The 113,542-nt window shown below is 62.5% G+C and carries 108 protein-coding genes and 5 pseudogenes (1 of these 113 only partly in view); 51 read left to right on the top strand and 62 right to left on the bottom strand.

Going from position 1 to position 113,542, the window contains the following annotated elements:
• Positions 1-321 precede the first annotated feature (321 nt).
• Positions 322-549, top strand: a complete 228-nt coding sequence (locus HDG37_RS09410; protein WP_184046359.1) for a hypothetical protein — start codon at positions 322-324, stop codon at positions 547-549.
• Between the two features lie 144 nt (positions 550-693).
• Here the strand turns inward: HDG37_RS09410 and HDG37_RS09405 are convergent, their stop codons facing one another.
• Positions 694-2,922, bottom strand: a complete 2,229-nt coding sequence (locus HDG37_RS09405; RefSeq protein ID WP_184046357.1) for an NADP-dependent isocitrate dehydrogenase — start codon at positions 2,920-2,922, stop codon at positions 694-696.
• A 339-nt stretch (positions 2,923-3,261) separates the two neighbouring features.
• Between HDG37_RS09405 and HDG37_RS09400 the strand changes: the two genes are divergently transcribed.
• A complete protein-coding gene (locus tag HDG37_RS09400) occupies positions 3,262-3,789 on the top strand; it encodes a substrate-binding domain-containing protein (RefSeq protein WP_409260049.1) in 528 nt (175 codons plus the stop codon).
• Positions 3,790-3,835: 46 nt separating this feature from the next.
• Here HDG37_RS09400 and HDG37_RS09395 read toward each other — a convergent pair whose 3' ends face one another.
• The 9 genes from HDG37_RS09395 to HDG37_RS09355 form a co-directional block, all read right to left on the bottom strand.
• Positions 3,836-4,186, bottom strand: a complete 351-nt coding sequence (locus HDG37_RS09395) for a type II toxin-antitoxin system ChpB family toxin (protein ID WP_184046355.1) — start codon at positions 4,184-4,186, stop codon at positions 3,836-3,838.
• A complete protein-coding gene (locus tag HDG37_RS09390; RefSeq protein WP_184046353.1) occupies positions 4,180-4,431 on the bottom strand; it encodes an AbrB/MazE/SpoVT family DNA-binding domain-containing protein in 252 nt (83 codons plus the stop codon). The genes HDG37_RS09395 and HDG37_RS09390 overlap by 7 nt, the downstream gene beginning before the upstream one ends.
• Before the next feature lie 191 nt (positions 4,432-4,622).
• On the bottom strand, positions 4,623-5,507 hold the full coding sequence (locus HDG37_RS09385) for an alpha/beta fold hydrolase (protein ID WP_184046351.1): 885 nt from the start codon (positions 5,505-5,507) through the stop codon (positions 4,623-4,625).
• An 81-nt stretch (positions 5,508-5,588) separates the two neighbouring features.
• The gene (gene mhpT / locus HDG37_RS09380) at positions 5,589-6,851 is read right to left on the bottom strand and encodes a 3-(3-hydroxy-phenyl)propionate transporter MhpT (protein ID WP_184046349.1); all 1,263 of its coding nucleotides are present in this window, start codon (positions 6,849-6,851) and stop codon (positions 5,589-5,591) included.
• A gap of 101 nt (positions 6,852-6,952) precedes the next feature.
• Entirely contained in the window at positions 6,953-7,984 is a 1,032-nt protein-coding gene (gene dmpG / locus HDG37_RS09375) for a 4-hydroxy-2-oxovalerate aldolase (RefSeq protein WP_184046347.1), read from the bottom strand.
• Positions 7,985-7,997: 13 nt separating this feature from the next.
• On the bottom strand, positions 7,998-8,948 hold the full coding sequence (locus tag HDG37_RS09370) for an acetaldehyde dehydrogenase (acetylating) (protein WP_184046345.1): 951 nt from the start codon (positions 8,946-8,948) through the stop codon (positions 7,998-8,000).
• Positions 8,949-8,983: 35 nt separating this feature from the next.
• Entirely contained in the window at positions 8,984-9,793 is an 810-nt protein-coding gene (locus HDG37_RS09365; RefSeq protein ID WP_184046344.1) for a 2-keto-4-pentenoate hydratase, read from the bottom strand.
• An 18-nt stretch (positions 9,794-9,811) separates the two neighbouring features.
• Positions 9,812-10,762 (bottom strand): 3-carboxyethylcatechol 2,3-dioxygenase, encoded by a 951-nt coding sequence (locus HDG37_RS09360; protein WP_184046342.1) that lies wholly within the window; start codon positions 10,760-10,762, stop codon positions 9,812-9,814.
• A 1-nt stretch (position 10,763) separates the two neighbouring features.
• Complete coding sequence (locus tag HDG37_RS09355; RefSeq protein ID WP_184046340.1) at positions 10,764-12,626, bottom strand: bifunctional 3-(3-hydroxy-phenyl)propionate/3-hydroxycinnamic acid hydroxylase; 1,863 nt, start codon at positions 12,624-12,626, stop codon at positions 10,764-10,766.
• A 220-nt stretch (positions 12,627-12,846) separates the two neighbouring features.
• Here HDG37_RS09355 and HDG37_RS09350 point away from each other — a divergent pair, with 220 nt between their 5' ends.
• Entirely contained in the window at positions 12,847-13,686 is an 840-nt protein-coding gene (locus tag HDG37_RS09350) for a DNA-binding transcriptional regulator (RefSeq protein ID WP_184046338.1), read from the top strand.
• Between the two features lie 196 nt (positions 13,687-13,882).
• On the opposite strand, the gene HDG37_RS09345 is transcribed toward HDG37_RS09350, so the two are convergent.
• The 7 genes and pseudogenes from HDG37_RS09345 to HDG37_RS09315 form a co-directional block, all read right to left on the bottom strand.
• A complete protein-coding gene (locus HDG37_RS09345; protein WP_184046336.1) occupies positions 13,883-14,029 on the bottom strand; it encodes a hypothetical protein in 147 nt (48 codons plus the stop codon).
• 217 nt (positions 14,030-14,246) lie between these two features.
• Positions 14,247-14,363, bottom strand: a pseudogene (locus HDG37_RS09340) (porin); the annotation flags it as partial.
• An 84-nt stretch (positions 14,364-14,447) separates the two neighbouring features.
• Positions 14,448-15,143, bottom strand: a complete 696-nt coding sequence (locus HDG37_RS09335; protein WP_184011657.1) for a response regulator transcription factor — start codon at positions 15,141-15,143, stop codon at positions 14,448-14,450.
• A gap of 32 nt (positions 15,144-15,175) precedes the next feature.
• Entirely contained in the window at positions 15,176-16,558 is a 1,383-nt protein-coding gene (locus HDG37_RS09330; protein ID WP_184046334.1) for a sensor histidine kinase, read from the bottom strand.
• A gap of 50 nt (positions 16,559-16,608) precedes the next feature.
• Positions 16,609-17,649: an ABC transporter substrate-binding protein gene (locus tag HDG37_RS09325; RefSeq protein ID WP_184046332.1), complete on the bottom strand. Its 1,041-nt coding sequence runs from the start codon at positions 17,647-17,649 to the stop codon at positions 16,609-16,611.
• Positions 17,650-17,775: 126 nt separating this feature from the next.
• Positions 17,776-19,161, bottom strand: a complete 1,386-nt coding sequence (locus HDG37_RS09320; protein ID WP_184046330.1) for a sensor histidine kinase — start codon at positions 19,159-19,161, stop codon at positions 17,776-17,778.
• Positions 19,162-19,163: 2 nt separating this feature from the next.
• On the bottom strand, positions 19,164-19,841 hold the full coding sequence (locus HDG37_RS09315) for a response regulator (protein WP_184046328.1): 678 nt from the start codon (positions 19,839-19,841) through the stop codon (positions 19,164-19,166).
• 289 nt (positions 19,842-20,130) lie between these two features.
• Here HDG37_RS09315 and HDG37_RS09310 point away from each other — a divergent pair, with 289 nt between their 5' ends.
• The 8 genes and pseudogenes from HDG37_RS09310 to HDG37_RS40290 form a co-directional block, all read left to right on the top strand.
• Positions 20,131-21,150: an ABC transporter substrate-binding protein gene (locus tag HDG37_RS09310; protein WP_184046327.1), complete on the top strand. Its 1,020-nt coding sequence runs from the start codon at positions 20,131-20,133 to the stop codon at positions 21,148-21,150.
• Between the two features lie 39 nt (positions 21,151-21,189).
• The gene (locus HDG37_RS09305) at positions 21,190-21,984 is read left to right on the top strand and encodes an ABC transporter ATP-binding protein (RefSeq protein WP_090807505.1); all 795 of its coding nucleotides are present in this window, start codon (positions 21,190-21,192) and stop codon (positions 21,982-21,984) included.
• A gap of 16 nt (positions 21,985-22,000) precedes the next feature.
• Positions 22,001-22,864, top strand: coding sequence for an ABC transporter permease (locus HDG37_RS09300; RefSeq protein ID WP_090807507.1), 864 nt, complete (start codon positions 22,001-22,003; stop codon positions 22,862-22,864).
• A 338-nt stretch (positions 22,865-23,202) separates the two neighbouring features.
• Positions 23,203-24,624: a tetratricopeptide repeat protein gene (locus tag HDG37_RS09295; protein WP_409259999.1), complete on the top strand. Its 1,422-nt coding sequence runs from the start codon at positions 23,203-23,205 to the stop codon at positions 24,622-24,624.
• A gap of 54 nt (positions 24,625-24,678) precedes the next feature.
• Positions 24,679-25,161: a glycoside hydrolase family 108 protein gene (locus HDG37_RS09290; RefSeq protein ID WP_184046323.1), complete on the top strand. Its 483-nt coding sequence runs from the start codon at positions 24,679-24,681 to the stop codon at positions 25,159-25,161.
• A complete protein-coding gene (locus tag HDG37_RS09285; protein ID WP_090807513.1) occupies positions 25,161-25,853 on the top strand; it encodes a hypothetical protein in 693 nt (230 codons plus the stop codon). Before HDG37_RS09290 ends, HDG37_RS09285 begins: the two co-directional genes overlap by 1 nt.
• 151 nt (positions 25,854-26,004) lie before the next feature.
• Entirely contained in the window at positions 26,005-27,549 is a 1,545-nt protein-coding gene (locus HDG37_RS09280) for an alkaline phosphatase family protein (RefSeq protein ID WP_184046321.1), read from the top strand.
• A 184-nt stretch (positions 27,550-27,733) separates the two neighbouring features.
• Positions 27,734-27,895: pseudogene (locus HDG37_RS40290) on the top strand (MFS transporter); the annotation flags it as partial.
• A 24-nt stretch (positions 27,896-27,919) separates the two neighbouring features.
• Here HDG37_RS40290 and HDG37_RS40285 read toward each other — a convergent pair.
• Complete coding sequence (locus HDG37_RS40285; protein WP_184046319.1) at positions 27,920-28,549, bottom strand: hypothetical protein; 630 nt, start codon at positions 28,547-28,549, stop codon at positions 27,920-27,922.
• 56 nt (positions 28,550-28,605) lie between these two features.
• The gene (locus HDG37_RS09270; RefSeq protein ID WP_184046317.1) at positions 28,606-29,604 is read right to left on the bottom strand and encodes a class I SAM-dependent methyltransferase; all 999 of its coding nucleotides are present in this window, start codon (positions 29,602-29,604) and stop codon (positions 28,606-28,608) included.
• A gap of 561 nt (positions 29,605-30,165) precedes the next feature.
• On the opposite strand from HDG37_RS09270, the gene HDG37_RS09265 reads away from it, so the two are divergent.
• From HDG37_RS09265 to HDG37_RS09235, 8 genes are all read left to right on the top strand, one after another.
• The gene (locus tag HDG37_RS09265) at positions 30,166-31,071 is read left to right on the top strand and encodes a LysR family transcriptional regulator (protein ID WP_184046314.1); all 906 of its coding nucleotides are present in this window, start codon (positions 30,166-30,168) and stop codon (positions 31,069-31,071) included.
• 121 nt (positions 31,072-31,192) lie between these two features.
• The gene (locus HDG37_RS09260) at positions 31,193-32,128 is read left to right on the top strand and encodes an isocitrate/isopropylmalate dehydrogenase family protein (protein WP_260332830.1); all 936 of its coding nucleotides are present in this window, start codon (positions 31,193-31,195) and stop codon (positions 32,126-32,128) included.
• Positions 32,097-32,273: a hypothetical protein gene (locus HDG37_RS39140; protein ID WP_260332829.1), complete on the top strand. Its 177-nt coding sequence runs from the start codon at positions 32,097-32,099 to the stop codon at positions 32,271-32,273. Before HDG37_RS09260 ends, HDG37_RS39140 begins: the two co-directional genes overlap by 32 nt.
• Positions 32,274-32,284: 11 nt before the next feature.
• Positions 32,285-33,211: a ketopantoate reductase family protein gene (locus HDG37_RS09255; protein WP_184046312.1), complete on the top strand. Its 927-nt coding sequence runs from the start codon at positions 32,285-32,287 to the stop codon at positions 33,209-33,211.
• Between the two features lie 298 nt (positions 33,212-33,509).
• A complete protein-coding gene (locus HDG37_RS09250) occupies positions 33,510-34,823 on the top strand; it encodes an MFS transporter (protein WP_184046310.1) in 1,314 nt (437 codons plus the stop codon).
• A gap of 104 nt (positions 34,824-34,927) precedes the next feature.
• Positions 34,928-35,083, top strand: a complete 156-nt coding sequence (locus tag HDG37_RS09245) for a hypothetical protein (RefSeq protein WP_184046308.1) — start codon at positions 34,928-34,930, stop codon at positions 35,081-35,083.
• Entirely contained in the window at positions 35,080-35,817 is a 738-nt protein-coding gene (locus HDG37_RS09240) for a hypothetical protein (RefSeq protein ID WP_184046306.1), read from the top strand. Before HDG37_RS09245 ends, HDG37_RS09240 begins: the two co-directional genes overlap by 4 nt.
• Before the next feature lie 476 nt (positions 35,818-36,293).
• Positions 36,294-36,938, top strand: coding sequence for a hypothetical protein (locus HDG37_RS09235; RefSeq protein ID WP_184046304.1), 645 nt, complete (start codon positions 36,294-36,296; stop codon positions 36,936-36,938).
• Between the two features lie 243 nt (positions 36,939-37,181).
• Here HDG37_RS09235 and HDG37_RS09230 read toward each other — a convergent pair whose 3' ends face one another.
• Entirely contained in the window at positions 37,182-37,664 is a 483-nt protein-coding gene (locus tag HDG37_RS09230; RefSeq protein ID WP_184046302.1) for a 2OG-Fe(II) oxygenase, read from the bottom strand.
• A gap of 1,158 nt (positions 37,665-38,822) precedes the next feature.
• Positions 38,823-39,761 carry a nitrilase-related carbon-nitrogen hydrolase gene (locus tag HDG37_RS09225; RefSeq protein ID WP_184046300.1) on the bottom strand — a complete coding sequence of 313 codons (939 nt, stop codon included), beginning with the start codon at positions 39,759-39,761 and terminating at the stop codon, positions 38,823-38,825.
• Between the two features lie 1,119 nt (positions 39,762-40,880).
• On the opposite strand from HDG37_RS09225, the gene HDG37_RS09220 reads away from it, so the two are divergent.
• On the top strand, positions 40,881-41,066 hold the full coding sequence (locus HDG37_RS09220; protein WP_184046298.1) for a hypothetical protein: 186 nt from the start codon (positions 40,881-40,883) through the stop codon (positions 41,064-41,066).
• 572 nt (positions 41,067-41,638) lie between these two features.
• A complete protein-coding gene (locus tag HDG37_RS09215) occupies positions 41,639-41,941 on the top strand; it encodes a VF_A0006 family four-cysteine protein (protein WP_184046296.1) in 303 nt (100 codons plus the stop codon).
• 224 nt (positions 41,942-42,165) lie between these two features.
• Here HDG37_RS09215 and HDG37_RS09210 read toward each other — a convergent pair whose 3' ends face one another.
• From HDG37_RS09210 to HDG37_RS09200, 3 genes are all read right to left on the bottom strand, one after another.
• Complete coding sequence (locus HDG37_RS09210; protein ID WP_184046294.1) at positions 42,166-43,116, bottom strand: LirA/MavJ family T4SS effector; 951 nt, start codon at positions 43,114-43,116, stop codon at positions 42,166-42,168.
• A gap of 842 nt (positions 43,117-43,958) precedes the next feature.
• Positions 43,959-46,907, bottom strand: coding sequence for an EAL domain-containing protein (locus HDG37_RS09205; RefSeq protein ID WP_184046292.1), 2,949 nt, complete (start codon positions 46,905-46,907; stop codon positions 43,959-43,961).
• On the bottom strand, positions 46,904-48,139 hold the full coding sequence (locus HDG37_RS09200; RefSeq protein ID WP_260334524.1) for an ABC transporter substrate-binding protein: 1,236 nt from the start codon (positions 48,137-48,139) through the stop codon (positions 46,904-46,906). Before HDG37_RS09200 ends, HDG37_RS09205 begins: the two co-directional genes overlap by 4 nt.
• 807 nt (positions 48,140-48,946) lie before the next feature.
• On the opposite strand from HDG37_RS09200, the gene HDG37_RS09195 reads away from it, so the two are divergent.
• Positions 48,947-49,261: a DUF4148 domain-containing protein gene (locus tag HDG37_RS09195; RefSeq protein WP_184046288.1), complete on the top strand. Its 315-nt coding sequence runs from the start codon at positions 48,947-48,949 to the stop codon at positions 49,259-49,261.
• A gap of 274 nt (positions 49,262-49,535) precedes the next feature.
• Here HDG37_RS09195 and HDG37_RS09190 read toward each other — a convergent pair whose 3' ends face one another.
• Both HDG37_RS09190 and HDG37_RS09185 read right to left on the bottom strand, forming a co-directional pair.
• Complete coding sequence (locus HDG37_RS09190) at positions 49,536-49,784, bottom strand: hypothetical protein (RefSeq protein ID WP_129961873.1); 249 nt, start codon at positions 49,782-49,784, stop codon at positions 49,536-49,538.
• A gap of 184 nt (positions 49,785-49,968) precedes the next feature.
• The gene (locus tag HDG37_RS09185; RefSeq protein ID WP_184046286.1) at positions 49,969-51,015 is read right to left on the bottom strand and encodes a phytoene/squalene synthase family protein; all 1,047 of its coding nucleotides are present in this window, start codon (positions 51,013-51,015) and stop codon (positions 49,969-49,971) included.
• A gap of 506 nt (positions 51,016-51,521) precedes the next feature.
• On the opposite strand from HDG37_RS09185, the gene HDG37_RS09180 reads away from it, so the two are divergent.
• From HDG37_RS09180 to tehA, 3 genes are all read left to right on the top strand, one after another.
• Positions 51,522-53,027 (top strand): ATPase domain-containing protein, encoded by a 1,506-nt coding sequence (locus HDG37_RS09180; protein WP_184046284.1) that lies wholly within the window; start codon positions 51,522-51,524, stop codon positions 53,025-53,027.
• Between the two features lie 6 nt (positions 53,028-53,033).
• Complete coding sequence (locus tag HDG37_RS09175; RefSeq protein ID WP_184046282.1) at positions 53,034-53,384, top strand: PleD family two-component system response regulator; 351 nt, start codon at positions 53,034-53,036, stop codon at positions 53,382-53,384.
• Between the two features lie 180 nt (positions 53,385-53,564).
• The gene (tehA, locus tag HDG37_RS09170; protein ID WP_184046280.1) at positions 53,565-54,587 is read left to right on the top strand and encodes a dicarboxylate transporter/tellurite-resistance protein TehA; all 1,023 of its coding nucleotides are present in this window, start codon (positions 53,565-53,567) and stop codon (positions 54,585-54,587) included.
• Between the two features lie 65 nt (positions 54,588-54,652).
• Here tehA and HDG37_RS09165 read toward each other — a convergent pair whose 3' ends face one another.
• A complete protein-coding gene (locus tag HDG37_RS09165; RefSeq protein ID WP_184046278.1) occupies positions 54,653-55,144 on the bottom strand; it encodes a DUF4126 domain-containing protein in 492 nt (163 codons plus the stop codon).
• A 340-nt stretch (positions 55,145-55,484) separates the two neighbouring features.
• Between HDG37_RS09165 and HDG37_RS09160 the strand changes: the two genes are divergently transcribed.
• Positions 55,485-56,363 (top strand): LysR family transcriptional regulator, encoded by an 879-nt coding sequence (locus HDG37_RS09160; RefSeq protein WP_184046276.1) that lies wholly within the window; start codon positions 55,485-55,487, stop codon positions 56,361-56,363.
• Between the two features lie 4 nt (positions 56,364-56,367).
• Here the strand turns inward: HDG37_RS09160 and HDG37_RS09155 are convergent, their stop codons facing one another.
• Both HDG37_RS09155 and HDG37_RS09150 read right to left on the bottom strand, forming a co-directional pair.
• Positions 56,368-56,619: a hypothetical protein gene (locus HDG37_RS09155; protein ID WP_184046274.1), complete on the bottom strand. Its 252-nt coding sequence runs from the start codon at positions 56,617-56,619 to the stop codon at positions 56,368-56,370.
• 40 nt (positions 56,620-56,659) lie between these two features.
• The gene (locus HDG37_RS09150) at positions 56,660-57,181 is read right to left on the bottom strand and encodes a lecithin retinol acyltransferase family protein (protein ID WP_184046272.1); all 522 of its coding nucleotides are present in this window, start codon (positions 57,179-57,181) and stop codon (positions 56,660-56,662) included.
• Positions 57,182-57,630: 449 nt separating this feature from the next.
• Here HDG37_RS09150 and HDG37_RS09145 point away from each other — a divergent pair, with 449 nt between their 5' ends.
• Positions 57,631-57,918 carry a hypothetical protein gene (locus tag HDG37_RS09145; RefSeq protein WP_090807566.1) on the top strand — a complete coding sequence of 96 codons (288 nt, stop codon included), beginning with the start codon at positions 57,631-57,633 and terminating at the stop codon, positions 57,916-57,918.
• 5 nt (positions 57,919-57,923) lie between these two features.
• Entirely contained in the window at positions 57,924-58,694 is a 771-nt protein-coding gene (locus HDG37_RS09140; RefSeq protein WP_184005175.1) for a protein phosphatase 2C domain-containing protein, read from the top strand.
• A 45-nt stretch (positions 58,695-58,739) separates the two neighbouring features.
• Here HDG37_RS09140 and HDG37_RS09135 read toward each other — a convergent pair whose 3' ends face one another.
• From HDG37_RS09135 to HDG37_RS09095, 9 genes are all read right to left on the bottom strand, one after another.
• Positions 58,740-60,095, bottom strand: coding sequence for a sigma-54-dependent Fis family transcriptional regulator (locus tag HDG37_RS09135; RefSeq protein ID WP_184046270.1), 1,356 nt, complete (start codon positions 60,093-60,095; stop codon positions 58,740-58,742).
• Positions 60,092-63,160 carry a peptidase domain-containing ABC transporter gene (locus tag HDG37_RS09130; protein WP_184046268.1) on the bottom strand — a complete coding sequence of 1,023 codons (3,069 nt, stop codon included), beginning with the start codon at positions 63,158-63,160 and terminating at the stop codon, positions 60,092-60,094. The genes HDG37_RS09135 and HDG37_RS09130 overlap by 4 nt, the downstream gene beginning before the upstream one ends.
• A gap of 41 nt (positions 63,161-63,201) precedes the next feature.
• Entirely contained in the window at positions 63,202-63,954 is a 753-nt protein-coding gene (locus HDG37_RS09125) for a peptidylprolyl isomerase (protein ID WP_184046266.1), read from the bottom strand.
• Between the two features lie 37 nt (positions 63,955-63,991).
• On the bottom strand, positions 63,992-65,365 hold the full coding sequence (locus tag HDG37_RS09120) for an HlyD family efflux transporter periplasmic adaptor subunit (protein WP_184046264.1): 1,374 nt from the start codon (positions 65,363-65,365) through the stop codon (positions 63,992-63,994).
• Positions 65,343-67,955, bottom strand: coding sequence for an FHA domain-containing protein (locus HDG37_RS09115; protein ID WP_184046262.1), 2,613 nt, complete (start codon positions 67,953-67,955; stop codon positions 65,343-65,345). The genes HDG37_RS09120 and HDG37_RS09115 overlap by 23 nt, the downstream gene beginning before the upstream one ends.
• Before the next feature lie 239 nt (positions 67,956-68,194).
• Complete coding sequence (locus HDG37_RS09110) at positions 68,195-69,571, bottom strand: efflux transporter outer membrane subunit (protein WP_221311941.1); 1,377 nt, start codon at positions 69,569-69,571, stop codon at positions 68,195-68,197.
• A gap of 349 nt (positions 69,572-69,920) precedes the next feature.
• On the bottom strand, positions 69,921-70,199 hold the full coding sequence (locus HDG37_RS09105; protein WP_184046260.1) for a hypothetical protein: 279 nt from the start codon (positions 70,197-70,199) through the stop codon (positions 69,921-69,923).
• A gap of 251 nt (positions 70,200-70,450) precedes the next feature.
• Positions 70,451-70,888, bottom strand: coding sequence for a DUF4399 domain-containing protein (locus HDG37_RS09100; protein ID WP_184046258.1), 438 nt, complete (start codon positions 70,886-70,888; stop codon positions 70,451-70,453).
• A gap of 46 nt (positions 70,889-70,934) precedes the next feature.
• Positions 70,935-71,438, bottom strand: coding sequence for a DUF4399 domain-containing protein (locus HDG37_RS09095; RefSeq protein ID WP_184046256.1), 504 nt, complete (start codon positions 71,436-71,438; stop codon positions 70,935-70,937).
• A 313-nt stretch (positions 71,439-71,751) separates the two neighbouring features.
• Between HDG37_RS09095 and HDG37_RS40280 the strand changes: the two are divergent.
• Both HDG37_RS40280 and HDG37_RS40275 read left to right on the top strand, forming a co-directional pair.
• Positions 71,752-72,582 (top strand): annotated as a pseudogene (locus HDG37_RS40280) (caspase domain-containing protein); the annotation flags it as partial.
• A gap of 105 nt (positions 72,583-72,687) precedes the next feature.
• Positions 72,688-73,788: a formylglycine-generating enzyme family protein gene (locus HDG37_RS40275; protein ID WP_409260048.1), complete on the top strand. Its 1,101-nt coding sequence runs from the start codon at positions 72,688-72,690 to the stop codon at positions 73,786-73,788.
• A gap of 28 nt (positions 73,789-73,816) precedes the next feature.
• Here HDG37_RS40275 and HDG37_RS09085 read toward each other — a convergent pair whose 3' ends face one another.
• The gene (locus tag HDG37_RS09085) at positions 73,817-75,874 is read right to left on the bottom strand and encodes a serine/threonine protein kinase (protein WP_184046246.1); all 2,058 of its coding nucleotides are present in this window, start codon (positions 75,872-75,874) and stop codon (positions 73,817-73,819) included.
• Positions 75,875-76,307: 433 nt separating this feature from the next.
• On the opposite strand from HDG37_RS09085, the gene HDG37_RS09080 reads away from it, so the two are divergent.
• The 6 genes and pseudogenes from HDG37_RS09080 to HDG37_RS09055 all read left to right on the top strand — a co-directional run.
• Positions 76,308-76,574 carry a hypothetical protein gene (locus HDG37_RS09080; protein WP_018423726.1) on the top strand — a complete coding sequence of 89 codons (267 nt, stop codon included), beginning with the start codon at positions 76,308-76,310 and terminating at the stop codon, positions 76,572-76,574.
• Positions 76,575-76,665: 91 nt separating this feature from the next.
• The gene (locus HDG37_RS09075) at positions 76,666-76,968 is read left to right on the top strand and encodes a hypothetical protein (protein WP_184046244.1); all 303 of its coding nucleotides are present in this window, start codon (positions 76,666-76,668) and stop codon (positions 76,966-76,968) included.
• Positions 76,969-77,163: 195 nt separating this feature from the next.
• Positions 77,164-77,382 carry a hypothetical protein gene (locus HDG37_RS09070; RefSeq protein ID WP_184005151.1) on the top strand — a complete coding sequence of 73 codons (219 nt, stop codon included), beginning with the start codon at positions 77,164-77,166 and terminating at the stop codon, positions 77,380-77,382.
• A 346-nt stretch (positions 77,383-77,728) separates the two neighbouring features.
• The gene (locus HDG37_RS09065; protein WP_184046242.1) at positions 77,729-77,935 is read left to right on the top strand and encodes a hypothetical protein; all 207 of its coding nucleotides are present in this window, start codon (positions 77,729-77,731) and stop codon (positions 77,933-77,935) included.
• A gap of 224 nt (positions 77,936-78,159) precedes the next feature.
• Positions 78,160-78,315: a DUF3309 family protein gene (locus tag HDG37_RS09060; RefSeq protein WP_018423731.1), complete on the top strand. Its 156-nt coding sequence runs from the start codon at positions 78,160-78,162 to the stop codon at positions 78,313-78,315.
• 50 nt (positions 78,316-78,365) lie between these two features.
• Positions 78,366-78,662, top strand: a pseudogene (locus tag HDG37_RS09055) (SDR family NAD(P)-dependent oxidoreductase); the annotation flags it as partial.
• A 334-nt stretch (positions 78,663-78,996) separates the two neighbouring features.
• On the opposite strand, the pseudogene HDG37_RS39135 reads toward HDG37_RS09055, so the two are convergent.
• From HDG37_RS39135 to HDG37_RS09045, 3 genes and pseudogenes are all read right to left on the bottom strand, one after another.
• Positions 78,997-79,237, bottom strand: a pseudogene (locus tag HDG37_RS39135) (LysE family translocator); the annotation flags it as partial.
• A gap of 143 nt (positions 79,238-79,380) precedes the next feature.
• On the bottom strand, positions 79,381-79,728 hold the full coding sequence (locus HDG37_RS09050) for a DUF4148 domain-containing protein (RefSeq protein WP_184046240.1): 348 nt from the start codon (positions 79,726-79,728) through the stop codon (positions 79,381-79,383).
• Positions 79,729-80,102: 374 nt separating this feature from the next.
• Positions 80,103-81,146 carry an alpha/beta fold hydrolase gene (locus tag HDG37_RS09045; RefSeq protein ID WP_184046238.1) on the bottom strand — a complete coding sequence of 348 codons (1,044 nt, stop codon included), beginning with the start codon at positions 81,144-81,146 and terminating at the stop codon, positions 80,103-80,105.
• A 304-nt stretch (positions 81,147-81,450) separates the two neighbouring features.
• On the opposite strand from HDG37_RS09045, the gene HDG37_RS09040 reads away from it, so the two are divergent.
• The 3 genes from HDG37_RS09040 (at position 81,451) to HDG37_RS09030 (ending at position 83,860) form a co-directional block, all read left to right on the top strand.
• On the top strand, positions 81,451-82,422 hold the full coding sequence (locus HDG37_RS09040) for a LysR family transcriptional regulator (RefSeq protein WP_184046236.1): 972 nt from the start codon (positions 81,451-81,453) through the stop codon (positions 82,420-82,422).
• A gap of 180 nt (positions 82,423-82,602) precedes the next feature.
• The gene (locus tag HDG37_RS09035; RefSeq protein WP_184046234.1) at positions 82,603-83,319 is read left to right on the top strand and encodes a cytochrome c biogenesis CcdA family protein; all 717 of its coding nucleotides are present in this window, start codon (positions 82,603-82,605) and stop codon (positions 83,317-83,319) included.
• Between the two features lies 1 nt (position 83,320).
• Positions 83,321-83,860, top strand: a complete 540-nt coding sequence (locus tag HDG37_RS09030; RefSeq protein ID WP_018423742.1) for a thioredoxin family protein — start codon at positions 83,321-83,323, stop codon at positions 83,858-83,860.
• An 84-nt stretch (positions 83,861-83,944) separates the two neighbouring features.
• Here the strand turns inward: HDG37_RS09030 and HDG37_RS09025 are convergent, their stop codons facing one another.
• Positions 83,945-84,811 carry a MipA/OmpV family protein gene (locus HDG37_RS09025; protein ID WP_184046232.1) on the bottom strand — a complete coding sequence of 289 codons (867 nt, stop codon included), beginning with the start codon at positions 84,809-84,811 and terminating at the stop codon, positions 83,945-83,947.
• A gap of 650 nt (positions 84,812-85,461) precedes the next feature.
• On the opposite strand from HDG37_RS09025, the gene HDG37_RS09020 reads away from it, so the two are divergent.
• The gene (locus HDG37_RS09020; RefSeq protein ID WP_184046728.1) at positions 85,462-86,784 is read left to right on the top strand and encodes an amidohydrolase family protein; all 1,323 of its coding nucleotides are present in this window, start codon (positions 85,462-85,464) and stop codon (positions 86,782-86,784) included.
• A 60-nt stretch (positions 86,785-86,844) separates the two neighbouring features.
• On the opposite strand, the gene HDG37_RS09015 is transcribed toward HDG37_RS09020, so the two are convergent.
• Positions 86,845-89,061, bottom strand: a complete 2,217-nt coding sequence (locus HDG37_RS09015) for a beta-glucosidase (RefSeq protein WP_184046230.1) — start codon at positions 89,059-89,061, stop codon at positions 86,845-86,847.
• Positions 89,062-89,460: 399 nt separating this feature from the next.
• On the opposite strand from HDG37_RS09015, the gene HDG37_RS09010 reads away from it, so the two are divergent.
• From HDG37_RS09010 to HDG37_RS08990, 5 genes are all read left to right on the top strand, one after another.
• Positions 89,461-90,048 carry a helix-turn-helix domain-containing protein gene (locus HDG37_RS09010; RefSeq protein ID WP_184046228.1) on the top strand — a complete coding sequence of 196 codons (588 nt, stop codon included), beginning with the start codon at positions 89,461-89,463 and terminating at the stop codon, positions 90,046-90,048.
• Positions 90,045-90,572: a GNAT family N-acetyltransferase gene (locus tag HDG37_RS09005; protein ID WP_184046226.1), complete on the top strand. Its 528-nt coding sequence runs from the start codon at positions 90,045-90,047 to the stop codon at positions 90,570-90,572. Before HDG37_RS09010 ends, HDG37_RS09005 begins: the two co-directional genes overlap by 4 nt.
• 97 nt (positions 90,573-90,669) lie before the next feature.
• Positions 90,670-91,125 (top strand): MarR family winged helix-turn-helix transcriptional regulator, encoded by a 456-nt coding sequence (locus tag HDG37_RS09000; RefSeq protein WP_184046224.1) that lies wholly within the window; start codon positions 90,670-90,672, stop codon positions 91,123-91,125.
• A gap of 60 nt (positions 91,126-91,185) precedes the next feature.
• Complete coding sequence (locus HDG37_RS08995) at positions 91,186-92,454, top strand: M20 family metallopeptidase (protein ID WP_184046222.1); 1,269 nt, start codon at positions 91,186-91,188, stop codon at positions 92,452-92,454.
• A complete protein-coding gene (locus tag HDG37_RS08990) occupies positions 92,451-93,095 on the top strand; it encodes a trimeric intracellular cation channel family protein (RefSeq protein ID WP_184046220.1) in 645 nt (214 codons plus the stop codon). The genes HDG37_RS08995 and HDG37_RS08990 overlap by 4 nt, the downstream gene beginning before the upstream one ends.
• Positions 93,096-93,110: 15 nt before the next feature.
• Here the strand turns inward: HDG37_RS08990 and HDG37_RS08985 are convergent, their stop codons facing one another.
• The 14 genes from HDG37_RS08985 to HDG37_RS08920 form a co-directional block, all read right to left on the bottom strand.
• Entirely contained in the window at positions 93,111-94,430 is a 1,320-nt protein-coding gene (locus HDG37_RS08985) for a VWA domain-containing protein (RefSeq protein WP_184046218.1), read from the bottom strand.
• A gap of 51 nt (positions 94,431-94,481) precedes the next feature.
• The gene (locus tag HDG37_RS08980; protein ID WP_184046216.1) at positions 94,482-94,976 is read right to left on the bottom strand and encodes a TadE/TadG family type IV pilus assembly protein; all 495 of its coding nucleotides are present in this window, start codon (positions 94,974-94,976) and stop codon (positions 94,482-94,484) included.
• The gene (locus HDG37_RS08975) at positions 94,973-95,425 is read right to left on the bottom strand and encodes a TadE/TadG family type IV pilus assembly protein (protein WP_184046214.1); all 453 of its coding nucleotides are present in this window, start codon (positions 95,423-95,425) and stop codon (positions 94,973-94,975) included. The genes HDG37_RS08980 and HDG37_RS08975 overlap by 4 nt, the downstream gene beginning before the upstream one ends.
• Before the next feature lie 52 nt (positions 95,426-95,477).
• Positions 95,478-96,446 (bottom strand): type II secretion system F family protein, encoded by a 969-nt coding sequence (locus HDG37_RS08970; RefSeq protein ID WP_184046212.1) that lies wholly within the window; start codon positions 96,444-96,446, stop codon positions 95,478-95,480.
• A 28-nt stretch (positions 96,447-96,474) separates the two neighbouring features.
• On the bottom strand, positions 96,475-97,452 hold the full coding sequence (locus HDG37_RS08965; protein ID WP_184046210.1) for a type II secretion system F family protein: 978 nt from the start codon (positions 97,450-97,452) through the stop codon (positions 96,475-96,477).
• Between the two features lie 52 nt (positions 97,453-97,504).
• Complete coding sequence (locus tag HDG37_RS08960) at positions 97,505-98,866, bottom strand: CpaF family protein (protein WP_184046208.1); 1,362 nt, start codon at positions 98,864-98,866, stop codon at positions 97,505-97,507.
• A 39-nt stretch (positions 98,867-98,905) separates the two neighbouring features.
• Entirely contained in the window at positions 98,906-100,117 is a 1,212-nt protein-coding gene (locus HDG37_RS08955; protein ID WP_184024440.1) for an AAA family ATPase, read from the bottom strand.
• A 68-nt stretch (positions 100,118-100,185) separates the two neighbouring features.
• On the bottom strand, positions 100,186-100,500 hold the full coding sequence (locus tag HDG37_RS08950) for a hypothetical protein (RefSeq protein ID WP_184046206.1): 315 nt from the start codon (positions 100,498-100,500) through the stop codon (positions 100,186-100,188).
• Positions 100,501-100,521: 21 nt separating this feature from the next.
• Positions 100,522-102,435, bottom strand: a complete 1,914-nt coding sequence (locus tag HDG37_RS08945; RefSeq protein WP_184046204.1) for a type II and III secretion system protein family protein — start codon at positions 102,433-102,435, stop codon at positions 100,522-100,524.
• Between the two features lie 112 nt (positions 102,436-102,547).
• Positions 102,548-103,372 carry a Flp pilus assembly protein CpaB gene (cpaB, locus tag HDG37_RS08940; RefSeq protein ID WP_184046202.1) on the bottom strand — a complete coding sequence of 275 codons (825 nt, stop codon included), beginning with the start codon at positions 103,370-103,372 and terminating at the stop codon, positions 102,548-102,550.
• A gap of 36 nt (positions 103,373-103,408) precedes the next feature.
• The gene (locus HDG37_RS08935; protein WP_184046200.1) at positions 103,409-103,951 is read right to left on the bottom strand and encodes a prepilin peptidase; all 543 of its coding nucleotides are present in this window, start codon (positions 103,949-103,951) and stop codon (positions 103,409-103,411) included.
• A gap of 30 nt (positions 103,952-103,981) precedes the next feature.
• Entirely contained in the window at positions 103,982-104,152 is a 171-nt protein-coding gene (locus HDG37_RS08930; RefSeq protein WP_184046199.1) for a Flp family type IVb pilin, read from the bottom strand.
• Between the two features lie 68 nt (positions 104,153-104,220).
• Positions 104,221-104,391: a Flp family type IVb pilin gene (locus tag HDG37_RS08925; protein ID WP_184046198.1), complete on the bottom strand. Its 171-nt coding sequence runs from the start codon at positions 104,389-104,391 to the stop codon at positions 104,221-104,223.
• Between the two features lie 100 nt (positions 104,392-104,491).
• A complete protein-coding gene (locus HDG37_RS08920) occupies positions 104,492-104,704 on the bottom strand; it encodes a hypothetical protein (protein WP_184046197.1) in 213 nt (70 codons plus the stop codon).
• A gap of 237 nt (positions 104,705-104,941) precedes the next feature.
• On the opposite strand from HDG37_RS08920, the gene HDG37_RS08915 reads away from it, so the two are divergent.
• The 5 genes from HDG37_RS08915 (at position 104,942) to HDG37_RS08895 (ending at position 108,877) form a co-directional block, all read left to right on the top strand.
• Positions 104,942-105,247, top strand: a complete 306-nt coding sequence (locus HDG37_RS08915) for a hypothetical protein (protein ID WP_184046196.1) — start codon at positions 104,942-104,944, stop codon at positions 105,245-105,247.
• Positions 105,248-105,377: 130 nt separating this feature from the next.
• Entirely contained in the window at positions 105,378-106,664 is a 1,287-nt protein-coding gene (locus HDG37_RS08910) for a glycosyltransferase family 87 protein (RefSeq protein ID WP_184046195.1), read from the top strand.
• A gap of 13 nt (positions 106,665-106,677) precedes the next feature.
• Entirely contained in the window at positions 106,678-107,739 is a 1,062-nt protein-coding gene (locus HDG37_RS08905) for a glycosyltransferase family 2 protein (RefSeq protein WP_184046194.1), read from the top strand.
• 17 nt (positions 107,740-107,756) lie between these two features.
• A complete protein-coding gene (locus HDG37_RS08900; protein ID WP_184046193.1) occupies positions 107,757-108,506 on the top strand; it encodes a bifunctional 2-polyprenyl-6-hydroxyphenol methylase/3-demethylubiquinol 3-O-methyltransferase UbiG in 750 nt (249 codons plus the stop codon).
• On the top strand, positions 108,503-108,877 hold the full coding sequence (locus HDG37_RS08895) for a GtrA family protein (RefSeq protein WP_184046192.1): 375 nt from the start codon (positions 108,503-108,505) through the stop codon (positions 108,875-108,877). Before HDG37_RS08900 ends, HDG37_RS08895 begins: the two co-directional genes overlap by 4 nt.
• Before the next feature lie 23 nt (positions 108,878-108,900).
• On the opposite strand, the gene HDG37_RS08890 is transcribed toward HDG37_RS08895, so the two are convergent.
• The 4 genes from HDG37_RS08890 to HDG37_RS08875 all read right to left on the bottom strand — a co-directional run bounded on the left by HDG37_RS08890 (position 108,901) and on the right by HDG37_RS08875 (position 113,131).
• On the bottom strand, positions 108,901-110,136 hold the full coding sequence (locus HDG37_RS08890) for a YbfB/YjiJ family MFS transporter (protein ID WP_184046191.1): 1,236 nt from the start codon (positions 110,134-110,136) through the stop codon (positions 108,901-108,903).
• A gap of 78 nt (positions 110,137-110,214) precedes the next feature.
• The gene (locus HDG37_RS08885) at positions 110,215-111,078 is read right to left on the bottom strand and encodes a MurR/RpiR family transcriptional regulator (RefSeq protein WP_184046190.1); all 864 of its coding nucleotides are present in this window, start codon (positions 111,076-111,078) and stop codon (positions 110,215-110,217) included.
• A gap of 94 nt (positions 111,079-111,172) precedes the next feature.
• Positions 111,173-112,255: an ABC transporter ATP-binding protein gene (locus HDG37_RS08880; RefSeq protein ID WP_184046189.1), complete on the bottom strand. Its 1,083-nt coding sequence runs from the start codon at positions 112,253-112,255 to the stop codon at positions 111,173-111,175.
• 78 nt (positions 112,256-112,333) lie between these two features.
• Positions 112,334-113,131: an SDR family oxidoreductase gene (locus HDG37_RS08875; RefSeq protein ID WP_184046188.1), complete on the bottom strand. Its 798-nt coding sequence runs from the start codon at positions 113,129-113,131 to the stop codon at positions 112,334-112,336.
• Positions 113,132-113,447: 316 nt separating this feature from the next.
• On the opposite strand from HDG37_RS08875, the gene HDG37_RS08870 reads away from it, so the two are divergent.
• Positions 113,448-113,542: the beginning of an ABC transporter substrate-binding protein gene (locus HDG37_RS08870; RefSeq protein WP_184046187.1), read on the top strand. Its footprint extends 1,138 nt past the window's final position; 95 of the gene's 1,233 nt are visible here — the first part of the coding sequence; the start codon lies at positions 113,448-113,450; its stop codon lies beyond the right edge, outside the window.

Raw genomic sequence — 113,542 nt, 5'->3', positions numbered from 1 at the left:
ATTTTCACGATGCGAAACGATGCCGCGCGTCGTAAAAAATCATGTTGCGTGGCACAAAGCGGCCATTTCACGATGCCCGGCGGCGTTGCACATCGCAAAACGGATCTCACAAACCTTTGTTTTTACACGAATATTTTTAATATAAAGACTGGCTCGACGCCCAATTGCCCGCCGATTCGCTGACGTAGACTCTTTCACAAGAGCACGCGCTTCACGCAGTCGGATTCGAGGGGCCTCACGAGACGGCTACCCAAATCCCGCAGATTGCGAAGAAGCCGTCACGAATCGCGGCTTTTTTTATTGGCAACTGGGAGACTAAAAATGAAAGGCTTTCGCTTTGGTTCGACGCAGGGAGCGTTCTACATTCTGCCGGGTCAGGACGGCTGGGAAGCCACCTACGGCAACGAAACGCTCGGAGAATTCTCGAGCCCGCAACAGGCCGCCGACGACCTCGCGCGCGGTCTGAGCTGCGAGCATCTGTCGGAGCTCGACACGTCGATGCTCGAGATTCCGGAGAAGCTCGCCGATTGGGAAATCGTTCACGTATAAGGACGGGTATGACCGACGGCGACGTAGCAGTGACAGTAGAAACGACAATGGCGCCCGAAGGCGCCATTGTCGTATTTGCGGTCCTGCTTGCGGCTTTGTCCGCGGTTGTGCTGCGTGCTTACCGCATCAGTCGCCCGCGCGAGCTCAAGCCACCGAATCGACGATTGCGTTCAGCGTCGCGCTCGGGCGCATCGCCTTGCTAGTCAGCTCGACGTTCGGACGGTAGTAGCCGCCGATATCCACCGGCTTGCCCTGCGCCGCGCCGAGTTCCGCGACGATCTTCGCCTCGTTGTCGGCCATCGCCTTCGCGACGCCGGCGAACTGCGCCTGCAGCGCGGCATCGTCGGTTTGCGCGGCCAGTGCTTCGGCCCAGTACATCGCGAGGTAGAAGTGGCTGCCGCGATTGTCGATACCGCCGACCTTGCGCGCCGGCGACTTGTCGTTGTCGAGGAACTTGCCAGTCGCCTGATCGAGCGTCTTCGCAAGAATCTGCGCCTTCGGGTTGTGATACGCGGTGCCCAGATGCTCGAGCGATGCCGCCAGCGCGAGGAATTCACCGAGCGAATCCCAGCGCAGGAAGCCTTCCTCGACCAGCTGCTGCACGTGCTTCGGCGCCGAACCGCCCGCGCCGGTTTCGAACATGCCGCCGCCGGCCATCAGCGGAACGATCGACAGCATCTTCGCGCTGGTGCCCAGTTCCATGATCGGGAACAGGTCGGTCAGGTAGTCGCGCAGCACGTTGCCGGTGACCGAGATCGTGTCCTTGCCGGCGCGGATGCGCTCGACCGAGAACTTCGTCGCTTCGACCGGCGTCATCACGCGGATGTCGAGACCGTTCGTGTCGTGATCCTTCAGGTACTGCTCGACCTTCCTGATGATCTGCGCATCGTGCGCGCGCGCCGCGTCGAGCCAGAATACGGCCGGCGTGTTGGAAGCGCGGGCGCGGTTCACCGCGAGTTTGACCCAGTCGCGGACCGGCGCGTCCTTGGTCTGGCACATACGGAAGATGTCGCCCTGTTCCACCGGCTGCTCGAGCAGCACCGCGCCGGCTTCGTCGGTGACGCGGACCACGCCGTTCGCCTGGATCTGGAACGTCTTGTCGTGTGAACCGTATTCTTCGGCGGCTTGTGCCATCAGCCCGACGTTCGGCACCGTGCCCATCGTGACCGGGTCGAACGCACCGTGCTTCTTGCAGTCTTCGATCACCGCCTGGTACACACCGGCGTAGCAACGGTCCGGAATCACCGCCTTCGCGTCGTGCAGCGCGCCATCGGCGCCCCACATCTTGCCCGACTCGCGGATCATCGCCGGCATCGATGCGTCGACGATCACGTCGCTCGGCACGTGCAGGCTCGTGATGCCCTTGTCCGAGTTGACCATCGCGAGCGGCGGACGCTGTTCGTACTGCGCCTTGATGTCGGCTTCGATCGCCACGGCCGTTTCAGCCGGCAGATCCTTCAGACGCGCGTACAGGTCGCCGATACCGTTGTTCGGGTTGAAGCCGACCTTGGCCAGTGCTTCCGCATGCTTCGCGAGCACGTCCTTGTAGAACACCGACACCACGTGACCGAAGATGATCGGGTCCGAGACCTTCATCATCGTGGCCTTCAGGTGCACCGAGAACAGCACGCCGTTCGCCTTCGCCTCGGCGATCTGCGCTTCGATGAAGCTGCGCAGCGCGTTCTTGCCCAGCACCGACGCGTCGATGATTTCGCCTGCCTGCACCGGCGTCTTCGTCTTCAGGACCGTGATCGTGCCGTCGGCGGCGGCCAGTTCGATCTTCACGCTACCGGCCTGCGCGAGCAGCGCCGACTTCTCGCTGCCGTAGAAATCGCCATCGCTCATGTGCGAGACGTGCGACTTCGAGTCCGCGCTCCATGCGCCCATCTTGTGCGGATGCTTGCGCGCGTAGTTCTTCACCGACAACGGCGCGCGGCGGTCCGAATTGCCTTCGCGCAGCACCGGGTTCACCGCGCTGCCCTTGATCTTGTCGTAGCGGGCCTTGACGTCCTTCTCGGCGTCGGTCGTCGCGACGTCCGGGTACGACGGCAGCTTATAGCCCTGGTCGCGCAGCTCGGCGATCGCGGCCTTCAACTGCGGCACCGATGCGCTGATGTTCGGCAGCTTAATGATGTTCGCTTCCGGGCGCATGGTGAGTCCACCGAGCTCCGCCAGATCGTCGGAAGCCTTCTGCTCCGCGCTCAGGTAGTCCGGAAATGCGGCAATGATCCGGCCGGCGAGCGAGATGTCACGCGTTTCGACGAGCACGTCGGACGAGCGCGTGAACGCCTTGACGATCGGCAGCAGCGAGTACGTCGCCAGTGCGGGCGCTTCGTCGGTCAGGGTGTAGATGATCTTCGGCGGTGTGGACATGATTAATGCTTTGCTAGGAAGTGATAGACAGAGCGTTGGCAGTCGAAGCCAGCGCAAATCGTGACGCGACGGCTGACGGCGTCAGTTCGGCACGACGCAACCCCGCGACCTTCGTTTTGCGATACGACCGAGAGTATATGCGCGTTTTCCACTAAATGTGACCAGACAAACAGGTCGCGAGACCCTACCCAAAGGGGTCGATCCATGACTGGAAAGGGTTTGCGGCCGATTACCCCGGTCTTAAGACAGATATCTTATAGATGACTTGCGGAATATTATTTTTGGATGAATGCGAATTGGTCGCATTGACGAGCCGCAAATGCCGCCACCGAGCCGTGACTGCTGCCCTCCACTTGCCGACGATTGGGCGCCTCGAAGATGCGCTTGCGCGGCCGCCGGCTCCTCACGCCCGCGCTCCACGTTCACGACGCACAAAGCCCGTCGGCGGCGGCCGGCGAGCGCGCCTGCTCGGGCCTGATGCTCGGCCCGAAACGACCGGACGCCGTGATCTGCTACAACGATCTGATCGCGCTCGGCTTCATCAAGGAAGCGCGCGAGCTGGGCCTCTCGTTGCCGCGCGACGTTTCCATCGCTGGATTCGACAACGTGCCGTATGGCGAGTACGCGTCGCCGGCGCTGACCTCGGTAGACTTTCAGAGCGAGAAGTTGGGTGAGCTCGCGATGATGAAGCTGACCGACGAACTGCACGGCAAGGGCGAAGAAAGCGCGGGTTATTCGATGCTTGATCCGCATCTGGTGGTGCGGGAGTCGACGGATAAGCGGGAGTTGGGAGAGGCAGCGGACGACGCCGCGTGTGGTGATGGGCGGGTGCGGAAAAGTGTGACCCGGATGCCGGCGGCGGAGTGATGGGGTCGCTCGCCGCGGGCTGGTTTAGTTCGTATCGTCTTTCCCGTCATTCCAGAATCGTTTGAAGTCGGGCGAGCGCGTCCTCGACTACCTCCGCCGGAGCGCGCTCGACTTTGCGTGCGCCGCGGGCCTCAAGGTCCAGAGTGCGCACCATATTCACCAGAGCCACCCCCTGAGTCTCTGTTCCCGAACCCGAGAGCGGTACCGCGAATCCGGCATATCGAGCGAACTCCCCCCCCTGCGTGATCGGCGCAACGAGCGCGACCCCAAGAGCATTGAATGCGGCAGGCGACAAAACCAGCGCGGGACGGAAATCGCCTTGCTGCTCCTTGCCAGGCGTCGGATTCAGGCTCACGCGCACGATATCGCCGCGCTCGAACTTGATGCGCCTTACCATGCTTCGCGCCCCGCCGGCTTGACTTCACTCCAGACGTCGAGATCGGCTGGCGGTGGCGCCTTCGGATCGCACTGCGCGACGAGTTCATCCAGTGAATACTTGCGACGCGCAGGCGTAAGCAACACCCCCTCGGGGCGCACGTCCGCGTTCAGCGAACTGCCCACCGACGCATGAATTTGCTCCAACAACACGGTCGGCAACCGTACTGCAGCGCTGTTGCCCCACTTCTGAATCTTGAGTTTCATATTCCAGCTCCAAATGTATATCCATTGTAGATACTCACAGCGAAAACAGCAAGTCGCCCGTATCTACATTGTCTCTACATTTGGAATGTTGAAATCGCCTATTAGTCGGCGAAGAAAAGAACCCAAACCTAAACGAGGCAACCAGCCCGCCGCCGCAACGACGCACCAGTCGCCCACAACGACAACCCTGCTTAATGCCCGCGTCCCAGGAACTCCCCCACCATCCGGTTGAACTTGTCCGCATGCTCCCACTGCGCCCAATGCCCGCAGCGGCCGAACACATGCAGATCGGCGTTCGGCATCCCGGCAACGAGCCGCAGGCCGATGTCCATCGGCACGAAACGATCGTCGCGACCCCAGATCACGAGTGTCGGCGCGGTTACTTCGCCAAGGCGCGGCCCGTAGTCGTTGAACTGCTTCGGATTCGCGGCGAGGCTGGCGACGAAGTTCTCGAGGTGATCGCGGCGCGCCAGCATGTTCGCGAGGCGCGCCTGCATCAGGTCGTCGGTCAACGCCTTCGTGTCGAACACGAAGACGCTCATCATGCGCTGCAGGTTCTCGATGGTCGGGTTGCGGTACAGCCCTTGCAGCAGCTTGATGCCTTCGGTCGGCATCGGCACGAACTGGCTCGGGCCGCCGGTGCCGCCGCCCATCAGCACGAGCTTGCCGACGCGTTGCGGCTCGGCGAGCGCGAACGCGACCGCGCTATGCCCACCCATCGAGTTGCCGATGATATGCGCGCGTTCGATATCGAGCGCATCGAGCAGCGCCTTCAGGCAGCGCGCGTTCAGTTCCGAGCGCGAGCCCTTGCAGACGATCGGGTCGCTCTTACCCCAACCGAGGCAGTCCATCAGGATCACGCGATAGCCCGCCGCGACGAGCGGCTCGACGTTCCGATTGAAGTTGGCCCAGCCGGTCGCGCCCGGTCCCGAGCCGTGCAGCATCACGACCGTTTTCTCACCCTGCCCCACGTCGTTGTAGTGAAGCTGCATCTCGCGGCCGTCTTCGGCGATGCGGACGAATCGGCTGGTCGCTTCCTCGGTGATCGCCGCTGCTTGCGTGTTGGTGTTGCTCATGTCGAATTCCTTTGTTTCACGGATTAAGTGACCGCGAGTCGCCGTTGACGGCGGACCCGCGCGGTATTTCGGGCTGCAAAGCTATTGCGCGGCCACCGGGGTATAACGAAGTGTCGAGCGATTCACGACGAGCCATGCGCCAATCGCGGCGACCGCGATCAGCGGAATGCTCGCGCCGAGCAGCACGCTCGCACCCTGACCGATCGCGAGCAGTTGCCCGGCGATCAACGGTCCGAGGATCGAGCCGAGACGGCCCACCGCCACCGCAGCGCCGACGCCGGTGCCACGCACTTCGGTCGGGTACAGGCTGCTTGCCAGCGCATACAAAACCGACTGGCCGCCGACCAGGAACAGCCCCGCGAGCAGACCGCCCCACGCCATCGACGTGCCGCCATTCGCGCTCAGCAACGCGCCAAGCGCAACGACGATGCCGACATACATGCCCGCGACCGTGCGGCGCCGGCCCATCCGGTCCATCATGCCGGCGATCACGATCGCGCCGATGCCGCCGCCGATGTTGAACATCATCTGTACGACACCGGACTGCACGCGCGTCAGACCGCGCGTCAAGACGAGCGACGGCAGCCAGTTGATCAGGAAATACAGCACGATCAGCGTGTCGAGATAGCTGATCCACAACGCGATCGTCGTGCCCGCGCGCCCTTCCCGCCACAGCGCGTGCGTCACGCTAGCCGACGCATCGCGTCGCGCGCCTTTGGTTGCACGCGCCGCGACGAACTGCGTCGACTCGCGCAGGAACAGTGCAAGCAGCGGCAGCACCAGCAACGGCCCGAAGCCGCCGACGTAGAAGATATGCCGCCAGCCCGCGTCGCCCGGGCTGATGATGCCGACCACCGCCGCGAGCGCCGCGCCGAACGGCATGCCGCAATACATGGCGCCGACCGCGGTGTTGCGCTGATGGGGCGGCGCCGCTTCCGAGCACAGCGCGATCAGATTCGGCATCGCCGCGCCAAGACCGAGGCCGGTCAGAAAGCGCGCGGCGAGCAGGCTGTTCAGGTCCCACACCTGCGCGGTCGCGAGCGAGAAGATGCCGAATAGCGCGACCGACCACATCAGCACGCGCTTGCGCCCGAGCCGGTCGGCGAGACGTCCGCCGATCGCGGCTCCTGGCAGCAGCCCGAACGCGCCGATGCTGAACGTCCAGCCCATCTGCGCGACCGCGAGATGAAATTCGCGCGCCATGCGCGGTGCCGCGAGGCCGGTCGATTGCAGGTCCACGCCTTCGAGCAGCGCGACGATCAGGCAGAGCCCGATCGTCAGCGCGCCGCCGGCAAGAGGTTTCGTCGACTGTGTTGTTTGCGTTGCTTGCGTTGACTGCCGCATAAAAGTCTCCAATGTTGAGTCAGCGTCGCTCTTGCGGCGACCTTGCTGGATGAAATGAACGCTGCGCGCGCGGCATGCGGCGCCGCCGCGCAGCGTCCGGGTCATGAAGCCACTGCGTCGGTTGCGTGCGCGCGCTTCAGATCCAGTGCCACGTCGACGATCATGTCTTCCTGGCCGCCCACCATGCGGCGCTTGCCCAGCTCGACGAGAATGTCCACGGTCTTCAGGCCGTATTTCTTCGCGGCCACTTCCGAGTGGCGCAGGAAGCTCGAATACACCCCCGCATAGCCGAGCGCGAGCGTTTCGCGATCGACGCGCACCGGCCGGTCCTGCAGCGGACGCACGATGTCGTCGGCGGCGTCCATCAGCGTGTAGAGGTCGGTGCCGTGATTCCAGCCCATGCGCTCGGCCGCCGCGATGAACACTTCGAGCGGCGCGTTGCCCGCGCCGGCGCCCATGCCCGCGAGCGATGCATCGATACGGTCGCAGCCCTCTTCGACCGCGACCATCGAGTTGGCCACGCCCAGCGACAGGTTGTGGTGCGCGTGCATGCCCGTCTGCGTTTCGGGTTTCAGCACCGCCTTCACCGCGCGGAAGCGGTCGCGCACGTCGTTCATCGTCAGCGCGCCGCCCGAGTCGACCACATAGATGCAGGTCGCGCCGTAGCTCTCCATCTTCTTCGCTTCGACGGCGAGGTTCTCCGGCGTAGTCATGTGGCTCATCATCAGAAAGCCGACGGTGTCCATGCCGAGTTCGCGCGCGTATTCGATGTGTTGCTTCGAGATGTCCGCTTCCGTGCAATGCGTGGCGACGCGCACCACGCGAGCGCCCGCGTTGTAGGCGGCCTTCAGGTCGTGGATCGTGCCGATGCCAGGCAGCAGCAGGGTCGCGATCTGAGCGTGCTCGACCACGTCAGCCACCGCTTCGATCCATTCGAGGTCGCTGTGCGCGCCGAAGCCGTAGTTGAAGCTCGAACCCTGCAGGCCATCGCCGTGGGCAACTTCAATGCTGTCCACCTTTGCGCGGTCCAATGCGCGTGCGATGTCCTGCACGTTCTGGATCGAGTACTGGTGACGAATGGCGTGGCTGCCGTCGCGCAGCGTCACGTCGGAGATATACAGTTTCTTGTCCATGCGGGAAGTCTCCTTAAGCCTCTGATGCCTGCACGAGCGCCTGCGCCATGCGCTCGGCGGTCGCGAGCGCGGCCGAAGTCATGATGTCGAGATTGCCCGCGTAGGCGGGCAGATAGTGCGCGGCGCCTTCCACCTCGATGAAGACCGAGGTCTTCAGACCGCTGAACTTGCCGAGGCCCGGAATGTTCAGCGGCGCGCTCGCGCTGATTTCGTCGAACTGCACCTTCTGCTTCAGGCGATAGCCCGGCACGTACGCCTGCACCGCGGCGGCCATCTGCTCGATCGACTGCTCGACCTTGTCGAGGTCGGCCAGCTCCGACAGCGTATAGACCGTGTCGCGCATCATCACCGGCGGCTCGGCCGGGTTGAGCACGATGATCGCCTTGCCTTTCGCGGCGCCGCCGACCACTTCGATCGCCTTCGACGTGGTCTCGGTGAATTCATCGATGTTCGCGCGCGTGCCTGGGCCCGCTGACTTGCTGCTGATCGACGCGACGATCTCCGCGTAATGCACCTTCGCGACACGCGACACGGCCGCGACCATCGGAATGGTCGCCTGTCCGCCGCACGTGACCATGTTCACGTTCGGCGCGTCGAGATGCGTGTCCAGATTGACGACCGGCACGCAGTACGGGCCGATCGCCGCCGGCGTCAGATCGATCACGCGAATCGAAGGCTTCAGCTTTCGCAACAGCGCATCGTTCTTGACGTGTGCGCCGGCCGAGGTCGCGTCGAACACGAAGTCGATGTCGTTGAACACGGGTAGACGAGTCAGACCTTCGACACCATCATGCGTGGTCGCGACGCCAAGCCGCGCGGCGCGCGCGAGGCCGTCGGAGTTCGGATCGATGCCGACCATCGCCGCGACTTCGAGATGCTTGCCGTGACGCAGGATCTTGATCATCAGATCGGTGCCGATGTTGCCGGAGCCGATGATCGCGGCCTTCAGTTTTTCGCTTGCCATATGAGTTCCCAATCGAGTGCTTGCGAGTGCATGCTTTATGCGGAAAAAGTCGCGCGGACGCTGCCGAGACCGTCGATTTGCGCGCAGTAGGTGCCCGGCTCCCTGACGGCGACCATCGGGCCCAAAGCGCCTGTCATCAGCACGTCGCCGGCACGCAGCGGCGTGCCGAGCCGGACCATGCGATCCGCGAGCCAGGCGGCGGCATTCAGCGGATTGCCGAGACACGCGGCGCCATTGCCGCGCGACAGGACTTCCGCATCCTTCGATAGCGTCATCGCGCAGGCCGCGAGATCGGTATCGCGCAGCAGGACCGGGCGGCTGCCGAGCACGAATCGCGCGCTCGACGCGTTGTCCGCGACCGTATCGACGAAACGGATGTTCCAGCCTTCGATGCGGCTGTCCACCACTTCGATCGCCGCGACCGCATACGCGGTTGCGCGCATCAGATCGGCGTACGTGTGGCGCTCGTGCAGCAGATCGTGTTCGAGCACGAGCGCGATCTCCGCTTCGACCTTCGGCTGAATCAACTGCTCGAGAGGAATCGGCTGGCCGTCGCCATACGCCATCGATGCGAACAGCGCGCCGAAGTCAGGCTGGTCGACACCGAGTTGACGCTGCACCGCCGGCGACGTGAGTCCGATCTTGCGGCCGACGACGCGCTCGCCCGCCGCGATGCGCGCGGCCACGTTGGCCTGCTGCACCGCGTACGCGAGCTCCTCGGCGTCGGCCGGGTTCGACAGTTCGACGAAACGCGGGTCGTCGCGCAACGGTGCGATGGTCGCGCGCGTACGTTCCGATTCGCGCAGGCGCAGGGCCAGCGCGTCTATATTGCTTTGAGTGGTCATAGCGGGTTCCTGGTTCGGTTAGACGTGGGCCGTCACGGGTCGCGCGTGCATCGCGCCAAAGCCCGCGATCCATTCGGGAATCGGACGGTAGTAATCGAGCGACGCGCGATACGGGCCGCTCGCGTTCAGTGCGCCGAACGCGGCGATCCACGTGCGGATTTCGTGCGCGGACTTGCCGGCCTCGCGCGTGATCGCGTGGTTGGTCAAACCGTCGATCGCGGTGAGTTCGCCGTCTTCGAGCAGCTTCAGGAACGCGTGATCCCATTCCGGATTGAGCGGATGCAGACGGCTGTCGCCCGCGGCGAACGCGCGCGCCGCCGCGATCGTGCGCGCCTCACGCGCCGCACGCGATTCGGCCGACGGATTGCGGCCCGCGATCAGACGCTCGGCGACTTCCTCGCTCGCGCCCGCGAGTTCCGGCACCGGCGGCTCGTGCGAGATGCCGCCCGAGCCGATCACGAGCACGCGTTGCTTCGAGCGTGCGAGCGCTCGACCTAACGCATCGCCGAGCAGACGCGCGCGGCGGCATGAAGCCATCGGCGCGGCCACCGAATTGATGAATACCGGCACGACCGGATATCGATCGAGGCCGCCCGTCAGAATCTCCAGCGCTTGCGCGCAACCGTGATCGACCTGCATGCGGTACGAGACGGCGACGTCGACGTCGCTCGCGAGCACCGCTTCGGCAAGGTCGAGCGCGGTATCGGCGGGCACCTCCAGCGGACCGGCGAGGCTCTTGAAGTCGCCGATCGCGCTCGCCGATGCGCCGATGCAAAACGGCGGCATCACGTCATAGAAGAAACCGTTGTAATGATCGGGCGCGAACACGACGACCAGTTCGGGATCGAACTCGACGACGCGCGCACGCGCTGCCGCATGCACGCGCTCGACTTCCGCGACGACTTCGGGCGCGGGATCGTAATAGCCGTGCAACGGCGTGTGCGAAAGGCATTCGAGCAGCATCGGCATATCAGGCTCCGGCGGTTGCCGCGGTGGCGAAAGTGGCGACGGCATCGGGCGCGAACGCTGCTTCGTTGCGAGAACCGGCCACGTCGGCCCGCCCCGCCAGGTCGAGATGTAGCTGCTGCGCGAGTTCGACGACGAGTTGCGACACCTGCTGCGGCGAGCCCATGCCCGCGACGAAACGATCGGGACGCAACAGCACGACCGATTCCGGCACTCGCGTGAACCAGTCCTTCAGCCGCGTATTCACATCGCCGATCGCGATGACGTCTTCTGGCACGTCGTCATGGAAAGACAACTGCGTGTCCGGCTTCGCGACCACGAAGCAGCCGCCGAGCCGCTGCCAGATCGCACGCGCCTGCTCCGACAAACCGAAGGTCGGTTCCGCGCCCCAGCCGACGATCGCGAAGCGGTTGCCGAGCACGTCGTCGAGTCGCACGACCTCGCCGCTCTCCGTGCGCACGCGCGGTTGAATGAACATGCGGCCGACCGGCGAATGACAATGCGGGTCGCGTCCATACACGAGACGGCCGAGCCGCGACTCGCGCTTCTCGCTCATCAGACCGAGCAGGCGGCCCGGCGCCGAATGCCCCGAGCGTTCGAGCACGCGCGCGAGCCAGCCACGCTTGCGCGGCGTGCGCGCCAGCAATACGACGCCGCTTTCATAGCGTGGCATCGGCTTGAAACGCATTTCGACGAAGTAGCGCTTGACCGCCGGGAACCAGTTGAAGGTACGCACGAACGCGTCGCGAAACTTGATGCCGAAGCGGCTCGTCGGCGCGAAGATGTCGCCCGCGACCTCAGAGAGGTGGATCATCGAGCGCGCATGCGAACGGCGCTCGGCGGTGTAGCTATCGAGCAGCGCATCGCCGGCGACGCCCTTGACCACCATCGCGAGTTTCCAGCCGAGGTTGCTCGCGTCGCGAATACCGCTGTTGTAGCCCTGGCCCTGCCACACCGGCATGATGTGCGCGGCGTCGCCGGCGAGCAGCACGCGCTTCACGCGGAAGCTGCTCGCGAGGCGCGCGTTGTGCGTATAGACGCGCTTGCGGATGTAGTCGACCTTCTCCGGCTCGGCGACGACCTTGCGGATCAGCGCGGCCATGTTCTCCGGCTTCGACAGCTCTTCCTCGGTCTCGCCGGGCATCACCATGAATTCGAAGCGGCGAATCCCGTGCGGCAGCGCGGCCGACACATACGGGCGCCGCGGATCGCAATGCATGTACACGTGCGGCGAGCCGATCGGGTCGTTGCGCACGTCGACGACGATCCACTGATTCGGTTTCGTGCGGCCCTCGAACGGCACGTCGAGGGTGCGGCGCACGAAGCTGTTGCCGCCGTCCGCACCGACCATGTACGACGCGCGGATCGTGCGGCGGCCGCTCTGCGCGTGTTGCGCTTCGATCGTGACGCCGCTGCCGTCCTGCGTGAACGAGTCGACCGAGTGGCCGAACAGCACCTCGACATGCGGGAAGCGTTGCAGGCCGTCGTACAACACGCGATCGGCCAGCGGCTGAATGAACGCGTTGCGGCGCGACCAGCCGAATTCGTCGGTGCGCGGCTCGATCGATGCGAAGCAGTGACCGTTGCTCGTGACGAAGCGCATCCAGTGATCGGGGGTCGTGTGCGGCAGCAATGCATCGGCGAGGCCGACGGACTGAAACACGCGCAGCGCTTCGTCATCGAGGCCGATCGCGCGCGGATAGTCGATGATCCCGTCGAGCTTTTCGATCAGCACGACGTGCACGCCCTGCAGGCCGAGATAGTTGGCGATCATCAAACCGACCGGGCCGGCGCCGATAATCGCGACGTCGGTGGTGACGGGTCCACTGTGGCCTTGCGCGGCCACCGGGTCGAGCGGTTGGGGCATGTTGTCTCCGTATGTCGACCAGAGTGACCGGGTCGAGATATTCACGGAGGGCGGCGGCGGGAACCGGCTGTCGCCATGGCGAAAAATCGCCTGCGGACAACAGCTTGCGTCTCCATGAAATCGTTGATTTGTTGGCAGTCTAGGACCGGCCACCTGCCCGCTCAACAAAATCTGGAAATTGTGCATACAATGCACATGGTTGATTTAATTGAGGTTTTAAGTGACCAAATACACGAATGTGCGAGGTCTGTCGCGCGGCTTGCAGGTGCTGCAAGCGCTCAACTCGATGGTCAGCGGCCGCGCGACGAGCCAGCAGATCAGCGAGCTGACCGGCCTGCATCGCACCACCGCGCGGCGGCTGCTCGAAACGTTGATGGAGGAAGGCTTCGTGCGGCGCAGCGCGTCGGACGACAGCTTCCGGCTCACGCTGAAGGTGCGCGCGCTAAGCGAAGGCTTCACCGACGACGAACGCATCGCGACGATCGCGCCGCCGGTGATGGGGCGTCTGCTGCAACGCGTCGCGTGGCCGTCCGATCTGACCACGCCCGACGGCGACGCGATGATCATCCGTGAGACCACGCACCGCTTCAGTCCGCTATCGTTTCATCGCGCGATGGTCGGCCGCCGTTTGCCGATCCTGCTGACCGCGGCGGGTCGCGCGTACTTCGCGATGTGCCCCGACGAGGAGCGCGAGGACATTCTCGATCTGCTGCGCGCGGGCGCCGGCGGCGAGGAGCAGAAGGCGCTCGCGTCGAACGACGCGTTGATTCGCAGTCTCGTGCGACGCGTGCGCGCGGATGGGTTCGGCTCGAATCACGGCGACTGGGCGGATCAAGGGAAGATCGGCGCGGTTGCCGTCGCGATCGTGTTCGAGGAACGCGTGCTCGCGAGCTTGAACGTGGTGTTTCTGTCGCGCGCGGTGTCGCTCGCGGAAGCGAAGCGGCGCTATGTGCCCGAGTTGCAGACGGCCGCGCGGGAGATGGTCGAGGAACTCGCGGCGCAGACCCGCGCGAGGAGCGGAGCGGGCAAGACGCGTGCGGGACGCGAGCGCAAGTCGTGAGGTGGCATTCGCAACCTTATCAAAATCTTAAGAGATTCATCCGTGAAAGCATCCTGCGAGGCAAAACCTTAACAGCCACTTAAGGCGCGCGAAAAATAGAAGAAATATAGTTCTCAAGCACTCTTGAACGACGCCGATAGACAGAGCGCAGTACTCGTCTTTTACCAGGAGAAAAAATGTCTATTCAGGCGCTTGCTCAAACCACGGCAGGGGCAATGGGCGCGGCAGTCACGTCCAGTTCCGGTTCGACAGCGACATCGACGGTGCCGACATCCAGCACGAGCGGTTCATCGTCAGCAGGATCGACGAGCGGCACCACCTCGTCGTCATACACCGTCAGCATCAGCAGCGCGTGCCCTGCTCGCGGAATCCAGCGAAACCTCGGTTCAAACCGCACAGGAAGCGGCAAAGGGCGATCGTCAGGCTCAACGCCTGCTCGCCAGGGAGACTGCGGTCAAGGCCGGCTAACTACGCCAACCATTGACCCGCGTAAAGCGTGACCGCCGCTGAACCGGCGGCGGTCTTCCCGGCATTGAAATAGTCGCAAGCCGTCCCGCAACTCAGAATCGCGTGCGAATACCCGTCGTCAATTGCAACTGGTTCTTCGCGCCAAACGTCGTCGCGACGACGTAACCATTGTGAAGCTTCATATAGTCGCCGGCCACATACAATTCGGTGCAAGTCGGTGAAAACACTGAAGCCGCGTGAAATTGACGACGGAACACGAGTCGATCAGAGGCGTTTTGGTCGAGCTGTCACTTTTAGGTCGACGCAAACGCTTCGCGCGGTTCTTCTTCGCGCAAGATATAACCGAGTCCGCGCAGCGTCATGATCTTCGCGGTCGATGCCGACAGATGCTTGCGCAGCCGGTGAATATAGATATCGATCGCATCGGCGCTCGGCTCTTCGTCGAGCGTGAAGATCTTGTCCATCAGCGTTGCTTTGGATACGGTCTTGCCCTGCTTCAGTATCAGCGCTTCGAGGATCGCGTGTTCGCGGCGGCGCAGCGGCAGACGTTCGTCCCGCAGCACGAATTCGCGCGAGTCGAATAGATACCGCAGATCGCCGCACTCGGTCGACTGCCCTCTGTCTCCCGCGGCCTGACGGCGAATCAGTGCCTTGATGCGCGCCACCAGTTCGCGCGCATCGAAAGGCTTGACGACATAGTCGTCGGCACCGGCCGAAAAGCAGGCCACCTTGTCGTCCGTCGAGCCATTCGCGGTCAGCATCAGCACCGGCACGTTGTCGCGCTTGCGGCGCAGCCTCGCGAGCACCTCCTTGCCGCCCATGCCGGGCAGGCGCAGATCGAGCAGCACCGCGTCATAGCATTGCAGACCGAGCAGCGTTTCCGCGCATTCGCCGTTTTGCGCCCAATCGATCGCGAATTGCTCGACCTGCATCAGGTTCATCACCCAGCGCGCGAGGTCCGCGTCGTCTTCCACGAGCAGCAGTTTCATCCTTGTCCCCCTCTTTTGCGAGTCGAGCGACGTCAGGTTGCGCCGATCCATAGACGCATCTCGACGGTCGCGACGAGGCCCGCGACGCCTTCATTCGATTCCAGCATCACGCTGCCGCCCTGACGATGCGCAATCTCGCGCACGATCGGCAAGCCGAGCCCTGTGCCTTCCGCATGACTCGACGCGCGATAGAAGCGCTCGAACACCCGTTCGCGCGCATCGGCCTCGATGCCGGGTCCGTTGTCGATCACGCGCACAATCGCCATCCCGTCGCGCCGCTGCGTCTGCACCGTGACGCGACCGCCCGCCTGCGTATAGCGCAGCGCGTTGTCGACCAGATTGGTCACCAGCGCCGCGGTCAATGCCTCGTCGCCGGTCACGTACAGGCCGTCTTCCAGTTCCGCGCCCAGGTCGATTTCTCGCGACTGCGCAAACGCGATCAGTTCCTCGAGCACGCCCGCGATCGACGCGCTCAGATCGATCCGCTCGCGCACGTTCAGCGGCGCGGCCGACTCGGCCTGCGCCAGCAGCAACAGTTTGTTGGTCAGCGTGGTCAACTTGCGGCCGCTCTTGTGCATGCCCGCGAGCGCTTCGGCCAGCGGGGCGTCGCGGCTATCGCGTTGGCGCGCGAACTGGATCTGTGCGACCAGCAGCGCGAGCGGCGTGCGCAACTGATGCGCGGCATCGGAGATGAATTGGCGCTGCGTCGCGGCCTGCTGGCCCATTCGCGCGATGCACTGGTTGATCGCCTCGACGATCGGCCTCAGTTCGACGTGCAGACGCGCGACGCGAATCGGTTCGAGTTGCGACGCATTGCGATCGGCGACGTCGTCCTTCACCTTCATCAGCGGCAGCAGTTCGAAGGTCAGGCCGAGGTAGACGAACACCATCGCCAGTACCAGCGTCAGGACTTCGCCGGACAATTGCGGCCGCAGCAGACGCCACACCATCGCATCGCGCGAGCCTTCCGTCTTGGCGACCGCGACGATCACCTCCTCGGTATGTCCCGAGTCGTAGAGCTGCCGCACGTAGGCGACCGCGCGCGCCGCGCGGCCATCGGCGAAATGCGTGGAATAAAGCGTGGGCTTGTCGCTCACCTGCGGCGGCAGCGGCAAGTCGGGGATGCCCGCGAGCAGACGATGGCCGCTTGCCTCGACCCGATAGAAGACCGTGTCCTGTTCCGGCGATTCGAACAGTTCGAGCGCGGCCGGCGGAATCTGGATCGACACCGAACCGTTGTCCCAGTCGATATCCTCGCCGATGATCCGCATCGACGACAGCAACGCATTGTCCTGAACCAGGTCCGCGGTGTTCTGCGCGAACCGGTATGAAATGACGACGGAAATGGAAACGAATGCCGCCAACGGCAACAGCAGCCACCACAACAAGCGTCCGCGCAAACTGCCTGAAAACACGATGTGCCGATCCTCTTGTGCTCGAAGCGACCCACGCGGTCAGCCCGCTTTCAAGGCTTCACGTCATCGACGAACTGATTGGTAAACGTGCGCGACAGATCGATATGCCGCCCCTTCACCGCCGGATTGAAACTCGACAGTACCTTCAGCACCGTCTGCGGACCGTCGGCTGGCATCTTGCCGTCGACGGTGTACATCGGCAGCGAGGCCTGCAATGCGCTGATATACAGCGCCCTGTCGTTGCCGATGTCTTCTTTTGGCATCTGCGCGGCGATCTGTTCCGCGCTGTGCGTGTGCATATAGCGCAGCGTCTTGACGAATGCGCGCGCGAGTTTCGCGGCTACGTCGGCATGCGCGTCGAGCCACGTGCTTTGCACATAGAGGCTCGACGCCGGATACATGCCTCCAAGCGCGGCGCGCGTGCGATCGACATTGCGCATGTCGACGAGTACTTTGGCGTCGCCCGCTTTCAATAGTTGAGTGACGGTCGGCTCGGTCGTCATACCCGCCTGAATGCGTCCTTGCCGCATCGCCGCGATGAAACTGCTGTCCGCGCCGACCGGCAGCAGCGTGTATTGCGTGGACCGCACGCCCGCGCGCTGTGCGAGGTACTGCGTGAGAAAACTCGTCGAGGAGCCGAGCCCCGTCACGCCGAGTGTTTTACCGCGCACGTCGGCCATGCTCCGGATCGAATCGGCCGATTTCGCCGCGACCAGTTGCACTTCGCCGGGCACCTGGCTGAACACGACGATCGTCTTCACTTCCTTGCCGCGTGTCTGCAGATCGATCGTATGATCGTAGAAGCCGACCACGCCCTGCACCGCGCCCGCGAGCATTTCATTTTCGCCGTCTATTCCAGTCGGCTGCGACAGCAGTTCGACGTCGAGCCCTTCGGCCTTGAAATAGCCGAGCTGTTCGGCAAGACGCGCCGGCAGATAGATGAGCTTGTTGGTACCGCCCACCATGATCGCGAGTTTCTCCGGCGCGGCGGCTTGCGCAGGCGTCGCGAGTCTCGCGAGCGCGCACAGCGCGAGCGACGCCGCGACGGCGGCATAGGCCGCGCGCGAGAAACGCGTCGAGGAAAGCTTCATTGGGGGTGTCTCCGTTATCTTGTGTCTGGGCGCCGCGCGGGTCGCCTGCCCGTGATTTTGAAGGTGCGAACCCTTCCCGATGCTTTCACGGCTGTGCATGTTGCGCGAACCTCGGGTTTATCCCGATCACTTCGGCGTCGCGCGCGGAAACGTCACGGCGATATGCACACCCTTGCCGCCCTCGCCCGCCTTCAGCGTGATCTCGCCGTGATGGGCGTCCGCGATTTCGCGCACGATCGCAAGACCGAGGCCCGTGCCCTCGGTATCCGTCGACGCACGAAAGAACGGCTCGAACACGCGGCTGCGCGATTCTGCCGGAATGCCGGGGCCGTTGTCGGTCACGCTGAGCGTCACCGCATTGGCCGCGGTATCAGCGTTCACGGCGACCGTCACGTGACCACCGCTGCCCGTATAGCGAATCGCGTTCTCGGCGAGATTCGCGATCAGTGCCTGCAACAAGCCGCGATGTCCGAGCACCGGCGCCGCGCCGTGCAATTCCGCGCCCAGATCGATTTCACGTGCCTGCGCGAGCAAGCCGAGATCTTCGACGACCTCCATCGCGAGCGGCACCAGATCGACGCGTTCCATTGCGAGCTGCGAGTTGTCGGCGGCCTCGGCCTGCGCGAGCAAAAGCAGCTTGTTGGTGAGCCCGACCATCGAGCGGTTGCTGCGATGCATCGCGGCAAGCGCTTCGTCGAGCGCGGGATTGAGGCCTTCCTGCTGCCGCGCGAATTGCAGTTGCGTGCCGAGCAGCGTGAGCGGCGTGCGCAACTGATGCGCGGCGTCGGCGATAAAGCGCCGCTGCGCCGCCACCTGCACGCCGAGCCGCGCGATGCACTGATTGATCGCATCGACGATGGGCCGCAGTTCCGTATGCAGACGCTCGACGCGAATCGGTTCGAGCTGCATCGGATCGCGGTCGGCCACCTCGTCTTTCACCTTCATCAACGGCCGCAACTCGAACGTGAGCCCGATGCAAACGAGCGCCACCGCCAGCGCGATCATTTCGAGCTGGCGCACGAGTTGCGGCCGCCACAGCTGTTGCGTCATCGCATCGCGCGAGCGCACGGTCTTGCCGACCGTCACGCGCACGGGACGCGTCGCGCCGTTGTCGTACATGAGTCGCACGATGTCGACAGCGCGCACCTGCTGGCCGTGCAACTGCGTGTAGTACGAATCCGGCACGTCGGGCGCCCGCAGCGGACGCGGCGGGAAATCAGGCGTACCCGCGAGCAGCCGCCCATCGTCGACACGCACGCTATAGAACACCTGGTCGCGATATGGCGATGCGAAGATCTCGAGCGCGGCGGGCGGCACATCGACACGCAGAAAGCCGTCGCTCCATTCGACCTCGCCCGCGATCATCCGCGCCGACGCGACCAGCTGATTGTCCTGCACCAGATTCGCGGTGTGCCGCGCGTTGTCGTACTCGGTCTTGCCGGTCACGAACACATAAAGCGCGAGCGGTACGAGCAGCCACCACAGCAGGCGTATGCGTAGGCTATTGGCCATCGTTACTGGTCGTCTTCCCGCTTGCGCAGCAGATAGCCGAGCCCGCGCAGCGTGACGATCGCGGCCGAGCTGCCATCGAGCTTCTTGCGCAGACGCGAAATGTAGATCTCGACCGCATCCTCGCTCGGCTCGTCGGCGAGCGTGAAGATCGCATCGACGAGCGCCGGCTTCGTCACCGTCTTGCCGAGGCGCAGGATCAGCGCTTCGAGCACCGAACGCTCGCGCGGCGTCACGTTCAGCGGCGCGCCCTTCAGCGTGAACTGGCGCGTGTCGATGTCGAACGACAGATCGCCGCACACCACCTCGCCCGCTTTCGACGGCGACTGCCGCCGAATCGCCACCTTGATGCGCGCAATCAGCTCGCGCACTTCGAACGGCTTCACCAGATAGTCGTCGGCGCCGGCGCCGAGCAGCTCCACCTTCTCGTCGATCGAGCCGCTCGCGGTGAGGATCAGCACCGGTGTCGCGTCGCCACGCTGACGCAGCCGGCGCAGCACGTTCTTGCCCGACAGCTTCGGCAGGTTCAGGTCGAGCAGGATCACGTCGTAGTGATTGGTGCGCAGCAGGCGGTCGGCTTCATCGCCGTCCTGCACGGTGTCGAGCGCGAAGGCCTCCTGCTCCAGCATTTTCGCGAGCCAGTGCGCAAGCGTGGGGTTGTCTTCGATCAGCAGCAGCTTCATGGCGGCAACGGCAAAAGTCAGGTCGTCGATTGTGCCTTAAAACAAGGGGGCCGCGCGCATACCGTGTGGTTTGCCGCATATGTCCAGTGCCCGCCGCGAGCGCAGTGCCGATCCGCGCGCAATTTCGACCCAATTTCGGCGCATTTTCGGCGCATTTTCGGGTTAACACCCATGTTTTGCGCCAAACCCGAAAGCTGCCAGAAGGTTTCGCGTTTCTATAATCGCCCCCATTGACCCAGAAAAGCGCCGCGCACCACGATCGCGGCGCCCCACCTAAGGAGACTGCTTCATGCGTACCTTGCGCCAGATTGCCGCTGTATCAGGAGTTGCGTTCGCCCTTGCCGCCGCATCGGCCGCCGCTCACGCCGAGAAAATCACGATCATGGTCGGCGGCGCCACCAAGATCATCTATCTGCCGGCCAAGCTCACCGAGCAGCTCGGTTACTTCAAGGACGAAGGCCTCGACGTCGAGATCCTGTCGCAGCCGGCCGGTGTCGATGCGGAGAACGAACTGCTCGCGGGCGCGGTGCAAGGCGTGGTCGGCTTCTACGATCATACGATCGACCTGCAGAGCAAGGGCAAGGAAGTGCAGGCGCTCGTCGTCTTCGGCCAGGTGCCGGGCGAAGTAGAGATGGTCTCGACGAAGGCGGCCGATTCGCTGAAGAGCATGGCCGACGTCAAAGGCAAGACGCTCGGCGTGACCGGCCTCGGTTCGTCGACCAGCTTCCTCACGCAGTACCTCGCGCAGCGCGCGGGCGTGCCGTCGACGCAATACACGATGTTGCCGGTCGGCGCGGGCAACAGCTTCATCGCCGCCGTCAAGCAAGGCCGCATCGACGCCGGCATGACCACCGAGCCGACCGTCTCGCAACTGCTCAAGACCGGCGACGCGAAGGTGCTGGTCGACATGCGCAACGTGGACGGCACGCGCGCCGCGCTCGGCGGCACCTACCCCGCTTCGAGCTTCTACGTGCAGCGCGCGTGGGCCGAAGCGCACAAGGACGAGGCCGCGAAGCTCTCGCATGCGTTCGCGAAGACGCTGAACTACATCGCGACGCATAGCGCCGAGGACATCGCCGCGCAGATGCCGAAAGACTACTACGGCAACAACAAGGACCTGTACGTGACCGCGCTGAAGGCGTCGCTGCCGATGTTCACGAAGGACGGCAAGATGCCCGCCGACGGCCCGGATACGGTGCTGAAGGTGCTGTCCGCATTCAATCCATCGGTGAAGGGCAAGCATATCGATCTCGCCAAGACCTACACCAACGACTACCTGTCGGCGCCGGTCAAGACCGCGTCGAAGTAACGCTTCTTTTATATTCACAGAACTGCGAGGCACCCGCCGATGAATCAACCTATGTCACGCGAGACGCCAGCGATCGAAATGCGCAACGTGTCGTGCCGTTTCATTTCCCCGGACGGCAAGGCCACGATCGCGCTGCGCGATTTCAGCATGTCGGTGGCACGCGGCGAATTCGTCGCGGTGGTCGGCCCGACCGGCTGCGGCAAGTCCACCACGCTCAGCATGATCACCGGCTTGCTGAAGCCGACCACCGGCGAAGTGCGCGTGATGGGCGCGCCGGTGGACGGCATCGATCCGCGCATCGGTTTCGTGTTTCAGGCCGATGCGGTGTTTCCGTGGCGCTCGGTGCTCGACAACGTCGCGGCGGGTCCGCTGTATCGCGGCCGCTCGAAATCGGCCGCTTACGACGAAGCGAACGAATGGCTGCGCCGCGTTGGCCTCGACAAGTTCGGCAAGCACTATCCGCATCAACTGTCCGGCGGCATGCGCAAGCGCGTCGCGCTTGCGCAGACCTTCATCAACAAGCCGGAAATCCTGCTGATGGACGAGCCGTTCTCGGCGCTCGACATGCAGACGCGCACCTTGATGCAGGACGAGTTGCTGCAATTGTGGGGCGGCGCCGGCTCGGTCGTGTTCGTCACGCACGACCTCGAAGAAGCGATTGCGCTCGCCGACCGCGTGTTCGTGCTAACTGCCCGCCCCGCCACGCTGAAGAAAGTCTACGAAATCGATCTGCCGCGACCGCGCGTCACATCGGAGGTCCGCTACGACTCACGCTTCATCGAAATTTCGCGCGATATCTGGCATGACCTGCGCGAAGAAGTGCAGATCGGTTAATCAAGGAACGGCAAACATGTCTACACCCTCTCAACAGATGATGCCCTCGGGTATCGACGCCGCGTCGCTCGCTCACGTCGAGCGTATTGCGCAGAAGAAGATCCGCCAGCGCCAGGTTCTGGTGATTTCGCTGCGCATTCTCCTGCTCGTGGTCGTGCTCGGCGGCTGGGAACTGTCGGCGCGCCTGAAGTGGATCGACCCTTTCTTCTTCTCGATGCCGAGCGAGATCTTCGCTCAGATCGTCGACTGGTTCGTGAACGGTACCTCGCAAGGGCCGCTGCTCACGCAGGTGTGGGTCACGCTCGAGGAAACGGGGCTCGGCTTCATCATCGGTTCGATCGGAGGCATCTTCTGCGGCATCGTGCTCGGCCGCAACAAGCTGCTCTCCGACGTGTTCAGCCTCTACATCAAGATCGCCAACTCGATCCCGCGCGTCGTGCTCGGCTCGGTGTTCGTGATCGCGCTCGGGCTCGGCATGGCATCGAAAGTCGCGCTCGCGGTCGTGATGGTGTTTTTCGTCGTGTTCGCCAACGCGTTCCAGGGCGTGCGCGAAGCGGATCGCTACATGATCGCGAATGCGCAGATTCTCGGCGCGTCGCGCCGTCAGGTGACGACCTCGGTCGTGATTCCGTCGGCGCTGAGCTGGATTCTCGCGAGCCTGCACGTGAGCTTCGGCTTTGCGCTGGTCGGCGCGGTGGTCGGCGAGTTTCTCGGCTCGAAGCAGGGCATCGGCTTGCTGATCTCCACCGCACAGGGCGCGTTCAATGCGGCCGGCGTGTTCGCGGCGATGATCGTGCTGGCGGTGGTCGCGCTTGCCGCCGACTACCTGCTGACCGCGGTGGAGAGTCGATTGTTGAAGTGGCGGCCGAGTTCGGTTTAAGCCACGGCAGCGCAGAGTCCACAAATAGTAGTTCGCTGCACCGATGCCGCTCAGTCTTCCGGACTGAGCGGCATTTTTATTTGCTAACGCACATCCTGTCTCCCGCCAGCAAACTGTTTTTCGCAATACGTTGGCCATCTCGCAACACTTCTTTCTTTCAATCCCCCACCAGAAGCCAATATCCGGCTGCCAGCCCGTTCCATGCGCTATGGCACGCTCGATGCATACCACCGCGCAAGTCAGGCGATTGCCAACATCGATCGCGGATCGAAGCGAGGTGAGTCATGTCGGGTGCACAGAGTCAACGCCGGTCAACCAACGGGTACGGCGGCCCGTTCATGCGCGCCAACACCGCGAATCGCCGCGATCGTCATCATTCGAGCGGATTCGTGCTGTTCGGCTTGCGCACCGCCGGTGTGATCGGCCGCGGACCGAAACGCCTCTGGCCGTATGTCTTGCCCTGGTTGTTCATCCTACTGACGATCGGTTCCATCTGCCTCGTCGTGCGCGGCGTGCTCACGCGTCAATTGCTGGTACCGCCGGTGGAGACACCGCAAACGTTGACCGAGCGCGGCTATACGGCGAACTTTCTCGCCGAGCGGATCATGTCGGCGATGAAGGAAATCGGCCAGGATGCCGAATCGATTCCGCATGACACGATGACCAGCAACGACGCGCAACAGGACATCCAGATTCCGGGCCAGGAAATGTCGTATGCGACGACGGTGCGCTTCATCAAAGGCGTGCTCAAACGCGACGATGTCGCCGTGCACATCGGCATCACGAAGACGAATAGCAGCGCGGATTCATACGTCGCGCACGTGCAGATAGAACACGGACCGTTCAACGGCCGCGAAAGCACGGTGCCGTTCGAAGGGCGCGACCTCGAAAAGCTCGTGCACGACATCGCAGTCACGGCGATGCGCCTCGCCGAACCTAACATCCTCGCCAGTCATCTGTTCACGCAGGTGCAAAAGACCAAATGCTCGCTCGCGCAATGCGACTATCGCGAGATCGTCGGGATCTATGACGAAGTCCTCGCGTTGCCCTCATCCGAGCAAGCCCAATGGGCAGTCGCGGGCAAGGCGTGGTTGCTCGACAGTCAGCAGCGCTCGACAGAAGCCGAGCAGCAGATCCGTGAAGCATTGACCCAATACAAGCACTCGGCGGTGCTGCGCGCGAGTCTCGGCATTGCGCTCGAACAACAGAACCGCATCGACGATGCGCTAAAGGAACTGCGGGCCGGCGCGAAGGAAAAGTCGCGCACCGCTGAAAACCTGCGACTGCTCGGCGACGTGCTGTTGCATTCGAAGAAGCACGATCGCGAAGCACTCGAAGCATTCAGGCAGGCCGCCGAGATGAACCCCGACTCCGTCGACACGCTGCACGACTGGGCCGAGGCGCTCGTCAAAACCGGCCGCGACGACGAAGCGATCGACAAGCTGTCGCACGCCGTCGCGTTGCGTCCCGATCTCGCGCCGTCCTATGTGGAATGGGGCCACGCGCTGGAACACAAAGGCGCGCTGCGCGAGGCCGCGCGCAAGTATGCACAGGCATCGCAGCTCGACGCCGGCACGTTGTCGGCGCGCGAACGCGAGCTGGCGCTCTCGACGGACGCATCGCCCGACGAAGCCGATACCCGGACATCGAGGCCTGACCTGCACGTCAAGCCCGTTTCGAATCCCATGACGCCGTACCCGCTTCGGGCCTCGCTCGATACGGTACGCGACGCCGTAGGACGGGCGATGCGAGCGGCCTGAGCCGCGCGCATTCGCCATTTGAGTTGGCAACACAGCCGAACAGGAGACAGTTCGATGGACAGCTTCGAAGATGCATTCAAAGCCTTGATCGGAAACGAAGGCGGGTACAGCTTCAATCCGGCCGATCCAGGCGGCGAAACGATGTGGGGTGTGACAGCGCGCGTCGCGCGCAGTGAGGGCTATAACGGCGCGATGAAAGACCTGCCGCTCGATACCGCCCATCAGATCGCCAAGCGCAGGTACTGGGACCCGTTGCATCTCGACGAACTCGATCCGCGCGTGGCTTTCCAGATTTTCGATGCGAACTACAACGGCGGCCTCGTCGTGCTGTGGATGCAGAAAGCGTCCGGCGCCAGGGAAGACGGCAGGTTCGGCCCCGACACGCTCGATGCGGTCAAGAACGCCGATCCGATGAAGTTCGTGATGCGCTTCGCCGCGTATCGTCTGCGGTACCTGCGGAACCTGCATTCGTGGCCGAATTTCAGCCGCGGCTGGACCGAACGCATGGCAGCCAATCTTCTCCTGGGAGCAGCATGATGGACTGGTCTAAAGTAGCGAAGAATATCAACAGCACCGCCCCGCTTCTCGCCGGGCTCGTAGGGGGGCCGGTCGGCCTCGGCGTGACCGCTGCCGCCGCGATCATCTCGCACGCGCTCGGCACGCCGAGCGACCCGGCCTTCGTGGAACCCGCGTTGAACGACCCCGGCGCACTCGAAAAACTCCGCCAGGCCGAAAGCGCGAACTCGCTGCAATTGCAGCAGTTGATGGTGACGGCCGCGCAGTCGAGCCTCGCGCACGACGCCGACATGGCCCGCATCGCCACGAGCGACACCGCGAATGCACGCGCGATGGGTGTCGCCAATCGCGACTGGGTGCCGAAGGTGCTCGCGATGGCCGTCACCACCGGCTTCTTCGGCATTTTGCTGCTGATGGCGTTCCAGCCTTTGCCGGGTACCAACAAGGATCTCGTCAACGTGATCGTCGGCGCGTTGGGAACCGCGTGGATCAGCATCATCGGCTATTACTTCGGCACGTCGGTCGGCTCGATGCGCAAGACCGAGCTGCTCGCGAAGCCGAGCGTGCCGATCACGGCCGATAGCGCGTTGACGTTGCGCGAACCGGCGTCGCAGTCGGGAGCGCACGCACCGGCGGCGGCCGCGCCGTCCGGCGACCACTTCCCATCGTTCGCGCCGGGCGGGCAAGGTCCGATCTTCTCGGGCGGCAGTTGAGTCGATGCTGCGTTGAGCGAATCATGCACGCGACGAAGTACATTGACCGTCGCGTGCATGTCCGCATCAAAGCAGGGCCCTTTCGTCAGCGCGCGTTTTGCGCTAAGTTGGCAACGCGAAGTCCATCCCGTCCCGAGTGGAGTGATAAAAGATGAGTGACGTCGAGCAGAACGCGCAGAACGATCCGATCGAACACGTCGTGCTACTGTTGATGGAGAATCACTCGTTCGACCAGATGCTCGGCTGCCTCGACGCCGTGCACGACAAACTGGACGGCGTGCGCAACGCGGCCGGCAAATCGAACGCCGACGGTCAAGGCCACACCTTCTATCCGCGTGAAACGCGCGAGCGGCAGATGAAGCACGATCCGAATCACGAGCACAAGGCCGTGATGGAACAGATCGCCGCCGACAACAGCGGTTTCGTGCGTACGTTCGTGAACGACTACCCGAAGAGCAGCCTCGCCGCGCGGCAAGACGTGATGGGCTATTACTCGCTCGGCTTTCTGCCCGCGCTGCACACCCTCGGTTCGCAATTCACGGTGTGCGACCGGTGGTTCTCGTCATTGCCGGGGCCGACGTGGCCCAACCGTTTTTTCGCGCTGACGGGTACGTCGAAAGGCGAGATCGGAATGCCTTCGGGACTCGACGGGCTCAATCCGCACTGGTACACCGAGCAGGATCAGGACACGATTTTCGATCGGCTGAACGCCGCGCGCAAAACATGGAGCGTCTATTTCTACGACCTCCCTGCCTCGTTGCTTCTGAAGAACCAGCGGCGCGCGGAAAACCTCGCGAATTACCGCTCTTTCGATAAATTCTTCGAGGACGCAGCGGGACCCGCCAGTCAGTTTCCGCAATTCGTACTGATCGAGCCGAAGTACTTCGGCGAAGCGCAGAACGACGATCATCCGCCGCACAACATCATGAAGGCAGAGAAGCTGATCGCGGATACCTACAATGCGCTGCGCTCGAATCAGGCGCTGTGGGAGCGCACGTTACTGGTGGTCCTCTACGATGAGCACGGCGGTTTCTACGACCACGTATCGCCGCCGGCCGACGCGCTCGCACCCGACGACCACACCGCGAGCTTCGATTTCAACCGACTCGGCGTGCGTGTTCCCGCCATCCTGGTGTCACCGTGGTGCGAAGCCGGCGTGTGCAACGAACGATTCGATCATTGCAGCCTGCTGAAGTACCTGTGCGACAAGTGGCAAATGCCACCGCTCGGCAAGCGCACCGAGGCGTCCGCGAACCTCGGTGTGGCGATTCGCCGTGGCGGCGGCGCGCGCACCGATACGCCGCCGTTTATTCGCGTGCCCAATCAATCTCTGATTGCGCAGCACGTCGAACTGGAGCGCAAATCGTCGAATGGCAATCAGCATGGCCTGCATCATTTCGCCGACTATCTGCACGCGGAACTGGACCGGCTCGCCGCCGAGGCGGTCGAGGCGGCCGCGCAACTGGCGCGCACCGGCAACGCATGGGTGCGCTTCAAGAGCGCGTTGGGCTCGCTGATGATGAGTCTCGGCCAGTGGCTCAGCAAGGACTTCTACGACGCACGCGACCAACGCGATGCACGCACGAGCCAGGCGTTCACGCGCTTGCGGCAATCGGTGCGTGAGGCGACGCCGGGCATCGCGCGAAACGATGCGGAAGAAACGGCCTCGTCCGTCAATCCGGTCTCGGAGAAATAGCACGCCGCAAAGCGGTGGTAGTGCGGAACGTTGCCGGATGCCAGAGTTCGTGAAATCGGGGACCTTGGATTTCTTCGACTATTTCAATCGTCTTGACGCAGTGGCCGGTTGGCAGTGACGGTATCAGTGAAGCCGACGGTGAATCGTGCCACAGAAACCGGGAATTTCGGTTCGGGACCGCCGCAGCGCAGCGCCGCCTGCCATTCAGAGCGAGCTCCACGCGAGCGTTGCGGCGATGCAGTGGATCGTCAACGCCTACCTGCTCTTTCTCGGGTCCTTTGTGCTGGTGGGCGGATCGATGGGCGACAAGCTGCCAGACCGGGCGGTTGCTGGAGCCGGACGCGCAAGCCGGGGCGGCAGCCGGCGATGCTCATACGCCGCCGCAGACACCCGTGGCGAAGGCGGAAGCCGACGCCATCACTGACGCGCTGCGCGCAGTCGCGCTGGTGTCCGGCGCGTGCGCGTTCGCAGGAGCGGGTCTCGCGGTGGCGACCATCCAGCCCGCAAGTGATGTGCTTGGCGTCGCCGGACGCGCCTGCTTTCGGCATCCGTACTTCGATCTCCGCTGAAACGTACCGCCTTCAGGCAGGCAACGATTATGCGCGGCCCGCTGACGGATCGCCGTGTACACGTTTGCTGCCAATCGTGCCGCAACCATGTGCGGGGACTGAGCCGTGGACAAGGTGCGGAACCCTTCTTGAAAATTCCGTGAAGCAATGAGGGGGTGGTCGAGCGTCCTGACGAATGCTCTGCGCATTCTTTCGGTATCGCCAAATCCGGTCTCTCTGGCGATCACTGCAAGTGAGAGTTCTCCGGTATCGACGAGGCTGCGAGCGGCATCGACCGCAGGATGAGCAAGATCGACCAGGTTTTGTACGTCAGCAAGAGCATACGTCGTCGGGTGTTCGCGACGGCGGAAGATAGCCGCCCGCGCCCGTGCCGAGCACACCCCGGCGTCGACCGTCAGGTCGGCCGGCAGCGCAACCTTCAACATCGACATCGTCTGAACGCCGTCTCCATTACGAAATGCGGTGCCCGGAGCGCGAGGGGTGTGCGCTACTCGAATGCAACGAGGGCTTGCGGCGAAGGTGGCAGCGGCGTCACCGTTACGTTGGAAAAGCCGGCTTCGCGGCCCATTTGCTCGAGTTCGCGCGCGGTGTACGCGTCGCCTTGCGGCGTGGATGCAAGCATCATAAAGGAAAACGCGGCTGCGAACGGCGGCGACACGCGATCCTCGTCGGGAACAAATTCCACCGCGAGCGCTCGCCCTGCGGGACTGAGGCTCCTGCGGACTTTCGAGAGTAATTCCACGCAGGTTGGCGGATCGAAGTGGTGCAGGAAGTTCGTGACCAGCGCCAGATCGAAATTCGTACCCCAATCGACTTCGAACGCACTGCCGGCGACCGTGCGGTAACGCGAACTGACACCGGCCGCTGCGGCGTTCTCCGTCGCGACCTCGAGAACCGGTTGCCAGTCGGTCGCCACTATTTCCGCGCCGGAGATCGCTTCGGCGATCGCGATTCCGAACAGCCCATGCCCGGCTGCAATGTCCAGCACGCGCTTCGGTGCCTGAGGCCGCGCACTCACGTGTTGCGCGATGCTCTGTGCGGTTTGTGTCACGAAGGGTGCCATCGCACGCGCAAACTTCACCCAGACGGGATGCTCGGGCGCGATGTTGCCCAGCCCTACGGCTCCTCCGTTGCGAACGAACGCCGCGGGGTCGTCCAGCCACAGTGCCGTCATTTCAGGAGCCGCCAGGAAATCCACGATGCTCCCCATCCAGGCCGGCGAGGAAGTCGTCAGGAATGCGGTGGTCGACGGCGTCAATCGGTACTGTCCCGTTTCCTTCTGCAGAAACCCGTGCACGGTCAGAAAGTCGCAGAGTATGCGCACACCGCGCTCGGCGGCCTTTACCCGCTCGGCTATACGCTTAACGTCGCCGTGCTCGTCCGCTATCGCGGTGAACAGATCGAGCTCGACGGCGGCTTTCACCGCGGCAGTCTTCTGATAGGCTATCGCGGCATCGACGAAGGCCTGCGGAGAGATGTCGTCCATGGTCGGTAGCCTATCGTGAGATACCCTGCAAACAGATGTTTGAATCGAATCTTTCTTGGCGGGTTTTCAACGCGTTTGTGCAGCATGGGGCTTCTGATAAGCCTAGTCGAATAATGGCTGCGTGTCGAACCTCTGATTGAAGCGGGGGCAAGCGGCCACTCCGCAGGCCTGCTCGCATTCAGCGGAATCCCGAATTCGCGGGGCTGACGCACTCCGTGAGTCTCGGCCGGACCCCGAATTTCTGGGTTCGGCCATAAGTCGACGTTTGACAGCCGCCGCAATCCGGCATCCAAATGACCAGTCCCACCCTGGTACCGGCCATCCAAGTATCCAGGCGAATCGATGCATCAGTACCGGAACAAGCGCTATCAAAGTGCGACCTCGAGAGGCGCCCTTTGAGGGATTGCCCCGTTGACATTGGGCTAGCGCGGGATCAATACACTGGGCACTGGGCGTTCGCCCGGGGGGCGCCACGAGTGGGTCGGTTAAACTCCCCCCTGATGCCCAAGGACGCTGAAGCAATGAATTTAGTGCGCGCAACGAATGGCCAGAGAGCCGCCTATGAAGCTTGATCCCGTTTCTCTCAGCTTTTTCATCGCTGTGGTCGAAGAAGGAAGCATCGCAGCCGCCGCGGAACGAGAGCACATCGCCGCGCCGGCCGTGAGTAAGCGCATCAGCGCGCTCGAAGAAACACTGCGAACCACTTTGTTGACGCGCCATCATAAAGGCGTCGAGCCAACTGCTGCTGGGTATGTTTTGCTGAATCTTGCACGTCGCGCCGTCAACTACCTCGACGACATTCACAGCGAGATGCCGGATTTCGCCTCCGGTACGCGGGGGCAGGTGCGAGTTTTTTCAAATATCTCGGCGATAACCCAGTTCCTGCCCGATGACCTCGGGACCTTTCTTGCCGACCATCCGGCAGTCGAGATCCGGCTCGAGGAACGCAACAGCCTTGTCACGCTGCGTTCGGTCGCTGAGAACGCCGCAGACGTCGGAATCTTCACTGTCGAGCCTCACGCAGAGAGCGTCGAGACTCTGCCCTATGAGGAAGACGAGTTGGCCGTGGTGGTGCGGCGCGACCATCCGCTGGCAGGCAGAAGACATACTCGGTTCGAGGAGACTCTCTCGTGGGATTTCGTAGGGCTTCGTACTGGGAGTGCGATCAACACTCAGCTCACCCAGATCGCCAATCGGCTCCAAAAGGAGTTCAGGCTCCGGATACAGGTCACCGGCTACGATGCTCTTTGCTTGATGGTTTCGTCAGGCCTTGGCATTGCGGTTGCCCCTCGCAACCTCACCAAACTTTTCGTCAAACGCTTAGGAATTACCGAAGTGCCCCTCGAGGAGCCTTGGGCACGTCGTCGCCTCGGCATCGCGATTCGCAACCGCAAAGCCCTCTCGCCAGCGGCTGAGAGCCTTGTAGTGCACCTTCAGGCTCGCGCGGCCGCGCGCCGTGACGCGTAAGGCAGCCATAACGGTTCGTTACGGCTGGCTAGCGAAAGACTAATTCACGGACCAGCCCGCCTTCTCCATTATTTGACCCAACGGCACCGCAACGGCGCCGGTTAGATCTGGAGACACGAAGATGAGCAAGGCGCAATACGAAATCGCCCTCCTGCCGGGCGACGGTATCGGTCCTGAAGTGGTCGACGCTGCGGTTGGCGTCCTGAAGGCGGCGGCTGGGAACGAAGGCGTCGAGCTGAAATACACGACCTACGAAGCAGGCGCAAACCTCTACCAGCGCACTGGCGAATCAATGGCCGAAGCTGACGCGGTTGCCGTCGGCGAGGCAGACGCTGTTCTCCTGGGCGCGATGGGTCTGCCGACTGTTCGCAAGGATGACGGTACCGAAATTGCGCCTCAAATCGATCTGCGCGAACGCTATGGCCTGTTCGCGAGCTTGCGTCCCTGCGAGCTGTTCCCCGGCGTGCCGACGCGTGTAAAGGCCGAGAAAGTGAACATGCTCGTCATCCGTGAGACGACGGAAGGTCTGTTCGCTGGTCGTCACGACAAGCAGGAACCCAGCAATGAAGCTGTCAGCGATCGCCTGACGATTACTCGCGCCACCAGCGAAAAACTCTTTGAAGTGGCGTTCGAGCAAGCCAGGCAGCGTCGCGAGACACATGGCACGCCCGGTCACGTCACGCTGCTGGACAAGTCGAACGTGCTGCGCAGCAACGCCTTTCTGCGCAAGGTGTTCGATGAAGTCGCGGAACGTCACCCCGACATCGGCACTGCCCGGATTTACATCGACGCCGGTTCGATGATGTTTGTCACCAACCCGGAACGCTATGACGTGGTGGTGACTGAGAACGTTTTCGGCGATATCACCTCGGAAATCGCAGCCGGTGTGGTGGGTGGTCTCGGCGTCGCACCCTCGGGCGACGTGAGCCTGAAGCACGGCATCTTCCAGCCGAGCCACGGCAGCGCGCCGGACATCGCCGGCAAGGGGCGTAGCCAACCCGGTTGCAACGATCTTGTCCGCTGCAATGATGCTCGAATGGATCGCCCGACAGAATGACGATCCGCGTTGCGAAAAGGTTGCTGCGGCGATTCGCCAGGCGACTGCCAAGGTGTTGCAAGACGGTCCGCGCACCCCGGACATCGGCGGCAACGGCAACACGGAAAGCGTCACGAAGGCAATCATCTCCGTGCTTAGCCACTAAGGAGCACGGAAATGGCGAAGGTAGCGATTGTAGGCAGCGGAGCAATGGGCTCCGTATACGCTGGTCTGATGGTGAGCGCCGGCCACGAAGTACATGCGATCTGTCTGTGGCCCGATCACGTGGCCGCGATGCAAAAGAAAGGACTGCGTGTTGAAGGTGCCAGCGGCGACCGCACGGTGCCGATTCACGCCAGCACGACGACCAATGGTATTGGCGAGTGCGATCTCGTCATCATCGCGACGAAGGCGTTCGACGTTGAGGCTGCCGCTCGTGCCTCGGAACAACTCCTCGGTCCGAAGACAGTTGTTCAAACCATTCAGAATGGTTTGGGCTCTGCCGAAAAGGCCGCGACGATCCTCGGAGAGAACCGGATCGCGATAGGCGTTGTAGGAGGCTTTGGAGCATCGATTCGCGCACCCGGTCATGCACACCACAACGGCATGGAAATGATTCGCTTCGGCGCTTATCGTGGTCTGTCGCGTGATGACCTCGAAGCGTCTGCTGAAATCTGGCGCTCGTCGGGCTTCAAGGTTGCGATCTTCGACGATCTTGATCAGATGGTTTGGGAAAAGCTGATCATGAACGTCGCGTTCTCGGGCACCACGTGTGCAACGGGAATGACCATCGGCGAAGTAATGGCGAACCCCAGTGCCTGGAGTGTAGCAAAGGGCGCGGCGGAAGAAGCGATTGCGGTGGCGAAAGCCGCTGGCATCCGCCTCGATGTGGGCGATCCGATCGAGCACATTCGCAAGCTTGGAAGCAAGATTCCCAATGCTCGCCCCTCGATGCTGCTCGACTATAACCTCGGCCGTCGCGGCGAAGTCGAAGCGATCAACGGATCAATTTCTCGCGAAGGCAGGAAGTACGGCGTGCCGACTCCTGTCAATGACACGGTAGTCGCGATCATCAAGGCGCGCGAAGCCAACTTCACCAAGTAATGAGATCCACCCACCCGGCAACGGGTGGGTGTCGTTCTTCGTCCGACAGTGACAGGTGCATCGCACCGATACTAAACAAGCGAAATGGAGACAATCATGAGCCGCCAAGGCAAATAGCGAATCAGTCGCGTGCAGGAACAGCTCCTTGGAAACGAGAACGCAAAAAAAGATTCCGGGCCTGCGCAGTTGAACTGAGCCGTTCCTATCGAGCCGAACTTACCCGGACATACGGTTTTGGACGCTGCGTTAAAACAACGCCGCGACACCTACCCTTTATCAGAGACATAAGGGGCAGCATATGCAAATCAATAAGGCATTGGAAGGTGGCGTAGCAATACGCGATGACGAAACAGCGCTAATGTTGAAGGTCAAACTTCGCGTTATTCCGCTCATCATCTGCTATCTGTTCGCATGGTTTGATCGAATCAACATCAGCTTTGCGAAATTTCATCTGCAGAAGGAGCTTGCGCTGAGCGATACTGCCTACGGCCTGGGTGCTGCCCTGTTCGTAGTGGGGTACGTTGCCTGCGAAGTTCCGAGCAATCTGTTTCTCTTTCGTGTCGGACCGCGCAAATGGATCGCGCGCATCATGATCTCGTGGGGCATCGCCACGGCGTGCATGGTCTTCGTTCGGAGCGAGATGCAGTTCTACATTGCTCGCTTTATCATCGGCGCGATGGAAGCGGGTTTCGCACCAGGCGTACTCTATTACCTTTCGACCTGGTTTCCTGCGAAGCATCGCGGCCGCGTCAGTGGACTGCTTTTTCTCGCCCTGGCGTTCTCCGGCGTCCTCGGTGCGCCTTTGTCGGGCTTCATCCTCTCGCACTTCGACGGCTTCATGGGTATGGCCGCATGGCATTGGATCTTTCTGATCGGTGGCTTGCCCTGCGTGCTGCTTGGGTTCGTGGTGCTCTTCCGCTTTGACGATCGTGTCGAAGATGCCAAATGGCTCAATGACGACGAGAAGATTCTTTTGCGGTCCAAACTCGATGCCGACGCGAAGAAGGCCGAAAGCCACTCGTTTCTCGGTGCGGTGAAGTCGAAGGCCTTCCTGATTCTGGCGCTGGCGTACTTCCTCGTTCAGGTCGCGTCTTACGGAATGAACTTCTGGATGCCACAGCTCATCCGCTCGTCGGGAATTAAAGACCCCTCTATCATCGGTCTGCTCACAGCCCTCCCGTACTTGTTTGGTGGCATCGGGATGCTCACGATGGGCAAGCTGGGCGATCGTTCTGGGAATCGTCGAATGGTTTTCGCAGGTTGCATGCTGCTCACCGCCGCAGGCTTTCTTGGCGCGGGCATCTTCGCGAAGAACCCGGTTGCGCTGGTCGTCGCCCTGATTGTTCTCGGTACGGGCATGCTGACCACGATTCCGGCGTTCTGGACACTCCCGCCTAAGGTTGTGACAGGTGTGGGTGCTGCGGGCGGTATCGCACTGATCAATTCGATCGGGCAATTGGGCGGCATCGTCAGCCCTGTGATGGTCGGCCGTATCAGCGATTTGACCGGAAGCACAACTCCCGCGCTCTACACGATCGTCGCTTTGTGCGTGCTTTGCGCAGCGATCGCTATCTGGGCCTTCCCGGCTCAACTTCGAGCCAAGGACGTCTAAGCCAGCTCGGAACGACAGCCTCGCCGTTAGGGCGGGGCCTCCTTTTCCCCGAGCTATTCGTCCACTGTATAACAGAGCACGCCCACGTTGAAGGAATGGAACAGATGCGTTTCGATCCCGCTGCCGCCGCGGCCCACTTGGAATGGTCGTGGCAGACCGGGCTGGGGCTTGGAGACTTGCCGCCCGGATCAAGACCCAGTTCGCTGAGTGGCGGCTACGCCGCACAGGCGCTTTTTGTCGAGCGTATCGGCGAGCCGTGATTGGATGGAAAATCGCGGGTGCCTCGCCGCGCGGACTGCGCGGCGAGTTAATAATCAACGCTCCTGCCACCGGGTGCTTGGTCCAATCGCGAGTCCTACCTTCGGGCAGCATCCTCAATTTTCGCGTCGATAGTCGTGCGACGCTTGAAACCGAGGTTGCTTTTCGCTTTGGTCGCACGGTTTCTCCTGCAAAAGAAGCGTTCGATACGTCAATGCTTGATCGTGCCTTTGTTGCCATCGAGGTCGTGTGTAGCCGATACATCGACAGGAAAGCAGTCGCAAAGCCTAGCTTCGTTGCCGATAACCTTGGATTCCACGCACTAATCTGCGGCGAGCAAATCCCCTTTGCAGATGATTGTTCCTTTGATGAGGATGCGGGCATCTGGCGCAACCGTGAGCGTATCGCATCAACGCTTAATGGCGATGATCGAACTCGGCCGTTTGAATCCCTTGCGTTCCTTTGGAAGGAGTTCGCGCGCCAAGGTCGGACGCTGGAAAGAGGAGCGATCGTGACAACCGGCACCCTGAGTGCACCGGTAGACTGCACGAGCAGCGCAAATCTGACAGCACGGTTTGCGGACGCCACCGTCGGTGTGGCGCTGAGATTTTCGTCGGATAACGCTCAAGATGACGACGGCAACGTTCGCAACAAAGGTGTACTGAAGTCAAGAGTCAATGTTGAGCATTACGACTGGCTCAATGGTGCATCGCCGTTCCCGCAGTCCGAATTCTAGTGGTAAGCCTTTGCGATCAGCCGCCACGGCGCTTGCTTGATAACTGGGTCAATTCCTTCCGGGGGGCGGGAGAAGCTAGTCGGAATGCAGGCGTGCCAAGTGGCTGAATCCGCCCTGCGAAAGCGGCCGTAGAATTCCACTTATCGTGACCGTCCGCAAAGGGTGTACGGCAGTTCAGTTGCCCGGATTCTGCCATCTCCTTCCATTCGATAACCGCTGTGGTAGAAGGAGACTTCGCGAGAAGTCGATAGACGCCCGTCCGCTCATCCTCTGATCCTGTGCGAGGATCGACCCGTCTGATGTCCGGCGGCAGGAGCGGCCGGCATAAGCCGCGCCATTGCCCCGCGCAAGCAGGTAACATGCGAATAGCGCAGAATAGGATCGTGAGCATCTTCAAACGCGCGTGAGAGGAAGTGGCGCCCGATTTCGGTCGTTATGGCCTACGCGTTAGCGACAACCTTGTTGCAGAGAGCCAAATGAAGAAAGGAAAGACGAAACTTACCCGCCATGATGCTGAGCGCCTTTTCGAGGGTCTGCCTAATGGGAACGTGAAAGTATCGAGCCGGCCAGAGAACCCATTCGATGCAGGGGTGTTCGACGAGGTCGAGCGCGTCGACGACGAAGCCAAACTCTGGAAAGACAACCTCATTACTCTTCCGATGGCGATCGAGTTGCCTGCTGCCTACGAGTCGGTATCTCGCATGCGCGAGTCGATGGCGAGGGCATGGCGGGCGAAGTGGGTAAGGGAAGGTAAAAACGAGGTTGTCACTGAGTTTCCTGAAGGTTGGACAGCCGTTCGCCCGGAAAGCGGACCCATAGAGTTGCGAGATCCGTCCGGCGTGGTCCGCGCCATATACGGGTGGGCCGAGGATGCTGAGCTCAGGATTCTGCCGCGGTATCTGGTTGAGTCACAGACGAACAGTTCAAGCGGACTGGGCAGCTTGCTCGTCCGTGATCGCGTGAACGGTCGAGTACTTGAGAGGTCGTCGATCTGGTCGGCTCAAACTGGTACCAACCATCCCGATTGGGCCCGGTTGTCAGAGTGGCTCAACTTACACTATCCACAACATCGCGACCCGCTTCGGTACTGGGAAGATTGCGAGGAAAATCTCCAACACTGAGCTACTTTTTGGGGACTCTGTTCCCGCGTCTGCTGCACCCAGGGTGACGGGGGCGAAAGGAGGGATCACGGCTTGATTGAGCTTCCGAGCTCGGCCACATTGTCGTGACTCGGCGTTGGCTTCGCGCGTATGCCATCGGCACCATGCCGAACTGGACACTAACGAAATCCGGCAATTGATTGTCAAGCTGATCCGAAAGGGCGCGATCCTGGACGCTAACCACAGATGCGCACGCAGTTCGGCTTACACCCGCTGCCTCATCCAGCATGCAATGCTCATGCGGTCGCGCGTGGCGGGCAGCACCTCGTGTTCAAACTCCGCCGAGAGAAACAAGAGCAGCGTTCCGGCGCGCGGAAAGACGTCGTGATAAGACTGATCAGCAAGGTATAGCCGCAGTGCGCCGCCCTCGGCGTCCTGCCACGCTTCGTTGACGTAGAACACAGCGGAAATCACGCGGCTGTCGCTGTTACGCAGGCAGTCGAGGTGGCGTGCGTATCCGGCACCTGGCGGATATACCGCGTAGTGTGATTCGCTATCGACCAGACCGAGAAACAGGTCGCGGTTGAGCGCGTTCCGTAGTGCGTCGATGCGATCGGCGAACGCCTGCTGCCGCGTGCTCAGCGCGTCAGGTTGGAACCAGTGCGTGCTATCGCCGCGCAAAAGTGTGGCAGCGCGATTGGCCCCTACACGGGCTGGTGTCAGCAGCTGCGCGTCGTGCATGGCCATGCATTCGGTCGATAAGGCCTGCGTCTGGCTCTGTGACAAAAAGTTCGACACGACACACCAGCCGTCGACGGCGAGCGCGCGTGTCGCGATGTCGAATTCGCTGGATCGGAAATTCGACGCGACATCGATTGCCTCGTCCGGCGCGGCGTCGCCGATCAGGCAATCAACCAGCAATTCGATTTCCGCTTCAATCAGGGGGTGTTCCAGAAATGCATCCGTTTTATTTGTTCTTCCGCTGGCGGCTCGATCGAGTACTCGCTCGGGTCTGCTACCAGCTGGTCAAAACCATCAAGCGTTGTCGGGGGCGCGTCGAACGCGGGCATTGACACACGCCGGACCCAGGAGGAAGAGCCGGGTCGAGGTGGTCGATCTGTTGGGACAACCGCGCAGTCTACACGAGTGGGACGAAGGCTGAAAGAGCGACCACGAAAGACCCTGAATTACGAAACACCGGCTGAACGATTCGATCGAACTATTGCATCGACCGGTTGAATCCGCCGTTTTCGAAAGAGATGCTCAATGCAATGATCGTCTCATCGCAACAGACGCTAGCGGCCAAACTTCTTTAGCCAGCTCACCGGAAGCCCGTGCTTTCTGGGAATCTCCGCGTTTCGTTTCGAGGTTTGCCGCGATCCGGTTCGACCGCGTCTGACATTCATACCTGCGTCTGACATTCATACCTTTCAGGCGGCTGGTTGCGGCTTCAACCAACGTCGTTCGCACCTGCACGCGGGTCGCGTCGTCAAAGATAGAACTCGCGATCTCGTCGATCGCTAGTGCAATGAGCGCATCGCGCTTTTCCGGCTGTAGTTGCAACCAGGGGCCCCACGGATCGATTGGAATCGGTCTTCCGCCAAGAACTAGCGAATCACCTCGCGCCATCGGCCACACCCCCGAGTTCCGGCTGCCTGACCATCATTACCGAATGAGTATGCTTCCGCGCTCACGGGGTGTCAGGATCAGGTCCCAATATTGGCAACAAGGAATACATAGCGTCCTCCATCGCCCGAGAACCGGGCATCATTCGCCTGTTTCAGGAAGGCACGGTGAAGTGCCGCAATGAAATGCATACTGAGACCGAATGTCCTCGGTGATGTCGCGACCGACGTTAGGCATCCGTGCGAGGCCGTTTCGGAGAAACAGCCCGACCAGGCGCAATCAACGGTTCTGCTCAAAGACGACGGGTGGGGTAACCGACTCATTTACATGGAGGCGGAATATATCCGGACGTGCGTAGTGCCCTACGACATCGAAATCGTATTTTCCCCTCGCGAGGTCAGCGAGATCCAGTTCGTGAACAAGCAGGGCGTCTTCATCGAACACGGGCCCGGCAAGCACCTCTCCTAGTGGTCCCACTATGCAACTACCGCCACGCATGAGGACGGTATCAGGATTGTTGCCCTGGACGGCAGCATAGTTGTCCGGCGCATCGCGGCGCCGTAAATGCTGACACGCAGAGAGCACAAAACAGCGGCCTTCCATCGCAATGTGCTGCATTGAAGCAACCCAGGTGAGCCGACTGTCCGCTGTCGGCGCGCAATAAATCTGTATTCGCTTCGCGTACATGGCCATGCGCAAAAGCGGCATGTAGTTTTCCCAACAGATCACCGCACCCAGCCGACCGAAAGGCGTATCGAATACGGGAAGCGTCGACCCGTCGCCAAACCCCCAGATCAACCGCTCGGCCGCTGTGGGCATCAGCTTTCGATGTTTTCTCAGCAGTATTCCATCGGGCGCCAGGAAGATGACAGTACAGTAGAGCGTACCGCCGTCGCGCTCAATCACACCGACGATCAGGTATTGCCTCAGGTCGCCTGCGATCTGCGCGATTCGATTTGTCCACACGGATGGCACCTCGATCGCGCTGTCAAAGTACCGGCGATAGTCCTCTCTGCCTTCAGGCGTCCTCTCGCCGACGGGAGCGCCGAAATGCAGTCCCTTGGGATAGGCAGATACGAAGGCTTCCGGGAACACAATCAATTGCGAATCGAGTTTCGACGCCGCGACTACGTCGCGTTCGAGCTTGGCCAGCGTTCGTTCGACATCGAACATGGCCGATCCCGTTTGCATGACCGCTGCACGCAGAACTTGCTCCATTCTGACCACCGGTTCAAAGGCGTTAGTTCACTTTATTAAAGGGCGAGAATTGGTGCGCGCATAGATTTTTTGGCCATCGTTCAGATCTCACATCGTTGAACGCCCGTCAGCCCGTCTCTACGCCCTTTTCAGCAGATGAAAAAGGCAGGTGGATTGATTCGTCGAGTCGGGCAACTGCGCCGGAGGACCCAGACACGTCGGAATGTGGGCAGAGAAAAGTCGTGATCGTGATGTGGCGGCAATTTCAGTTTAGACGCGGCGGTACTCCCTGCTATATGCCATTCGCCATATGCACAGACGGCTCGCGGAAGCCTTTCGACGCTGGATTAGCCTGTGTAGTGGGGCACGCTTGTCTCATCCGCGCCCTTGAATACGGAAAAACAGACGGTGCCGTTCACGCCCGCTTCGCGCGACCTTCAATTGAACTGGCGCTCTCGGCCATGTTCAGCCGGTCGCCCGCTCACTCGGCCAGACATTCGAAAGTCGCTTTCATGCTGAAAGCTCCCGCTCGCTTTGCTCCGTGACCCGGAAGAGGCTTGCCGTTGAACATCCGACTATGGGTTGTGTGCGCTTCCGTCGACAACAGTTAGTCCAAGCGGCTTGGCGAGTATTCGCATCGCTGCTGCAGCGAGCGTCTTCGATGACCTGCATGAGTGTCTCGCAGGAGAACGGCTTGTGCAGATAGACATCGAAGAGCCGGGCAATGTCTCGCTGACTGACAGCGTCTCCCGTCATTGAAACGAGGAAAGCCGCGGAGCGAATCGGCGTTTCCCTCAGCGACCGTGCGACAGACTCATTGTCCTCAGGCTTCGATCGGATTCTAAGCATCGAGGACATCGTACAAACACGGGAGACGGAGGCGGACCGCATGTGTCGCGATCTAACCCACAGCGCCAGACGGAGAGTTGGATCCGACCCACCGGTCGCAGCGCGCATGTCTGCCTACCAATTCGCACTGGTCGCCATTAAAAATCCAATATTTTCAACTGGTTGCGTGATCGCTTACCGCGGTGCCACCGTTTGGCACGCACTTTGCCTCGATCCTCATCGAGGAGTATCTACACCCTCAAAACAAGCTCTGACATTCCTGACCGACTAATTTACCCTTGGAGAATCGAAATGAACGCGCTGGTAATCAAAGACCTCCCCGTAGCCGTTGAGATGGATCGTACTGCAATGACCGCCGTCAGCGGCGGCAGGTTGCCGCAGCAGATCGTGAACATCATCCAGGCCGTTGGCGACTATGCAAATGACGCTCCTACCCAGCACAGTTTTACTGGCAGTGGGACTTCTGTGACGTACTAACAGAAACACGGTGATTTCGTAGATCAAGGCCCCGCCAACGAGGGGCCTCTTTGAATTCGCTTCCGGTGACTTTATCTGCGCTGCCTCGATACCGACCGTTCCGCTTCAATTCGACGGGTTGTTGTGAGCGTGAGCATTTTTTCTGAGGGCATTACGACCGTTTTCTTGTTCACGATCGATGAGGTACTAGGCTTCCGGTTCCTCACCAGGCGTGCTCAACTTTTCTCCTCGCAAAACAACGAACTCCCACGCGGACCGCGGACGCGAAACACCATGACGACGCAGGTCCCAGCACCTTGTTGGCTTAAGCCGCCGTCGGTGTGGCGACCGGCCAGCGGCGGCTAAGTCGAATAGTTGTTCCCGAAAATGCCACTTGAACGTACGGAACGGTCAGTTTTCTGCGAGTGAGAGCGCGCACCGTGACTGGCCGTTGAGGGTCGGTCTGAGGCATTCACATAGGTGGGCCGAGTATTTGACTCGGCCCTGCCACCACCGGTCATTCGACATTGACGCCTGAATCGCTGATAATCGGTAACTGCCCGCCGTTATATCCCTGAGTCTTGGTCGCAATCATGCTCAAACTCGCCTATCTGTTTCTCTCGATCACGCTCGCCACCCCGCTCTCGGCCCTAGCGTACGGTAGTGATAATCCAGACTACGATCAATGCATTCTGCATTCGTTGGGAAACAGTCAGAGCAGCTTTGCGGCTCGCCAGATCAGCAACTCGTGCGACGCGATTTACAGAAATGGCGCAATGCTTTTGCCGCGCGAAAGAGCGTATCACCTGTGTGTCCTGCAAAATGTGCAGACCGTGAGAGGAGCATTTGCGGTCAACGAGATACTGCATGCATGCCGACGTCAAAATCAGATGTAGGACGGACGCCATTGACGATTGCAGCCCTGAGATTCGCAAGATTTAATTTCGATTGCGTTCATTGACCTCGCCCCGTGGAGACGTGGCGAGACACTGGCACGAACGGCTGCACTACTCCGAAACCTGACTGACGCGCTACGCGCACAATTCGGCCGATGCCGACATGGCTGCGCTTGCCGCGGTGCGCCACTTGTGCCCGCCGACCCGCGCCGATTATCTCGGCATCAGGTTCTGACATAGGGTGCTAACTCGGGTTTGGCACTCTTCGGATAGGCGATGCGCGCCGATGGATTGCGCTTCGCCATGGTTTCGTCGCGCATGTATTCCATGATTTGCGCAACGTCCTCCTTCGATTTCCCCAACTTCTTGGCGAGATACTTTTCCATGTCGTAGGTGGATTGGCGCTTGGCCATGCGGGCGCGCAGAAACGCACGCAGGACTGGACAAAAATCCGGCAAAGCGTCGCCAACCAGCCACATGTTGAGGTTTTCCGGGGATCGGAAGTCCAGCTTGTCGCCGCCGATCGAGGGATCCTTGGCCAGTTGATCGAAGAGGAAGGTCCACAGATTGGTCTTGCCCTTCTGCCAGGGTGCGATGCTGGCGAATATCGTCGCCTCCTGGTACGCCGGCACCGTCTGGATCACGCCCGCACTGATCATGATGTACCACTGCAGGCGGTGGGTGTATTCGCCGTGTTCCGGGCCAGCACCGACATCTTTCCAGTGCTGTTTCAGCGCCAGCGATTCCTTGAATACATTCCCGAAGACAAAACCGGCATAGTTCGGGAGCCGGTCGCCGACAACGACGAATCCGTGTTTGCGCTCGAACGCGTCCAGCGAGGCAGTCAGAAGTTTGGAGAAGTCCCGGTCCTTGTCCGGCTGAGCTTTTTTCGTTGCGTAGGCCGTCTGCTGTTGATCGAAGTGCTTGATTGCGCGTGATTCGGCGAAAAAAGTCTTGTTTATCCGGTTCGTCATGTCCGCATCCAGCGCGATCAATGCGTTCTGAACGGACGGTGTACCCGTGATCGTTGTCTGCGAGCCGCAAGAGAGATAGTGGCCCATCCTCACGTAGTCGGCAAAATGGGGGGACACGCTCAACAACTGGTCGTTCACCTTCAGGTCCTTGCCATCGAAGGCGTCGGTCAGTTCCTTGCGAATCTCGTCAAGCTTTTTCATCTTGATCCTCCACAGGATAGCAACAACGAACACGCCGGCCGGCGGTGCCGGAACAGCATCTGGTTTTGACGCCCGCACCGGATGCGTTCCCGGCGCACACTTGTTCGCGAGCGCGCGATATACCACGGAATGAGCGAACCGTGGTGCCGAAACCAACGTACCTTGCCGCCCGGCTGGCCTGGTCCTCTACTTCGAGACTGGCAGACCGAACAGGGCTTGATCCCCTGGAAACGCACTTCGCCGGAGCGCGAAGCCCTGTCGATTGCCCAGAGCATTGGATGAATGCTATATGTTGATCCGACGATGTCAACGTTTCCGAATGTCGTTGAACTGTCTTGCGGCGTGAGTAGGTAGGTGCCTTTCACTCCACGCATGCGACCGGGCGTGATCGGCTCAGACAAGTTCTCCGAATGTCAGCAAAGGCCGAAGTGAGCAGCAGCCTGCGCGAAGACGGATGTCCAGAGCACTCCGGAAGCCGCCATTGATGTCCTCCCGGCCCGAAGGACTGATGCGGGTCGACCTCTGCCCGACGCGAACTGATGAATGGCGGCTCACTCGGCGTGTTAAACGTCGGACTAGGTTCGGCCACAAGCCGCCGTTGGTCGATGCCTCGATATACACGTTCAGGCGTATCTTCAAGCCTGCAAACGGACTTTCGAGCGTTGAGTCCGTCTGTCGCGAGACCGGCCTTTGCGGCCGTTGGCGCCCCGTCCGATCGCAGCCTGTCCAATGGCTGCTCCCGAAAACTCGGAGGACTGAGGTCGAACTGTTTTCAACCGTTCGAGACTACCGTGACCGGGGTTCGTTTCTCGATACCTGGCATACACTCGTTCGGCGATAGCTCACGATTCGTCGCGCACCTCTTGGTGAGCCGCCTGCCTGGCTGTCGGCCACACCCGCTCCTCAAATTGATCAGACGGAACCGGCTCCGAATACAAAAAGCCTTGCGCAAAGTCACAACCCACGGCGGCGAGAAAATCACGTTGATCCGTCGTCTCGACCCCCTCGGCAATAACCTGCAATCCCAACTTGTGAGCGAGCATGACCATTGCTTCGCAGAGCGCCTGATTGCCGCCGTCGAAACCGAGGTTCTGTACGAATGAACGGTCGATCTTGAGATAATCGATGTCGAAGCGCTTCAGATAGGCTAAGGACGAGTAACCGGTCCCGAAGTCGTCGATCGAAATCCCGATTCCTGTCTCGCGGAAACTCAGCAACTTCTCGTTCAATTCGGCGTCCAGTAACAGCCCTTCGGTTATTTCAATTGCCACGCTCTGTCTAGGCATGCCTTGCCGAATGAGGTATTCCGACCATTGGATACACACCAGATTGTCCTGGCGAATCTGCACCGGTGAAATGTTGACACTGATCTGAAACGATGGATGGAATCGTCGGCGCCATTGACGCGCCTGGCGCACGGCCTGTTTGAACACCCAATCGCCGATCGGAACGATGAGCCCCGTGTCTTCGGCCAATGCGATGAAATCCAATGGACTGATCGTGCCGCGCACAGGGTGCAGCCAGCGAATTAGCGCTTCAGCTTTGTAAATTTCGCCAGTCGCCAAATTGACGATAGGCTGGTAATAAACACGGAACTGGTCGACTTGCAGGGCGGTACGTAGATCGCTCGTGAGACGCTGGCGCTTTTCTGCCGCCACTTGCAACTCGGGCGTAAAGTAGTGGAAACGGTTGCGCCCCGCGGCTTTGGCCGCGTACATGGCCTGGTCGGCATTCTTGAAGAGAACATCCAGTTCTGTCCCGTCGTCAGGGTAAAGCGTGACTCCGACACTCGCAGAAATGAAAGCCTCGTCCGGACCAAGCTTGAAGGGTTGGGCCAGCGTGGCGATGATCGTCTTCGCGATCTGTTCGATGCTCCCGGTGTCGTCCAACTCGGGCAGAATCACCGTGAACTCGTCACCGCCAAGTCGAGCGACCGTGTCGAATTCACGCACACACGAGGTAATGCGCCTCGCGGCCTCGATCAGCAGGATGTCGCCCATATCGTGTCCGAGGGAGTCGTTGACCTCCTTGAAGCGGTCGAGATCGATCAGCATCAAGGCCATCGGCCGCCCGGAGCGATGGGACACGCCGGCTTCATGCTCGAGACGGGCATGAAACATCTGGCGGTTCGGGAGATGGGTCAGCGCATCGTAATTAGCCTGTTTCCATATCGTTGCCTCGAATGCCATCCGGTCCGACAAATCACGACCGACCGCCAACACGGAGTTCACCTCGCCCGACGCGTCGATCTCTGGAGTGAGCCTGATATGGCTGCACTGTTCCTGTCCGTCCTTACTGAGCCATCTCAGTTCGAATTGGCGACTTTTCCCGGTTGCAATGGTTTCGCTGATCTTCTTCTCGTAAGCCAGCGCGTTAGCACCGCCCGGTATCTCTGAGGGCCGTTTGCCGAGCGATTCGCGAAGGCTGCGGGCCGCCGAGACACAGAAAGCCGGATTGGCGTAGGTGCGGCGCAGCTCTCGGTCGTAGCGCGTGATCGTGTCAGGTGAATTCTCGATCAACGTGCGCGACTCCTGCTCTTTGGCGACGAGCTCGGCCGTTCGCTCGATGACCGTCTGCTCCAAGGAAGCGTTGATCTCGTTGATCTTCTGGATCTTCTGCCCGATCGCCGCACTCATTCGTTCGAACCTGTGCGCCAATCTGCCCAATTCATCCTTTACGCCAATCTCACTGCGCGCGTCCACCGATGCCTCCGCCTCTGCGCCTGCATCGCTACCGGTGTCGTCCATCCTTCGCACCAGATCTTTGAGCGGTACAGAGATGCTGTGTGAAATGAAATTGGCGAGGAAGATCGAAAGCAGAAACCCCGAAATGCCCACCAGTATGATCTGATCGCGTACGGACTGTGCCTCCGCCGTCAACTTCTTCTCCGGGATCGTGCTGACCACAAACCATTTTGTGCCGGCGATACCCGTGTATGCAGCGAGATATCGGTCGCCATTCTTGCCATGGAAGTCGACGAAGCCATTTGGCTCGCCGTGCGGATCGGCGTTTGCGATTCTTTCGAGCAGACCCGGTTCAGCCTTTCCGTCGGTGCTCATTGAAGAGCCGTCGGCACGAACAATCAGCTTGTCGCTGCTGGCGTCAAGTACATAGATCTCCGTTCCACTGCCCACGGCGACGTCATTGAAAATCGATGAGAAATACTCGGGGCGAATCACTAGAACCAGATTACCGATCTGCCGATTGTCGCTCTTGTCGATGATGGCGCGCACCATCCCGAGATCTTGCTGACCGGCCCCGTTGTCATAGCTGCCCCAGTAAGGCCGGCCATTTCGATCGGGAGCCTGCTGGACCAGATGCACCACACTCCGCGTCAATTGCGCGAACGCCTGGGTGTCCGTGATCCGGTTGTCCTTGTCGAGCAAATATTTCTGGTTGATGAAATCAACCGCGCCGTAGTGCTCCAGGAGCAGTCGGGTCAGATCCTGGCGAGCTTCGCTCTGCTCCTTTTCATTGCCGTGTGCGATGCGGGTCAGCGCGTCTTGAACCTGATCGGAGAGCACCAGAAGGCTGCTCTCCGTCTCGATCTGCTCCATCCGCAACGAGATGTTTTTGGATACCTGTTTGACTACCTCTTTGGAAAATATCTCCGCTTTGTGCTTGAACTCTGCTGTTGACTCCGCATACGAAATGTAGCTGGAGACAAGTATCGGTATCAGCGAAAGCAGGATAAACGCGGTTATCAGCCGGTAGCGAATTTCGACCCGGCGCAGCAGATCCAACGAGAAGTAGGCGAATGCGCTTCGCAGCCAAGCGATCAGTGGGGTCATTTGTAGTGCATCTTCGCTTCATTCTTAACAGACTCGTCCAGGAGTTTTGCTGCCTGCATTGGCGTGATTTTCCTGAACAGCACATCCTGTATCAATCGATGCAAGCGCTCGATGGAATTGGAGGGTAGAAACGAATAGTACGGGCTGCCGGTCACAGCATAGCGACTGACCATGTTCGTGTAGTCGACAATCTTCTGATCGCTCACCACCATGCCCGGGAACTGCTTGAATGGGGAAATGTTCTGGCGCTTGATCTGGAGGATGGAAAACCCCTGCCCAGCGACGAACTCGAGAAAACGCATTGCCGCGGCCTTGTTGGGCGTTTCCGACACCGCAAACCCGGTTTCGCTGCCGATCACGGGCACCACCTGCTCGCCTGGCGCGTTCCAGGGCGGGATGAGCACGCCAACTTCAAAGGGATTGCCGTGCAGCAACAGACCGGCTGCCCAACTACCGTGAAAAGCCATTGCGACCTTGCCCTCCTTGAATAGCCGTATGCCATCATCGTAGCCAGTTGTCGTGAACGATTCCTGTACGAAACCCCGTTCCGGCATCAGCCTGATCCTGGCGAAAATATCCGCTACCTGGGGGGTGTTCAAATCCAGCGTGCCATCGCTGATTTTGTCCTTCCAGTCTGGCTCGCTCGCAACCACATTGTTAGCAAAGCCTGAACTGAAGGGGCCGTTGCCGAGCATATTTGGGAAGCCGCCGTTCCACATTATTGGCGTATAGCCTGCACGTTTGAGCTGTTCGCAAACCGCCAGGAATTCGTTGAAATTGGTCGGCAGCTCCCTGATCCCCGCCTTCGCAAACATGTCCTGGTTGTAATAGATCAAAGTCGTAGCCATTCCCCCCGCTATTCCAAAGTGCCTGGATTGGCGACTGGTCCAGTCTTTTTTGAGAGGATCGAGCATGTTGTTCCAGGCGGATGTGTTGCTAACGTCGGCGAGGAGCCCTTGATCGGCCAGGTCGGCCGCGTAGGCATTCGGGTTGATACTCACCAGATCGGGCAAGTTGCCGGAGGCGATCCGCGGCTTGATATTTTCTTCCACCGAATTGCCAATCATGAACTGCACATCCACGTGTATGTCCGGATTCAGCTTGCTGAATTCGGCAGCAATCTGAAGCATTTCTTCCGGCCAGTCAGGAGCCCAGACCAAGGCGGTGATGGTGGTACTGGCCGGCCCGCTCGTGCTCGAAGAATCGTGGTCTCGCTGATGGCAACCGCACAACGAGAAAAGAATGAAACAAGCCAAGACCGACAGCAAGGAGCCAAACTCAGTTTGTCGCACGTGGGGTTCACTTTTTCAGGCTCGGCATGGGTTGAGCGGCCCTCGGCAGAGGCTATGGGCGCATTCGATGGCAAACCGGTGAAACTTTCATCGCGGTCGAATCACTTGCATAACCATGGCGGCGTCCCTGCAGCGGTCAGTTGTGACGAAGCCCGGCATGCCGCTGCGCATTTCATCGCAAATCTTTCTCGCTGCCGGCCGATCTTTTGTCATCGACGACGCCTATCGATCGGCACCGGAATGTTTATAAAACAGGGCTGCTTAGAGCGCTTGACGGGTCGGCACTCACACGGCATATCGGCAACAGACGCAGATACTTTAACTGAAGGGAACGCCTGTACTTCCGGTCGTCCGCTCAGGGCCGATGACCCGCCGAGCGACTGGCAGGAATGGATGGCCGCTGTAGTTTGGAAGCTGCCGAATAGGTGGTGATGGTTCACGGTCGGCTTGGAGTCGATTTGACGCAATCGCGGACTACCTTACTCCTGCAAGGGATGTCGACCGCCGGATTAATCGCGAACTGTGGCAGCAGTCGTTCACCGACCTCGCATGGTTTTCATTTCCTGTGACACCGGACACACGTCTACGCGTTAACCCTAAAAGTTCCGTCGCTTTGTATCAATTTTCGCAACAAACATTACCTACCTCACGACTTACTCTGTCCAGTTCGCCAAATTACAATGCAATCACTGACTACGAACAAGCAAGTTCGCAGCAAGATAAAACCCTGAACTGGAGGTAAGTATCATGAAATCGCTGATTCAAGCCGTTGTCATCGCCGTCGCTGTCGCCGCTCCGGTCGCCGCGTTCGCGCAAGCCAACCAGCCCATGACCCGCGCTCAAGTGCGCGCCGAGCTGATCCAACTGGAAAAGGCCGGCTATCAACCTGGTCACGCCGACCCTCACTACCCGGCTGACATCCAGGCTGCGCAAGCCCGCGTCGACGCGCAAAACGGCGTCGGTCAAGCCGCTACCGGCTTCGGTGGTGTGGTGAGCGGTACGTCGCAAACGAGCCATGCGGCTCCGACGAGTGGCCCGAAGTCGGTCTACTTCGGTCAGTAAGCGGTAGGTGGCAGGCGGTTCGTCAAGCGCAGTCGTGTGGCCACGAAGCCCTACGGCGAAACGAACCGCGAACACTTCCAAATAGCGCGTCCTTGCGACGCGCACCCCGATTCAAATGAACTGGCCCGCGACTCGGGTATCTCCGAGCGCGGGCCAGTTCGTATGTGGTTACCTCCGTCATCGGGCTCCCGATGACTTCGCCCAGGCCTTCACGGTCTGGGCGCTTTTTCGCGCCGCTCTGCGTGCGCCGCGATGAATTCTCAGCTGCCCGCGCTCAGTCGCGTGCGATCAGATTGCCGACCTGGCCGCGCCCGGTCACGAGGCAACTCGACAGGAAGCTCTCGCTCTGCGCGCTCGCGCCAGCGTCACCAAAGCCCTTTTTCAACGCGTCCGATTTGACGAGCGCCGCGCCCTGGTGACATGTAATCGTGCCGACCTCGCCCGCCTGCGCACGCATCAACGCCCGATCCGCCATCAGATAGCCAAGCAAAAGCACCAACGCAATATTGAACGCTTGTCGCATGGGTCGCCTCCTTTTCGAAGAGACTAACGTGAAGCGCGAATGCAGTGGCCTGGGGCTTTCCCGATTGTTGAAGATTCAATGATCCAGAATAAATCGCGGCTATTGCGGGCGATTCGTAGTGCATTGAAGCGATTCAGTTTTATTCGATGCGCGTGACTGTGCGCGCAACCGTAGGCGTTTACGCCTACAGCCGAGTTTCGATCCGCGCGATGCGGCTATTGATCGCATGGCGCACCAGCGCATTCGACGGCACCAGCAGCAGCGATGACGCGATGATCCGATACACGTCATGGCGCGTCACCTTCGACACTTTCGCCGGATCGAGCCACGCGTCGTTATCCGCGAGCAGCAGTAAGGTGTCGAGGCCGATGAGGATCGGCCACAGGCAGGCGAGCCGCAAGCGCACCGCGCTCACCGGAATCGCGAGCGTATAGTCGAGCGCCGCGCGGAAATGATCGAGGGTCTTGCGCAACAGTTCGACGAGCAGCGGCCGCGCGCGCATCGAATTGGCCGGTTGCAGCAGATCGCGCGCGCTCAGACCGTGGCGCTCGAGCATGCACTGCGGCAAATAGCAGCGGCCGATGCGCAAATCTTTTCCGCAATCGCGCAGCACGTTGGTCATTTGCAATGCCTTGCCGAAACGCACGCCACGCTGCTTCATCGTGTCGGGTTGTTCTTTCAGCGTGCCCGGCATGTGCGCGTAAGTCATCGCGGTCCAGAACTCGCCGACGCAGCCCGCGACCAGATACGTATAGCGATCGAGTTCGTCGTATTCGCGCAGCGCCGCGATCTGGCCGGAGCGTTCGTCGGGGAACGTGCGCAGATCGAATTCCATGCCCTCGGTCAGCGTCGTGACGATCGCGCGCACCGCGTGGCAGTCGGACTGGCTCAGTTGCGCGAGCACGTCGAGCGCGGGGCTCAACGATTCGAGCAGCCGCTTTTCATCCGACTGCGCCTGCTGACCCGCGACTTCCGCGGCGATGCGCTGGAACGGCGCGCTGTCGACGGCCACGCCATTGACCTGATCGCGCAACGCGAGCAGCAATTCGAGGCGTTGGCCCGGCGCGATCAGCGAGGTGTCCGCAATCGTATCGGCCGCGCGCGCGAGCAGATACGCAAGGCCGATCGGATCGCGCATGCCGATGGGCAGCACGCGCAGCGTCAGATAGAAGGAGCGTGAAACGCCTTTCAGGAGCGGGCCGAGAAGAAAGGCCCGGGTCGGATTCGGCATGGGTTGGATCGGTTGGCAAATAGGCGGGTGAAAGCCCGCTGGGATCAGGCGCTGCCGAATTGTATACGGCGAGGCGCGTCACCCGGTACACCATGAACCAGCATCAGAAGCCGTCCGCCGAAGCCGGCGCCACTCGCAGCCGCCGTTCGAACCTGCACCTGACCTATGGGATCGGCAGCCTCGAGCGCAGCCTGCGGCGCCGTATGAGCGAAGCGCTCGCCTTTCCGTTTCATTGCATCGGTTTGCAAGTTCGACCGGCCACCGCACTTCACTCCCCCTCATACCGCATGCACCGGGCTCCTCGCCGCCGGCCTTTTTCGCCCTCTCACGCCGCCCTGTCGAGCACACGCCGTTCGCCGGGCACACGTTGCCGGATAGACTCCCCGCATTTCACGCCGCAGGACACTGTCGCTCGCGATCGGGAATGGGGATTGCTGCCCCAACGGGTTTGAGCACAGGACGGTTACGACCAGGCCGTCGCTTGCACTTTGAACGACACATCGACAATGACTACCGACGCATCCAACACGTCCCTCCCGTCCGACGCGGCCCGGCCTGACGCGGCGCGACGCAATGTCGAAACCGGCGTGCCCGGTTTCGACGAGATCCTCGGCGGCGGTCTGGTGAGCGGTGGCGTCTATCTACTGGAGGGCATGGCCGGCGCCGGCAAGACGATCCTGTCGAGCCAGATCGGTTTTCATCGGGTGCGGCAAGGCGAGAAAGTGCTGTACATGACGTTGATCGCCGAATCGCACGACAAGCTGCTCGGTCACCTGAAAGGCCTGAGCTTTTTCGACGAAGCCGCGGTCGCGCAGCAGATGCTGTTCGTGTCCGGCTATCACGAGCTGATGCAGGACGGACTCGACGGTTTCCTGAAGCTGATCGCGTCGAGCATCTACGACTACCGGCCGAGCCTGATGATCATCGACGGCTTTCGCAGTGCGCGCGAATTCAGCGAAACCGAGCTGTCGCTGTCGAAGTTCATCCACGAGCTGAACGCGCTGGTCGCCGCGATGGACTGCACGACGCTGCTGCTCGCGCCGCTGTCGGGCAACGAGTCGCATCCCGAGCACACGCTGGTGGACGGTCTGATCGAGCTGAACAGCTATCACGACGGCATGCGGCGCGCGCGCGAAATCGAAGTGCACAAGATGCGCGCGCGCGATCATCTGATGGGCAAGCACTTCTTCCGCATCGCCGGCAGCGGGCTGCTGATGTTCCCGCGCCTCGAAGCGCGGTGCGCGGAGCAAGCGGGCCCCGTCGATCTGAAAGCACGGCTCGGCTTCGGCTTGCTGCACCTGGACAACCTGCTCGGCGGCGGCTTCGCGCAAGGCGCGACGACCACGCTGATCGGTCCGTCGGGCGTCGGCAAGACCCTGCTGTGCCTGCAGTTCCTCGCGGCCGGTCTCGCACGCGGCGAGCGTTGCGTGTATCTCGGCTTCTACGAGAGTCCGCAGAGACTCATCGGCAAGGCCGAAGCGGTGTCGATCGCGCTTGCCGATGCGTGGCAGGACGGTCGTCTGATGGTGCTTTGGCAGCCGGCGATCGAACTCGCGGTCGATGAAATCGCGTCGAAAGCGCTCGCCACCGTCAAGCAGACCGGCGCGACGCGCATCGTGATCGACGGCGTCGAGGGCTTTCGCGATTCGGCGTTGCGTACCGAGCGCTTCGGCCTGTTCCTCAATGCACTGCTGCATCAGTTGCGCGAAGCGACCGTCACGACGCTCGTCACCGAGGAACTGCCGCTGTACAGCGATCCGGGTCACGCGAAGGCCGTGCGCGTGTCGGCGTTGACCGAAAACCTCGTGCTGCTGCGCTACGCCGAGACCGAAGACGGACTGCGGCGCGTGATTTCGGTGGTGAAGCAACGCGAAAGCGCGCACGACACGTCACTGCGCGAACTGTCGATTTCGTCGCAAGGACTCGACGTGATCGACGGCTCGTCCGGCGCCGCGGGCACCCAACCGACGCCGGGCTTGTCGGCCACGCTGCGATCGCGGCGAAAAACCTAGCCGCCCATGAAAACCATTCTGGTGGTGGACGACGAGTTCGACATCCTCACGGTATGGCGGCTGCTGCTGGAACGACACGGCTATGCGGTACGGACGGCGTCGAACGGCTCCGTCGCGCTCGAACTGGTCCGTTCGAGCCGGCCCGATGTCATCGTGTCCGATTGCATGATGCCGGTCATGTCGGGCCTCCAGTTGTGCGCGGCGCTATATGAGGACCCAGAGCTGCGCGAGATTCCGATCATCCTGTGCAGTGCCGCATCGGACATTCCGGTGCAGCCGAATCCACATTTTGCCTACGCGCGCAAGCCGCTTTCGTTCGACCAGTTGCTGGCGATGCTGGTGCGCATGGGTGGTTGACGGCCGCCCTTCCTCCCCCCGCCTTCTCTGCCCCTTTCCCCCGCTAAAACACAGCTTGAGACGCTCGCGCCATTTGTCGAGCGTCTGCAGCGTTCTGCGATTCTCCGTGGCCTTTTACAGTAGGCCATCGATCGCGCATGGCCAGCAACCCGCAGCGCGACGCAACTTTCGGAGGTCGTCATGAACAGCAATCGTGGTGCGGTTCCCGTTGGCTTCTTGAGCATCGCGGTGGGCTCGTTGGCGCTGGCCAACCTGTGGCGCGTCGCAAGCCGCCTGTGGCACTTGCCGGCAGTCGCCGGCAGCGTGGTGACGATCGCGGCGCTCGCCGTCTGGGTCATCATTCTGTTCGCCTACGCGCACAAGTGGTTCGCACGGACCGCCGCCGCACGCGCCGAACTGGACCATCCGGTGCAGTCTTCGTTCGTCGCCCTCGCGCCGATCTCGACGCTGCTTGCCGCGCAACTGCTGCAGCCGTACGCGCATACCCTCGCGCTGACGCTGTACGGCATCGCGGCGATCGCGCAACTCGGGCTCGGCGTCTATCTACAGGGCAAGCTGTGGCAAGGCGGCCGCAAGCCCGAACTGACCACGCCGGCGATCTATCTGCCGACGGTCGGAGCGGGCTTCGTCGCGGCGGCGAGCTCGGCCGCATTCGGCTTCCATCAACTGGGCGAGCTGTTTTTCGGCGGCGGCATGCTGGCCTGGCTCGCGCTCGAATCGATGATCCTGCATCGCGCCGCCGTGCATGAACCACTGCCCGAAGCCCTGCGCCCGACCCTCGGCGTGCAACTCGCGCCGCCAGTCGTCGGTGGTGTCGCGTATTTGAGCCTCACCAGCGGCACGCCCGATCTATTCGCCTACGCGCTTCTCGGCTACGGTCTCTATCAGGCGCTGATGCTGCTGCGTTTGCTGCCGTGGATCCGCCAACAGGCATTCGTGCCCGGCTACTGGGCGTTCAGCTTCGGCGTAGCGGCGTTGCCGACGATGGCCCTGCGTCTCGTCGAACGCGGCGCGACGGGTCCGATCGAATTCGCGGCACCGGTTCTGTTCGTGGTGGCGAACGCGATCATCGCGATTCTGGTCGTGAAGACGCTTCAGCTGCTCGTGCAAGGCAAGCTGATGCCGCCCGTGGCGGCGAGTTCGACGGCGCCGGCGCCGGTCACGCAAGTCACAACGGCCGGGCGAATCGCCCGGGTTCAATAAGCTGCGGGCAGCGACCGAACGCGGCGGCGACGCGCAAAGCGTCCCGCCGCGTTTTTGCGTTTGTGTCAGAACCCGTGCAACGACACGACGATCAACGCAGCCGCGACGATCGCGACCACGTCCTCGATCAACGCCGCGGGCGCATCGCGCCCGAACATGCTGGCGAGCGAACTGCGTACCTTCGCGCCGCCGAGCGTGCCGATCACCGCGCCTACCGCGCCGACCACCGCGCCCACCACCCCGACGATCATGCCGCCCGCCAGGCCGCCATGCGCGCCGCTGATCGCCGCGCCGCTCAGCGCACCGAGCACGATTCGCGCGCCGAACTGCAGCGGCACCTTGCGGCTCGGCGTTTCGGGCAATTGATCCGTGATCAGTTCGATGAACGCCAGCACGGTGAAGATATACGGCGTGGCCGCGAAGCCGAGGAAGGCAAGCGACGTGCCTTGCAGCGGCAGCCATCCCAGACGCGCGGCCCAACTGACGGCGGTGGGGGCGATCATCGCGCGAAGGCCGGCGACGACGCCAATCAGCAAGGCCAGAACATACACGGACATAGCGGACTCCCGATCGAGGGCAATGATGCAAGGTTGCACGAGCCGACGGCTTACCTGGACGAACGTCGGCAGAACATGTCGAGCATTCCATCTGGACAGTCAACTTCTCACCACCTACATCGAGGCAATCCGCGGCGGCCGTTCACCGTTGCTCACAATTGCCGGCTCTTCATTGCCGACTTGCCACCGCATGTCTGGCGCGGCGCCGGGCATACGATTGCCCCCGTCGATGTGGCCCTAGTGTCGCACAATTCGACTGGCGAATAAGAGACAGGGAGTCGGCGAAGTGGGCCGATGGTGATAAGTTAGCCCACTCATAAGAAAATCTTGTATCTGCACCATGAGACCGTATCTTCCGCTCAACGCGCTGCGCGCGTTCGAATCGTCCGCGCGGCATCTGAGCTTCACGCGCGCGGCGCAAGAGCTGAACGTGACCCAGGCCGCGGTCAGCCAGCAGGTCCGCTCGCTGGAGGAGCGGCTCGGCACCGCGCTATTCAAGCGTTTGCCGCGCGGCCTCGCGATGACCGACGAAGGGCTCGCGCTGCGTCCCGTGCTGTCCGACGCGTTCGATCGTATCGAGGCGGTGCTCAAGCAGTTCGACGGCGGGCATTTTCACGAGGTGCTGACGGTCGGTGTGGTCGGCACGTTCGCGGTCGGCTGGCTGATGCCGCGCCTGAAGTCGTTTCGCGACGCGCATCCGTTCGTCGAGCTGCGGCTGCTGACCAATAACAACCTCGTCGACCTCGCGACCGAGGGCCTCGATTTCGCGATCCGTTTCGGCGACGGCACGTGGCCCGGCTCGCTTGCCACCAAACTGCTCGACGCGCCGCTCGCGCTGCTTTGCACGCCCGAGATCGCCGCGCGCCTCGCACGGCCCGACGATCTCGCCAACGAAACGCTGCTGCGCTCGTACCGCATGGACGACTGGATCAACTGGTTCGCGGCCGCGGGCATCGCGCCGCGGCCGGTGCGCGGACCGGTGTTCGATTCGTCGCGGTTGATGGTGGAAGCGGCGATACAGGGCGCGGGCATCGCGCTCGTGCCTGCGTTGATGTTCGAAAGGGAGATCAATACCGGGCGTCTGGTGCGCCCGTTCGACGTCGAGGTCAAGGCGGGCAGTTACTGGCTGACCTGCCTGAAGGGCAAGCCGATGACGCCGGCGATGTTGCTGTTCAGTCAGTGGCTCGCCACGGAAGCGGCCACGGCGGGTCACGCATGAGGTCCTACGCGGCCGTGCGGCAATACCGGTTCATCGCGGGCCGCTCCGCTTGCGGCGGGAACACGTTCCACGAACCGTCGCCGTGGCGGAAGAAGAAAATCGACAGCAATCCTTCCGGCTTCAACGCCTGCACACATACATAGCGTTGCTGTTGCGACGCGCGATGGCAGAACCGCACCACGCGCGCGGGCATCGACGGCGTGGGTGCGAGCCATTTGTCGACGGCCCAGTGCAAGCTTTTTTCTGCGGCTACCATGATGTTCTCCTCGAATCGTCCCGTTCCTGACGCGCTGCGTTCACGCGACTTGCGCGAGTTGCGCCACGCGGTGTTCGTTCCTCGCCCCGCTCTCGACAAACGCCTTCACGAGGCACAGCAGTGCGCGCATGCCCGTGCTCGGATGACGCAAGCAGCAATGCACCTGTTCGCTGCGGCTTTCGCCGAGCAGACACCACGCGCAGAAGTGTTCGCAGTTATTGGTCAGCAGGCGATAGCGGTTCTCGCCGAGGCGGGAGCGCGCGCGGCGCACCGCATCGGCGCCGACGTAGATCGCGCTCGGCGTCGCGCGAACCGACAGCGAATGGCCGGCGGTGAAGCGCGCGAGCTCGACTTCCTCGACCGGTCCGGGATGCGCGGAGGCCGCAAAGCCCGAGTAGTGCACGACGCGGCCATTGCCGACATAGATGCCGTGATGTTCGTAGCCGTTGCGTTGCGTGACCAGGTGCGCGCCGATCGGCAGATCGATCGTCGATGATGCGGTGTCGCAAGCGGCTGCGGATTGCGGGTCGTCGTCGCGTGTATCGAGCGTTTGGGTGTTCATGGCTGGCCTCGTTCGCATTTCCAACACTGTTGCGACAGCTTTTGCATCATCCGGGCCAGGCGCCGGAAAGCCCCTGTTTACAGGGTTGACGGCTGATCGAGCGGTTTTCTGAAGAGGCAGATGTCAGGACGGGACCAACAGAAATCGCGCTGATCTGTTGGTGTGCGACGCTCATTTGCGAGCCGTGTCGCGGGTTGATTTCAACTGAATGGAGAACTCGCGGGACCCGCTGAATGTGTTGGGTCTCACACCTGTTCGAATGTGGGCTTGTTGGCCGCGAGCCGACCGATCGCGTCGAGCGCGTTCGTGGTAAAGCCGCGCATGCCGCGCCAGTCAATGCGCCGCGGGCTTCGCGCCGAATCCGCCCCCGATTGGCATGGCCTTTGCACCGTGTGGTGCAGAGTCCATTCAGCCGCGCGCATTGCGAACGCGGCCAACCGGAGAACGACATGTCCTGCATCAAATTGAACGACCTCTCGCTGAACCTCGCGCTCGATCGCAAGGCGATGGCGGCGATTCGCGGCGGCGGCGGCGCGCCATGGATCTATGGCTGGATTCAGCCGTACGTGCCGCAAACGCCGAGCATTGGGCCGGTGGTCAATCTGTACGAGGTCTCCAACAACTTCTATGCTAACCAGATGATCAACCAGTTCCAGTCGGTCGACGTACGCAATACCGGCGCGAACGCGAACCTCACCGTGTCTCCGGACGCACGCAACCGAAACGATATGGTGTAGCCGTTGTGACATGCGAGAGCCAATTTCGCTGGACATCGTCCGCGCGTTCCGACACGGGACGGGTCCGCGAAATCAACGAAGATGCCTGCCTCGACGAACCCGAAGCGGGACGCTGGGCTGTCGCCGATGGGATGGGCGGTCACGCGGTCGGCGACGTTGCCAGCCGCACCGTGATCGACGCGTTGACTCAACTGGCGGCGCCGCACGGCCTCAGAATGCTGATCGCCGATGTACGCGCGCGTCTGCAAACCGCTAACCGTCAATTGCGCGACGAAGCCGCGCGCCGCCAGGTGCAGCGCATCGGCAGCACCGTGGTCGTGCTGCTTGCATGCGATCGCTTCTGCGGCTACGTGTGGGCCGGCGACAGCCGCATCTACCTGTACCGCGCGGGGCAATTGCGGCAACTGACGCGCGATCACAGCCAGGTCGAGGAGCTGCGCTCGCTCGGCGTCATCACCGACGAAGAGGCGCGCCATCATCCCGCGCAGCACATGATCACGCGCGCGGTCGGGGCAACGGATTCGCTCGAACTCGACGACGACGCGATCGAAGTCGCCGACGGCGACGTGTTCCTGTTGTGCAGCGACGGTCTCAGCAACGAACTGAGCGACGACGAGATCGCCGACGTGCTGACCACGGCGGAGCGCGAAAACGCATGTTGCGAACTCGTCGACCTTGCGCTCGCGCGCGGCGGGCGCGACAACATCACCGCAGTGGTCGTCGAAGCGCAGGACCCGAATGCGGCGGACAAGACCTTGCTGAACCCGGCGCCTTGATGATCTTCAGGCGCGCGTTTCACCGAGCGTTCAGTGGTCCTTCACTCAGCCTTCGTCGTCTTCCTCGTCGCGCTCGTTCGCGCCGTTCTTCGTGGGCGGCGCATTGCGATTGCGGAAATCCTTCGAGTGCAGGCCGTGCTTTTTCAGCAGCATCTGCAAGTGCGAGCGATTCATATCGATGCGCCGCGCCAGTTCGGCGACGGTCCCGCTGACTTCACGCAGTCCGCGTTCGAGGAACGCTTTTTCGGCGTCGTCGCTGGCCGCCCGCTTCGCGTCGCTCAACGACATCAGATTCGCGACGCTGATCGGCTGCTCGCCGCTCGCCTGTCCGCCCTCCGCCTGCGCCGCCGCCGAACCGGGTGCGGCGGGTCGCATATCGAGCGGCAAATGCTCGACGTCGGCCATGTCTGCAGCCAGACATGAGATGCGGTACATCACGTTGCGCAATTCGCGAATGTTGCCCGGATACGCGTAGCTCAATAGAAAGTCCCGCAAACGCGGCGTCAACCTGACTGGCCGGCGTTTCAGGATGCCCGCAGCTTCGTCGCCGAACCATGCAATCAGCAACGGAATTTCGTCGCGCCGTTCGCGCAGCGGCGGCAACGTCACGTGAATCACGCTGAGCCGGTAGAACAGATCCTCGCGAAACCGGCCTTCCTCGCTGAGCTTGCGCAGATTGCGATTGGTCGCCGCGACGATGCGCGTATCGACCGCGATCGTTTCGTCGGAGCCGACGCGTTGAATCTCGTGCGCCTCGAGCACCCGCAGCAGCTTGACCTGGCCCGCGAGCGGCAACTCGCCGATTTCGTCGAGAAAGATCGTGCCCGTATGCGCGCTTTCGAATTTTCCCTTGCGGTCGCTCGACGCGCCGGTGAATGCGCCCTTGCGATGCCCGAAAAGTTCGGATTCGAGCAGATTGTCCGGAATCGCGCCGCAGTTCACCGAAACGAACGGCTTGTCGGCACGCGAGCCATTCGCGTGAATCACTTTCGCCATCAGCTCCTTGCCGGTGCCGCTTTCTCCATCGATCAACACCGGCAAATCGGTTGGCGCCGCTTTTTCCGCGATTTCGAGCGATTCGAGCAACCGCGGGTTGTCGCCGAACGTGCCCTCGAAAATGAAGCTGCGTTCGAGCAGTGCCTTGCGGCGCGCACCGCGCGATTGCTCCGCGCTCGTTTGCGGCTCGCCCGCGGTGGCCGCCTGCACGAAGCGCTCCTTGTGCGAAAGCTGCATCACTTCGTCGCGCAACGACGTGGCCTGCCTCAGCAGCTTGTCGATATCGGCGCGTTCGAGCCGCGACGACCAGCGCAACGTGGAGCGCAGGATCTCGATCCGCTCGATCAGTCCCGCGTACGATATCGCGGGGCTCGCCTCTTCAATCTGGTCGAGTATCTTCATCATGATGCACTCAACTGTTTCTGCACGAGCTGATAGTACATGCCGCCGCGCTGGATCAGTTCCTCGTGACGGCCCTGTTCGACGATCGCGCCTTCATACAGCACGAGAATCTTGTCCGCGCGCATGATCGTGCTTAGCCGATGCGCGATGATCACCGCCGTGCGGCCCTTCAGGATGTCGTGCATGTTGCCGAGAATATTGCTTTCCGATTGCGAGTCGAGCGCCGACGTCGCCTCGTCGAACACGAGCAGACGCGGATCGTGATACAACGCACGCGCAATGCAAAGCCGCTGGATTTGACCGCCCGACAAACCGATGCCGCGCTCGCCGACGATCTGCTCATAACCGAGCGGCATCTTGCTGATGAAGCCATGCGCGTCGGCCATTTTCGCGACTTCCTCGATGCGGCGGCGCTCCGGCGCGTCGTCGCCGCTTGCGATGTTCTCGGCGATCGTGCCCGAGAACAGCAGATTGCTTTGCATCACGTAGCCGATTTGCGCGCGGAAATAAGTCTTGTCGATCACGCCGGAGTCATAGCCGTCGATCGTTATTTTCCCTTCGCTCGGCCGATAGAAGCCAACCAGCAGCTTCGCGAGCGTGGTTTTTCCCGACCCGCTGCGCCCGACGATCGCGACCAGTTCACCCGGCTTGATATCGAAGCTGATGTTCTCCAGCACATAAGCGGAATCCTCTTCGCCATAGCGGAAGTACACGCCTTGCAGGCTGATTTCGCCTTGCAGCTCCGGCAGCATCACGCGCGAGGGCAAATCCTGCGGCTTCTGTTCGGGCTCGATATCGAGCACATCGCCGAGCCGTTCCATCGCGACACCCGCATCGTTGAGCATGCTCCACAAGCCGACGAGACCCATCAGCGGACTCAATACGCTACCCATGAATGCATTGAACGCGATCAGCTGACCGATCGTCAATTCACGCGCGAGTACCAGATTCGCGCCGACCCAAAGAATCGCAATCGTCGTTGCCGCATTCAGCAATTGACTGCCGAAGCCGACCAGAATATTGAATGCGTGCGCGCGATACTGCAATTCGAGCGCCTTTGCGTATTTCTTCTCCCAGCGCAACCGTACCGGCCGCTCGATGCCCATGCCCTTGACGGTCTCGACGCCGGACAGAGCTTCCATCAGGAACGACTTCGCCTCGGTCGACGCCGTGAACACCTCGCGGGCGTAGCCCTTGATCTTCGGCGTCGCGATCACCGTGAGTCCCATGATCGGAATCACGAACGCGATCAACACCAGCGTCATCTTCACGTTGTACACGAACATGATCGTGAAGTAGATGAAGATCATCAGCAGATTCAGCGCGGTCGTCACGGTGGATTCGGTCAGGAACGCGCGGATCGTCTGGTTTTCCTGAAAGCGCGCGAAGATATCGCCGGTCTTGCGCTTCGCGAAGAACGAGAACGGCAGCGACAACGTATGCTTGAAGAACTGCGACATCATCGCGAAGTCCATGTTGCGAACCATGAAGTTCGCCAGATACGCGCGAATCGTCGACATCAACTGCGTGAAGACATTGGAGATGATGAGCCCGCCGATCAGCATATGCAGCAGACTGACGTTCTGATGCACGATCACGCCGTCCAGAATGTTCTGAATGATCAGCGGTGGAATCACGCCGAGCACCTGAATCACGAAGGTCGCCAGAAACAGATAGCCGAGTATCTTGCGGTACGGCTTCAGATAGCCGACAAAGCGAATCCACGGCGAGCGCTCGGCCGACATCTGCAGCAGCTGCGATCCGCCGGTAAACAATAGGCAGGTGCCGCTCCACCCGCGTTCGAAATCTTCGACGCTCAGCTTTCTGAAACCGAGTGCCGGGTCCGCCACCCAGACATAGTCTTTCGACAGCCCGTACACGACCACATAGTGATAGCCTTCCCAATGCACGATGAACGGCAGATCGAAGCCGCGCAGCGAATCGAACGTGCATTGCACGCCGCGCGTCGTGAAGCCGAGCGACTCGCCCGCGCGCGCGAGACTGTCGAGCGTTGCACCCTGCGTGGTCACGTTCGCGAGTTCGCGCAATTTGCCGAGCGTCATCGGAATGCCGTAATGGCGGCAGATCATCGCGAGACACGCGGCGCCGCAATCCATCTCCTCGGCTTGCTCGACGAGCGCGAAACGCCGGATGATCTTCTCGCCGAGTTCCGGCTTGCTCTGCAGGTCGAGCATCAACGGCAGCTTGCGCCGCTGTTCGAGCCGCTTTTGCCGCTGCAATTCGCGGTCGCCATAGCGGATGCGCTCGTCGAGCACTTCTCGCAGTTTCGGATTGCGCTCGAGAATGAAATGAACGGTGCGCTCGGGGATGACCAGCAGCCGCGTGTCGGTGGTTGCAACGACCGATGCCATCTGTTCCTGGCGCATCAGGCACGCCTTCTCGCCGAATATCTCCCCTTTGCCGAGCGTCGCGAGCGTATAGTCGTGGCCCTCTTCCTGCCGCACGATGCGCACCTGGCCTTGCCGCACCACATAAAGCCGCCTGTCGTCGCGGCCGTCCTGTTTCAGAATCTCCTTGCCGGCAGCGACCCGTTTTGCGCCGACGCTGCGCACGTACTCTTCGAGTTCCGCCTTGTTCAGCTTGCCGCGCAGATCGAACAATTGCGCGACGAAGCCCCCGGCCGAATTGATCGCCACATAGCTGGCGACGAACGCCAACGCGGCGGCGTTGCCCGCCATCACCGGTTCGATCGCGCTGCGCGGTATGAACAGCACTTCGGTCTTGCCCGACGAACGTACCGACGCTTCGTGAACGTACGAGCGCAACATCGCAATGTCGGCAAAGATCTCGCCCGACTTGCGCACGCCCATGCTGGTTTCCTTGCCGTGCTCCTCGGTGAAGATACGTACGGTGCCCGAGCGGATTACATAGAGACCTTCGGCCACTTCACCGGCCGAGCACACCGTTTCGCCAAACGGATAGAACTTTGCCTGCGCGTACTCGGCAAGCCGCTCGATTTCGTCGCGCGAGAACGGCGACAGGATCTCCACCGAAGCGAGAAATTCGGCGGTGGAAGGCGCGGATGGCGCGGTCTGGAGGGCGTCCATGTATCGGTGAGCCTCGCTTTTTATCGGGCGCTAGTCGGGCACTAGCGCGCTTCGATCACGTGTTCCTGGGCGCGGGCAATGAGCCAGCTCTCGCGCAGCAAACGGCGGATTTCGGTGGCCACGTCGGCATCGAGCGTGGCCGGATATTTGGCCGTGACAGCGAAGATCTCGAAACACGAACGGTCGGCCGACGGAAACGGCCCAAGCAGATCGCCGACCGCCGCATTGAAGATCTTCGCCTCGATATCGGGCTTCAGCGAACCGCGCAGTACCTTGCCGATCACGCCGCCCGACTCGCGCGTATCGGCAATCGAATGCTCGCGCGCCATCTCGCCGAAGCCGTCGGGGTCGTCGTGCAGGTACGAGATCATTTCCTTCGCCTTGCCTTCGCTATCGAGCACGATATGGCTGACTTCGATCGCGTCGAACTTCGGTGAATTCAGCGCGAAGTAATCATGGATCGCCGCGTCGTTACCGATGTCGTCGAGCATCTTCTCCTGATAAAGCCCGTCGGTAATGAACGCCTCGAATTCGTCGAGGCTCACGTGCAGCGCGTCGAGATAATGATTCATGTCCGCCGCGCGATGCAGCCCGCGCACGCGGCGAAACTGGTCCGCGCGTTGCTGGATTTCGTCGGCGCTGACGGCGACGCCCTGCTTCTTCGCCGCATGGACGGTAAGCTTGTCGCGCACGATCTGCTCGACCAGGCTCTCGAACTGGCCGGTCAGTTTCAGAAGACGAATGAACTCGTCCACGTCCACGACTTCGTCATCGATACGCACTATCGCGGTCATTTGCTCGGCTCCTTTCGTGGATGTTTGATTCGCGCGCTCAACCCGCCACCTCTCTGAACGGATCGAGACCGAGGTCGATCAGGCGCCGCTCGCGCACGACGATTTCCGCATTGGCGGTCATGCCGTAACGCAGCGGATAACGCGTGCCGGCCACCTGGTAGTAGTCCTTGTCCAGCGTGACACGGCCTTCGTAGACCGGTTGCTTGTCCTGCGCGGATGGCTTCGTGGCCGGCGAGATATAGGCGAGCGTGCCGCTGATCAACCCGTAGCGCTGGTAAGGAAACGCGTTGAACTTCAATTTGACCGGCAGGCCCACGTGCAGAAAGGCGCGGTCGTGTTCGGAGATTTCGATCTTCAGCACGGGCCGCGCGTCTTTTGGCGCAATGCCGCCGAGCGGTGCATTCGCCTGAATCTTGTCGCCGCGCTGCGTCGACGTGACGTCGGTGATCACGCCTGAAACCGGCGCGAGAATCAGCAAAAAATTGTCTTTATCGATGTTCTCGAAACGCACCCGCGCGGCGGCATCGGCTTCGAGGCGCGCGCTTTGCAGTTGCACGCGCAGTTTGTCTTCCGCATCGGTGATGTCGCGCACCGCCTGATCGTATTGCAGTTGCAGATCGGTGCTTTGCTGGCCGCTCGTCGCCAGTTGCGCATTGGCCTGCGCGTATTCATGGCTCAGACGAAAGTCGAGCTCGGCCAGCTTCGACTGCGCGACACGGTAAGCGTTATCCGCTTCGAGCGCGGCCGTGCGTTTCTGCTCGACCTGTAATTCGGCAATGCCACCGCCGCCCGGCTGCGCGAACAGCCGCGAATAGCGATCGAGTTCCTGATTCGCCGCTTCGCGCGTGCGGCGCGCGTTATCGAGCGAGCTGCGCGCTTCGTCGAGTTCGGCCTTCTGCCCTTCGGCAAGCTTCGTCGTGCCTTCTGAAACGCGATTCTCGTGCAAGCGCTCCTCGACTTCGAGTTGCGCCTTCAACGACGCGGCCTTGCGTTCCATCAACGCCTTCTTCTCCGGGAACTGCTTCCATTCGCGTTCGGCGTCTTCGAGTTTCAGTTGTGCCTGTAACGCATTGCTCGCTGCCTCGATCGCGCCGCGCGCATTGAGCCGCGCGAGCACGTCGCCTTTCGACACCGGCTGCCCCTCGGCGATATACAGATCCGCGAGTTCGCCGTCGATCGGCGTATAGATGCGCCGCACCTCCGATTCCGGCGACAACGTGCCGGGCGCACTGACGATCACATCCGCGCGGCCGACGAACGACCACAGCAGACCCGACACGACGAGCGCGACCATCGCCCAGATCAGCGCGCGCGCAATCCGCACCGGCTCGGACGTCAGAATCGCAATGCCTTCGACGCTATGATCTTCGAGCGCCTCCGACAACGGTCTAGGGTGAGGATCGCGTTTCACTCTGATCGCCTCCAATCAACGCGAGCTTCGCTTTCAGCAGCCCAGGGTCCAGCACCATGCGCAACTCGGTCAACGAGCGGCGCTGCAAACTCGCTTCGGCTTCGATATCCGCTAGCAGGCGATCGAAGTCGGCGGGATGATCGGCCTTCAACTGCGTATAGATGCGCATGCCCTGGCGTGCCGCCGTCTGCGCGTCGCTCAGCAGACGCGCCTCGTTGCGAAAGCCCGGCGAGATGCCGGCTTCGAGCCGCTGCGTGCCGCCGATCGGGCCGTTCGCGCGGTACTCTTTCCACAGGCTTTGCGCGCGCACCAGCAGATCTTGCGCATGCGCGAGCGCCTTGTCATGCAACGCGGCCACGTCTTTCTGGATCGCCTGCACGAACCATGCGTCAATCCGCGGATCGAGGCTCGCGTAGAACGACAGCAGACGCTGGTCGTAATCTTTCCCGTCACGCGTTTTCCGCAGATCGTTGTATTGATCGGACAACGCCTTCTTGTGCGTCGCTTCGGCCGCGAGCACATCGGACCACCGGCTCGCCGGCATCGACTGCAAATCGTTCAGCGCCTGCTGCGCGTCGCCGCGCTGCCACGCGGCATCGACCGCATCCTGCCGTTGAACGATGTCCGCCGACGGCAAGCGTGTAGACGCAAGCTGCTGGAATTGCGCCTGAAAGGGCGGCGTGCTGAAGCGCACCGTTTTCATCATCGCCAGCAATGACGTCAATTGACGGCTCAACGCGGCATTCAGCAACCCGGTGTATTGGCGCAAATCGTCGCGCACTCTATCGAGCCCCGCGAGCCGCGGATAACGCTGCGCGTAATCGTCGAGTACCGGCAGCAGCGCGTCGGGTTTGTCGCGCGAAAGTTCGGTATGAATTACGCCATTGAGCCGATCGATCGCGGCGACGTACACCGAATCGTCGCTTTCGAGCTTGCGCAGATGGCTGAGCGTGTGTGCGTAGGGCTCCGCGAAGACCGGCACGTAACTCGCAATCCGATCGAGCGCGCGCTGGTGACTCGCCGCGTCGTCGTCCCAGCGGTGCAGCAGACCGTTGATCGTCGCTTCGTCCGTATACATGCGGATCGGCGCGTCGACGCCGCCTCGCGCCGCGACGAAGCGTTCGAGATCGCCGACCCATTGCAATTCGCCGACCAGCGACGCGGCATCGGCGTCATTTCCGCTCAACGCCCTCATGTTCTTCAGCAGCATGTCGGCCTGGTCGAACTGCGCTTTTTGCACGGCTTCGATCCAGCCCGGCAAGTTCGCTTTCAACAACGCCTCGCTCGCGAGCGCGCTGATTTTTGTGTCCGCCGGATGCGTGGCCAGATAGCCGCGCGCCATCGTGAGAGCGCTCGAGTAATCACCGCTCGCGAGCAGGCTCTTCAACTCCCGTTCCGACGAACCGTGCAGATAAAGGCCCACGCCAAGCGCAACCACGATCGCGATACCCGCTGCGCCCCATGCCGCCGCGCGCCGCACATTGGTGCGCTCGCCGTCCGCTAACGCCTTGTGGAGTTCGCCGGCGACCATCTTCCAGCGACGCGGCTTACCTCTTGCCGCGCTGTTAGCTTTGCCGCTTCTTTCGTTCGCGCCGTCTCTCGTATCGGCGGGATACCCCGCCTGCGCACCTTTGGCGCCCTGCGCGCCATTTGCCGTCCCTACTCCGTCACGCTTCGCGCGCGCGGAGCCAGGCTGCGCCGCTTCATTCACTTCGTCTTCGCGTTGCAGCGCCGGATCGACGCAAAAGATGTCGAGAAACGAATGCGCAGCGCCGACGAAGGTCGTCTTGTCGGCATCGGCGGCACTGTCGACAGCGGGCTGAAGAGAGAGCTGGGTCACGGTGGGTTCGACGTCGGCGGAGTTCTGTAGCGACACCCTGTAGACGAAGTGGTCGCCGCCAAATGCAACGACGTCGCCCTCCGCTAGTGCAAGCGCCGATTCGCCGATCCGCTGTCCATTCACGAACGTGCCGTTGGTGCTGCCGAGATCCTCTACATAGAGCTCGCCGCCCTTCAGAAACAGGTGCGCATGGCGCCGGGAAATGTAATTGACCTGGTGCGGATAACGGTCTTTGTAGCGCGAGAAAACCTCGTCCGTTTTACTGATCAGAAATGGAAAAGCCAGCACGTCGACCGGTTGCAGACCCAGGTCATCGCGCTGCGGCACCAGCAATAGATGAATGAGGGGAGAAGCGCTTCCACCCGTGACGACACGCGCGCGCGGCTCGATGCCGACGCGATAGCGCAGTTCACCGCCAAAGCAGAGTTCATCGCCGGCGCGTACACGCGCGGGGGTTTGTCGCACCGCGATGCCGTTGACCGTCGTGCCGTTCTTGCTGCCGAGATCGGCAACATAAATCGCGCCATGCTCGATGAAAACGCGCGCATGTCGGCGCGAGAGAGCGGCGGTCCATGGTGCGGGATAGTCGCTGAACGGCGCTTCGCTGCGGCCGATGGCGAACAGGTTGTCGACGATTCGAATGGCGTCGAGCGCGGGGCGCTGCGCGCAGGCAACCGGTGACAACACCACGTCGAAGGCAGCGTCCACTGTCACGCGTATTTCAGCAATCGGAGCTTCGCCGGTGGCCATTTTATCTGGATCGCTAAGCGTTTACCTGCCGCGGCGGGAACGCGGGGCGAACTGGACGAAGAACAACGGCGCAACGATATTGTCGTGAAGAGCCACGCAAACGCTGACCCCTAAAGAATTGTAAGTCACGCATCGAGAGTGTCAATTTGGATATCGCCGGATGAGAAGACCGCGGATAAGCCGTCAGCCGACGAAATACCCGCGCGGTACGCCAACTCGTGGATTAGCTCAATGTTTCGTTACTTCTCTTTGACCTGCGCTTGCACGTCGACACCGGGCCATCCGCCGCCGAGCGCCTTATAAAGCGTTACCGTATCGGACAGAATCAATTGGTGGTTTTCCAGCAACGCCTGTTGCGCCTCCAGCAAGGTCCGCTCGTCTTCGAATACTTCGAGTTGCGACACGACGCCAAGGCGCAGTTGCGACTGGATCTGATCCGCGACGATCTGCAGGCGCGACACCTGCTGCAGCAATTCCGCGTGCTGCGCCTTATGGGCACTCAGATTGACGAGCGCGTTCTCCACTTCCTCGAATGCGCCCATCACGGCCACGCGATATTGCTGCTCGGCGACTTTCGATTGCGCCTCGGTCACCTTCACATGCGCACGCACGCCGGGATCGAACAGCGGAAAATTGATGCTCGGCATCAGGCCGAACGTGAACGACTTCAGCAGTTGGTTAAGCGCGTAACTTGCCGTGCCGCCTTGCGCGGTGAGGCCGATGCTCGGCAATTGCGCGAGCTTCGACTGACCGACGAGGTCATAGGCCTCGAGCACCCTGAATTCGGCCGCCACCACGTCGGGGCGGCGCGACAGCAATTGCGCGGGCAAACCATCGGGCACGCCCGGCAATTTCACGCGCTCCTGTAAATGGCCCTGCGGCACATGGAATTCGCCGGCCGGCACGCCGAGCAACGTGCATAGCGCGTTGTCGGAGACCGCCCGCGAGCGGCGCAGATCATAGAGATCGTTGGTGAGCCGGTTGAGTTCCGCCTGCTGGCGCAACACCTGCGTTTGCGGCACGAGCCCATTGCGCGCCTGGCCTTCGTAGATCGCCAGGATTTGCTTGTTCGTGGCGATGGTCTTTTGCTGCTGTGCGATCTGGTCGTCGAATTGCAGGATCTGGAAATAGGTACTGGCCACATTCGCGACGAGTTCGAGATACCCCGCGCGCCAATCCGCCTCGCTCGCGTGGAATTCGGCCTTTTGCGCCTGCACGCCTTTTTCGACCTTGCCCCAGATGTCGATGTCCCAGTTCACCTGCAGCGCGAGGTTGTACGTCTTCGTCAAAGGCTGGCCAGTCGTCTTCGTGTAGTCGGCGCCGGCACCGAGGTCCACCGTCGGCAATGCGGCCGCGCCTGTCTCGCTGATCTGCGTGTGCGCGACTTCGATACGCGCGGCCAGCACCCGGATATCGAAGTTGCCGTCGATCGCCTTGTCGATCAGCGTATCGAGGTACGGGTCCTGGAAGCCCTTCCACCAGTCGCGCTCGATCGTCTCCGCGGCCGATACCGGCGCGCCATTGCGATCCGACCACGCTGTCTTGGCCGGCGTGTCCGGGCGTTGATAAGCCGGCATGCTGACGTCGACGCACGCGCTCACTGCCAAAGCGCACATCGTTGCCGCGCAGATCCCGCTTAGCACACGGGCTATGCGGCGAGGCGTCCTGGCTTCAGCAGGAACCCGCTGAAGGTCCAGCGAATCACACGACGAATCGAACGATGATTCCGGCAATGCTGACACGGTGGTCTCCAGTTGCACCCGCCTGTTTCGCGCGAGATGCCCGGTTTTTCAGGCCGAGCCGCTTCCGCGCGGCTTCGGCAATGAAGCGGCGGAAAAGTCGATGCGGGGAGCGGCGGATACGCGAAGGATGCGTGGAAAGGACGATTGGATTAGCGGTCTTTTTGAGCGACGCGCCTGTTGGGGCACGCACACGCGGCCGCCCGGGCCGCGCGTGCGCCGCTCACTACCCGTTGTTGACGTTGCTCGAGTAAATGGTCGGTTGGATGTAGGTGGTCGTACCGCTGACCAGCGCCGAGTTGTTGCCGTTCGCGCTCTGGATGTTCATTTCCGTGTTGATCATCTGCGTCGTGGAGACGTTCTTGATGCTGGTCGGCGCATAGACGGGCGCATAGCTGAGGTACGACGGCATCGAATAGTAGCCGTTGCCACCGCGCACGGCGCTCATCGCCTTGCTGTCGAGTTGTTCGGTGTTGGACAGGTCCTTGATCATCAGCGTGTTCATGGCAAATCTCCTGGGAATGGGAAAGCGCATCGTGGTGCGTCGGGTTCGAGCAACTTGTCTGCTCGGGCGCTACTGATGCATGGGCTATGCCAGGAGTGCCTTGCTTTCGTCATTCGCGTCCTGAACGCCTTGTAGCAAAGGCCAGGAAGATCGCACCCGCTGTCCCGACGCTGACGAGCGGCGAAGCGAGACCAGTGAATGGTGGATCGCAGCCAACAGCGCGCGCGACATTGTTGGCTGCTCGATGACAGTCAGCGCGCGATCACCGTGATCTTCTTCGAATACACCGGCGGGTTGTGCGGCATATGCATGTCGTCGCCCATCAACAGCTGCAGCGTATGCTTGCCTGGCGGCAACGAAATCATCGTTTCCGTTTCGCCCGCGCCGAAATGCAGATGATGGCGATCCGAGGGTATCTCCTGATCCATCGGCGGCAGATCGGTATCGATCAGAAGATGATGGTGGCCTGTGTTCGGGTATTTCACGCCTTTCGGCGCGACCCCCATGTAACGCAGACCGAACCACACGCGAAACGGTTTATTGGCGGGCACCACCTGGCCATCGTTCGGATAGCCGATATACACGTAAGCGCCGGGCGGCGACGGCGTCGCTGCCCACGCGCCCTGCGGCGCGGTCGGTACAGTGAGCGCCGCTGCGACGAATGCCGCGGCCGCAATGATCTTCTTCATCAGGACTCTCCGTTCCGGCTTGACCAGTTCGAACGAACGGACCGCGTTAGTTCTTTAGCACGGTGATGGTGATCTTCTTCGAATACACGGGCGGTACGTGCGGCACGTGATTATGGTCGCCGAGAATCAGCTGCAGCGTGTGCTTGCCGGGCGGCAACTCGATGCGCGCGTCGGTTTCGCCCGCGCCGAAATGCAGGTGCTGGCGATCCGATGGAATCTCCTGATCGAGCGCGGGCAAATCCGTGTCGATCAGAAGATGATGGTGGCCGGTATTCGGAAACGCGACGCCCTTCGGACACACGCCCATATTGCGCAGCCCCATGCGCACCCACAGCTTGCCGCCGTGAATCACCGCGCCATCCGACGGCCAGATGATGTACTCCTCGGCCCCCGGCGGAGACGGCGTCTGCTGGGCGCGCGCAACGCCGCCAGTGCCGATACCGAGGCAGACCGCGACGAGCGTCGCGCACACCGCCGCGCGTAATCCGCCGCGACGCGCTTGCGCCGGATCACGACTGCCGAAAAGAAAGGAAACACGGGTTCTTCGCATAGCGCACTCTCCCGAACAGGAGTCATGGCTGGGGCCCGGCTATCGATGACCTTCCGGGTGTTCGAGCGGCATGTCGCGGATCGAAACCGGCAGGCAGCCCACCTAGTTAAAACGACCGTGTGACGTGACTTTCTGAATTAGCTTAGGACGTAACTTGCCAAAAAGATACGCAATGCTCGTTAACCGTATGACGCGTTAAGGACTCCCGGACAGTTGTGACGCAAAGCGCGTGCTATCGTTAATAAAGAGCGCGGGCAGCGCGAGCGTGGTGCACGAATGCCTGAACTCTGTCCGGTACAAACAGGATATAAGGATGTGGCGACGATTCCTGCTGGTGTGCATGGTTGGGGCAATCCAGGCGCAGTGGGACAGTGCCGATGCCGCGACGCAACATGAAAGCATCGAGCCGAGCCCGGCTTGGGTAGCGAGTCATCCGGCGCGGCCGGCGGACACCGCTTTGCTCCTTTCACCGTTTGCTTCGTCACGCGACGACACGCATTCGCGGCGCGTCGCGCTCGTGATCGGAAACGGCGAGTACGGTGACGCCACTAACCCGATCCGCGCCAACGCGCCGCGCGACGCCGAATCGATCGGCGCTGCGCTCCGTGCGCGTGGCTTCGAAGTCATCACGCGCACGAATGCTACGCCGCCGCAAATGCGCGCGGCCATCGACGAATTTCAACGACGATTGCGAACAGGCGATATCGGAGTGTTCTATTTCGCCGGACACGGCATGCAGGTGGGCGCACAAACGCTGCTTTTGCCGGCGGGACTCGATGCGCGAGCCGACATCCGCGCGCCGGTGTCGCTACTGAATAACGGCGTCGATCTGAATACCGTTTTGCATGCGATGCAATCCGCCCGTGCCGGCCGGCTCAATCTCGTGATTCTCGATACGTGCCTCGACAATCCATTTGCCCCCGCCGCGGTTGCGATCGATAAACCGAGGATCGCTGCCAACACCGTGATTGCCTATGCAACCGCACCGGGCGGTTTCGCGGCGGACGGTCCGCGGCATGGCGTCTATACCGATGCCTTGCTGCAAGCGCTCAACCACGCCGACGCATCGTCTCGATCGCTCGCCGCGCTGTTCCGACAGGTCGGTGCCGAAGTACGCACCGCTACACGCGGAACGCAGCAACCGTGGCTCTCTGTCGCGAGTTCATCCATTCCCACAAGTGGCGAAGGCGCTATCGAGTCGTCGAATACGTCAGAGCGTCGGGCCATCACGCCGCGCAGTCGCGGCATCATGCCCAAGGAAAGCGGCGAACAATACGAAATCACGTTCTGGGATTCGATCAAGGACAGCAACTACCCATCCGATTACGAGGCTTATCTGAAGGCCTATCCGAATGGCCGCTTCGCCACACTCGCGCATGCGCGTATCGATCGATTGCGCGCGGCGGCATCGACTCCCGCGGTGAGTGCCGCGCCGGCTGCACCGCCAGCCGCGCCCGCGACGCAGAGCGGTCACGTCGCGCCACCCAGGCCGCCTGCCCAGGTCATGCATCCCGCGACGCAAGCCAGCGCAGCCGCGCCGCCACCGCGCCCCGCTGCCGCGCCATCGCCGACGCCGCCCGCCACGGCCGCCGCGGCGCCATTCGCCGAAAAGACCGTCGCCCATCCACCGACGGCCGGTGAAATCCGCGACTGCGCGGCCTGTCCGGTCATGGTCGCGGTGCCCGCCGGCTCGTTCGCAATGGGCAGCAATACCGACGATCCGTCGGAAAAGCCCGTGCATCACGTGAGCATTGGCGCGCCCTTCGCGATCGGTAAATTCCCCGTGACGGTCGAGCAATGGAATGCGTGCGTCGCCGCCGGCGCCTGCCAGAAGCTGACGCCGGAGAGCAATAGCATCAAGACCGCACCGGCGCGTGATCTCAGTTGGGACGACGCGCAGCAGTACGTCAAGTGGCTCGCCAAAACGACCGGCAAACCGTACCGTCTGCCGACCGAAGCCGAATGGGAATACGCGGACCGCGCCGGCACCACGACCACGTACTGGTGGGGCGAGCAGATGCGCAAGGGCAACGCCAATTGCAAGGACTGCGGCGACCCGTGGCACAAGGAAGGCCCGGAAAACGTCGGCACGTTCGCCGCGAATCCGCTGGGTCTGTACGACATGAACGGCGGCGTCTGGGAGTGGACCGCCGACTGCTGGCACAACACCTACCAGGGCGCGCCCGTCGATGGCCACGCGTGGGACTCGCCCGGCTGCGAGATGCGCGCGATTCGCGGCGGCTCATGGCGCGAAGGCGGCGACTACATGCTCAGCGCGACGCGCTTCAAATACAGCGCGGGCGTGCGCCAATCGCAGAACGGTTTTCGCGTCGTCAAGGATCTGCACTAAAAGCCGTGTCGATTGGCTCCCTGACGGATCACCGCGTCGCGGGTTTGGTCGTAATCGGGGCGAAGTCCGCCAACAGGCGATCCTGCCCGTATTGACCGCCAATCTGCTTGAGCCGGGTCTCGAGCGCGCGCAGATAATCGGCGCGCGCTTCGCTTTCCGGGCGCAGCTTGTCGAACAGCGGCACCGGCGTCACCATCAGCACCACCATTTCCGAGCCGAACGGCTTCGATATGGTCCAATCGCCCGCATTGCTGCCGATCGTGTACGGACCGCCGTTCGCCTGCATCTGATTGTCCGGCCACAGACGACTGGGCACCATGTGCACGACGTGGCCGTCTAGCTGGTAGTAGTCGACGGTCGCAAAGGAATCGAACGGCGGCGCTTTCAGGTCGACCACCAGCGAGTCGTTCTCGGTCAGAAAGCCGCTTGGCGGACGCATCTGCAGCGACGCCACGCGCCCCGCCTGCCAGTTGCGCACCAGAAACGGCGCGAGCGTTTTGACGAAGTCGCACTTATCGTCGGCGAGCGGCCGCACGTCTAGCGAAACCGTATCGACGCCAGGCAGCGCCGCCAACGTCTCCTTCAGATGCGCGGCACCGTATCGCTGCGACAGGAAACCGCGTACCGTCAGTGCGTGGTCCTGCACCGCGCCCGATAAAGCCGAACAGGGCACCTGGGCAAGCGTGGGCGTGATCGCGGCGAGCGTCAACGCGGGCTTCGGTGCGGGCGCGACAGCGGACGCCCCAGCCGCCCGATCGACCTGATCGCTCTGCGATCCCGCCGCCTCGGTTTGTGCGGCTTGCTGCCGGCCGGACCCCGAGCGAAAAGCGAACACGCCCACGGTGACCGCGCACACGGCGGCGAGGCCTGCGAGCCCGACCCACGCGAGCGTCCCGGACTTCTCCGCGCGCGCTTCATTGTCGAACTCGGCGATAAAGCGCACGACGCTCGGTATACGCGTATTGCGATCGAACGACAACGCGGCACGCAACGCGCGCCACTGTCGCGCATCGAGATTCGCCGGACGCTGCGGCTTGAAATCGGCGTTGCGCGCCTGCGTGGCCGACAGGCGATCGAACGGATGATGTCCCGTCAGCAGCTCGTACGTGATGCAGCCAAGCGCGTAGATATCGTCGCGCGGGTCCGGCTCGCGATGCTCGATCATCTCCGGGCTCGCATACGCCGGCGTCAACGCGCCGAGACTGCCGGGATCGAACACCGTCGCGTCGCTCTCCTCTTCAGGCCGCTGGAATACGCGCGCGATGCCGAAGTCGATCACTTTCACTTCGGCATTCGTGGTCAAAAACACGTTCGCGGGTTTGAAATCGCAATGGACGAAGCCGCGCTCATGCGCGTATGCGAGCGCCGCGCACATGCCGCGCACGATCGGCAGCGCGGCCCGCACCGGCATGCCCTGATAGCCCGGCGTGCGCAGCAGTTGGCTCAAGGGTTTGCCGCTCAGGTACTCCATCGTCAGATAGACGATCGGCCCGTCGCGGTCGAAGTCGTAGACGGTGATGATGTTGCGATGCGCGAGTACCTGCGCCTTGCGCGCCTCGCGCTGCAGCGCGACCAGCGAATTCGGATTGCCGCGAAACTGGACGTTCAGCACCTTGATCGCGAGATAGGGCTTGCGATCCGACGCTTCGAGCTTGCGCAGATCGAGCGCCTTGTACACGGTGCCCATGCCGCCCACGCCGAGGCACTCCTCGAGCACGAAGCGGTTGTTCAGGGTATCGCCGATGCCTTTGATGGTCTCGTGCGCGGCGCTGCCGGCAGTACTCGCGGCGCCCGCACTGCCAGCGCTCGACGACCGCAGCGACGGTAGATCGACCGTGGTCTGGATGCCGGTTTCCTCGCCACCCGCCGCGACGTTCGAAACCCGCAGCAACTCGATGCGCCGCCGCACTTCCAGGTAGAGATCGTCGGGCAACGGCGACCGATGATGCGCGGCGTACAGCGTCTCCAGCAGCCGCGTCGGGCCGAGTTGCTCGGTCGCCAACGCGCTGTCGATCTGCGCGACGAACTCGTCACGCGATAGCTCGCCGCTCTGGAAGTCGAGAATCACACGCGCAAGGCTAGCCATTTGTGCGAAGCACCGCCGTTGCCGCTGGACCGTGTCGCATGCGACCGACGCCACGCGGGTCGATAGAAAACCTGTCGTATCCAGTTACATGTGCCGTTTCGATACTAGCTCCCGGTCCGCGCTTTCGCAAACCAGGCAAACCAGGCATGAGCCGCGCGCCGCGCCGCGTGCTGGCTCGCGCAATGTCGTGCGCCATCCAACAGGGTCCGCCGCAATGTCGGACCGTGGCCACCGCTCCGAGCGCGTCAGCGTGCTTCGAGCTGACCGGCACGATGGTCCCTCCACGCGCAAAACCCTTATACGACAGGGCTTCGCCGATTTCCTCAGGATCCTTGATTAATACTGGCACAGCCTGTGCATTAGTGATGTCCGAGCAAACGAATTGCTCGAAACCACTCGCAACACTGCGAAAACTTCTTTCAGGAGACTCACCATGAAAACGCTGATGATCAAAGACCTGTCCGTCACCGAACAACTCGACAGCAAAGCCATGCAAGCCGTACGCGGCGGCTTCGGCCCGAGCAAGTACTACAGCTTCGCCCCGGTCTATGCGCCGACCAGCGTCAAGAACAGCACCACCACGCAAGTGATCAGTAACGAACTGAACTTCCAGAACGCCAACGGCAACGATGTTGCGTTCGCCACCGGCATCACGTCGGACTTCTCGCCGTATATCAATTCGAGCAACAGCAACCACTAACAGTGCGTGGTGCGGCGAGGCGCCCGCAGCCGCGGGCCGCTTCGCCGCGAGCCATTCATGTCCGCTTTCCGTACGTCTTTGGAGAAACGCCATGTCATCCCTCATGATTCGCGATCTGTCCGGCACGCGCGAACTCGACCGCCGGGCCATGTCCGGGATCGCCGGCGGCACCGGCAGCAACGTGCCCATGCCCTCGGGCCTTGGTGGTCTCGGCAGCCTTGCCGGCATCGCCAACGTCAACGTCAACGTCAACGTCACTCAGAATCTGGCTCAGCAGCAAATCGTCAACGTCGCAGCGCTCAATGACATCGGTTCGATCGGCCCAGGCGTCGTGCTGCCGCTGAAGCTGAGAGTCGACCCTATCCTGTCGGGCGCCAATTACTCCGCCGTGTAAGCCGGGGCAGCAGCGGGGGACTGGGGGTTCCTTCACTGCCGCGGCAACACTACGGCCATGCGCGCCGCGAATGGATTTCCTATACTGATAGTGCGTTGAGACCTCAGCACAACGAATGACACGCCGAACACATTCCGAGCACGGCGGCCGACACCCGAACGGGTCTGGCCGCCGGAGCGTTTTTCTGGAGCCATCATGGCCAAGCTGAGCATCAAGGATCTGACCGAAAGCGTCGAACTGGACCGCGAGGCGATGGCCGCGATCGTCGGCGGCGCCCGTGTCGGCGCGCGCTCGAGTCTCGCCGCGCCGCTGGTGCCGGCCGCGATGCGAGTCGTCGAGTACCCGCCGGGCTTTCCGGCCGCGCATCTGCGTATCGCGGAAGCAGCCTCGCCGCGTAGACGCCAGCGCCGCTAGCATTCCTCGCCGGGGCGTTTCACCATCACGGCACGCGCATATGGCGCGTGCCGTTTCTGTTTGCGCTTGCGATTGAGTGTTGGACGCCTGAGTTCGCCACGCGCGACGCTGCGCTGCGCCCCAACCATTCGCACGTGAGTCGTGGGACGCGCGCAAACACATCGACGCGCAATCGCGATCGTGTTCAGTGCGATTCAACGCGGCTATCGCGCGGATCCTTGCCAGGCTTCGCATCGCGGCCCCCGCTCCATGTTGCGGCGCACGTTCCCTCACATTGGCATAGGCCTTGCAGAAATCGATGCGGGCGCCGCACTGTGCTCGCCTTTCCACGTCAAGGAGAAATGCCATGAAAGCCACTGTGATCATCAAAGACCTGCCGCCCGGCGCGGGCGAGCCATCCGACGAGAAAACGCTGACCGCCGAACAGATGAAGACGCTGCGCGGCGGCCGCTCGGTAGTCGTCAAGGTGGACGGCGGCGGCACGGGTACCGTCGACGATTGGGACATCAACACCGCGATCTTCGAAGGCCGCATCACCGGAACCTATCTATAGGACGCGCGACGTGTCCGCAATTGGAAAAACGGCACCCGGCTCAGGTTTGAGCGCGACGGGTGCCGTTTCAATTGGCTCGAGAATCCCCGCACGCGCCGCGCGCCGTCCCGATGATCTGATTAAAGGATCGACCTTGGGCACAAGGTTTGCTCCCTGGGGATTACCCTGCGGCCTTGTGGCCAACGTAGATAAAGCAGGTCTCTCAACCAGGCGGAGGTCATAACATGCTAGGAACCATTCTTCTAATCGTGCTGATTCTGCTGCTGATCGGCGCATTTCCAGCGTGGCCGCACAGCCGATCGTGGGGCTATGGTCCGACCGGTGGACTCGGCATCGTACTGATCGTGGTGATCGTTCTGCTGGTTGCCGGTGTGATATAGACCACGCGTAGTGGACTGGAACATGAGGCGGGCCGCCGTCTATCCGCGCGATGTCGCGTGCCGGTAGTTGGCGGCTTCGCTTTTTCGTCGTTGCCGGAGCACTCGATGGAAAGTTACTGGCCAATCAGGTCGCGCTGGTTACCGGCGCAAGTTCGGGAATCGGCTATGGCATCGATATCGTGGTCGCGAATGCCAAGCTACAGAAGGACGGCAAATTCGCCGACATGACGCTCGACGATTGGCAGCACGTACTGTCGACGAATCTGACGGGCCAGTTTCTGACCTGCCCGGCCACGGTAAAGGTATTCCGCCGACGCGGGCCGACGAGTCGATTCCATACGGTCGGGTCGGCGCCGTGGAAGATATCGGCAACGCGGCCGTATGTCCCTGGGCTTTTCGAACAATGGCTAAAGCCCAATACGCGGACCATCGGCGTTGCCGTCGTTCGATTGCTCGAATAGATCGACATCTTCGAGCCAGGCACGCTGCCTGCTGAAACTCCTGCGTATTCGAACTTCAATACGAAAGGAGATGACATCATGCCTTACCTACTTGGCTGGCTGCTCGGCGTTCCAGTGATCGTACTGATCATCCTGTACCTCATTTTCCATTGATATCGCGCGGTACAGACGATAAGGATGACGTTGTTCCCGCGGCGGCGGTATGCGGATCGTTTCATGGTCAGCGTACCGCCGCCATCAGCGTGCCCATCCCTACCAGCAAGCTCCCCCATCAGATGGTTCACGATGCGCAGCCGGGTCGGCCGCTGTAGAACCGTACGCAGACGGTGCGGGAAGATTGCCGCCGATGCGACGCCCAACGCGAATATCAGCGCAAAAGTACTGCCCAGCAAAAGGTACTGATGATTGGCCGATCAATGCGCTTCATTCGACGAGGTACTGATGAACTGTGGAAAGAAAGAACAGTCCGCCCAGCACCAGAACGGAACCCAGAATTTTTTTCAGCAGCGTGGTCATCGTTTTTGTCTCGACAGGTTGAGTTAAACAAGGAGTCCGCGCGTCGACGTGAGCCGATGCACGCGGACGGCCTGCTCATTTGCATCGATCACGAATGCGCGTAGATGGAACCGAGGCCGACGATGTTGGAGCCGTCGTACCCGCGATCCGCCGCCGCATGCTTGATCGTCATGTGCGAGCCCGAAGCGGAACTGCCGTTCGCGACGCCACCGTAGGCGGCCGCGTCATGGCCCGCGCTGATGCGCGCCTCGGCCGCTTCGATGTTCTGCGGGTATTGCGTGTTGTCGCTGGCCGGGTTGTAGCCGGCCTTTTCCAACTGGACCAGTTCCGCGCGGACTTCGGCACGTGTGAGCCCCTGTTGCGGCTGCGATTGCGCGAACGAAACGACGGGAACGGCAACGAGTGCGGCGACGATCAGCGATTGAACGAGTTTCATGAGTCTTCTCCGGGTATCAAACCATCAGGGATAAGGATTGAGCGGGACGCGAAGCCATCTACGCAGATACACTGTGACGTCCCGCCTGATTCACGCAACGTTGTGAATCAACCTTGCGTGAAGACATTAGAACGCTCCAACGTATCTGCAATGTTTTCGTCACCCCCCATTTCTGCAAGCGTGTTTGTCTGCGTATCCCGTTGATACATTGCGATACAAAAACCCACTTCCGAACCTGCCGAGCAGGGCCGGCGTCGCATGCGTCGTGCGGGTTGCAGGTGTGTTGCAAATAGCCCGCTCATGAAAAAACCCCAGCAGCCGTACGTTCGACTGCTGGGGTTCCATCCAGAAGAAGCCGGCGCGCGCCGGCTCCATCAAAGGCGGGTGACGTCGAGAATCGCATCCGCAAAGACTTTCGGCGCTTCCTGCGGCAAGTTATGGCCGATGCCGCCGCTGATATTGCGGTGCTGATACTTGCCGGTAAACTTCTTCGCGTATGCTGCGGGCTCGGGATGCGCGGCGCCGTTCGCATCGCCTTCGAGTGTGATGGTCGGCACCGCGATCGTCGGTCCGGAGGCGAGGCGCTTTTCGAGTTCGTCGTATTGCGGCTCGCCCTGCGCGAGTCCCAGACGCCAGCGATAGTTGTGAATCACCACGGCAACATGGTCCGGGTTATTGAACGATTCGGCGGAGCGCTCGAACGTGGCGTCGTCGAAATTCCATTTCGGCGAGGCGGTATGCCAGATCAGCTTGTTGAAGTCATGACGGTTCGCTTCATAGCCCGCGCGGCCGCGCTCCGTGGCGAAATAGAACTGATACCACCACGCGAGCTCGGCCTTCGGCGGCAACGGCGCGCGGTTCGCGTCCTGGCTGCCGATCAGATAGCCGCTCACCGATACCATCGCCTTCACGCGTTGCGGCCACAGCGCGGCGACGATGTTCACCGTGCGCGCCCCCCAGTCGAAGCCGCCGAGCACGGCCTTGTCGATTTTCAGCGCGTCCATCAGGTTGATGATGTCGACCGCGACCACCGCCTGTTGACCGTTGCGCGGCGTATCCGCCGACAGAAAACGCGTGCCGCCGTAGCCGCGCAGGTAAGGCACGATCACGCGATAACCGGCCGCCGTCAGCAACGGCGTCACTTCGGCGAAGCTGTAGATATCGTAAGGCCAGCCATGCAGCAGAATGACCACCGGTCCGTTCTGCGGGCCCGCTTCCGCGTAGCTGACGTTCAGCGTGCCCGCATTGATCGAGCGAATGTTCCCGAACGACGCCACGCGCGCGCCCGCTTTCGCATTGCCGGCCGCGTCGGCCGATTGCGCATCCGCGAGCCCGCTCAGTCCCAATTCGAGCAGGCTGATACCGGCAACCGCCGTTCCGAGAAAGCGGCGGCGGCGACTATTGATCTGATCCGACATGATTGTTCTCCTTCAAGCAAAGGCTTTGATACGGAATTGATCGGGTCCGCTCGCGCGCGATATCGCACAGCCGCATGCGAGCACCGTGCAGGCAGAGCAGAGTTCAATGGCAATCTGAAACGAATCGAACGAGACGGGTAGAGCGAATCTGAAACCGGAGATGCCTTGACGACTGAACCACTGGCTTACCGCTGTCGCGACGCTTGAGATGGATAGTGACAGCGCAGGCCTTCATCAGCAAGAGCAACTAAGTTCACATATCGTTGCCTTGTGGGCAACACACTAACCGCAATCGACAAATCACATGCGCGAGATCAACCAGCAACGCCTTCGCTACTTCAACGAGGTGCTCACGCACGGCACCATCCGCGGCGCCGCCGAAAGCATCAATACGTCACCCTCCGTGATCACGCGGCAGATCAAGCTGCTCGAGGACGAACTCGGCGCGGTGCTGTTCGAGCGGCAGTCGCGCGGAGTCAGGCCGACCGAAGCGGCCACGCATCTGCTCGAATTCTGGCGCGGCTACCGTTCGCAGCAGGAGAAGCTCGAAGATCAGTTGCATGCGTTGAAAGGCCTGCAGCGAGGGCAGATCCGGCTCGCGGTCAGCGAAGGCTTCGTCGATACGCTGGTCGACGATGTGCTCGCGCCATTCTGCGTCCAATATCCAGAACTCGAAATCGGCCTCGATATGCTCGCGGTCGACGCGATCCAGGAAGAAGTCGCCGAAAGTCGTGCGCATATCGGGCTTGCGTACAATCCGCCGCCTCATGCGCGCCTCGAGCATCGCGCGAGTTCGCCGCAGCCGGTCGTGTTGTTGCTAAGAAGCGACCATCCGCTCGCGAAGCGCAAGCGACCCGCGACGCTCGACGACCTGCGCGCGTGGCCGCTCGCGTTGATGCCACCCACCTTTGGGATCGGTCATGTCGTCAAGATGACGGAACTCGCCGAAAACGTGTCGATTCCCGCGACGCTGACCACCAACTCACTGAGCGCATTGAAGCGCTTCGTCACGGTCGACAACTTCATGACGCTGATCGGCGAATTCGCTGCCTACCGCGAAATCGCGAGCGGCGAATTGACGACGATACCGATCGCGCATCCGCTGTTTTCCGGCGCGCAGGCGCGTGTGCTCGTCAAGACCGGCCGTCCGCTCGCACCGGGACCTCTCGAATTGCTGCGCTGGATCGAGGAGCGTATGCCGATGTTCTCCACGTCCAGCGCAAATAGCGTCGCAGCCGCGACGGGAACCGCTGTGCGTAAGCGCAGGGCGCGCTGAGCCAGCGTTCGGCTACCGCCGCCTCGGCCCCCGCGCGCATCGGTTGCTCAACCGATTTGTGTCGCCATGTATCCGCGCCATACGCAGACACACTACATTGCAAGCGCGCCCGGTCCCCGACATAAACCAGATACGTGCGGGCGTTCCAATACGGCCATCCCAGCCAACGGAACGCCCATCATGCACAGTACTCTCGAAACTCCGCTCGCCCTGCTCGCCGGGCTGCTGACGATTGCCTCTCCCTGCGTGCTGCCGGTGATGCCGATCCTGCTCGGCACTTCCGTCGAACGACCGAGCTGCACGCGGCCACTGTTCATCGTCGCCGGCTTCATTCTGACTTTCGCGTCTTTCGCGCTGCTATTGGGCGCGGTGTCGAGCACCGTGCACGTCGCGCAACAGGTACTGCGCAATACCGGCATTGCGTTGCTCGCACTGTCCGGGCTTCTGCGTATCTGGCCGCGACCTTACGACTGGCTCGTCGCGCAACTGCAAGGGCCGTTCGAGCGCATCGGCGCGGCCATTGCGCCAGGTACGCAACCCGGCAGCGGCAACGCGGGCGGCTTCGTGCTCGGCATGTCGCTCGGCGCGGTATGGACGCCCTGCGCCGGCCCCGTGCTCGCGTCGATTCTGGTGCTCGTCGTGAAGGCTCAGGATCTCGGTTGGTCGGCTCTGCTGCTCACGCTGTATGCGATCGGCGCGGCGATTCCGATGCTCGCGATCATCTACGGCGGCCATTTCGTGACGCGTCATGTACGTGTGGTCTCACGTCACGCGGAGCGCCTGCAACAGGTATTCGGCGTACTGGTGATGCTGACCGCCCTCGCCATCTATTTTCAGTACGACGTGCTGCTGTACGCGCGGCTCGCCGGTCTTTTCCCCTCACTCAAAGGACTTTGACATGACTACCCGCTTGAAAACCTTCGCACTGTCCACCGCGTTTGCCGCCTGCGCGTTAATCGCGACGAGTACGGTCGCCATCGCCGCGCCGCAGGAAAGCGGCTCGCCCGCACCCGAGCTCACAGGCATCACGCAATGGCTCAACAGCGAGCCGCTCAAATTGCAGCAGTTGCGCGGCAAAGTGGTACTCGTCGACTTCTGGACCTATAGCTGCATCAATTGCGCCAACACGCTGCCTTACGTAAAAAGCTGGAACCAGAAGTACAAGGATCAGGGGCTCACGGTGATCGGCGTGCATACGCCGGAATATCCGTTCGAACGCGACACCGGCAACGTGAAGACCGCGCTGAAACGGCTCGGTATCAGCTATCCGGTTGCGCAGGACAACCAGTACGCCACCTGGAATGCCTATAACAACCAGTACTGGCCCGCGTTCTATCTGATCGACAAGCAAGGTCATATCGTCTACACGCACTTTGGAGAAGGCGACTATGCGCAGACCGAAGCCAGGATTCAGGCGCTGCTCGCGCAGAAGAATTGACGAAGCGCTTGCTGACTCGTAGAACGGGAAAGCCCGCTGCACCCACGCGATCGGGTGCAGCGGGCCTTCGTTTTTGGCGGACGACTAAAAGAGGTAATTGGCGAAAAGGCCGTACGTAATCTGACTCGTCTTTTCGGTGATGGGGCTGTCGGTCGCGTCGCCGCGCAGCCACGCGAACGACACGCTCGCGCCAACGTTCCAACGCGTTGCGATCCGGTAAACCCCGTTGACTGAGAAGCGCAACTGGTTCAAACCGGAACTGGCCGAGTAGGTCGGCAATCCCGAGCGAGCGCTCTGCTCGGAATTCACGCCAAAATAGGTTTCGTTGTACTTGTCGCTTCCCCACGTCAGGCCCGGGCCTGCGCTGAGCGTCAGTTGCGCAATGGGTTGATAGCGTCCCAACAGATCGAAAGTCGCGACGGTGCCGCGATCGTTGCCGGCAATATCGGTCAAAACGCTCGCGCGCGCCGTGACGAACTCCCACGTATAAACACCGAACAGCTCCGCGTGCGCGGTGCGTTTGACATCGCCGAGTCCGTGCAGCCGCGAGTCGTCGGACTCGCTGCGCGGTTCGATGAAATCGTAGGTCAACGCCGCGCCGACGCGCCAGTTACTATCACGATACAGATATGCGCCCAGCGATAGCGCCGAGCCCGCGTCTGGATTCGCGCCGATAAAGAAGCGGTCGTAATTCACGCTCACCGACGGCACCACTTCCCATTTCGTGCCACTCGCGCCCGGAAATTTCGGCATGTTCACGACCCCTGCGCCAACCGCAAAGCGCCACGGGCTCGCGCCCGCGCCAGGCGCCTGCGTCACTTCCGGCGCGCCGATGGAGAACAGGCTTTCCGACAAACCGAGCGTATCGTCGGCCATCGCGGTGACGGCAAACAGCGACAAGCCAGCCCCCGCCAGCACCTTGAGCATACGCGGCTTTGACACATCGATCATTTCTGTTTCTCCGTGAAAAAATTGAAAAAGACTGAATGCGATTTTTCCGATCCCGGCATTCATGGAGTGGCGGCGAAATTGTGAAATAGTTGAGTTTCTAATTGCAGCGGCGTTAAAAGAATGACCGATCGCCTCGCTCGATAATCGCGATGATAGAAAATACGTTTGTAATAGCCGATGCATCCGCTTTATTGGGACGTTTGTTTGGCCCATCCCCCCAAGCAGGGTAGGGAATCGCGCCTTATTTCGGGGGACTCACTTACAGAATACGTGGCGTGAGCATAGCCCGTTCTTTTCGCCCGTCGCAAGCATATTTTTCTAATTACATGCTGCAACCGCGTAATCGAGTAATAGATGCAATTTCGATGCTTGTATCAAGCGAAGCGGAATTTGCCATCCTCGTTCGTAGGCGATAATCTGTGCGGGCTTGACTTTCGCGTCGCCAGGTGTGAAATGTAGTCAGATGGCGGCTTTCGATGCACGGTGATCTACGTTACGGGTGAGCTATGCCTTCAGGAAAGTACATCGGCGATAAAACAGTCAGTCCGTCGTTTTCATGTCTTTGTGACAAGTCTCAAGCGCAGTATGCCAACCGCCGTATCAGTGCCGATCTGTCGCGGCGCGGCTTCGTCACCGGTCTCGCCGCTTCGATGCTGAGCCTGGTTCTGCCCGGTCTTGGCAATGCTCAAACCACCCAACCGCCAGCACCGCCGGACAAGCCGGTGCTGTTCACGAACTTCCGCTTGTTCGATGGCAAATCGTCGACGTTGCGTGACGGCCTCTATATGGTTGTCGACGGTGACAGCATCAGCCAGTTGGGTCGGGGTCAACCGGCTTCGATCGACGGCAAAACGCTCGTCGATTGCGGTGGCAAGGTGATGATGCCCGGCATGATCGACATGCACTGGCACGCGCTGCTCGCGGCAGTGCCGATTCAGGTCATCCTTCAATCCGACATTGCATTCGTCCATCTTGCGGCAAGCGCTGAAGCCGAACGTACGCTACTGCGCGGCTTCACAACGATACGCGACGCGGGCGGCCCGTCATTCGCGCTGAAGCAGGCAATTGATAGCGGCATGATTTCCGGGCCGCGAATCTACCCGTCCGGCGCGATGATCACGACCACCGGCGGTCACGGCGATTTTCGTGCGCTGAGCGATCTGCCGCGCGCCGGCAACCAGGTCACCCAACTGGAACGGGACGGTGGCTTCGCGATCGCCGACAGCGAAGACGAAATCCGCTTGCGGGTGCGCGAGCAGTTCATTCAGGGCGCGACGCAGATCAAGCTGGTCGGAGCCGGTGGGGTATCGACGCCGCGCAGCCCGCTCGACATGCTCACGTTTACCGAAAAACAGTTGCGCGCGGCCGTCGAAACAGCGGCCGACTGGGGCACCTATATTCTCTCGCATGCGTACACGTCCGAAGCGGTTCAGCGCTCCGTTGCGGCAGGCGTGCAGTGCATCGAGCACGGTCATCTGATGGACGACAGGACCGCGGCGTTGATGGCGAAGAACGGCACGTGGTTGAGCACGCAGCCGTTCGTCAACGAAGACGACGCGGGTCCGCTCGCCCCACCGATCCGCGAAAAATTTCTTCAGGTGATCGCGGGCACCGACAGGGTTTTCAAACTCGCGCGCAAGCATGGCATCAAGGTCGCGTTCGGCACGGACCTGATCTTTTCGCAGGCCGTGGCCGCGCGGCAGGGCACGATGCTCACGCATATGAAGGCGTGGTATGGCGCAGCCGAAGCATTGGGCATCGCAACGGGCACCAATGGCCAGCTACTCGCGCTGTCCGGGCACCGCAATCCGTACCCGCGCAAGCTCGGTGTACTCGAGGAAGGTGCGTACGCCGATCTGCTGCTCGTCGACGGCAATCCGCTCGAGAATCTCGACCTGATCGCGAAGCCGGAGCAGAACCTGCGCATCGTGATGAAGGATGGAAAGTTCTACAAGAACACGCTGAAAGCGTAATCAACAATACAGGCGGGCGCGCAACCTGGCGCGCCCGCATTCGCTACACCGTCACACTATTTAGCCGTGCCCCTGCAGACGGATGTCGCGCGACGATGCGCCGACGTACACCGAGCTGCCCGGCACATAGAGCCAACGGTTGCTCGTCATATCCCACACGCTCTGCATGCGCTGCGTCACGACAACGTGCACACGACGCGATTCGCCCGGGTTCAGACCCACCTTGTCCCAGCCGACGAGACGCCGCGGCGGTTCACCCTGATACGGCACGCCGAGGTACACCTGCGGCACTTCCGCACCGGCGACGCGACCATCGTTACGCACGTTGAACGACACGTCGATCAGGCCGCCCGGCAGATGCTGAACCGACAGACCCGAGTACGCGAAGTGCGTGTACGACAGGCCATAGCCAAACTCGAACATCGGCGTGATGTTCTGCGAGTCGTACCAGCGATAGCCCATATCGAGCTTCTCGGCGTACACCGGGTTCGCCGCAAACGCGCCATTCGTGCCCCACGTCGGCGTATCCTGGTCGCGCACCGGGAACGTGACGGGCAGCTTGCCGGAAGGATTGACCTTGCCGAACAGCACGTTCGCAATCGCATTGCCGCCGCCTTCGCCCGGATACCATGCTTCGATGATCGCCGACACGCTATCCTTCCACGGCATCAGCACCGGGTTGCCGCTTTCGACGACGACGATCGTGTGCGGATTGGCCGCCGCAACCGCTTCGACGAGTGCATCCTGGTTGGTCGGATTCGCGAGGCCCAGGCTCGGCAGATCGCCGATATCCTCACCGGCCGGCTGCGCGACCACGACGATCGCGACGTCGGAGTTGGCCGCCAGCGTGGCCGCCTGGGTGATCTGCTGCTGCGTGTAGGCGGCAAACGGCGACTGCTGATCGCTGTTGCCGGCGAAGGTCACGGTGGCCTGCGGCGCGAGCGCCTTGATCGCCGACACGATCGGCGTGTTCAGCTTCAACCACGGATTGGTCCACCAGCTGCAGCCCGTCTCCGTGCCGAACGTCAAGCCGCCGCAACCGGCGAACGCGCCCGTCACCGGATCGCGCGTGTTGCCTGAACCGCCGCCCGTCAGCACCGCCGCGTCGGCATGGCCGCCGATCACCGCGATACGCGACAGCGAACCAGCGGCGAGCGGCAACTGATTGCTGGCGTTCTTCAGCAGTACCATCGACTGCTCTTCGACCGACTGCGTGAAGGCTCTCGCGGCCGAGAAGTCGATGGTCGCGCCACCCTTCGGCGGATCGTCCATCACGCCCGTGCGGATCATCACATACAGCTTGCGCTCGACCATGTCGTCGAGGCGCGCGGTCGACACCGAGCCGTTCGCGATCGCCTGTTTGACCAGCGTGGGCGTCAGATAGACGGTCGAACCGACGTCTTCCTCCTCGTCGAGACCCGCATTGATCGCCGGTGCCGTGCTATGCGTCGCGCCCCAGTCCGACTGCACCTGACCTTCGAAGTGCCAGTCGTTCTTCAGCACGTCGTTGAGAATATGCGAGTTCTCGCAGGCCTGGATGCCGTTGACCTCGTTGTAGCTGCACATCACGCTGCCGGGCTGCGCGCGGCGCGCGGCGATTTCGAACGGCAGCAGATAGAGCTCGCGCATCGTGCGCTCGTCGATCTGGCTATTGCCGCCGCCGCGGTTATGTTCCTGCTCGTTGCCCATGTAGTGCTTGATCGTCGCGATGACCTTCTGGCTTTGCGTGCCGTCGGTGCGCTCGGCGAGCATCTCGCCGGCAAGCACCGGATCTTCGCCGAGATACTCGAAGAGCCGGCCACCGCGTGGCTCACGCGCGAGGTTGGTGCCACCGCCGAGCCCCATGCCGAAGCCCTGCTGACGCAACTGGATCGCGATCTGCTTGCCGAAGTTCCACGACAGCGCGCGGTCCCAGCTCGCCGCTACCGCGAGCGTCGCCGGGAAGGTCGTCGATGGCTGGTTGGTGCTGCCCGAACCCGTGGCCGAGTCGACCATGTTCAGGTCGGGAATGCCGAGACGCGGCACGCCCTGAATGTAGCCCGCGCCGCCGCCCGGCACGGCGGACATCGCGTACTGCGAGTGAATGAACTGCAGCTTTTCGTCGATCGTCATCTTGTTGACGAGCGTTTGCGCGCGCCGATGCGCCGCGGCCGACGCGAACGCGTTCAGCACCGTCGACATGGGCGCGAAGTCGAGACCAGGAGTGGGTATTTCCGCGTGCGCAGCGGCGCTCACGGCCGCCGCTATCGCGACGGCCGGCCATAGTTTCTTCTGCATAGGTGTCTCTCCGAAATTGTGCTTTTCTGGGGCAACGGAGCGCGTCGGGGGATGGAAAACGGACGCGAAAACAGGCATGCAGCGATGACTGCAAACGTTTGCCTGTGGGCAGAAGAATCGACGCAACTGGATGGGCTGTAGCGACTCTTCGTGGTGAGTAATGTAAGAATGTAGTCTGACTACAGCATCGGTATTTATACCAATACGTGTAATTTTATGCGTAATGGGGCGTAAGGCTTTTCCGACACAGGCTAATTGAAAGTTAGCGAATCAAAGCGAATAAAGAGTCGGCAATTTTGTGCGAGTTTTTATTCAAATTGGTGAGTGGGCATTTGCGCATTGACAACAAAAATGCCGCCGTCTAGTTTACTGGACACCGCATCCCTTAAACTGGATTACATGGACATCAACGCCCAGATCGCGCGCCGGATCAAAGAACTGCGCGACGCTCAAAATTGGTCGCTCGATGCACTGGCCGAGCGCAGCAAAGTCAGCCGCTCGAATATCTCGCTGATCGAGCGCGCTCAGAGCAGCCCTACCGCGACCGTGCTCGACAAACTCGCGACCGCGTTGAACGTGCCGCTCGCGTCGCTATTCGAGCAGGATGGCGCGGGGGCTGCCGAGCCATCGCCGGTCAGTCGCGCGACCGAGCAGGCGGTGTGGACCGATCCGAGCTCGGGGTATGTGCGACGTCATCTGTCGCCGACCGCGCGCTCGGCGATCCAGTTGGTCGAGGTCAACTTTCCCGCCGGTCAGCGCGTCAGTTACGAAACCGGCGCGCGCGACGCGGACATTCATCAACAGGTGTGGATGCTCGACGGGTCGATGGAAATCACGGTCGGCGACACTAGCTGGCGGCTCAAGACCGGCGACTGCCTGGCAATGCGGCTCGACAGCCCGATCGTGTTCCGTAACCCCACTCGCAAAGGCGCGCGCTATCTCGTCGCGCTGACCACATCGCCAGTCAACGAACGGAGAAACGGATGAGCGATAACGTGACCATACGGCGCGTGGGCGCGAACGAAGCTTCGGCCCGCGTCGAAGCGCTCGCCGACGTGCTGATCGACTGCGTGGAAGGCGGAGCATCGGTCAGCTTCATGCTGCCGATCTCGCGTAACACGGCGCTCGCGTTCTGGCGCAACGTCGTGGAGAGCGTCGCGCGTGGCGAGCGCGTATTGCTGATCGCCGAAGATCACAGCGGCGATATCGTGGGCACCGTGCAGCTGATTACCGCGCAACCCGAAAATCAACCACATCGCGCCGACGTCGCGAAGATGCTCGTGCACAGAAAAGCACGCCGGCGCGGCGTCGCGCACGCTCTGATGAGCGAACTCGATCGCATCGCGCGGGAAGAGAAGAAATCGGTTCTCGTGCTCGACACCGTAACCGGCGGCGATGCCGAACGGCTTTATCAGCGCGCCGGCTGGCTACGCGTCGGCAGCGTGCCGAATTACGCGCTGATGCCCGACGGGGCGTTGTGCGCGACGACGTTCTATTGCAAACAGCTTTGACTGCGCAGGCCGTCCGCTCCGTGCAAGTATTTGAAAATTTCAACTACTTGCCTATAATGCCTGCACTGCGTATGACGGTCGACAGCGGAGCAATTTCTTGTACTCGGACTTCCTGACTTTCAGGCTCGACCTGACCAGCGCGTTGCTGATCAACCGCGCGAACCTGGTCTACCGCGAGCGCTGGGATCTCGACGTGCGTGCGTTGCGCGTGCTGCGCCTCGTCTGCGCGGAGCCCGACATCACGCCCAAATCCGTTTCACAGCGCGCGCTGATCGAAAAAACGCTGCTTTCCAAAGTCCTCGCCGAGCTTGAAACGCGCGGCCTGATCACGCGCAACATGCATGCGTCGGACCGCCGCAGTATCGCGTTGCGTGCCACGGCGCACGGCCTCGAAGTCGCGCAGGCGTCCGAAGCGGTGGGCACCGAACTCGAGGTCGAGCTCGCGAAGGCGCTCAGCCAGAACGAACGTAAGACGCTCGAACGTCTGCTCGGCAAGCTTTCACACAGCCTGCTCGAAAGCGAGTCCGCAAGCGCGCCGCCTGCGCAATCCTGACGGACGGTTCGCATTCCGCCGCCTTCCTTCCCTGGCGTTCATGGCAACAAGGAGCCCTCCATGTCGAAGCTGATCGAAACGATGTCGAGCGCGATCGACGCGCTGCTGCCTGAACTCGAAGCGATCTACAAAGACCTGCACGCGCACCCCGAACTGTCGATGCAGGAGGTGCGCACCGCGGGCATCGTCGCGGACTACGTGGAAAAGCTCGGTTACGAGGTGACGCGCAACGTCGGCGTGACGGGCGTCGTTGCGTTGCTGCGCAACGGCGACGGTCCCACCGTGATGCTGCGCGCCGACATGGACGCGTTGCCGATGGCCGAAGCGACCGGCCTGCCCTATGCGAGCACGGTGAGGGCGAAAGACGAAGACGGGCTCGAAGTCGGCGTCGCGCATTCATGCGGCCACGACATGCACGTCACGTGGCTGCTCGGCGTCGCGCGTCTGATGGCAGGGCATCGCGACGCATGGCGCGGCACGCTGATGGCCGTGTTCCAGCCCGGTGAGGAAGTCGGCCGCGGCGCGCGCAGCATGCTCGACGACGGCATGACCGCGCGCTTTCCGAAGCCCGACGTGATTCTCGGCCAGCACGTGATGGTCGGCGCGGCGGGCTCGGTCGGCTATCGCAGCGGCACGATCCTGTCGGCCGGCGACAGCATCAAGATCAAGCTGTTCGGGCGCGGCGCGCACGGCTCGCAGCCGCAGACGTCGATCGATCCCGTGATCATGGCAGCGTCGACGACCTTGCGTCTGCAAACCATCGTGTCGCGCGAAATCGCGCCGAGCGACAGCGCCGTGCTGACCATCGGTTCGCTGCAAGCCGGCACGAAAGAGAACATCATCCCCGACGACGCGACGCTAAAGCTCAACATGCGCACTTACGACGATGACGTGCGCGAGTACATGCTCGGCGCGATCCGCCGCATCTGCTGCGCCGAATGCGTGGCGTCGAACGCGCCGCGCGAGCCAGAATTCACGACACTATCGAGCTACCCGCTGACGATCAACGACGCGGCCACGACCGAGCGTGTGCGCAACGCGTTCGAGGCGCAGTTCGGCGAGCGCGCGTACGAATCGCCGCCGGCCGCCGCAAGCGAAGACTTCAGCGTGTTCGGCCGCGAATGGAACGTGCCGTACTCGTTCTGGTTCGTCGGCGGCACCGAGCCCGAAGTGTTCCGCCAGGCGCTCGCCGCGAAAAAACTCAACGAAATTCCGAGCAATCACTCGCCGAAATTCGCACCTGTGCTCGACCCGACCCTGCGCACGGGCCTCGAAGCCATGCTGTGCGCGGCCGGTGCCTGGCTCGATCAACACGAAACCACTCAGTGAATTCACACGCCGTCTATACCATTCTCGACCTGATCGGCACCTTCGTGTTCGCGATCAGCGGCGCGGTGGCCGCGCGTCAACGACGGCTCGACCTGCTCGGCATCGTCGTGATCGCCTTCATGGTCGCGTGCGGCGGCGGCATCGTGCGCGACCTGTGCATCGGCGCGATCCCGCCTGCGGGGCTGTCGAACTGGCGCTATCTGGCGACCGCGCTCGCCGCGTCGGCCGTGACGATTCTCGCGTATCCGCAGGTGCGCCGGCTGCGTCAGCCGGTGCTGTTCTTCGATGCGATCGGGCTCGGTCTGTTCGCGGTGTCGGGCGCGCAGAAAGCGCTCACGTATGGCCACAATGCCGAACTCGCGATTCTGCTCGGCATCGTCAGCGCGGTCGGTGGCGGCGTGATGCGCGACGTCGTGCTCTCGCGCGTACCCGCGATTCTCGAACGCGAGATCTATGCGTCGGCCGCGCTGTTAGGCGCGGCGGTGCAAGTCGGTTTTTCGTACGCGGGCTGGACGCACTGGTGGACGCCGTGGTTCGCGACATTGGCTTGCGTGTTGGCGCGGCTCGCGTCGCTGCGCTATGGCTGGCGGCTGCCGATCTTCCAGGGCAGACGCACGGCCGAGACACGCGACAACTCATAACGAGCCCTTCGCGCTTCAGCTCGCGGTTTGCGGAATCAGCCGCGGCTTGGTCAGGCTGTACGCGATCTGGCTGAACAACGTATTGAGGCTATTGGTGCCGCCTGCCGCATTCGAGCAGGTGTCCGAGTAGAAATACGACGGACCGGACGCGATCGACTGCATCGTATTGCACGCGGTGAGCTTGTCGTTACCGTCGCCGCAGCTCGGCGCCGACGCGGCCTCCCCGCCCAGATACGCGACGGTATAGATCAACGTGCCGGTGCTGGTTTTGATCGTCGACGCCGCATTGATCGCGGCCTGGCACTCGCTTCCATAAGTGCTGCTGTACTTGCTGCCGAGTTGACTCGTCGACGACGACGCAACACCGTCGCTCAACAGAATGATCACGTTCTGCCCAGCCGGACTCTGCGTCGACGACTTCGCGACGAGCGCCGATTGCGCAGCCGTAAGCGCCTGCGCATAGAACGTGCCGAGACCGCCCGGCGCCGACATGCCGCCGCAACTGCCGCCGCCCAGCGCCTGCACGATACCCGAGCTCGTGCTGACCGAACCGTTGCTGCCGAGATAGCCGGTGTTCAGCGACGAAACCTGGTAAGTCGCGCCCGACGCCGAATAGCTGCCCGCGATGGTCGGCGCCTTGCCGGAGCACGTGAAGTTATAGGTGGACGACGTTTGCGGCGGAAACGCCATCAAGCCGACGTTGTCTCCCGCATTGGTCAAGCCTGTCAGCAGCTTCAACGCGCCCGCCTGAGCGCACGCCAGCCGCGTCTGCGCGACGCCCTTCGAGTTCTTGCAGTTGCTGTCCGTCGTCGTGGCCATCGATTTCGTGGCGTCGAGCACGATCATCACGTTGTAGAGCGCGGGCTCCGCGCCGCCGCCCGCCCCGGCTCGCGAGGTCGCGGAAATGATCTGCGAACTCTTGCCGAACACGCGCGCGAAATAGAGCGGCACGGTCGCCGTTTGCGTGACCTGGATGCCGTTATAGCCCGAGGTCGCCTGCTTATATGGCAATGTGACGCTCGACAACGTGAGACCGGTGATCGTCGCGCTGGCGGGCACGACGGCGGCAGGCAGCCTGTTGTTGTACCCCGCCGTGAACGCCTGCGCGTCGCTTTCCGCGGTGGTCCACGATTGCGTCCAAAGGTCGACCGCGCCCGACAGCGCCGCGGCGTCGGTTGCGCTTTGCAGGCGCCGCTGGCTATACGCCAGGTAGCCGAAGTCGACGCTGATTGCGACAAAGCCCAATAGCGCGATCATCGATACCGCCACGAGAACGGAAACGGCGCCGCGCTGACGCCGACGCGAGCCACGCGAACTACGGTATGTCGTTTTCATGATTTCATGCCCCTCCCAAACGGTCGCACCGCTTTTGTTATTCATGCGTCGTCATTGCACTCGCTCCACCTCGCTCGCATTGAGCGCGGTCGGCATCATCGCGTACAGACCCGACAGGCTGCCCTTGAACAGCGGCGCGAACGTGTAGGTGACGGTCACGGTCGCCGTGCCGACTGCGCTCGTGCCGCCGGCGCTGGTCAGATCGGCGGCGCAGCTCGAATCGCTGCTGCACGCGACGCCGTTCACCGACGTCGCGATCGACAGATTCGACGTATTCAGAAGCGCCGCCGAGCTGCTTACCTGACCTTGCGTGGCCGAGTACGGCGTGCTGGTGCCGCGTTGCGACGCGAAATAGCGCGCGCCCGACGAGGCCGCATTGACGACCATCACGTAGTTGCCGAGCAGCCAGCCGAACTGCGCGATGCCGAGCAGCACCAGCAGCAGCAGCGGCGCGACCAGCGCAAACTCGACCGCGGCGACGCCCTTCTGTTGCTTGTGACCGATTGGCGGTGTCGTTCTCCGCTTCGGACGAATGGCTGCACTCATTGCACGACCTCCGACATGGTGGCGCTCAAGCTGAGGGGCATGATGCCTTTGAGGTTATCGAGCGTGCCGCCGAAGAGCGGCGCGAACGTATAACCGAGCTGCACCTTCGCCTGCGTACCCGCAGCCGGCGCCGACGTGCTCGACCCCAGTGCGCTGACGCACGCGCTATCGCTCGTGCAGGACGTGCCGCCGACGCTCATCGAAATCGTCAACGTGCCGTTCAGCGCACCGGTCTGCGAATGAATCGCGGCGGTCGCGTCGGAGTATGGCGATGCGTAACCGCGCTCCGCCGCGAGCTGATGTGCGCCGAGCGAGGCCGCGTTGGTCAGTACCAGATAGTTGTTGATCAGCCAGCCGAACTGCACGATGCCGAAGATCAGCGCAAGCAGCAGCGGCAGCACGAGCGCGAGTTCGACCGCTGCCGCGCCACGTTGTTTGGTGCGTTTCACCGGCTCGCTCCGTTCGTTCCACATGTCGGTCCACCCGCGACGAAGTGCGTGGTCATGCGCCACCCGCCATGCTCGGCAGCAGATCGCGATAGATATGAATCATCGCGGGCCCCATCAGCACGACGAGCAGCGCCGGAAAAATGCAGAACATCAACGGAAACAGCAACTTCAGCGCGATCTTCGCGGCCCGCTCCTCGGCACGCATCCGGCGGCGCGTGCGCAGCGTATCGGACAGCACACGCAGCGACGCGCCGATGCTGGTGCCGAAGCGCTCGGCCTGGATCAGCATCGCGCTGAACGAGTCGATGTCTTCCACACCGGTGCGCAGCGAAAAATTGCGCAGCGCCTTTTCCTTCGAGAAACCTGAACGCATTTCGAGCAGCATCAGTTCGAGCTCGCTCGCGACCACCGCGCTGCGAAGGCGGATTTCCTCGCCGACTTTCATCAGCGACGCATCGAGGCCCAGACCCGCTTCGACACACACGGTCAGCAGATCGAGCGCATCGGGAAAGTCCTCGACGATGCTGCGCTTGCGCGCTGCGATGCGGCGCGACAGCACGACGTTGGGCAGGTAGTAGCCGAGCGCGGCCAGCACGACCAGCACGATCGCGCGTTCGAGCAGCGAATTCGCGAACGACGAGCCGTACAGCGCGAGCATCGCCACGAGCGGCAACGTCAGCGCGAGCGCGGTCTTCGCGGCCAGATAGATCGGCGCGGCGTTGGCCGAGCGCCAGCCGGCGTTCATCAATTGCAGGCGCAGTGCGGATTGCTCCCAGCCGTCCTTCGGCACCGACAGCTTCGAGATCGGCTGCGAAATCTCGACGAGCTTTTCGTACCACGGCGTCTGCGCGGCGGCGTCGAGTTGCTCCGGCGCCGGGACGGCATTCGCGCCGCCCGCCTGCTCGATACGGCGGCTCATGTCGCGCGGCGTGCTTAAATGCATCGCGCCGAACGCGGCCGCGAAAACGATCGCGAATACGCCGGCAAGCAACAGAATCTGCGTGATGTTCAGTGTTTGCATGGTCCTTCTCCGATGAGCTCTCGCCCGCTCAGACGCGAATCTTCACGATGTGCCGCATCCACAGAATGCCGAACAGCATGGCCACGCTCGCCACCGCGATCATCTTGACGCCCGCCGGGTCCTGCCACAGAACGTTCAGGAACCCGGGGTTGATCGCCATCATCGCGGCGCCGACGCCGAACGGCAGCAGGCCGAGCACCCACGCGGACATCTTGCCTTCGGCGGCGAGCACGCGAACCTTGTCGAATAGCTTGAAGCGGTCGCGGATCAGCGCGGTGATGCCGTCGAGCACTTCGGCGAGATTGCCGCCCGTCTCGCGCTGGATCACGACGGCGATCACGAAGTAACGCAGATCGCGAATCGGCACGCGCGTCGCGAGATTCGTCAGCGCCTCGCTGATCGACACGCCGTAGTTGATCTCGTCGAACACGATGCGGAACTCGCCGCTCATCGGCTCGGCGAACTCGGTGCCGACCATATCGATCGCGCCGGTGAACGCATGGCCCGAACGCAACGCGCGCGACAGCATGTCGCAAACGTCGGGCAGTTGCCGTTCGAGTTGACGGATGCGCCGGTTGCGCCGCCGCTGCACGTAGGCGAGCGGCAGCAATGCGGACAGCGCCGCGGCGCCCGCGGTGAAGACCCATGGCATCGCGAGGCTCGCGCCCGCCATCAGCACGAACGGCGGCAACACCGCGCAGGTGCCGACGAGTCGCCCGACCGACCACGATAGCCCCGACTGCTGCAGAAACAGATCGAGCACATGCACGCGCGGAATGCGCAGCAGCAGCCGCGTGAGCACCGCCGAGTCGGCCATCGTGCGCGTCTTCAGAATCGAAAGACGCTGCCTGCTCAACGCGCCGCCGGCGGATAGCGCGCGAATCCGCGAATCGACGCGGCGCGCGACCGGGCCGTGCCGGCTGTTCCAATACTCGTAGACGCCGCCCGTCGCGAGCGCCACGGCCGCGAACAGCAGAATGATCGACGCGTAGAAAATCGGGCTCATGCAAGTCTCCTGAAACACCGGGCGAGCGGTTGGTGCGCGTTGCCCATACCTGTCATGTCGTTTCGAAGCGACGCGCCGGATCGTAGACCTGCTCCGAGGGCGCCACGCCGAATGCCTGCAAGCGCTCGGCGAATTGGGGCCGCACGCCGGTCGCGCAGAAATGGCCGCGCACGTTGCCCTTCGTATCGACGCCGGAGCGGCGGAACACGAAGATCTCCTGCATGTTGATCATGTCGCCCTCCATGCCGGTCAGTTCCGAAATGCTGACGATCTTGCGGCGGCCATCGGTCAGACGCGTGGCTTGCACGACCACCGAAATCGCCGACGAAATCTGCTGGCGCATCGTGCGCGTCGGCAGCGACAGGCCGCCGAGCGTCATCATGTTTTCGAGGCGCGTCAGCGCATCGCGCGGTGTGTTCGCGTGGATCGTCGACAGCGAGCCTTCGTGGCCGGTGTTCATCGCGTTCAGCATGTCGAGCGCTTCGGCGCCGCGCACCTCGCCGAGAATGATGCGGTCGGGCCGCATCCGCAGCGCGTTGCGCACCAGCGTGCGCTGCGTGATCTCGCCGCGTCCCTCGATGTTCGGCGAACGCGTCTCCAGCCGCAGCACGTGTTGCTGGCGCAGTTGCAGCTCGGCCGCGTCCTCGATCGTGACGATGCGCTCGTCGCCCGGAATGAAGCCCGACAGCACGTTCAGCAGCGTGGTCTTGCCGCTGCCCGTGCCGCCCGACACGAGGATGTTCACCTTCGCGCGCGCGAGCGCGTCGAGCACTTCGGCCATCGGCGGCGTCAGGCTCTGCAATTCAACCAGGTCGGCAACCTGCAACGGGTTGGCGGCGAAACGGCGGATCGACAGCAGCGGACCGTCGATCGCACAGGGCCGGATGATCGCGTTCACGCGCGAGCCGTCCGGCAAGCGCGCGTCGACCATCGGGCTCGATTCGTCGATATGGCGGCCGACGCCGGAGACGATCTTCTCGATGACCTTCATCAGATGCGCGTCGTCGTAGAAGGTCACGTCGGTCGCTTCGAGACGGCCACGGCGCTCGACGTACGTATGACGATGCGTATTCACCAGAATGTCGGACACGCTCGGGTCGCGCAGCAGCACTTCGAGCGGACCGAAGCCGAACATTTCGTCGTGCACGTCGCCGACGAGTTGCCGGCGTTCGAGATCGTTGGCGGGCGCCTTCTGATCTTCGAGAATGCGCCCGATCAGCGTCGCGATCTCCTGGCGGACCTGCTCGGGCGGCAGGCGCGACAGCCGTTCGAGCTCGACGCGTTCGAGCACCGCCTGATGAATCTCGCGTTTCAGTTTCTGGTAGGCGCCGCGCAACATGCCGGCGCTCGCCGGGTCCTGGCGTTCGCCCAGCGGCTGCACGCGTTGCGCGGAAATCTGCTCACGAAGCGACATGACGTTCCCCTGTTCTGATCGTGTAGCGTTGGAGCACGGTTAAAGCGTTTCGAGTTTCGGCGACGGCTGGCGGCCCAGCAGCCGCCCGAACAGCGACTCGCCCTTCGCGCGCGAACGCCCCGGTTTGGTCGCGCGTGCCGCGATGTTTTCGGCGAGTGCCTGCAGGCTGCGCGCAACCCCGCTGCCGCGCGCCGTCTTCGACACCGGCAGTCCCTGGTTCATCGCATCGGTCACCGTTTCGGCATCCTCGGGGATCACCTGATACGCGCTCATGCCGAGCACGGATTCGAGCGCCGCGCGCGGCCGCTCGCCGTGCCGTGTATAGCGGTTCAGGATCAGCCGCATCTGCTCCTGCGCGTAGCCGAGCGAGCAGAGAATCTCCTGCAGCCGGCGGCCGGCCCGCACGTGCGGCATGCTCGCCTGCAGCACGAGATGAATCTGGTCGCTGCGATCGAGCGCGAGCATCGACAGCTGGTTCAGCGTCTGGCCGAGATCGAACAGCACGAAGTCGTAATGCGGCGCGGCGACGCCGAGCAGCCACTCGAGACGGTCTTCCTTGACCTCGGCCGCCTTCACCGGGTCGCCCGCGCCGGCGAGAATATGGAAGCTGTCGCTCACGTGCACGAGGCTCGTGTCGAAGAACGCGGCATCCATGCGTTCGATCTGCGCGCAGATTTGCGGCAGCGTCGACGGCGGCGTCTGGTCGGAGACCAGAAACGCGGCATCGGCGAACTGCTGGTTCAGATCGATCAGCAAAACGCGCTTTTTCTGCGGCAGAGTCGCGATCGCATGTGCGACGTTCGCGGCGATGAAGCTGGTGCCGGCGCCGCCCTTGCACGACACGAACGACAGAATCCGCGTATCGCGCGTGCCGCCTTGCAGGCTCTGCGCCTGCGCGCGTTGCAGCGCGTCGCCGAACTGGCGCGAATCGAGCGGCCAGTTCAGCACGTCGCGAAAGCCCGCGCGCATCGCGGCGATCAGCGTCTGCGGCGATGCGTCGGGAATCAGCAGGATGCAGGTGAGCCGCCCATGCTCGCGATGCAGGCGCTCCACCACCGCGAGCTCCGCGTCCTTCAGCGACGCGGCGTCGACGATCAGCACGTCGAACGCGTCGAGCGTGTCGCCGCGTTCGCCGAGCAGCGACGGCGTGCCCATCGCGCGCGTGATCCGGTAGTCGCCGGCTTCGCCGCTCAGATGCGCGATCTGCGCGAGCCGTGCGCCGTCTTCAGAGAGAGCCAGGATGTTGATCATGATGTTCCCAACCGAGCTGTCGAATTAACCGGCGGACGGCGCGTCCGCCCCATGCGCCGCGTTCGCCATCACTGACTGCCGCCGCTGCTGCCGATACCCATCACGAACGGATTGAACGTCGTGACCGGCGTCTGGAACGACTTGTCGTACTGCTGCTGCGCGGCGACCGCGGCCTTGCCGTCGACGCCCGGTGTGGATGGCGTGTGCTCGCCCGCATGCGGATCGATGATCTGCATCTGCGTCACGGTGCGCACGGCGTCGCCGACGTGTGCGTCCCAGATCGGCGAGCTCGACATGCAGCCGCTCAACGAGCCGCCCAGCGTGGCGCACAGCGTCAGCAGCAACGCCGCGCGGCGCGTGATCAGAAGATGTTCGGATTTCATGAGAGTCTCCTTCGCGGCGCGTTACGGGTTGGGCTGTGCGCCCTTGATCGTCGGGTTGCCTGGGCTCACGGCGTCGGCTTTGGCGAGTGCGGGTTCGGCGTTGGTGTGCGCTTGCGCTACCGACGCTGCCGTTGCGGTCGTCTTGTCCGGTGGCGGCACCGCCGCCGACGGTGCCGGCCGGTCCGCCTGGGTGTCGGGCGGCAGCAGCGCGGCGGGCGCGGCCGAGCCTTCGGTCGGTGCCGGCGTCGGAACCGGTGCGGGCAACGCGGGTTGCGTTTGCGGTTGCACGGGCATCTGCGGCGCATTCGGGTTCGCGGCGCCCGCTGCCTGCGCCGCGGGCCGGCGGCCTTCCATGTTGCCGGTCGCGTACACCGTGCCGTCGGATACACCGGTGAAGCTATCGGTCGGCAGCGGATAGTCGCCCGCCGGCAGCGGCTTCACCAGATGCACGGTGACGATGAAGATCAGCTCCGTGCGATCCTGCTGGAACGACGTGCTGCGAAACAGCGCACCGAGCACCGGCACTTCGCCGATGCCGGGCAACGCCTTCAGCGCGCCGGTGATGTTGTTCTGGATCAACCCGCCGATCGCGAAGGTCTCGCCGTCGTTCATCTGCACCGTCGTCGACGCGCGCCGCGTCGTGATCAGCGGCAGCACCGTGGTGTTGCTCGTGCCGCTCGCCGACACGGTGACGCCGGTCGGCGACAGTTCCGATACTTCCGGCGCGACCTTCAGATTCACGCGGCTGCCCGCGAGCACGGTCGGCGTGAATTTGAGGCCGACGCCGAACTCTTCTTCCTGCAGCGTGATCGTCGAGCCGCCCGTGCCGTTGCTTTGCGGCACCGGAATGAAGACCCGGCCGCCCGCGAGGAACGACGCTTCCTGGCCGCTCAGCGTGACGAGGTTCGGCTCCGCGAGAATCTTGCCGAGGCTGTCGCTCTTCTGCGCGTCGACGGCGATATTGAACGGCCTGTTGTTCGCCTTGCTCACCGCGATACCACTGCTGACACCGGCGAGCAGGCTGCTCACCAGCGCTCCGGTCCACGAACCGAAGCCGCCCTGGATGTTGACCGCCGCGCCCAACTGATTGAGCAACGTCTTCGACACCTCGGCGACCTTTACTTCGAGCATCACTTGCTGCGGCGAATCGACCGTCATCATGTTGATGACTTCGGAACCCTTGCTAACACTCGAGCTTTGCTGCGAGATCGTACCGCCGTTACCAAAGCTCGCGGTGCTCGCCTGGTCTTGCTGGGTGGGCTGCGCGCCCGCGTAAGCGCCGGCGATGCTCATCGCCTGCTGCGCAGCCTGCCCGCTCGACACGCGGCCCGCGAGCACGAGATTGGCGGCCGCGCTCGACACGCGAATGCCGCGCTCGTTCGGCAGCAATTGCGCGAGTGTGCGTTGCAGCCCTTCGGCATCGACGCCGACGCTCACGTCGATGATCTGGCATGCGCCGCTGCGGCCCTGCACGATCATGTTCGTGGTGCCGACGCTCATGCCGACCACGTACAGCGTGCGCTGCGACACGAGCGTCGCCTGCGCGACGACCGGATTGCCGAGCGTACGGTTGCGCGCGGCCTCGACGAGCGGCACCAGAATCGACTTGCCGACTGCCACCGACACGCTCGATTCGTCGCGAATCTCGCCGGTGCAGTTCGGCCCGGTCAGTTGCGCGGGGGCGACCATCCTGCCGCTCGTCGCGCCGCTCGGCATCGGCGTGTTGCTGACCAGCATCGGCACGGCGCCCCGGCCGACCGGCAGCGGCGCTGTCTGCGCACCCCAGCCCGGCGGCACGTGCGCGGCGGCCATCGTTTGTGCCGCGCTGTCGTGCGCGGCCGTCAATCCGGCGCATAGCGCGGCGGCGAGCACCGTGCCGCCGAGCGAGCGGCAATGCTTGCCGCCACCGGATGAGAACCGTTGTTGTGTTTTCATGTTGCTGCCCCCGTCGCTCGATAGGTGTGAACCGAGACGTCTTTTGATTGCCTTCTGATTCAGATCGCGGCGCCTGACGTGAACTCGCGCAAACCCGCGCGCCGCGACCGCGCTAGAAACATTCGACGCTGCCCGTCACCCCCGACAGCACGCCGACGCAATCGCGCCTGGGCGCCGGACGCGCCGCATAGTGCGTGCGCACCGGATGCACATCGGGCGCCGCCGGCGCCGAAGCCGGCACGTCGAGCAAGGTCAGCTTGGTCGCGCCGCCGGTGCTCGGGGTCTGCTTGTCCACCTGATTGCGCAGCACCAGCGACAGCGTGCCGACGCTGCGCGCGAGGTCGAGCTTCTCGGCCTGCTCGGGCGTCACCTCGAGCGTCACCGCGTTGACCACTTTCGGCGCGGTGTCATCGCGGCTGACCTGCTGCGCGACTGCCAGCACGAGGATCTTTTCGAGCACGATCTTCGAGATGCTTTGCGGCGTGTCGGTCTTGTTCGTCTGCTGCGTATTGACGATCACGTCGACGTAGTTGCCCGGCAGCGCGAAGCCCGCGACGCCGACCACGTCGTTCACGCGCACGGTGATCGCGCGATTGCCTTCACCAATCACCGCTGACAAGCCACCCTTCGTGCCCTGCGGCGCGAGCTTCGATTCGAGCACCGGCTCGCCGGGCGCGAGACTCGTCAGCAGCACGCGCCCTTCAAGCGCCTTGCCGTCGACAAACGCACCGGGCGGCACGCTCGAAGTCGGCCAACTGACCATGTGGATCAGGTTCTGGTTCAGCGGCTGGCCGAGGCTGACTTCCGACGACGCCACCGCGACCGACGTCACCGCGCCCGACGACGTCTGCAGCAGCCAGCGCGACGCGAAACTCACGGCCGCGAGGCCCGCCAGCACGGCGATCGTCAGCATCACTAAAGCCCGACTGTTTTTCATGGCAACACTCCCGCATCGTTCAGTGGAAACGTCCGGCTATAGCGCGGCCGCGAACAGCATTCCGAGGGTTCCGGCCGCGATCGCGACGCCGTAGGGAATCGACCCGACCGATTCGGACTGCGCATCGATCAGGTTCGGCTGTGTGAGCGGCGCGACCACGAGGCCGCCGATCAGTTGCCGCAGATTCGCGAGCAAACGCGCGAAGCGGCCGCGACACAGCACGATCAGCAGAGACCAGATCCCGCCGATCAGAAAAGTGGCGAGCGCGATCCGCCAGGTCAGCGCGGGGCCGACCCACGCGCCGATCATCATCAGCAGCTTCACGTCGCCGGCGGCCATGCCGCCCAGCAGATAGAACGGCAACAGCAAAGCGAGGCCGCACGCCGCGCCGATCAACCAGTCGAGCGCGCCGGCGAGCGGCCCGTGAATCGACATCTGCACGGCAAGCGCGACGGCGAGTCCGAGTGAGATCAGGCGATTCGGAATGCGCCGCGCAGTGAGATCCGTGCTCGCGGCCACGATCGCCAGCACGATCACGCACAACGGTACAGGATGCGGTGGCAGAGGTGGCAGCGTCATGATGACCTCGTCAAGGATGATTGAGCCGCGTCAGACCGAGTCAGCGAGATTGTTGAAGATCGTGCTGAGGTTGGTGCCGAGCGTGGTCGCGCCGCCGATGATCAGCAGTGCAATCAGGCCGGCGAGCAGGCCGTATTCGATGGCGGTCACACCGTCCTCGTCGTGAATGAAACGTGCTGCGCGAGCAATCAGGTTCTTCATGACAGACCTCCTTTTTCCAGTGGGAAGGGGACGGACGAATCGCGAGGTTCGTCCGTCGACTGGAGGACTCAGACCGAGGCCGCGAGGTTGTTGAAAATCGTCTGCAGATGCGTGCCGAGCAATGTCGCGCCGCTGATGATCAACAGCGAGATCAGGCCGGCGAGCAGCCCATATTCGATGGCGGTCACGCCGTCTTCGTCACGAACGAAACGGGCTGCGGCAGCGATGATGTTCTTCATGATTCGACTCCTCTGGAAAACTAACTAATGGAACCCGTTACCATGATTGGCGTGGGCGATGGGACTGCGGGCACTGCAGGGAACTGCGGGAAGCTGCTGGCTAGTTTCGCCGCCCGGTCAGCGTCGCGCGGTGTTTGATCCGCATGGTCGCAACGCTGGGCGACACGAACTGGAGGAAACGGGGAAAGTGAAGCGGCAGCTGCCGGGCGAGCCGCAGCATCGCGGCCGCGTGCCGCTGGCGCAGCATGGCCGCACGATGTGCGCCGCACACGGGCCTGGTATCGCCGCGCACTCGCGTGATCTTGTTGTGCATACATCCCCCGTCTTTCGTGATTCTTTTCTTGGCGTCGGCTCGAGGCCGGCATCCGCTAGTCAGTCGACGTTGGCTCCCTCTCTCGCCATGGTGTGCTGCCTGTTCGGGTCCGCAGCATCGTGTCGTCGACTTCCGCGCACTCCCTATTGCAAGGACGGGACCAGCTTTGCGGAAACAGCGTAACGACGCGGGTTCGAGCCGACTGGCCCCGAGCCTCGCGCCATATTCGCGTCCGAAATGTCCGAATGCGCAACGTTTTGCCTGACCCGCCGAACACTTCGCGGATCGCGTAATGCCCCGCCGGGCAAGGCTCGGCATTTTTTTCCCAGGACTTTCCCTGCTCCGGTAAAAAATAAATTCCATCGAAAAATCGCCGTTCCCGAAGGGCGCGCCGGTCCAAAGCGTCTCATCGGCGAGACGGCTTGGTGCGTTGGCGCACATAAAGCTGGCCGTTTGGCCCGCTATTTGACCGAATCGGCAGTGCGCGGCGCGCGGCCAGGAAAACGCGAGCTTGAAAGTCGCATCAATTTCCGCCAACAATGAGCTGACCGGTTCAGCGCAACGACACGGTTTTTAATTCGATGTCACGCGCCGACACATACAAGACGAGACCTATAAACAGAACGAACGGCGGGTCAATAGACCCGATCCGGATCACGCGGGGGCGGGGATCATGTACGCATCACAACTACGCATGCGCAGCGGCGACAGCGAGATTCACGGCTGGCTTACGCCCGAGCGCATCGTCTTCTACTGCTGCGGGATGTGCGTGCTGTACGTGGGGATCATCGCGTTGTGGGCCTATGCGAGCCACGGCTTCACCGACCCGCGGCTCACGCGTCCCGGTGAGGATTTTTCGATTTTCTGGTCGGCCTCGTATGGACTGCTGCACGGTTCGGCCATGCAGGTCTATGACCACGCGTCGTTCGACAAGCTACAGCGCGCGCTATTCACGAACGTGAGCCGCGACAGCGTGATGCCCTGGCTTTATCCGCCGACGTTCCTCGTGCTGATCGCGCCGCTCGCGCTGTTACCGCAGCTCGTCATGTACTTCGTGTTCGTCGGCGGCGGCATCGTGCTGCTCAGCGCGGGCACGCTGCGCGTGTCGGGCCTTGCCGACAGCTTCAGGGGCTCGCGCTTCGCATGGTTCGTCGTCGCGGCCTCGCCGTGCGTGTTCGTGCCAGCCATCTTCGGCCAGAACTCGCTGCTGACCGCCGGCATCGCCGCGCTCACGCTGCATTGGCTGCGGCGGCATCCGGTACGCGCGGGGCTGTGCCTCGGTCTGCTCGCGATCAAGCCGCAGATGGCCGTGCTGTTTCCGCTCGTGCTGATTGCCGCACGCGCATGGCGCACACTGGCGGCCGCCGCGTTCAGCGCGGCGCTGTTCGGCGCGTTCAGCGTGCTGATATGCGGCGTGCAATCGGTGCGGCTTTTCTTCCTCAACACCGGCATTGCGCGTGAGACGCTGCTCGAGCAATGCCGCGGTTACTGGCTCGCATCGCCGACCGCGTTCGCGGTGCTGCGCGAGGGCGGTGCGCCGATCGCCGCCGCCTTTGCGGCCCAGGCCTGCGTCGGACTCATCGCCGCGGCAGCCGCATGGCAGGTGTGGCGAAACACGCGCGACACGCGGCTGCGCGCGGCAAGCCTCGTCGTCGCCACGCTGCTGACGAACCCCTACGTGTGGCACTACGAACTGGCGTGGCTCGGCATCGCGACGGCCTGCCTGACCGCGCTCGGCATCGACAAAGGCTGGCTGCGCGGCGAGCAGAGTGTGATTGCGCTCGCGTGGCTGCTGCCGGTCTATGAACTTTTCAACCGCACGGCCGAGTTGCCGCAGATCGGCCCGATCGTTCTGCTGCTGGTGCTGCTGATGGTCGTGCGCCGCGTGCGCGTGATGGACGAAGAACGCGGCGAGCGCACCACCCTCACCTATTCGCACGCGGTTCGAATCATTCGATAAACGGGGAAGCGTCATGCCAATTCATACAAGCACGCCACTGATCTCACTCGTCGTGCCGTTCTACAACGAGCAGGACGCGGTGGAACGCTTCTTCGCGGCGGTCGTGCCGGTGCTGGAATCGATCGACGGCACGCGCTTCGAGATCGTCTGCATCAACGACGGCAGCAGCGACGCGACGCTCGATCGGCTGATCGCGCAGAGCGGCCGCGACCGGCGCATTCGCGTGATCGACCTGACGCGCAACTTCGGCAAGGAAGCGGCGCTGACCGCCGGCATCGACGAAGCGTTCGGCGATGCGGTGATTCCGATCGACGCGGACCTGCAGGACCCGCCGAGCCTGATCCCGGTGATGGTCGAGCATTGGCTCGCGGGCGCCGAAGTGGTTGCGGCCAAACGCACGAACCGCCTGTGCGATACGTTCGCCAAACGCACGGCGGCCGCGCTCTACTATCGCGTGCACAACGCGCTGTCCGAAGTGAAGCTGCCGGAGAATGTCGGCGACTTCAGGCTGATCGATCGGCAGGTCGTCAACGCGCTGCGCAGCCTGCCGGAGCGCCGTCGCTTCATGAAAGGCCTGTTCGCGTGGGTCGGCTACCGCACCGTGATCGTCGAATACGAGCGCGAGCCGCGCAGCGCCGGTCACTCGAAGTTCTCCGGCTGGCGGCTGTGGAACTTCGCCCTCGAAGGCATCACGAGCTTCAGCACGGTACCGTTGCGCAGCTGGACTTATATCGGACTGTCGATCGCGACACTCGCGTTCGTCTACGGCGGGTTCGTCATCGCCCGCACGCTGTGGTCGGGCAATCCGGTGCCCGGTTACGCGTCCACGATCTCGGTGATGCTGTTCATGGGCGGCATCGAGCTGATCGGCATCGGCGTGATCGGCGAATACGTCGGCCGCATTTACTACGAGTCGAAGGAACGGCCCGTTTATCTGGTGCGGCGTCGCTATCAGGCGAAGAGCAAGGTCAGCATGTTGCCGGGCGTGCGTCAGGATGCGCGCGCGGCGCACGTGGCGCGCGTCGAACTGACACGCAGGCGTGCCGCGCCGCGGTTTCGCGTAGTCGGCCACTGAAAGCGGAGGAGTCCACCATGTCTCCCGATGCCTACCTCGAAATGGCCGAGACCGAAGCCGGGCACTGGTGGTTTCGCGCGCGGCGCGACGTGCTGCGCACGCTGCTCGAACGGCTCGCGTTACCGCGTCGCGCATGCGTGCTCGAAGTGGGCTCCGGCACCGGCGGCAACCTCGACATGCTGGCCGGCTTCGGCGCCGTCAGCGGCCTCGAGATGGACCCGACCGCTCGGGCGCTGAGCGCGCGCAAGACCGGCAACCAGTTCGACATCCGCGCGGGCCACTGCCCCGACGACGTGCCGTTCAACGGCGAACGCTTCGACCTGATCTGTTTCTTCGACTGCCTCGAACACATCGCCGACGACGCCGGCTCGCTCGGGCGCATGCGCGACCTGCTGGCGCCGGGAGGCCGCATCATCGTGACGGTGCCAGCCGGACAAAGTCTCTGGAGTGCGCACGATGTTTTCCTGCACCACCACCGTCGCTATAGCCGCGGCTCGCTGATGCGCTGCGCGGCCGTGGCCGGCTACGAAGTCGAACGCATCAGCTATTTCAACACGCTGCTGTATCCGGTCGCAGTGGCCGCGCGCTGGGCCGACCGGCTGCTGCGTCGCAAGCATTCCAGCGGCGACGCGATTCCGCCGTGGCTGCTCAACGCGGCGCTGTACCGCATCTTCAGCGCCGAGCGCCACTGGCTCGCGCATGCGCCGCTGCCTTATGGCGTATCGCTGTTCGCGATCCTGCGCAAGCGCGAGGGAGCGTCGCGATGATGCCGGTCGAACGGGTCAGGCTGATGCGCTTTGGCGCGAGCGGCGTCATTGCGACCGGCCTGCATGTATGCATTGCGCTGACGCTGATCGCGGACGCCGGCATGTCGCCGCCGTGGGCCAACGCGATCGCGTATACCTGGGCGACGGCGGCCTCTTATCTGTTGAACACGTTCTGGAGTTTTTCTGCGCTGCCTGCGTTGCTGAACGCTGGGCGGTTCGTGGTCGTGTCGCTGGGCGGCCTGACGTCGACCGCGCTCGTATCGCACCTGACGCAGCTTGCGGGCGGGCCGCCCGCGCTCGGCATCGCGCTAGTCGTGTGCGTGGTGCCGCCGCTCACGTTCGTCGCGCATCGGTGCTGGACGTATCGCTGAATACGAAGCACGCACAAGGCGACTCACGTCGCGCGCAACGCCTTCTGACACGCCGCGAGTACCGCGCCGGCCGCCAGCAGCAGCGCCGAATACACGAGCCCGCGCGCGAGCCCGGCGCCATCCGACACCCAGCCGATCACGACCGGCCCGACGATCTGCCCGACCGCGAACACGATCGTGAAGGCGCTGATGCCCTTCGCCCAGTGGCTCGCGGGCAGATTGTGACGCACGAACGCGGTCGTCGACGCGACCGCCGACAGGAACGTCGCGCCGAACAGCGCGCCCGAAACGAACGCGACCCACGGCTGCGTGAAGAGCGCGGGCAGCAGCGTCGCGATCGCCAGCAGCGCGTTGAGCAGGGCGAGCGCCTGGCCCCCGCGCATGCGATCGAGCAGCGTCGACCAGATCCGCGCCGACACCACGGTCGCCGCGCCGAGCAGTAGATAGAAACCGGTGACGACCGCCGCGCTCATGCCGGCGTTGCGCAGCAGCGCGACGATGAACGTCATGTAGCCGATATAGCCGACGCCGAAAAGTCCGTAGCCCGCGAGCGCGGCCGCGAAGTGCGGCCAGCCCGGGGCGGGGGTGGCTGCGGCTGCATGCGCCGCAGCCGCCGCGCTCGAGTACGCGCGCTCGATTCTGCGCGACGCGCCGATCGCGACCGCGGCGAATAGCGCGCAGGCCGCCGCGAGCGCGAACCACGCGAATTGCCAGCCGTGGGCGGCATCAAGGATCGTCACCGGCACCAGCACCGACGACGCGACGATCCCCCAGCCGGTACCGCCGTAATACAGACCGAGCACGAGCCCCGCGTCGCGCGGTCGCGCCGACGCAAGCCGCGCCGCAAGCACGCCGCCGCCGATGAAGATCGCCGCGCTGCTCGCACCGGTGATCACGCGCAGCGTCAGCAGCGCATACGTGCTGGCGGTGAGGCCGCTGCCGGCCATCAGCAGCGCGGTCAGCACGCAACCGGCCGCGAACAGCGCGCCGGCCGACCAGCGGCGCGCGAGGCGCGGAAACACGAGCGCGCCGAGCAGATAGCCGAGCGCGTTGGCGGTGTTCATCGCGCCGGCCTGCGCGAAGCTCCAGCCGAGGTCGAGTTTCATCGACGGCAACAGCAGCGCGTACGCGAAGCGCGCGAAGCCGAGCGCTGTCGCGCTGCCGAGCGATAGCGCGGCGGCCAGCAGCAGGGTCGGCACACGTTCGGCGGTGGTCGTTGATGGGGCGTGCGATGCGGTGTCGGCGGAACGGGAGGGCATGGGCGGACGGACGTAAACGGGAACGCTGCGAGCCGATTCTACCTGGAGCGACGACGAAAGTCGCGGAATGTGCGCGGCTTACCCGCCCGCCCCTTCCGGCTCATGCGGCATGAGCCGCGCCTTCGCGTGGCGCATCTTTTCCAGCGTCTCGGGCCCGGCCTTCAGCGCGACGCCGATCGCAAGCGCATCCATGATGCACAGATGCACGAGCCGCGACACGCCCGGCGTGTTCGGATCGATCGGGCTCGCCACGCGCAGCAGCAGCGGAATATCGACGAGCCATGCGAGTCGCGAGCCGACGTTGGTCAGCGCGATCGTCGTCGCGCCGCGCTCCTTCGCGATCTGGATGCTTTCATTCACTTCGACGCTGCGCCCCGAATGCGAGATCGCAAACGCGACGTCGCCCGGCTCCATCAGACCCGCGTATAGGCGCTGCAAATGACCATCGGTAAACGCGGCCGCCGCGATGTCGATGCGCAAAAAACGCAGCGCCGCGTCCTGCGCGACGAGCCCCGAGCCTGAGCCCACGCCGAAGAAAAACACGCGCCGGGCGCTCGAAAGCGCCGCGATCGCGCTTTCGACCACGGCAGGATCGAGCGCGCCGCGCGCATGCGTGATGCCGTCGATCGCCGCTTCGCCGACCTTGTCCATCAAGGTCTGCACGTCGTCGTCGCGCGCGACCGCGGTCGATGCATACGGCAGCCCGCCCGCGACGCTCTGCGCGAGCTGCATCTTGAAGTCGCGCAGACCGTGCGCACCGATCGCGCGGCAAAAACGCGTGACGGAAGGCTCGGACACGTCGGCGCGCTGCGCGAGTTCGGTGATGCTCGCGCGCATCGCGAAGTCGACGTCGGCGAGCACCATGTCGGCGACCTTGCGCTCGGCGGGCCGCAGACTCGCGAGTGCGTTGCGGATGTGGGGAATCAAGTTCGGTGCGGACACCCGGTGTTCCTTAGGGGCTGTTTCATATGGATCCGCGTCGCTCGCAGCTTGTTCGGCTTCAATCGGCCTGGTCGAAGTTCAAACCGCACGCGGTTCAGACCAGCCTGCGTCCACTCTCCGTATCGAACAGATGGATGTGTTCGGCCGGCAGACGCAGCGCGACACGCTGACCGGGCTCGATCTTCGAGCGCTCGCGCGTGGTCACGCACCACGAGGCGCCGCCTATTTTCCCGTACAGGTGCGTTTCGGCGCCAGTTGGCTCGATCACTTCGACGTCGAGCGCGGCATCCGGTATCTGCGTCGTGATCTCGACGTGCTCGGGCCGCACGCCGAGCGTGACCTTCGCACCGACCACGGCCGACGCAGGCGTGCCTTCGAGCGCGACCTCGCTGCCGTCCGCGAGCTTCAACGCGAGGCCCGCACCCTGCGTGCGATTGACGATCACGCCCTCGGCGAAATTCATCGACGGCGAGCCGAGGAAGCTCGCGACGAACAGATTCGCCGGCCGGTCATAGAGTTCGAGCGGACGGCCGATCTGCTCGATACGTCCCGCGTTCATCACGACGATGCGATCGGCCATCGTCATCGCTTCGATCTGATCGTGGGTGACGTAGATCACCGTGTTCTTCAAGCGCTGATGCAGCGCCTTGATTTCGGTGCGCATCTGCACGCGCAGCTTTGCGTCGAGATTCGACAGCGGTTCGTCGAACAGGAACAGCGACGGCTCGCGCACCACCGCGCGGCCCATCGCCACGCGTTGCCGCTGACCGCCCGACAATGCGCGCGGCAAGCGGTCCAGATAGTCACTGAGGTTCAGCATCTTCGCGGCCGCATCGATGCGCGGCTTGAATTTCTCCGAGGATTCCTTGCGGATTCTCGGCCCGAACGCGATGTTTTCATACACTGACAGATGCGGATACAGCGCATAGCTCTGGAACACCATCGAGATGTTGCGCTGCTGCGGCGCGAGCGTATTCGCGCGCGTGCCGCCGATCATCAGATCGCCGCCGCTGATTTCCTCGAGCCCGGCCACCATCCGCATCAGCGTGCTCTTGCCGCAGCCCGACGGACCGACCAGCACGACGAACTCGCCGTCGTCGATGTCGAGATCGATGCCGTGCACGACCTGGGTGTCGCCATAGCGTTTGAAGATGCCGCTCAGTTGCACTGCTGCCATGCTGTCCTCATTGTCTTGCTGTGTCTTGTATTGCCGATGTTGTATTGCCGGTGCCGTAGTGCACGCGCCGCGCGCGGCTCAGAACGACTCCAGCGTCAGCTCCTGCGCCATCAGGCGGTTGCCCGCCATCAAGCCGCCGTCGACCGGCAACGCGACGCCGGTGATCACGCGCGCTTGCGGCGATGCGAGAAACAGCACCGCATCGGCGATGTCGTCGGGCGTCGCGAAGTCGCGCAACGGGTACCACTTCTTCAGTTCCTCGAACACCTGCGGATTCTTCTCGACACGCGCCTGCCACGCCTGCGTCTTCACAGTGCCCGGACACACGATGTTCGCGCGAATGCCAAAGCGGCCCAGCTCGAGCGCGAGCGCCTTCGTATAGCTGATCAGGCCGGCCTTCGCGGCGCTATATGCCGGATGACCGAGCGCGGCGAGACCGTTCACCGAGCCGATCAGCACGAGCGCGCCGCGCTGCCGTTCGATCATCGACGCGCGCACCGCCTCCACCGTGTGATACGTGCCGTTCAGATTCAGATGGATGTCGCGCTGCCAGCTTGCGGCGTCGGTGCTCGCGAGCGACGCGCCGAGCGCCGCGCCCGCGTTCGCGACCAGCACGTCGACCGGTCCACGCTGCGCGACCGCCGCGGCCACCGCGTGCTGCACCGCAGCGGCGTCGCCGAGATCGACCGCGACCGGCACGACCTTGTCTGCGCCCTGTTGCGCGCCCCGTTGCGCGCCGAGTCGCCCGCTCAACGATTGCAGCGCGCTCGCGTCGATGTCGAGCGCGAGCACGGTGTCACCCGCCTCGACGAAGCGCTCGCATAACACGCTGCCAATACCGCCGCATGCGCCCGTTACCAATACGACACGATCCATGTGTTCCTCGCTCGTTGGCCTGGCCGTTTCGGCCGTCTTGCCGGCGCCGTCCGCCACCCGGCTCGCGCCACCCGCAACGCTGTAAATTTCCTACATATCCAACCCGACGGCTGCCGGCCATCCCGAAGAGTGGGTTTCCACCCCGTCGCGCCGTGCAGAATACCCCATGCGTTACAGCATCTTATGCACAAAACAGCCCGAGAAAAAATATCGCAGACCCTACGTGACAAGCTATTTTGCGTCATGTAGGATTTTTTCAAACAATTTACCCAAGGCGGCCGGCGACGGCAGCAAACCACCCACAGGAGAGAGAGAAATGTCGTTGCATGCCCGTGCTTCCCTCGCGCTAGGCAAAGTCGCCGTGGCGCTCGCGTTTGCAGGTATCGCCGTCTCGGCCCATGCCGAGACGGT

Origin of the sequence: Paraburkholderia sp. MM5384-R2, assembly GCF_014201025.1 — a bacterium.
Lineage (GTDB): Bacteria > Pseudomonadota > Gammaproteobacteria > Burkholderiales > Burkholderiaceae > Paraburkholderia > Paraburkholderia tuberum.
This window is presented reverse-complemented; position numbering and strand designations above follow the sequence as displayed.

Coding starts and splice junctions, on each gene's coding strand:
- HDG37_RS09410 (WP_184046359.1), top strand. CDS start 322: ATGAAAGGCTTTCGCTTTGGTTCGACGCAGGGAGCGTTCTACATTCTG.
- HDG37_RS09405 (WP_184046357.1), bottom strand. CDS start 2,922: ATGTCCACACCGCCGAAGATCATCTACACCCTGACCGACGAAGCGCCC.
- HDG37_RS09395 (WP_184046355.1), bottom strand. CDS start 4,186: ATGGTAAGGCGCATCAAGTTCGAGCGCGGCGATATCGTGCGCGTGAGC.
- HDG37_RS09390 (WP_184046353.1), bottom strand. CDS start 4,431: ATGAAACTCAAGATTCAGAAGTGGGGCAACAGCGCTGCAGTACGGTTG.
- HDG37_RS09385 (WP_184046351.1), bottom strand. CDS start 5,507: ATGAGCAACACCAACACGCAAGCAGCGGCGATCACCGAGGAAGCGACC.
- mhpT (WP_184046349.1), bottom strand. CDS start 6,851: ATGCGGCAGTCAACGCAAGCAACGCAAACAACACAGTCGACGAAACCT.
- dmpG (WP_184046347.1), bottom strand. CDS start 7,984: ATGGACAAGAAACTGTATATCTCCGACGTGACGCTGCGCGACGGCAGC.
- HDG37_RS09370 (WP_184046345.1), bottom strand. CDS start 8,948: ATGGCAAGCGAAAAACTGAAGGCCGCGATCATCGGCTCCGGCAACATC.
- HDG37_RS09365 (WP_184046344.1), bottom strand. CDS start 9,793: ATGACCACTCAAAGCAATATAGACGCGCTGGCCCTGCGCCTGCGCGAA.
- HDG37_RS09360 (WP_184046342.1), bottom strand. CDS start 10,762: ATGCCGATGCTGCTCGAATGCCTTTCGCACACGCCGTTGCACGGCTAT.
- HDG37_RS09355 (WP_184046340.1), bottom strand. CDS start 12,626: ATGCCCCAACCGCTCGACCCGGTGGCCGCGCAAGGCCACAGTGGACCC.
- HDG37_RS09345 (WP_184046336.1), bottom strand. CDS start 14,029: ATGCTGACGGTGTATGACGACGAGGTGGTGCCGCTCGTCGATCCTGCT.
- HDG37_RS09335 (WP_184011657.1), bottom strand. CDS start 15,143: ATGAAACTGCTGCTCGTGGAAGACGACGCGGACCTCGCGCGCTGGGTG.
- HDG37_RS09325 (WP_184046332.1), bottom strand. CDS start 17,649: ATGAAGCTTTCCTCGACGCGTTTCTCGCGCGCGGCCTATGCCGCCGTC.
- HDG37_RS09320 (WP_184046330.1), bottom strand. CDS start 19,161: ATGGCCAATAGCCTACGCATACGCCTGCTGTGGTGGCTGCTCGTACCG.
- HDG37_RS09315 (WP_184046328.1), bottom strand. CDS start 19,841: ATGAAGCTGCTGCTGATCGAAGACAACCCCACGCTTGCGCACTGGCTC.
- HDG37_RS09310 (WP_184046327.1), top strand. CDS start 20,131: ATGCGTACCTTGCGCCAGATTGCCGCTGTATCAGGAGTTGCGTTCGCC.
- HDG37_RS09305 (WP_090807505.1), top strand. CDS start 21,190: ATGAATCAACCTATGTCACGCGAGACGCCAGCGATCGAAATGCGCAAC.
- HDG37_RS09300 (WP_090807507.1), top strand. CDS start 22,001: ATGTCTACACCCTCTCAACAGATGATGCCCTCGGGTATCGACGCCGCG.
- HDG37_RS09295 (WP_409259999.1), top strand. CDS start 23,203: ATGCGCGCCAACACCGCGAATCGCCGCGATCGTCATCATTCGAGCGGA.
- HDG37_RS09290 (WP_184046323.1), top strand. CDS start 24,679: ATGGACAGCTTCGAAGATGCATTCAAAGCCTTGATCGGAAACGAAGGC.
- HDG37_RS09285 (WP_090807513.1), top strand. CDS start 25,161: ATGGACTGGTCTAAAGTAGCGAAGAATATCAACAGCACCGCCCCGCTT.
- HDG37_RS09280 (WP_184046321.1), top strand. CDS start 26,005: ATGAGTGACGTCGAGCAGAACGCGCAGAACGATCCGATCGAACACGTC.
- HDG37_RS40285 (WP_184046319.1), bottom strand. CDS start 28,549: ATGTCGATGTTGAAGGTTGCGCTGCCGGCCGACCTGACGGTCGACGCC.
- HDG37_RS09270 (WP_184046317.1), bottom strand. CDS start 29,604: ATGGACGACATCTCTCCGCAGGCCTTCGTCGATGCCGCGATAGCCTAT.
- HDG37_RS09265 (WP_184046314.1), top strand. CDS start 30,166: ATGAAGCTTGATCCCGTTTCTCTCAGCTTTTTCATCGCTGTGGTCGAA.
- HDG37_RS09260 (WP_260332830.1), top strand. CDS start 31,193: ATGAGCAAGGCGCAATACGAAATCGCCCTCCTGCCGGGCGACGGTATC.
- HDG37_RS39140 (WP_260332829.1), top strand. CDS start 32,097: ATGATGCTCGAATGGATCGCCCGACAGAATGACGATCCGCGTTGCGAA.
- HDG37_RS09255 (WP_184046312.1), top strand. CDS start 32,285: ATGGCGAAGGTAGCGATTGTAGGCAGCGGAGCAATGGGCTCCGTATAC.
- HDG37_RS09250 (WP_184046310.1), top strand. CDS start 33,510: ATGCAAATCAATAAGGCATTGGAAGGTGGCGTAGCAATACGCGATGAC.
- HDG37_RS09245 (WP_184046308.1), top strand. CDS start 34,928: ATGCGTTTCGATCCCGCTGCCGCCGCGGCCCACTTGGAATGGTCGTGG.
- HDG37_RS09235 (WP_184046304.1), top strand. CDS start 36,294: ATGAAGAAAGGAAAGACGAAACTTACCCGCCATGATGCTGAGCGCCTT.
- HDG37_RS09230 (WP_184046302.1), bottom strand. CDS start 37,664: ATGGCCATGCACGACGCGCAGCTGCTGACACCAGCCCGTGTAGGGGCC.
- HDG37_RS09225 (WP_184046300.1), bottom strand. CDS start 39,761: ATGGAGCAAGTTCTGCGTGCAGCGGTCATGCAAACGGGATCGGCCATG.
- HDG37_RS09220 (WP_184046298.1), top strand. CDS start 40,881: ATGAACGCGCTGGTAATCAAAGACCTCCCCGTAGCCGTTGAGATGGAT.
- HDG37_RS09215 (WP_184046296.1), top strand. CDS start 41,639: ATGCTCAAACTCGCCTATCTGTTTCTCTCGATCACGCTCGCCACCCCG.
- HDG37_RS09210 (WP_184046294.1), bottom strand. CDS start 43,116: ATGAAAAAGCTTGACGAGATTCGCAAGGAACTGACCGACGCCTTCGAT.
- HDG37_RS09205 (WP_184046292.1), bottom strand. CDS start 46,907: ATGACCCCACTGATCGCTTGGCTGCGAAGCGCATTCGCCTACTTCTCG.
- HDG37_RS09195 (WP_184046288.1), top strand. CDS start 48,947: ATGAAATCGCTGATTCAAGCCGTTGTCATCGCCGTCGCTGTCGCCGCT.
- HDG37_RS09190 (WP_129961873.1), bottom strand. CDS start 49,784: ATGCGACAAGCGTTCAATATTGCGTTGGTGCTTTTGCTTGGCTATCTG.
- HDG37_RS09185 (WP_184046286.1), bottom strand. CDS start 51,015: ATGCCGAATCCGACCCGGGCCTTTCTTCTCGGCCCGCTCCTGAAAGGC.
- HDG37_RS09180 (WP_184046284.1), top strand. CDS start 51,522: ATGACTACCGACGCATCCAACACGTCCCTCCCGTCCGACGCGGCCCGG.
- HDG37_RS09175 (WP_184046282.1), top strand. CDS start 53,034: ATGAAAACCATTCTGGTGGTGGACGACGAGTTCGACATCCTCACGGTA.
- tehA (WP_184046280.1), top strand. CDS start 53,565: ATGAACAGCAATCGTGGTGCGGTTCCCGTTGGCTTCTTGAGCATCGCG.
- HDG37_RS09165 (WP_184046278.1), bottom strand. CDS start 55,144: ATGTCCGTGTATGTTCTGGCCTTGCTGATTGGCGTCGTCGCCGGCCTT.
- HDG37_RS09160 (WP_184046276.1), top strand. CDS start 55,485: ATGAGACCGTATCTTCCGCTCAACGCGCTGCGCGCGTTCGAATCGTCC.
- HDG37_RS09155 (WP_184046274.1), bottom strand. CDS start 56,619: ATGGTAGCCGCAGAAAAAAGCTTGCACTGGGCCGTCGACAAATGGCTC.
- HDG37_RS09150 (WP_184046272.1), bottom strand. CDS start 57,181: ATGAACACCCAAACGCTCGATACACGCGACGACGACCCGCAATCCGCA.
- HDG37_RS09145 (WP_090807566.1), top strand. CDS start 57,631: ATGTCCTGCATCAAATTGAACGACCTCTCGCTGAACCTCGCGCTCGAT.
- HDG37_RS09135 (WP_184046270.1), bottom strand. CDS start 60,095: ATGATGAAGATACTCGACCAGATTGAAGAGGCGAGCCCCGCGATATCG.
- HDG37_RS09130 (WP_184046268.1), bottom strand. CDS start 63,160: ATGGACGCCCTCCAGACCGCGCCATCCGCGCCTTCCACCGCCGAATTT.
- HDG37_RS09125 (WP_184046266.1), bottom strand. CDS start 63,954: ATGACCGCGATAGTGCGTATCGATGACGAAGTCGTGGACGTGGACGAG.
- HDG37_RS09115 (WP_184046262.1), bottom strand. CDS start 67,955: ATGGCCACCGGCGAAGCTCCGATTGCTGAAATACGCGTGACAGTGGAC.
- HDG37_RS09110 (WP_221311941.1), bottom strand. CDS start 69,571: ATGTGCGCTTTGGCAGTGAGCGCGTGCGTCGACGTCAGCATGCCGGCT.
- HDG37_RS09105 (WP_184046260.1), bottom strand. CDS start 70,199: ATGAACACGCTGATGATCAAGGACCTGTCCAACACCGAACAACTCGAC.
- HDG37_RS09100 (WP_184046258.1), bottom strand. CDS start 70,888: ATGAAGAAGATCATTGCGGCCGCGGCATTCGTCGCAGCGGCGCTCACT.
- HDG37_RS09095 (WP_184046256.1), bottom strand. CDS start 71,438: ATGCGAAGAACCCGTGTTTCCTTTCTTTTCGGCAGTCGTGATCCGGCG.
- HDG37_RS40275 (WP_409260048.1), top strand. CDS start 72,688: ATGCCCAAGGAAAGCGGCGAACAATACGAAATCACGTTCTGGGATTCG.
- HDG37_RS09085 (WP_184046246.1), bottom strand. CDS start 75,874: ATGGCTAGCCTTGCGCGTGTGATTCTCGACTTCCAGAGCGGCGAGCTA.
- HDG37_RS09080 (WP_018423726.1), top strand. CDS start 76,308: ATGAAAACGCTGATGATCAAAGACCTGTCCGTCACCGAACAACTCGAC.
- HDG37_RS09075 (WP_184046244.1), top strand. CDS start 76,666: ATGTCATCCCTCATGATTCGCGATCTGTCCGGCACGCGCGAACTCGAC.
- HDG37_RS09070 (WP_184005151.1), top strand. CDS start 77,164: ATGGCCAAGCTGAGCATCAAGGATCTGACCGAAAGCGTCGAACTGGAC.
- HDG37_RS09065 (WP_184046242.1), top strand. CDS start 77,729: ATGAAAGCCACTGTGATCATCAAAGACCTGCCGCCCGGCGCGGGCGAG.
- HDG37_RS09060 (WP_018423731.1), top strand. CDS start 78,160: ATGCTAGGAACCATTCTTCTAATCGTGCTGATTCTGCTGCTGATCGGC.
- HDG37_RS09050 (WP_184046240.1), bottom strand. CDS start 79,728: ATGAAACTCGTTCAATCGCTGATCGTCGCCGCACTCGTTGCCGTTCCC.
- HDG37_RS09045 (WP_184046238.1), bottom strand. CDS start 81,146: ATGTCGGATCAGATCAATAGTCGCCGCCGCCGCTTTCTCGGAACGGCG.
- HDG37_RS09040 (WP_184046236.1), top strand. CDS start 81,451: ATGCGCGAGATCAACCAGCAACGCCTTCGCTACTTCAACGAGGTGCTC.
- HDG37_RS09035 (WP_184046234.1), top strand. CDS start 82,603: ATGCACAGTACTCTCGAAACTCCGCTCGCCCTGCTCGCCGGGCTGCTG.
- HDG37_RS09030 (WP_018423742.1), top strand. CDS start 83,321: ATGACTACCCGCTTGAAAACCTTCGCACTGTCCACCGCGTTTGCCGCC.
- HDG37_RS09025 (WP_184046232.1), bottom strand. CDS start 84,811: ATGATCGATGTGTCAAAGCCGCGTATGCTCAAGGTGCTGGCGGGGGCT.
- HDG37_RS09020 (WP_184046728.1), top strand. CDS start 85,462: ATGCTGAGCCTGGTTCTGCCCGGTCTTGGCAATGCTCAAACCACCCAA.
- HDG37_RS09015 (WP_184046230.1), bottom strand. CDS start 89,061: ATGCAGAAGAAACTATGGCCGGCCGTCGCGATAGCGGCGGCCGTGAGC.
- HDG37_RS09010 (WP_184046228.1), top strand. CDS start 89,461: ATGGACATCAACGCCCAGATCGCGCGCCGGATCAAAGAACTGCGCGAC.
- HDG37_RS09005 (WP_184046226.1), top strand. CDS start 90,045: ATGAGCGATAACGTGACCATACGGCGCGTGGGCGCGAACGAAGCTTCG.
- HDG37_RS08995 (WP_184046222.1), top strand. CDS start 91,186: ATGTCGAAGCTGATCGAAACGATGTCGAGCGCGATCGACGCGCTGCTG.
- HDG37_RS08985 (WP_184046218.1), bottom strand. CDS start 94,430: ATGAAAACGACATACCGTAGTTCGCGTGGCTCGCGTCGGCGTCAGCGC.
- HDG37_RS08980 (WP_184046216.1), bottom strand. CDS start 94,976: ATGAGTGCAGCCATTCGTCCGAAGCGGAGAACGACACCGCCAATCGGT.
- HDG37_RS08970 (WP_184046212.1), bottom strand. CDS start 96,446: ATGCAAACACTGAACATCACGCAGATTCTGTTGCTTGCCGGCGTATTC.
- HDG37_RS08965 (WP_184046210.1), bottom strand. CDS start 97,452: ATGAGCCCGATTTTCTACGCGTCGATCATTCTGCTGTTCGCGGCCGTG.
- HDG37_RS08960 (WP_184046208.1), bottom strand. CDS start 98,866: ATGTCGCTTCGTGAGCAGATTTCCGCGCAACGCGTGCAGCCGCTGGGC.
- HDG37_RS08955 (WP_184024440.1), bottom strand. CDS start 100,117: ATGATCAACATCCTGGCTCTCTCTGAAGACGGCGCACGGCTCGCGCAG.
- HDG37_RS08950 (WP_184046206.1), bottom strand. CDS start 100,500: ATGAAATCCGAACATCTTCTGATCACGCGCCGCGCGGCGTTGCTGCTG.
- HDG37_RS08945 (WP_184046204.1), bottom strand. CDS start 102,435: ATGAAAACACAACAACGGTTCTCATCCGGTGGCGGCAAGCATTGCCGC.
- cpaB (WP_184046202.1), bottom strand. CDS start 103,372: ATGAAAAACAGTCGGGCTTTAGTGATGCTGACGATCGCCGTGCTGGCG.
- HDG37_RS08935 (WP_184046200.1), bottom strand. CDS start 103,951: ATGACGCTGCCACCTCTGCCACCGCATCCTGTACCGTTGTGCGTGATC.
- HDG37_RS08930 (WP_184046199.1), bottom strand. CDS start 104,152: ATGAAGAACCTGATTGCTCGCGCAGCACGTTTCATTCACGACGAGGAC.
- HDG37_RS08925 (WP_184046198.1), bottom strand. CDS start 104,391: ATGAAGAACATCATCGCTGCCGCAGCCCGTTTCGTTCGTGACGAAGAC.
- HDG37_RS08920 (WP_184046197.1), bottom strand. CDS start 104,704: ATGCACAACAAGATCACGCGAGTGCGCGGCGATACCAGGCCCGTGTGC.
- HDG37_RS08915 (WP_184046196.1), top strand. CDS start 104,942: ATGTCCGAATGCGCAACGTTTTGCCTGACCCGCCGAACACTTCGCGGA.
- HDG37_RS08910 (WP_184046195.1), top strand. CDS start 105,378: ATGTACGCATCACAACTACGCATGCGCAGCGGCGACAGCGAGATTCAC.
- HDG37_RS08905 (WP_184046194.1), top strand. CDS start 106,678: ATGCCAATTCATACAAGCACGCCACTGATCTCACTCGTCGTGCCGTTC.
- HDG37_RS08900 (WP_184046193.1), top strand. CDS start 107,757: ATGTCTCCCGATGCCTACCTCGAAATGGCCGAGACCGAAGCCGGGCAC.
- HDG37_RS08895 (WP_184046192.1), top strand. CDS start 108,503: ATGATGCCGGTCGAACGGGTCAGGCTGATGCGCTTTGGCGCGAGCGGC.
- HDG37_RS08890 (WP_184046191.1), bottom strand. CDS start 110,136: ATGCCCTCCCGTTCCGCCGACACCGCATCGCACGCCCCATCAACGACC.
- HDG37_RS08880 (WP_184046189.1), bottom strand. CDS start 112,255: ATGGCAGCAGTGCAACTGAGCGGCATCTTCAAACGCTATGGCGACACC.
- HDG37_RS08875 (WP_184046188.1), bottom strand. CDS start 113,131: ATGGATCGTGTCGTATTGGTAACGGGCGCATGCGGCGGTATTGGCAGC.